This is a genomic window from Nonomuraea wenchangensis, assembly GCF_900111685.1.
GTDB classification, from domain to species: domain Bacteria; phylum Actinomycetota; class Actinomycetes; order Streptosporangiales; family Streptosporangiaceae; genus Nonomuraea; species Nonomuraea wenchangensis.
On the sequence record NZ_FOHX01000005.1, the window covers coordinates 115,344 to 226,054 of the forward strand.

At 72.9% G+C, this 110,711-nt stretch carries 114 protein-coding genes and 1 riboswitch (2 of these 115 cut by a window edge); of the genes, 60 read left to right on the forward strand and 54 right to left on the reverse strand.

Annotation, left to right across the window (positions count from 1 at the left end):
- A protein-coding gene (gene hemG / locus BMW85_RS16305) for a protoporphyrinogen oxidase (protein WP_245774835.1) crosses the window boundary here: on the forward strand, window positions 1-1,265 show its 3' portion. It extends 148 nt beyond the left edge of the window; the window shows 1,265 of its 1,413 coding nt (coding positions 149-1,413); its start codon lies beyond the left edge, outside the window; the stop codon is at window positions 1,263-1,265.
- Entirely contained in the window at window positions 1,262-1,963 is a 702-nt protein-coding gene (gene hemQ / locus BMW85_RS16310; RefSeq protein ID WP_091082099.1) for a hydrogen peroxide-dependent heme synthase, read from the forward strand. The genes hemG and hemQ overlap by 4 nt, the downstream gene beginning before the upstream one ends.
- A gap of 6 nt (window positions 1,964-1,969) precedes the next feature.
- Here the strand turns inward: hemQ and BMW85_RS16315 are convergent, their stop codons facing one another.
- The 3 genes from BMW85_RS16315 to BMW85_RS16325 are packed head-to-tail and all read right to left on the reverse strand — an operon-like array spanning window position 1,970 to window position 5,227.
- On the reverse strand, window positions 1,970-3,151 hold the full coding sequence (locus BMW85_RS16315; RefSeq protein WP_091082100.1) for an ABC transporter permease: 1,182 nt from the start codon (window positions 3,149-3,151) through the stop codon (window positions 1,970-1,972).
- The gene (locus BMW85_RS16320) at window positions 3,148-4,287 is read right to left on the reverse strand and encodes an ABC transporter permease (protein ID WP_091082102.1); all 1,140 of its coding nucleotides are present in this window, start codon (window positions 4,285-4,287) and stop codon (window positions 3,148-3,150) included. Before BMW85_RS16320 ends, BMW85_RS16315 begins: the two co-directional genes overlap by 4 nt.
- A 1-nt stretch (window position 4,288) precedes the next feature.
- Complete coding sequence (locus tag BMW85_RS16325) at window positions 4,289-5,227, reverse strand: ABC transporter ATP-binding protein (RefSeq protein WP_245774836.1); 939 nt, start codon at window positions 5,225-5,227, stop codon at window positions 4,289-4,291.
- Between the two features lie 338 nt (window positions 5,228-5,565).
- Between BMW85_RS16325 and BMW85_RS16330 the strand changes: the two genes are divergently transcribed.
- Window positions 5,566-6,375, forward strand: a complete 810-nt coding sequence (locus BMW85_RS16330; protein WP_143082307.1) for a hypothetical protein — start codon at window positions 5,566-5,568, stop codon at window positions 6,373-6,375.
- A 176-nt stretch (window positions 6,376-6,551) separates the two neighbouring features.
- Here BMW85_RS16330 and msrB read toward each other — a convergent pair whose 3' ends face one another.
- A complete protein-coding gene (gene msrB, locus BMW85_RS16335) occupies window positions 6,552-6,953 on the reverse strand; it encodes a peptide-methionine (R)-S-oxide reductase MsrB (RefSeq protein ID WP_020542927.1) in 402 nt (133 codons plus the stop codon).
- Window positions 6,954-7,320: 367 nt separating this feature from the next.
- On the opposite strand from msrB, the gene ligD reads away from it, so the two are divergent.
- Window positions 7,321-8,325, forward strand: coding sequence for a non-homologous end-joining DNA ligase (gene ligD / locus BMW85_RS16340; protein WP_091082107.1), 1,005 nt, complete (start codon window positions 7,321-7,323; stop codon window positions 8,323-8,325).
- Between the two features lie 163 nt (window positions 8,326-8,488).
- Here the strand turns inward: ligD and BMW85_RS16345 are convergent, their stop codons facing one another.
- Together BMW85_RS16345 and BMW85_RS16350 are read right to left on the reverse strand one after the other, a co-directional pair.
- Complete coding sequence (locus BMW85_RS16345; protein WP_091082864.1) at window positions 8,489-9,301, reverse strand: MBL fold metallo-hydrolase; 813 nt, start codon at window positions 9,299-9,301, stop codon at window positions 8,489-8,491.
- Window positions 9,302-9,309: 8 nt separating this feature from the next.
- The gene (locus tag BMW85_RS16350) at window positions 9,310-9,504 is read right to left on the reverse strand and encodes a hypothetical protein (RefSeq protein ID WP_091082109.1); all 195 of its coding nucleotides are present in this window, start codon (window positions 9,502-9,504) and stop codon (window positions 9,310-9,312) included.
- Window positions 9,505-9,688: 184 nt separating this feature from the next.
- Here BMW85_RS16350 and BMW85_RS16355 point away from each other — a divergent pair, with 184 nt between their 5' ends.
- Together BMW85_RS16355 and BMW85_RS16360 are read left to right on the forward strand one after the other, a co-directional pair.
- Window positions 9,689-10,309: a hypothetical protein gene (locus BMW85_RS16355; RefSeq protein WP_143082308.1), complete on the forward strand. Its 621-nt coding sequence runs from the start codon at window positions 9,689-9,691 to the stop codon at window positions 10,307-10,309.
- Complete coding sequence (locus tag BMW85_RS16360) at window positions 10,299-11,027, forward strand: class F sortase (protein WP_091082112.1); 729 nt, start codon at window positions 10,299-10,301, stop codon at window positions 11,025-11,027. Before BMW85_RS16355 ends, BMW85_RS16360 begins: the two co-directional genes overlap by 11 nt.
- Before the next feature lie 4 nt (window positions 11,028-11,031).
- Here BMW85_RS16360 and BMW85_RS16365 read toward each other — a convergent pair whose 3' ends face one another.
- Entirely contained in the window at window positions 11,032-13,098 is a 2,067-nt protein-coding gene (locus BMW85_RS16365; RefSeq protein WP_177240713.1) for an acyl-CoA dehydrogenase family protein, read from the reverse strand.
- Window positions 13,099-13,453: 355 nt separating this feature from the next.
- Here BMW85_RS16365 and BMW85_RS16370 point away from each other — a divergent pair, with 355 nt between their 5' ends.
- On the forward strand, window positions 13,454-13,822 hold the full coding sequence (locus tag BMW85_RS16370; protein WP_091082114.1) for an RNHCP domain-containing protein: 369 nt from the start codon (window positions 13,454-13,456) through the stop codon (window positions 13,820-13,822).
- A 1-nt stretch (window position 13,823) separates the two neighbouring features.
- Window positions 13,824-14,234 carry an RNHCP domain-containing protein gene (locus BMW85_RS16375; protein ID WP_091082116.1) on the forward strand — a complete coding sequence of 137 codons (411 nt, stop codon included), beginning with the start codon at window positions 13,824-13,826 and terminating at the stop codon, window positions 14,232-14,234.
- Between the two features lie 117 nt (window positions 14,235-14,351).
- On the opposite strand, the gene BMW85_RS16380 is transcribed toward BMW85_RS16375, so the two are convergent.
- Together BMW85_RS16380 and BMW85_RS16385 are read right to left on the reverse strand one after the other, a co-directional pair.
- Entirely contained in the window at window positions 14,352-15,233 is an 882-nt protein-coding gene (locus tag BMW85_RS16380; protein ID WP_091082117.1) for a tetratricopeptide repeat protein, read from the reverse strand.
- Between the two features lie 18 nt (window positions 15,234-15,251).
- Window positions 15,252-16,685, reverse strand: a complete 1,434-nt coding sequence (locus BMW85_RS16385; protein ID WP_245774837.1) for an aldehyde dehydrogenase family protein — start codon at window positions 16,683-16,685, stop codon at window positions 15,252-15,254.
- Between the two features lie 59 nt (window positions 16,686-16,744).
- Between BMW85_RS16385 and lepB the strand changes: the two genes are divergently transcribed.
- Both lepB and pgeF read left to right on the forward strand, forming a co-directional pair.
- Window positions 16,745-17,287 (forward strand): signal peptidase I, encoded by a 543-nt coding sequence (lepB, locus tag BMW85_RS16390; protein WP_091082120.1) that lies wholly within the window; start codon window positions 16,745-16,747, stop codon window positions 17,285-17,287.
- Window positions 17,288-17,296: 9 nt separating this feature from the next.
- Window positions 17,297-18,004, forward strand: a complete 708-nt coding sequence (pgeF, locus tag BMW85_RS16395) for a peptidoglycan editing factor PgeF (protein ID WP_177240714.1) — start codon at window positions 17,297-17,299, stop codon at window positions 18,002-18,004.
- An 18-nt stretch (window positions 18,005-18,022) separates the two neighbouring features.
- Here the strand turns inward: pgeF and BMW85_RS16400 are convergent, their stop codons facing one another.
- The 3 genes from BMW85_RS16400 to BMW85_RS16410 are packed head-to-tail and all read right to left on the reverse strand — an operon-like array spanning window position 18,023 to window position 20,270.
- Window positions 18,023-18,358: a hypothetical protein gene (locus BMW85_RS16400; protein WP_091082122.1), complete on the reverse strand. Its 336-nt coding sequence runs from the start codon at window positions 18,356-18,358 to the stop codon at window positions 18,023-18,025.
- Between the two features lie 26 nt (window positions 18,359-18,384).
- Window positions 18,385-19,545 carry an ATP-dependent DNA ligase gene (locus BMW85_RS16405; protein ID WP_091082123.1) on the reverse strand — a complete coding sequence of 387 codons (1,161 nt, stop codon included), beginning with the start codon at window positions 19,543-19,545 and terminating at the stop codon, window positions 18,385-18,387.
- Window positions 19,542-20,270, reverse strand: a complete 729-nt coding sequence (locus BMW85_RS16410; RefSeq protein WP_091082125.1) for a pyrimidine reductase family protein — start codon at window positions 20,268-20,270, stop codon at window positions 19,542-19,544. Before BMW85_RS16410 ends, BMW85_RS16405 begins: the two co-directional genes overlap by 4 nt.
- Window positions 20,271-20,437: 167 nt before the next feature.
- On the opposite strand from BMW85_RS16410, the gene BMW85_RS16415 reads away from it, so the two are divergent.
- Window positions 20,438-20,833: a hypothetical protein gene (locus BMW85_RS16415; RefSeq protein ID WP_091082126.1), complete on the forward strand. Its 396-nt coding sequence runs from the start codon at window positions 20,438-20,440 to the stop codon at window positions 20,831-20,833.
- 16 nt (window positions 20,834-20,849) lie between these two features.
- On the opposite strand, the gene glgX is transcribed toward BMW85_RS16415, so the two are convergent.
- Both glgX and BMW85_RS16425 read right to left on the reverse strand, forming a co-directional pair.
- Window positions 20,850-22,973 (reverse strand): glycogen debranching protein GlgX, encoded by a 2,124-nt coding sequence (gene glgX / locus BMW85_RS16420; RefSeq protein ID WP_091082871.1) that lies wholly within the window; start codon window positions 22,971-22,973, stop codon window positions 20,850-20,852.
- A gap of 100 nt (window positions 22,974-23,073) precedes the next feature.
- Window positions 23,074-23,499 (reverse strand): OsmC family peroxiredoxin, encoded by a 426-nt coding sequence (locus tag BMW85_RS16425; RefSeq protein ID WP_091082128.1) that lies wholly within the window; start codon window positions 23,497-23,499, stop codon window positions 23,074-23,076.
- 164 nt (window positions 23,500-23,663) lie between these two features.
- On the opposite strand from BMW85_RS16425, the gene BMW85_RS16430 reads away from it, so the two are divergent.
- From BMW85_RS16430 to BMW85_RS16440, 3 genes are all read left to right on the forward strand, one after another.
- Complete coding sequence (locus BMW85_RS16430; RefSeq protein ID WP_091082129.1) at window positions 23,664-24,224, forward strand: sigma-70 family RNA polymerase sigma factor; 561 nt, start codon at window positions 23,664-23,666, stop codon at window positions 24,222-24,224.
- Complete coding sequence (locus BMW85_RS16435) at window positions 24,224-25,114, forward strand: maleylpyruvate isomerase family mycothiol-dependent enzyme (RefSeq protein ID WP_091082131.1); 891 nt, start codon at window positions 24,224-24,226, stop codon at window positions 25,112-25,114. Before BMW85_RS16430 ends, BMW85_RS16435 begins: the two co-directional genes overlap by 1 nt.
- Window positions 25,115-25,237: 123 nt before the next feature.
- Complete coding sequence (locus tag BMW85_RS16440) at window positions 25,238-25,822, forward strand: HD domain-containing protein (protein ID WP_091082133.1); 585 nt, start codon at window positions 25,238-25,240, stop codon at window positions 25,820-25,822.
- Window positions 25,823-25,847: 25 nt separating this feature from the next.
- Here BMW85_RS16440 and BMW85_RS16445 read toward each other — a convergent pair whose 3' ends face one another.
- Window positions 25,848-27,191 carry an ankyrin repeat domain-containing protein gene (locus BMW85_RS16445; protein ID WP_245774838.1) on the reverse strand — a complete coding sequence of 448 codons (1,344 nt, stop codon included), beginning with the start codon at window positions 27,189-27,191 and terminating at the stop codon, window positions 25,848-25,850.
- Between the two features lie 148 nt (window positions 27,192-27,339).
- Between BMW85_RS16445 and BMW85_RS16450 the strand changes: the two genes are divergently transcribed.
- Window positions 27,340-28,059 (forward strand): DUF1707 SHOCT-like domain-containing protein, encoded by a 720-nt coding sequence (locus BMW85_RS16450; protein WP_091082136.1) that lies wholly within the window; start codon window positions 27,340-27,342, stop codon window positions 28,057-28,059.
- 18 nt (window positions 28,060-28,077) lie between these two features.
- Here BMW85_RS16450 and BMW85_RS16455 read toward each other — a convergent pair whose 3' ends face one another.
- The 5 genes from BMW85_RS16455 to BMW85_RS52545 all read right to left on the reverse strand — a co-directional run bounded on the left by BMW85_RS16455 (window position 28,078) and on the right by BMW85_RS52545 (window position 31,584).
- Complete coding sequence (locus tag BMW85_RS16455) at window positions 28,078-28,776, reverse strand: sirohydrochlorin chelatase (RefSeq protein ID WP_091082137.1); 699 nt, start codon at window positions 28,774-28,776, stop codon at window positions 28,078-28,080.
- A 59-nt stretch (window positions 28,777-28,835) separates the two neighbouring features.
- A complete protein-coding gene (locus BMW85_RS16460; protein ID WP_091082138.1) occupies window positions 28,836-29,564 on the reverse strand; it encodes a phosphoadenylyl-sulfate reductase in 729 nt (242 codons plus the stop codon).
- A complete protein-coding gene (locus BMW85_RS16465) occupies window positions 29,561-29,704 on the reverse strand; it encodes an Insertion element protein (RefSeq protein ID WP_091082139.1) in 144 nt (47 codons plus the stop codon). The genes BMW85_RS16460 and BMW85_RS16465 overlap by 4 nt, the downstream gene beginning before the upstream one ends.
- Window positions 29,701-31,389, reverse strand: a complete 1,689-nt coding sequence (locus BMW85_RS16470) for a nitrite/sulfite reductase (RefSeq protein WP_091082141.1) — start codon at window positions 31,387-31,389, stop codon at window positions 29,701-29,703. The genes BMW85_RS16465 and BMW85_RS16470 overlap by 4 nt, the downstream gene beginning before the upstream one ends.
- 111 nt (window positions 31,390-31,500) lie before the next feature.
- Window positions 31,501-31,584 carry a putative leader peptide gene (locus BMW85_RS52545; RefSeq protein ID WP_311132608.1) on the reverse strand — a complete coding sequence of 28 codons (84 nt, stop codon included), beginning with the start codon at window positions 31,582-31,584 and terminating at the stop codon, window positions 31,501-31,503.
- Between the two features lie 270 nt (window positions 31,585-31,854).
- On the opposite strand from BMW85_RS52545, the gene BMW85_RS16475 reads away from it, so the two are divergent.
- The 4 genes from BMW85_RS16475 (at window position 31,855) to glyA (ending at window position 35,555) form a co-directional block, all read left to right on the forward strand.
- A complete protein-coding gene (locus tag BMW85_RS16475) occupies window positions 31,855-32,628 on the forward strand; it encodes a TIGR03084 family metal-binding protein (RefSeq protein ID WP_091082143.1) in 774 nt (257 codons plus the stop codon).
- Window positions 32,629-32,703: 75 nt separating this feature from the next.
- Complete coding sequence (locus BMW85_RS16480; RefSeq protein ID WP_091082144.1) at window positions 32,704-33,078, forward strand: YccF domain-containing protein; 375 nt, start codon at window positions 32,704-32,706, stop codon at window positions 33,076-33,078.
- Between the two features lie 126 nt (window positions 33,079-33,204).
- Window positions 33,205-34,065, forward strand: coding sequence for a YihY/virulence factor BrkB family protein (locus BMW85_RS16485; RefSeq protein ID WP_091082873.1), 861 nt, complete (start codon window positions 33,205-33,207; stop codon window positions 34,063-34,065).
- Between the two features lie 135 nt (window positions 34,066-34,200).
- Window positions 34,201-34,283, forward strand: a riboswitch (ZMP/ZTP riboswitch).
- Between the two features lie 21 nt (window positions 34,284-34,304).
- Window positions 34,305-35,555 carry a serine hydroxymethyltransferase gene (gene glyA / locus BMW85_RS16490; protein ID WP_091082145.1) on the forward strand — a complete coding sequence of 417 codons (1,251 nt, stop codon included), beginning with the start codon at window positions 34,305-34,307 and terminating at the stop codon, window positions 35,553-35,555.
- Window positions 35,556-35,742: 187 nt separating this feature from the next.
- Here the strand turns inward: glyA and BMW85_RS16495 are convergent, their stop codons facing one another.
- From BMW85_RS16495 to BMW85_RS16505, 3 genes are read right to left on the reverse strand one after another with little or no spacing between them, the layout of a single operon-like run.
- Window positions 35,743-36,960 (reverse strand): DUF3455 domain-containing protein, encoded by a 1,218-nt coding sequence (locus tag BMW85_RS16495; RefSeq protein WP_143082309.1) that lies wholly within the window; start codon window positions 36,958-36,960, stop codon window positions 35,743-35,745.
- A gap of 20 nt (window positions 36,961-36,980) precedes the next feature.
- Window positions 36,981-37,712 carry an anti-sigma factor family protein gene (locus BMW85_RS16500; RefSeq protein ID WP_091082149.1) on the reverse strand — a complete coding sequence of 244 codons (732 nt, stop codon included), beginning with the start codon at window positions 37,710-37,712 and terminating at the stop codon, window positions 36,981-36,983.
- Window positions 37,709-38,320: a sigma-70 family RNA polymerase sigma factor gene (locus BMW85_RS16505; RefSeq protein ID WP_091082150.1), complete on the reverse strand. Its 612-nt coding sequence runs from the start codon at window positions 38,318-38,320 to the stop codon at window positions 37,709-37,711. The genes BMW85_RS16500 and BMW85_RS16505 overlap by 4 nt, the downstream gene beginning before the upstream one ends.
- A gap of 250 nt (window positions 38,321-38,570) precedes the next feature.
- Here BMW85_RS16505 and rsgA point away from each other — a divergent pair, with 250 nt between their 5' ends.
- Together rsgA and BMW85_RS16515 are read left to right on the forward strand one after the other, a co-directional pair.
- Window positions 38,571-39,671: a ribosome small subunit-dependent GTPase A gene (gene rsgA / locus BMW85_RS16510; protein ID WP_091082152.1), complete on the forward strand. Its 1,101-nt coding sequence runs from the start codon at window positions 38,571-38,573 to the stop codon at window positions 39,669-39,671.
- A gap of 79 nt (window positions 39,672-39,750) precedes the next feature.
- On the forward strand, window positions 39,751-40,377 hold the full coding sequence (locus BMW85_RS16515) for a phosphoribosyltransferase (protein WP_091082154.1): 627 nt from the start codon (window positions 39,751-39,753) through the stop codon (window positions 40,375-40,377).
- Window positions 40,378-40,404: 27 nt separating this feature from the next.
- Here the strand turns inward: BMW85_RS16515 and BMW85_RS16520 are convergent, their stop codons facing one another.
- Complete coding sequence (locus tag BMW85_RS16520) at window positions 40,405-40,878, reverse strand: ATP-binding protein (RefSeq protein WP_177240715.1); 474 nt, start codon at window positions 40,876-40,878, stop codon at window positions 40,405-40,407.
- Window positions 40,879-41,063: 185 nt separating this feature from the next.
- Between BMW85_RS16520 and BMW85_RS16525 the strand changes: the two genes are divergently transcribed.
- Complete coding sequence (locus tag BMW85_RS16525) at window positions 41,064-41,885, forward strand: Sco1979 family transcriptional regulator (RefSeq protein WP_245774910.1); 822 nt, start codon at window positions 41,064-41,066, stop codon at window positions 41,883-41,885.
- A gap of 135 nt (window positions 41,886-42,020) precedes the next feature.
- Window positions 42,021-42,254 (forward strand): DUF397 domain-containing protein, encoded by a 234-nt coding sequence (locus BMW85_RS16530; RefSeq protein WP_091082158.1) that lies wholly within the window; start codon window positions 42,021-42,023, stop codon window positions 42,252-42,254.
- A 33-nt stretch (window positions 42,255-42,287) separates the two neighbouring features.
- Here the strand turns inward: BMW85_RS16530 and BMW85_RS16535 are convergent, their stop codons facing one another.
- From BMW85_RS16535 to BMW85_RS16555, 5 genes are all read right to left on the reverse strand, one after another.
- The gene (locus BMW85_RS16535; RefSeq protein ID WP_091082876.1) at window positions 42,288-42,929 is read right to left on the reverse strand and encodes a maleylpyruvate isomerase N-terminal domain-containing protein; all 642 of its coding nucleotides are present in this window, start codon (window positions 42,927-42,929) and stop codon (window positions 42,288-42,290) included.
- A gap of 265 nt (window positions 42,930-43,194) precedes the next feature.
- Entirely contained in the window at window positions 43,195-43,506 is a 312-nt protein-coding gene (locus BMW85_RS16540; RefSeq protein WP_080036407.1) for a WhiB family transcriptional regulator, read from the reverse strand.
- Between the two features lie 100 nt (window positions 43,507-43,606).
- Window positions 43,607-44,491 (reverse strand): sucrase ferredoxin, encoded by an 885-nt coding sequence (locus tag BMW85_RS16545; protein WP_245774839.1) that lies wholly within the window; start codon window positions 44,489-44,491, stop codon window positions 43,607-43,609.
- 105 nt (window positions 44,492-44,596) lie between these two features.
- Entirely contained in the window at window positions 44,597-46,141 is a 1,545-nt protein-coding gene (locus BMW85_RS16550; protein WP_091082162.1) for a glycerol-3-phosphate dehydrogenase/oxidase, read from the reverse strand.
- Window positions 46,104-46,643 (reverse strand): TetR/AcrR family transcriptional regulator, encoded by a 540-nt coding sequence (locus tag BMW85_RS16555; protein WP_091082163.1) that lies wholly within the window; start codon window positions 46,641-46,643, stop codon window positions 46,104-46,106. Before BMW85_RS16555 ends, BMW85_RS16550 begins: the two co-directional genes overlap by 38 nt.
- Window positions 46,644-46,674: 31 nt before the next feature.
- Between BMW85_RS16555 and BMW85_RS16560 the strand changes: the two genes are divergently transcribed.
- The gene (locus BMW85_RS16560) at window positions 46,675-48,243 is read left to right on the forward strand and encodes an FAD-binding oxidoreductase (protein WP_091082165.1); all 1,569 of its coding nucleotides are present in this window, start codon (window positions 46,675-46,677) and stop codon (window positions 48,241-48,243) included.
- A gap of 4 nt (window positions 48,244-48,247) precedes the next feature.
- Here BMW85_RS16560 and BMW85_RS16565 read toward each other — a convergent pair whose 3' ends face one another.
- Window positions 48,248-48,661, reverse strand: a complete 414-nt coding sequence (locus BMW85_RS16565; protein ID WP_091082166.1) for a hypothetical protein — start codon at window positions 48,659-48,661, stop codon at window positions 48,248-48,250.
- Between the two features lie 478 nt (window positions 48,662-49,139).
- Here BMW85_RS16565 and BMW85_RS16570 point away from each other — a divergent pair, with 478 nt between their 5' ends.
- Both BMW85_RS16570 and BMW85_RS16575 read left to right on the forward strand, forming a co-directional pair.
- Entirely contained in the window at window positions 49,140-50,279 is a 1,140-nt protein-coding gene (locus BMW85_RS16570; RefSeq protein ID WP_245774840.1) for a metallophosphoesterase family protein, read from the forward strand.
- Between the two features lie 20 nt (window positions 50,280-50,299).
- Complete coding sequence (locus tag BMW85_RS16575; RefSeq protein WP_091082170.1) at window positions 50,300-51,868, forward strand: bifunctional 3'-5' exonuclease/DNA polymerase; 1,569 nt, start codon at window positions 50,300-50,302, stop codon at window positions 51,866-51,868.
- A gap of 1 nt (window position 51,869) precedes the next feature.
- Here the strand turns inward: BMW85_RS16575 and BMW85_RS16580 are convergent, their stop codons facing one another.
- From BMW85_RS16580 to BMW85_RS16615, 8 genes are all read right to left on the reverse strand, one after another.
- Window positions 51,870-53,132, reverse strand: a complete 1,263-nt coding sequence (locus tag BMW85_RS16580) for an MFS transporter (RefSeq protein ID WP_245774841.1) — start codon at window positions 53,130-53,132, stop codon at window positions 51,870-51,872.
- A gap of 103 nt (window positions 53,133-53,235) precedes the next feature.
- Entirely contained in the window at window positions 53,236-54,048 is an 813-nt protein-coding gene (locus BMW85_RS16585) for an MOSC domain-containing protein (protein WP_091082171.1), read from the reverse strand.
- On the reverse strand, window positions 54,045-55,247 hold the full coding sequence (locus BMW85_RS16590) for a Cmx/CmrA family chloramphenicol efflux MFS transporter (protein WP_091082173.1): 1,203 nt from the start codon (window positions 55,245-55,247) through the stop codon (window positions 54,045-54,047). Before BMW85_RS16590 ends, BMW85_RS16585 begins: the two co-directional genes overlap by 4 nt.
- 52 nt (window positions 55,248-55,299) lie before the next feature.
- The gene (locus BMW85_RS16595) at window positions 55,300-55,872 is read right to left on the reverse strand and encodes a TetR/AcrR family transcriptional regulator (RefSeq protein WP_091082880.1); all 573 of its coding nucleotides are present in this window, start codon (window positions 55,870-55,872) and stop codon (window positions 55,300-55,302) included.
- Window positions 55,873-55,916: 44 nt separating this feature from the next.
- A complete protein-coding gene (locus tag BMW85_RS51070) occupies window positions 55,917-57,941 on the reverse strand; it encodes a serine/threonine-protein kinase (protein WP_245774842.1) in 2,025 nt (674 codons plus the stop codon).
- Between the two features lie 143 nt (window positions 57,942-58,084).
- Window positions 58,085-59,542, reverse strand: a complete 1,458-nt coding sequence (locus BMW85_RS16605) for a YlbE family protein (RefSeq protein ID WP_245774843.1) — start codon at window positions 59,540-59,542, stop codon at window positions 58,085-58,087.
- A complete protein-coding gene (locus BMW85_RS16610) occupies window positions 59,539-60,888 on the reverse strand; it encodes an AllF/FdrA family protein (protein WP_091082174.1) in 1,350 nt (449 codons plus the stop codon). The genes BMW85_RS16605 and BMW85_RS16610 overlap by 4 nt, the downstream gene beginning before the upstream one ends.
- Window positions 60,885-61,769 (reverse strand): oxamate carbamoyltransferase subunit AllH family protein, encoded by an 885-nt coding sequence (locus BMW85_RS16615; protein ID WP_091082176.1) that lies wholly within the window; start codon window positions 61,767-61,769, stop codon window positions 60,885-60,887. Before BMW85_RS16615 ends, BMW85_RS16610 begins: the two co-directional genes overlap by 4 nt.
- 131 nt (window positions 61,770-61,900) lie before the next feature.
- Here BMW85_RS16615 and BMW85_RS16620 point away from each other — a divergent pair, with 131 nt between their 5' ends.
- The 9 genes from BMW85_RS16620 (at window position 61,901) to BMW85_RS16660 (ending at window position 70,983) form a co-directional block, all read left to right on the forward strand.
- Window positions 61,901-63,550, forward strand: coding sequence for a PucR family transcriptional regulator (locus BMW85_RS16620; protein ID WP_091082178.1), 1,650 nt, complete (start codon window positions 61,901-61,903; stop codon window positions 63,548-63,550).
- Window positions 63,551-63,560: 10 nt separating this feature from the next.
- Window positions 63,561-63,770, forward strand: coding sequence for an RNA-binding S4 domain-containing protein (locus BMW85_RS16625; RefSeq protein ID WP_020540721.1), 210 nt, complete (start codon window positions 63,561-63,563; stop codon window positions 63,768-63,770).
- A 140-nt stretch (window positions 63,771-63,910) separates the two neighbouring features.
- On the forward strand, window positions 63,911-65,332 hold the full coding sequence (locus BMW85_RS16630; protein ID WP_091082180.1) for a uracil-xanthine permease family protein: 1,422 nt from the start codon (window positions 63,911-63,913) through the stop codon (window positions 65,330-65,332).
- Window positions 65,329-66,177, forward strand: coding sequence for an FAD binding domain-containing protein (locus BMW85_RS16635; protein ID WP_091082181.1), 849 nt, complete (start codon window positions 65,329-65,331; stop codon window positions 66,175-66,177). Before BMW85_RS16630 ends, BMW85_RS16635 begins: the two co-directional genes overlap by 4 nt.
- Complete coding sequence (locus tag BMW85_RS16640) at window positions 66,167-66,643, forward strand: (2Fe-2S)-binding protein (RefSeq protein ID WP_091082183.1); 477 nt, start codon at window positions 66,167-66,169, stop codon at window positions 66,641-66,643. Before BMW85_RS16635 ends, BMW85_RS16640 begins: the two co-directional genes overlap by 11 nt.
- Window positions 66,640-68,991 carry an aerobic carbon-monoxide dehydrogenase large subunit gene (cutA, locus tag BMW85_RS16645; RefSeq protein ID WP_091082184.1) on the forward strand — a complete coding sequence of 784 codons (2,352 nt, stop codon included), beginning with the start codon at window positions 66,640-66,642 and terminating at the stop codon, window positions 68,989-68,991. The genes BMW85_RS16640 and cutA overlap by 4 nt, the downstream gene beginning before the upstream one ends.
- A gap of 10 nt (window positions 68,992-69,001) precedes the next feature.
- Window positions 69,002-70,018: a leucine-rich repeat domain-containing protein gene (locus BMW85_RS16650; RefSeq protein WP_091082186.1), complete on the forward strand. Its 1,017-nt coding sequence runs from the start codon at window positions 69,002-69,004 to the stop codon at window positions 70,016-70,018.
- Window positions 70,019-70,075: 57 nt separating this feature from the next.
- Window positions 70,076-70,507 carry a hypothetical protein gene (locus tag BMW85_RS16655; RefSeq protein ID WP_091082187.1) on the forward strand — a complete coding sequence of 144 codons (432 nt, stop codon included), beginning with the start codon at window positions 70,076-70,078 and terminating at the stop codon, window positions 70,505-70,507.
- 53 nt (window positions 70,508-70,560) lie between these two features.
- Complete coding sequence (locus BMW85_RS16660; RefSeq protein ID WP_091082189.1) at window positions 70,561-70,983, forward strand: hypothetical protein; 423 nt, start codon at window positions 70,561-70,563, stop codon at window positions 70,981-70,983.
- 6 nt (window positions 70,984-70,989) lie between these two features.
- On the opposite strand, the gene cydB is transcribed toward BMW85_RS16660, so the two are convergent.
- The 3 genes from cydB to BMW85_RS16675 form a co-directional block, all read right to left on the reverse strand.
- Window positions 70,990-71,868 (reverse strand): cytochrome d ubiquinol oxidase subunit II, encoded by an 879-nt coding sequence (gene cydB / locus BMW85_RS16665; protein ID WP_091082191.1) that lies wholly within the window; start codon window positions 71,866-71,868, stop codon window positions 70,990-70,992.
- Between the two features lie 17 nt (window positions 71,869-71,885).
- Window positions 71,886-73,232, reverse strand: coding sequence for a cytochrome ubiquinol oxidase subunit I (locus BMW85_RS16670; protein WP_091082193.1), 1,347 nt, complete (start codon window positions 73,230-73,232; stop codon window positions 71,886-71,888).
- 204 nt (window positions 73,233-73,436) lie between these two features.
- Complete coding sequence (locus BMW85_RS16675; protein WP_245774844.1) at window positions 73,437-74,345, reverse strand: polysaccharide deacetylase family protein; 909 nt, start codon at window positions 74,343-74,345, stop codon at window positions 73,437-73,439.
- Window positions 74,346-74,456: 111 nt separating this feature from the next.
- Here BMW85_RS16675 and BMW85_RS16680 point away from each other — a divergent pair, with 111 nt between their 5' ends.
- The 3 genes from BMW85_RS16680 (at window position 74,457) to BMW85_RS16690 (ending at window position 76,829) form a co-directional block, all read left to right on the forward strand.
- Window positions 74,457-75,140 carry an SRPBCC family protein gene (locus BMW85_RS16680; RefSeq protein ID WP_177240716.1) on the forward strand — a complete coding sequence of 228 codons (684 nt, stop codon included), beginning with the start codon at window positions 74,457-74,459 and terminating at the stop codon, window positions 75,138-75,140.
- A gap of 67 nt (window positions 75,141-75,207) precedes the next feature.
- Window positions 75,208-76,104: a hypothetical protein gene (locus BMW85_RS16685; protein ID WP_091082197.1), complete on the forward strand. Its 897-nt coding sequence runs from the start codon at window positions 75,208-75,210 to the stop codon at window positions 76,102-76,104.
- A gap of 53 nt (window positions 76,105-76,157) precedes the next feature.
- Entirely contained in the window at window positions 76,158-76,829 is a 672-nt protein-coding gene (locus BMW85_RS16690; protein ID WP_091082199.1) for a DsbA family oxidoreductase, read from the forward strand.
- Between the two features lie 6 nt (window positions 76,830-76,835).
- Here the strand turns inward: BMW85_RS16690 and BMW85_RS16695 are convergent, their stop codons facing one another.
- The gene (locus BMW85_RS16695) at window positions 76,836-77,636 is read right to left on the reverse strand and encodes a thymidine kinase (RefSeq protein WP_245774845.1); all 801 of its coding nucleotides are present in this window, start codon (window positions 77,634-77,636) and stop codon (window positions 76,836-76,838) included.
- 75 nt (window positions 77,637-77,711) lie between these two features.
- Here BMW85_RS16695 and BMW85_RS16700 point away from each other — a divergent pair, with 75 nt between their 5' ends.
- The 4 genes from BMW85_RS16700 to BMW85_RS16715 are packed head-to-tail and all read left to right on the forward strand — an operon-like array spanning window position 77,712 to window position 82,593.
- Entirely contained in the window at window positions 77,712-78,083 is a 372-nt protein-coding gene (locus BMW85_RS16700; RefSeq protein ID WP_091082202.1) for a hypothetical protein, read from the forward strand.
- Window positions 78,084-78,090: 7 nt separating this feature from the next.
- Window positions 78,091-80,109, forward strand: coding sequence for a hydantoinase/oxoprolinase family protein (locus BMW85_RS16705; protein ID WP_091082203.1), 2,019 nt, complete (start codon window positions 78,091-78,093; stop codon window positions 80,107-80,109).
- Window positions 80,102-81,910, forward strand: a complete 1,809-nt coding sequence (locus BMW85_RS16710; protein ID WP_091082205.1) for a hydantoinase B/oxoprolinase family protein — start codon at window positions 80,102-80,104, stop codon at window positions 81,908-81,910. Before BMW85_RS16705 ends, BMW85_RS16710 begins: the two co-directional genes overlap by 8 nt.
- A gap of 2 nt (window positions 81,911-81,912) precedes the next feature.
- Window positions 81,913-82,593, forward strand: coding sequence for a histidine phosphatase family protein (locus tag BMW85_RS16715; protein ID WP_091082206.1), 681 nt, complete (start codon window positions 81,913-81,915; stop codon window positions 82,591-82,593).
- Between the two features lie 4 nt (window positions 82,594-82,597).
- Here BMW85_RS16715 and BMW85_RS16720 read toward each other — a convergent pair whose 3' ends face one another.
- Window positions 82,598-83,128 (reverse strand): uridine kinase family protein, encoded by a 531-nt coding sequence (locus tag BMW85_RS16720; protein WP_091082208.1) that lies wholly within the window; start codon window positions 83,126-83,128, stop codon window positions 82,598-82,600.
- 39 nt (window positions 83,129-83,167) lie between these two features.
- On the opposite strand from BMW85_RS16720, the gene BMW85_RS16725 reads away from it, so the two are divergent.
- Together BMW85_RS16725 and BMW85_RS16730 are read left to right on the forward strand one after the other, a co-directional pair.
- The gene (locus BMW85_RS16725; RefSeq protein ID WP_425434340.1) at window positions 83,168-84,361 is read left to right on the forward strand and encodes a CaiB/BaiF CoA transferase family protein; all 1,194 of its coding nucleotides are present in this window, start codon (window positions 83,168-83,170) and stop codon (window positions 84,359-84,361) included.
- Between the two features lie 70 nt (window positions 84,362-84,431).
- On the forward strand, window positions 84,432-85,919 hold the full coding sequence (locus BMW85_RS16730) for a carboxyl transferase domain-containing protein (protein WP_091082211.1): 1,488 nt from the start codon (window positions 84,432-84,434) through the stop codon (window positions 85,917-85,919).
- A 30-nt stretch (window positions 85,920-85,949) separates the two neighbouring features.
- On the opposite strand, the gene BMW85_RS16735 is transcribed toward BMW85_RS16730, so the two are convergent.
- Genes BMW85_RS16735 through BMW85_RS16760 form a run of 6 tightly spaced genes read right to left on the reverse strand, consistent with a single transcriptional unit; the run spans window position 85,950 to window position 90,743 of the window.
- Complete coding sequence (locus tag BMW85_RS16735; protein WP_091082213.1) at window positions 85,950-86,510, reverse strand: GNAT family N-acetyltransferase; 561 nt, start codon at window positions 86,508-86,510, stop codon at window positions 85,950-85,952.
- The gene (locus BMW85_RS16740; protein ID WP_091082214.1) at window positions 86,507-86,902 is read right to left on the reverse strand and encodes a UCP033725 family protein; all 396 of its coding nucleotides are present in this window, start codon (window positions 86,900-86,902) and stop codon (window positions 86,507-86,509) included. The genes BMW85_RS16735 and BMW85_RS16740 overlap by 4 nt, the downstream gene beginning before the upstream one ends.
- Entirely contained in the window at window positions 86,899-87,345 is a 447-nt protein-coding gene (locus tag BMW85_RS16745) for a hypothetical protein (protein ID WP_245774846.1), read from the reverse strand. The genes BMW85_RS16740 and BMW85_RS16745 overlap by 4 nt, the downstream gene beginning before the upstream one ends.
- A gap of 26 nt (window positions 87,346-87,371) precedes the next feature.
- The gene (locus BMW85_RS16750; RefSeq protein WP_091082216.1) at window positions 87,372-88,148 is read right to left on the reverse strand and encodes a carbon-nitrogen hydrolase family protein; all 777 of its coding nucleotides are present in this window, start codon (window positions 88,146-88,148) and stop codon (window positions 87,372-87,374) included.
- Complete coding sequence (locus BMW85_RS16755) at window positions 88,108-89,037, reverse strand: DUF418 domain-containing protein (RefSeq protein ID WP_218155813.1); 930 nt, start codon at window positions 89,035-89,037, stop codon at window positions 88,108-88,110. Before BMW85_RS16755 ends, BMW85_RS16750 begins: the two co-directional genes overlap by 41 nt.
- Window positions 89,034-90,743: an alpha/beta fold hydrolase gene (locus BMW85_RS16760; RefSeq protein WP_143082310.1), complete on the reverse strand. Its 1,710-nt coding sequence runs from the start codon at window positions 90,741-90,743 to the stop codon at window positions 89,034-89,036. The genes BMW85_RS16755 and BMW85_RS16760 overlap by 4 nt, the downstream gene beginning before the upstream one ends.
- A 25-nt stretch (window positions 90,744-90,768) precedes the next feature.
- Between BMW85_RS16760 and BMW85_RS16765 the strand changes: the two genes are divergently transcribed.
- A complete protein-coding gene (locus BMW85_RS16765; RefSeq protein WP_177240717.1) occupies window positions 90,769-91,935 on the forward strand; it encodes a pyridoxal phosphate-dependent aminotransferase in 1,167 nt (388 codons plus the stop codon).
- Between the two features lie 6 nt (window positions 91,936-91,941).
- On the opposite strand, the gene BMW85_RS16770 is transcribed toward BMW85_RS16765, so the two are convergent.
- A complete protein-coding gene (locus BMW85_RS16770) occupies window positions 91,942-93,024 on the reverse strand; it encodes an FUSC family protein (protein WP_091082222.1) in 1,083 nt (360 codons plus the stop codon).
- A gap of 204 nt (window positions 93,025-93,228) precedes the next feature.
- Between BMW85_RS16770 and bar the strand changes: the two genes are divergently transcribed.
- The 10 genes from bar (at window position 93,229) to BMW85_RS16820 (ending at window position 100,834) form a co-directional block, all read left to right on the forward strand.
- Window positions 93,229-94,329, forward strand: a complete 1,101-nt coding sequence (gene bar / locus BMW85_RS16775; RefSeq protein WP_091082224.1) for a barbiturase — start codon at window positions 93,229-93,231, stop codon at window positions 94,327-94,329.
- 79 nt (window positions 94,330-94,408) lie between these two features.
- Window positions 94,409-94,750 (forward strand): PadR family transcriptional regulator, encoded by a 342-nt coding sequence (locus BMW85_RS16780; RefSeq protein WP_245774847.1) that lies wholly within the window; start codon window positions 94,409-94,411, stop codon window positions 94,748-94,750.
- Entirely contained in the window at window positions 94,747-95,580 is an 834-nt protein-coding gene (locus tag BMW85_RS16785; protein WP_091082227.1) for an HD domain-containing protein, read from the forward strand. The genes BMW85_RS16780 and BMW85_RS16785 overlap by 4 nt, the downstream gene beginning before the upstream one ends.
- A 10-nt stretch (window positions 95,581-95,590) precedes the next feature.
- The gene (locus BMW85_RS16790; RefSeq protein WP_091082229.1) at window positions 95,591-96,127 is read left to right on the forward strand and encodes an SseB family protein; all 537 of its coding nucleotides are present in this window, start codon (window positions 95,591-95,593) and stop codon (window positions 96,125-96,127) included.
- 144 nt (window positions 96,128-96,271) lie between these two features.
- A complete protein-coding gene (locus BMW85_RS16795) occupies window positions 96,272-96,856 on the forward strand; it encodes a prepilin peptidase (RefSeq protein WP_143082311.1) in 585 nt (194 codons plus the stop codon).
- 43 nt (window positions 96,857-96,899) lie between these two features.
- A complete protein-coding gene (aroC, locus tag BMW85_RS16800; RefSeq protein ID WP_091082232.1) occupies window positions 96,900-98,081 on the forward strand; it encodes a chorismate synthase in 1,182 nt (393 codons plus the stop codon).
- The gene (locus BMW85_RS16805; protein WP_091082233.1) at window positions 98,078-98,581 is read left to right on the forward strand and encodes a shikimate kinase; all 504 of its coding nucleotides are present in this window, start codon (window positions 98,078-98,080) and stop codon (window positions 98,579-98,581) included. The genes aroC and BMW85_RS16805 overlap by 4 nt, the downstream gene beginning before the upstream one ends.
- Window positions 98,578-99,651 carry a 3-dehydroquinate synthase gene (gene aroB, locus BMW85_RS16810; protein WP_091082235.1) on the forward strand — a complete coding sequence of 358 codons (1,074 nt, stop codon included), beginning with the start codon at window positions 98,578-98,580 and terminating at the stop codon, window positions 99,649-99,651. The genes BMW85_RS16805 and aroB overlap by 4 nt, the downstream gene beginning before the upstream one ends.
- Entirely contained in the window at window positions 99,648-100,082 is a 435-nt protein-coding gene (aroQ, locus tag BMW85_RS16815) for a type II 3-dehydroquinate dehydratase (RefSeq protein ID WP_091082237.1), read from the forward strand. Before aroB ends, aroQ begins: the two co-directional genes overlap by 4 nt.
- Window positions 100,079-100,834, forward strand: coding sequence for an SGNH/GDSL hydrolase family protein (locus BMW85_RS16820; RefSeq protein WP_091082238.1), 756 nt, complete (start codon window positions 100,079-100,081; stop codon window positions 100,832-100,834). The genes aroQ and BMW85_RS16820 overlap by 4 nt, the downstream gene beginning before the upstream one ends.
- A gap of 55 nt (window positions 100,835-100,889) precedes the next feature.
- Here the strand turns inward: BMW85_RS16820 and BMW85_RS16825 are convergent, their stop codons facing one another.
- Window positions 100,890-102,902 (reverse strand): ATP-dependent DNA helicase, encoded by a 2,013-nt coding sequence (locus tag BMW85_RS16825; protein ID WP_091082240.1) that lies wholly within the window; start codon window positions 102,900-102,902, stop codon window positions 100,890-100,892.
- Window positions 102,903-103,131: 229 nt separating this feature from the next.
- Between BMW85_RS16825 and BMW85_RS16830 the strand changes: the two genes are divergently transcribed.
- Entirely contained in the window at window positions 103,132-104,424 is a 1,293-nt protein-coding gene (locus BMW85_RS16830) for a hypothetical protein (protein ID WP_143082312.1), read from the forward strand.
- 75 nt (window positions 104,425-104,499) lie between these two features.
- Window positions 104,500-106,083: a Na+/H+ antiporter gene (locus tag BMW85_RS16835; protein ID WP_218155814.1), complete on the forward strand. Its 1,584-nt coding sequence runs from the start codon at window positions 104,500-104,502 to the stop codon at window positions 106,081-106,083.
- A gap of 12 nt (window positions 106,084-106,095) precedes the next feature.
- Here BMW85_RS16835 and BMW85_RS16840 read toward each other — a convergent pair whose 3' ends face one another.
- Genes BMW85_RS16840 through bla form a run of 3 tightly spaced genes read right to left on the reverse strand, consistent with a single transcriptional unit; the run spans window position 106,096 to window position 109,549 of the window.
- Window positions 106,096-106,353: a ubiquitin carboxyl-terminal hydrolase 14 gene (locus BMW85_RS16840; protein WP_177240718.1), complete on the reverse strand. Its 258-nt coding sequence runs from the start codon at window positions 106,351-106,353 to the stop codon at window positions 106,096-106,098.
- Between the two features lie 53 nt (window positions 106,354-106,406).
- Window positions 106,407-108,620, reverse strand: coding sequence for a transglycosylase domain-containing protein (locus tag BMW85_RS16845; protein ID WP_245774848.1), 2,214 nt, complete (start codon window positions 108,618-108,620; stop codon window positions 106,407-106,409).
- Window positions 108,620-109,549, reverse strand: a complete 930-nt coding sequence (bla, locus tag BMW85_RS16850) for a class A beta-lactamase (protein WP_091082244.1) — start codon at window positions 109,547-109,549, stop codon at window positions 108,620-108,622. Before bla ends, BMW85_RS16845 begins: the two co-directional genes overlap by 1 nt.
- 174 nt (window positions 109,550-109,723) lie before the next feature.
- Between bla and BMW85_RS16855 the strand changes: the two genes are divergently transcribed.
- The 3 genes in view from BMW85_RS16855 to BMW85_RS16865 are tightly spaced (at most 57 nt apart) and all read left to right on the forward strand, a layout consistent with a single transcriptional unit that may run on beyond the window.
- Complete coding sequence (locus BMW85_RS16855; protein ID WP_245774849.1) at window positions 109,724-110,116, forward strand: DUF8711 family protein; 393 nt, start codon at window positions 109,724-109,726, stop codon at window positions 110,114-110,116.
- Window positions 110,117-110,173: 57 nt separating this feature from the next.
- On the forward strand, window positions 110,174-110,500 hold the full coding sequence (locus BMW85_RS16860) for a YidH family protein (protein WP_091082248.1): 327 nt from the start codon (window positions 110,174-110,176) through the stop codon (window positions 110,498-110,500).
- A 15-nt stretch (window positions 110,501-110,515) separates the two neighbouring features.
- Window positions 110,516-110,711, forward strand: partial view of a DUF202 domain-containing protein gene (locus tag BMW85_RS16865; protein WP_091082250.1) — the 5' portion only. The gene runs 149 nt beyond the window's last position; only the first 196 of its 345 coding nucleotides appear in the window; its start codon is at window positions 110,516-110,518; its stop codon lies beyond the right edge, outside the window.

A 110,711-nucleotide genomic window follows, 5' to 3' on the forward strand; every position in this document is an offset into this window, starting at 1 on the left:
CCGAGGTCGCCGGGGTGAGCGTGGACGCCGGCGCGGAGGCCATGCTGGCCCGCCGCCCCGAGGGCGCCGAGCTGGCGAGGGCGGTCGGCCTCGGCGACGAGCTGGTCTTCCCGGGCACCACCAGCTCGGCCATCTACTCCAGAGGCGCCCTGCACGCCATGCCGAAGGGCCAGGTCATGGGCGTGCCCGCCGACCTGACCGAGCTGGCCAAGTCCGGCATCATCTCGCCCGCCGGGCTGCTGCGCGTGCCGCTCGACCAGATCCTGCCCGCCACGCTCGTCCGCACCGACGTGTCCGTGGCCGCCTACATCCGCGCCAGGATGGGCGGCGAGATCGTCGACCGGCTGGTCGAGCCGCTGCTCGGCGGTGTCTACGCGGGCCGCGCCGACCTGCTCTCGCTGGAGGCCACGATGCCCCGCGTGGCGGCCGTGGCCCGCTCCGAGCGCTCACTGCTGTCGGCCGCCCGCCACCTGGTCGAGGAGACCCCCAAGAACGCCGGGCCGGTCTTCACGACCCTGCGCGGCGGCGTCGGCACGCTGCCCGAGGCGGTCGCCAAGGCGTCGGGGGCCGACGTCAGGACCGGCGTCACCGTACGCGAGCTGCGCCGCGTCGGTCAGGGCTGGCGCCTGGTGACCGGGCCGGTGCCGAGGCCCGAGACCGTCGAGGCCGACGCCGTGATCGTCGCCGCGCCGGGCCCCGCCGCCGCCCGCCTGCTCCAGGACGAGGCGCCGAAGGCGGCGGCCGAGCTGGCCAGGATCGAGTACGCCAGCATGGCCGTCGTCACGCTCGCCTACCCGCTGTCGGCGTTCCCGCAGCCGCCCGCCCGCAGCGGCTACCTCGTGCCGGCCGTCGAGCGCCGCCCGGTCAAGGCGGTGACGTTCAGCTCCGTGAAGTGGCCCCACCTGGCCAAGGACCTGGTGATCCTGCGCTGCTCGATCGGCCGCCTGGGCGAGGAGCACCTGCTCCAGCGCGAGGACGCCGAGCTGGTGTCGCTCGCCATCGCCGAGATGGCCGAGGTGATGGGCGCGCGCGGCCTGCCGGTCGACAGCCGGGTCACCCGCTGGGGAGGCGGGCTGCCCCAGTACAACGTGGGCCACCTCGACCGGGTGGCGCGGGTGCGCGCGGCGGTCGCGGTCGAGCCGGGGCTCGCCGTGTGCGGCGCGGCCTACGACGGCATCGGCATCCCGGCCTGCATCGGCACCGCCCGTACGGCGGCCGCCCGGATCTTGGACCAGCTGTCCCAGCGAGGAGAAGAGGAACGATGACAGAAGGAGCTCCGCGGCCGAAGGCCCGCGATCTCAACCAGGTGATCCGCTACACCATGTGGTCGGTCTTCCAGGCGACCGAGCCGTGCCCCGCCGACCGCGACGGTCTGGCGGGCGAGGTCGAGGAGCTGCTGGAGCAGGCCGCGGGCAAGGACGTCGTGACCAGGGGGGTCTACGACGTCTCCGGGCTGCGGGCCGACGCCGACTTCATGTTCTGGTGGCACGCGCCGACGCCGGAGGACCTGCAGGACGTCTACTCCCGCTTCCGCCGTACGGCGCTCGGCCGGCACAGCAGGCCCGTCTGGTCGGCCATGGCGCTGCACCGGCCGGCCGAGTTCAACAAGTCGCACATCCCGGCCTTCCTCGCCGAGGAGGAGCCGCGCGCCTACGTCAGCGTCTACCCGTTCGTCCGCTCCTACGAGTGGTACCTCCTGGAGGACTCCGAGCGGCGGGCGATGCTGGCCGAGCACGGCCGGATGGCGCGCGACTACCCCGACGTGCGGGCCAACACCGTCTCCTGCTTCTCGCTCAACGACTACGAGTGGATGCTCGCCTTCGAGGCCGACGAGCTGCACCGCATCGTCGACCTCATGCGTACGCTGCGCGGCGCCGCGGCCCGGCGCCACACCCGGGTCGAGATCCCGTTCTACACCGGCGCCCGCAAGCCGGTGCGCGAGCTGGTCGAAGCCCTTCCCTAGCGGGCTCTATCGGGTCAGGGCGGCGCGCAGGCGCCACGCGCCGAGCGCGAGGAGCGCCGCCGCGTAACCGGTCAGCACGCCGAGCTGCGGCAGGACGCCGGCCAGACCGGCGTCCCCGCGCAGCAGCTCGGCGAAGCCGTCCAGGGCCCAGGCGTGCGGGGTGACGTGCGCGAGGAGGCGCATGGGCGCGGGGAAGAACTCCAGCGGCGCCATCGCGCCGCCGGCCGCGGCCAGGCCCAGGGCGAGCAGCAGGCCCAGCGCGTTCGCCTGCTGCCCGGTGCGCGCCGCCGCCCCGAGCAGCATCGCGGCCCCGCCGCTCACCAGCGCGAACGCCACCAGCAGCAGGGCCGCGCCGGCCGGGTCACCCCAGCGCACCCCGAACAGCAGCGCCGACCCGGCCATGATGACCAGGCCCTGGAGCAGGGCCACGGCCACCCGGCCCGCGGCCTCGCCGAGCAGGATGACGCCGACCGGCACCGGGGCGGCGTACATCCGGCGCGAGATCCCGAGCGACCGCGTCTCGATGACCGCCGAGGCGGCGTTCAGCGAGGTCAGGAACATGAACAGAAGCAGTTGCGAGGTCGCGGCGACCTCATAGCCGCCCAGAGGGGACGGGCCGGCCGCCCCGGCGGCGCTCACGGCGACCGTGACGCCGGGCGCGGGAGCGGCCTCCGCCCTCGCCACCAGCTCGTCGAAGCCGCCGGAGACGCCGGCGCTCCGCGCGTACGCGGCGGCCCGCGCCGGCATCGTCACCCGGGTGACCACGGCGTTCAGCGCGGCGCCGAGCCGGTGGGCCGCGGGCTCGTCCCGGCCGATGAGCGCCAGCGTGACGGGGGTGTAGGCGCGCAGTGCGCGGTCGTACCCGGCCGGGACGATCAGCGCGCCGGACAGCCTGCCGTGCTCGACCGCGTCGCGCGCCTCGGCGTCGCCGCTCACCGGCACGATCCGGTGCCCGGCCGCCTCCAGGGCCCGTACCAGCTCGGTCGCCCGGGGGCCGCCGTCGCCGTTCACGACGCCGAGCGGGGGACGGAAGCCGGAGCCGAACGACAGCCCCAACACCATGATCAGCACGATCGGGAAGATGACCACGAAGAAGACGTTCGTCCGGTCGCGGAAGAGCCGGACCAGGTTCGCCCAGGCGATCGCCCCGGCGGCCCGCGCGATCGTCATGGCCGTCGCCGCTGTCATGGCCGCAACATCCTTCCCACCCGGAGGAGCGCGACCCCGGTCGTGACCGCCGCGAAGGCGAGCAGCGCCAGCGTCGGCCCTGGCGCGACCGCAGGCGCGTGCTCCCCGTGCAGGTCGGCGAGGCCCTGCAGGAACCAGCGGTGCGGGGTGAGCAGGCTGAGCGCGGCGAAGGCCCCGCCGAGCTGCTGGACGGGCACGAACACGCCGCCGAGCACGCCGCACAGCACCGCGACGACGCTCTGCAGGTTTCCCGCCTGCTCGGCGGTCCTCGCCACCGTAGCCACCAGCGCCATGACCCCGCTCGCGGCCAGCACGCCCGCCACGACGAGCAGCCCCACGCCCAGCGGGTGGCCCCAGCGCGCGCCCAGCAGCAGTGCGGAGGCGCTCATGAGGACGGCCGTGGCGGCGACGCCGGCGACGACCCCCGTCAGCAGCTTGGCCAGCGCGATCGCGGTCCGCGGGACCGGCGCGGCCAGCAGCCGGGCCAGGGTGCCGTCGCGGCGCTCGTCCAGGACCGAGCTGAAGCCGAACTGCACGGTGAAGAAGAGGAAGAACACCGCCATCCCGGCCGCGAACCCCTCCGCAAGCGAGAGCTGCCGCCGCTCCGCCCCCAGCTCCTCGACCGCGACCGGGCGGGGGACCAGCGTCGCCCCCTCGAACGTCCCGCCGTCCACGACCGCGAGCGTCACCTGCACGTAGCGGACCTCGGCGGCGAACGACTCGGCGACCGCGCGGGCGATGTACGCGCCCTGGCCGGAGTCGCCGATGATCTGGAGGGTGGCGGGCCGGCCCTCGGTCACCGCGTCGCTGAACCCGGGCGGGACGACGTAGGCGGCGTCCGCCTCGCCCCGCTCCACCGCCTCCCGCGCCTCCCGTTCCTCCGCGACCGGGCGCAGCCTGATGACGCCGCCCCGCTCCAGGGGGCGCAGCGCCTGCTCGGCGAACGCGGTGACGACCGGCCCGCCGTCCCGGTCGGCCAGTGCGATCGTCGGCGCCGCCTGCGCGTCGATGCCCCTGAACACCAGGCTGAACACGGCCGCCAGACCGAACGGCACCACCAGCGCGAGCAGGAACAGCGAGCGGTCGCGTACCCGCTGGCGCAGGTCCTTCGCCATGACGAGGAGGGTCGCGCGCATGTCAGTCCCGCAGCGCCTTGCCGGTGAGGTGCAGGAACACCGACTCCAGGTTCGGCTCGTGCACCTCGACCGCGCGTACGGTCACGCCCGCGTCCGTGGCCGCGCCGAGCACCCGGGGCAGCGCCCGGCCGGCGTCCTCGACCATCACCTCGACGCGGCCCTCGTGCCCGGTGGCCGCGCGCACCTCGGGCAGCGCCTGCAGCGACGGCACGACCCGCGGGCCCTCGACCGTCAGCGTGATCCGGTCCAGCTCGCCCACCAGGGCGACCAGCTCCCTGCGGGTGCCCTCGGCCCTGATCCGGCCGAGGTCGAGGATGCCGATGCGGTCGCAGAGGCGTTCGGCCTCCTCCATGTAGTGGGTGGTGTAGAGGATCGCGGTCCCCTCGCCGGCGAGGGCGGCGACGCTCTCCAGGATGGCGTTGCGGCTCTGCGGGTCCACGCCCGCGGTGGGCTCGTCCAGGATCAGCAGGGGAGGGCGGTGCAGGAGGCCGACGCCGAGGTTGAGCCGGCGCTTCATGCCGCCGGAGAACTCCTTGACCGCGTCCTCGGCCCGGCCGGTGAGGCCGACGACGGCCAGCACCTCGTCGATGCGGCGGCGGGCCTCGGCGCGGCCCAGACCGTGGAGGCGGGCGAAGAAACGCAGGTTCTCGCGGGCGGTGAGGTCGGGGTAGAGGGCGAGCTCCTGGGGGACGTAGCCGATGCGGCGCTTGCCCCAGGTGCTCGACGGGCCGTGCGGCCGGCCGCAGACCAGCACCTCGCCGCCGTCGCGGTCGAGGATGCCGGCGATCATTGAGATCGTGGTCGTCTTGCCCGCGCCGTTGGGGCCCAGCAGTCCGTACGTCTCACCGGCGGCGATGGCGAAGCCGACGTCGGCGACCGCCACGAGATCGCCGAACGCCTTGCGCAACTCATGACATCTCAGGATCTCGTCCTGCGCCACAACCGTAGTGTGATCGTAGGCGTCCTACACCGGCAAGCCCCGATCCGGGGCCCACGGGGGTGAAGGAGGCCGGGATGCGACCATCCGCCAAGCCCAGCCACACGCCGGACCTGGATCCGGCGCGGCGAGAGCAGGCCCCGCGGCCGGAAAGCCGCAGGCACACGGGCGGACGGCACGCGGCCCGGCGGTCGCGGCGCGACCTGCGGTGGCGCGGGGCGGGGGAACGCGGGCTGTGGGGCCGTGGGCCGACGGGGCGCCGGGCGCGGAAGGATGCGGCCGGTCCGGCTTCTACAGGGCCGGCTGCTGCGCGTCCGGCCTTTGCGCGTCCGGTGGTCGCGATGGTCGTTGGGGCGCTCGTGCTGGCCGGGGGAGTGGCGGTGGCGCTCGCCGGCGGCGCGGTGTTCGGCGGCGCGGTGGCCGGCGGCGGGATGAGTGGTGCGGGACCGGCCGCGCTGCCGGGCGGTACGCGACCGGACGGTCCGGCGTCGCCCGGCCGAGCGGACGGTACGGGGCCACGAGCGGGCGTCCCGTCCGGGGCGAGCGACGCAGGCCGCCCGGCAGCCCAGGGGAGTCCGAACGCGTCCACCACGTCCCGGGGAACGGCAGCCCCCAGACGGACCGCCGCGCCGGCGGACGCACGCAAGGGCGGCGAGGCCACGACCGCACCCGCCCCGGCAACCGCCGACGCGGACTCGATCCCCGGCGTCACCCCGCCCCTGGACGAGGGCCTGCTCGCCATCCCCGGCACGGACACGGCCGACGGCTACCGCACGGACGACTACAGCCCTGACAACTACAGCATCGACGACTACCGTGCCGACGGCCCGTCCTCGCACACCGACCACCGCGCGATGGACTACTTCCGCGCACACTGGAGCCCCACCGAAAGGGCTCAGAGCCGCGTCACGGACATCCGCTCCGTCGGCGGATATTTACGCATCTACACAAACCTGCCGGAGTCCGCGCGCAACTCCCGCACCGCCGTCGTCCTGTGCGAACGCGGAATGGACTACCTGCGCGCCGCCGGAGCGACCCGGCGCGTCGTGTTCGTGCACGCGCGCCTCGGCGGGAACGGCAACCCCGTGCTCGCCAACATCCTCGGCCCCTCCGACCGCAGCTGCACCCTCACCCACCCCGCCCCGGAATGAGGAGCGGCACCGCCGCGTCAACGCACCCGTACGCGCGTCTTCGCGCACACCTCGCACCGCTGGGTGACGACCCGGCCGATGGTCTCGATCGTCACCCACCGGTGGCGGAGATGGATGAACCGCACGCGGGGAGGCTTACCCGTGGCCCAAGATTGGTACGCGGAGTCGCTGAGTGATCACGCCTTGGGTTCGAGGCGCAGCGACACCGAGTTGATGCAGTAGCGATCGTCGGTGGGCGTGGGGTAGCCCTCACCGTGGAAGACGTGCCCCAGGTGCGAGTCGCATCTCTCGCACCGCACCTCGGTGCGCACCATGCCGAGGCTGCGGTCCTCGATCAGCTTCACCGCGTCCGACTCGGAGGGGGCGTAGAAGCTCGGCCACCCGCAGTGCGACTCGAACTTCGTGTCGGAGCGGAACAACTCGGCGCCGCAGGCGCGGCACGAGTAGACGCCCTCGACCTTGGTGTCGACGTACTCCCCCGTGAACGGGCGCTCGGTCCCGGCCTCCCTGAGGACGTGGTACTCCTCCGGGGAGAGCTGCGACCGCCATTCGGCCTCGCTCTTGACGACCTTTTCCATACCCCCAGAGTACGAGACGGCCGAAGTGCGAGATCCGGCAAAAAGAGATCTCCGCAGGGTGAAGCATCCATTCTGGGGAGAATTCGCGTCTTTGTCGGTAAGGGGGTGTCATCGCCTCCTGCGAAGGGGTGAGATCGTCCGCGGACCCGATGAGCGGCACAGCCCACGCCCGTGCTGGCGCCGCTGAAGGGGTCAGAACGGCCGGCCGGGTGGCGCGCCAGCGCCCGGAACGGCGGTGGACGGTCTGCAGGCCCGCCCTGTCGAGCCCTCGGTCCCGCCACCGAGAAGTGCTCCGGGGCGGGCCCACCCTGCCCGCGACCGGCCTCCCACCCCGTTTCTGTCGGAGAAGGGCTGTAGGTTCCTGGGCATGGCATCGCCGTTCATCGAGCTAGAGGTGGGGGAGCGCACCGTCAAGGTGACCAACCCCGACAAGGTCTACTTCCCGCAGCTCGGCGCCACGAAGCGCGAGCTGGTGGACTATTACGTCAGCGTCGGCGAGGGCGCGCTGCGGGCGTTGCGCGACCGCCCGACCAACATCAAGCGCCATCCCGACGGCGTGCAGACCGAGGCCATCTACCAGAAACGCATGCCGCCCAAGCATCCCGACTGGCTCCAGTCGGTCACCGTCACCTTCCCGAGCGGCCGCACGGCGCAGTCCCTGCGCGTCACCGAGGTCGCCGCGCTCGCCTACTGCGCCAACCTCGGCACCATCGACTTCCACCCCTGGCAGGTGCGGGCAGCCGACGTCGAGCACCCCGACGAGCTGCGCATCGACCTCGACCCGCAGCCCGGCCTCGACTTCGACGCCGCGCGCCGGGCCGCCTTCCTGACCAGGGACGTCCTCGGCGAGCTGGGCATGACCGGCTTCGTCAAGACCTCCGGCAACCGCGGCGCGCACATCGCCGTCCGCATCGAGCCGAGATGGGACTTCATCCAGGTCCGCCACGCCGGCATCGCCCTGGCCAGGGCGGTCGAGGAGCGCGATCCCGGCCTGGTCACCACCGCCTGGTGGAAGGAGGAGCGCGGGCAGCGGGTCTTCATCGACTTCAACCAGAACGCCCGCGACCGCACCGTCGTCAGCGCCTACTCCGTGCGCGCCCAGCCACACGCGCCCGTCTCCACCCCGCTGACCTGGGACGAGCTGGCCGACGCCGACCCGCGCGACTTCGACATCCGCACCGTGCCCGCCCGCTTCGCCGAGCTGGGCGACGTGCACGCGGCCATCGACGACCACGCCTACTCGATCGAGCCGCTGCTGGAGCTCTACGCCAAGGACGATCGCGGCGACATGCCCTACCCACCCAACTATCCGAAAATGCCGGGCGAGCCGATGCGCGTGCAACCCAGCCGCGCCCGCCACCAGGAAGACTGACGCCCCGGGCACCCCGGAGCCTGATGCCCCGTAGCCTGGCACGCTGACGCCGTGGGCGCCGGACAGGCTGACGCCGTGGGCGCCCGGGAGGCACCCGAGCGCCGTGGCAGGCCAGTGACGGCGCCCAATAGTGGCGGAGAAAGGCGGCGATCAGTGGTGGCGGTCAGTGGCGGGCGATTTGGTGGGGGGAGAGCTCTCGTGTCTCGCCCCGATCCAGGTAGACCACTCGGTCGCCCAGGCCCGCCTGTTCCACATGGTGCCGGAAGTCGTCCAGCGGTGAGGTGAAGACGGTGTAGTCGTCGTAGTGGATCGGCACGACCGTACGCGGATCGAGCAGGTCCACCCAAGAGGCGCCCTGGCTGCCGTCCATGGTCACGAGCACGGCCCCGAGCAGCTTGGTCCCGCCCAGGTGGACGAGTGCCACGTCGATCTCCGGGAAGCGGCGCGGGATCGCGTCGAGCCGGCGGTCGAGCAGCGTGTCACCGCTGATGTGCAGGCGCAGCTCCACCCGTTCGTCGCGGTCACGGAACTCCAGCATCGTCCCGATGACCGGCGGCAGCAGCCGCTCCAGCGGCCCCGGCGCGTGCCGGGCGGGCAGGGCGGTGATCGTGACGCTGCCCTGCGCGTTGCGCAACTCGTGCTGCTGCCACTGCCGCAGGCCGACGCTCTGGCCGAAGCCCCGGCGGCGGAGCTTGCCGGCCGCGGAGAGCGTGGTCACGATGGGCGTGTCGCGGTCCAGGCCCCTGCGGGTGACCCGGTCCCAGTGGTCGCCGTGCATGTGCGAGAGCACGACCGCGTCCAGGGTCGGCAGGTCCTCGATCTCCAGGGCGGGGTTCGTACGGCGGCGTGAGACCAGGCCGTGGCCCAGGTAGGCGAGCTGTCCCCGGTGCAGGAAGTTGGGATCCGTCAGCAGCGTGAAGCCGTTGTAGCGGATCAGCGTCGTCGCGTTCCCGATGAACTGGATGCTCCCTTTCACGGCGGCGCTCACTCCGGGTGCGGAGACTGCTGTCCGGGGGGCACGCCGCCGCCCTTGCCGCCGCCTTTGCCGCCCTTGTCGGTGCCGTGGGGCCGCGCCGAGCGCTTGCCGCCGCTCCTCGTCTCGGGAATGGCGTTCGCGGACTTGGACTCGGTCGCCGATTTGCCTGATCTGCGTAGTTCTGGCTGCTGTGGGTTGGTCATGGCGCTTCGTCCTCCCATGTACGGCTTGTCCGAGGTCCCCTGCCACCCCGGTCGAGCGCCAAACACCGCGAACAGAACGTATCGGCCTGTTTCACTTCGGTCACATTACTTGACGCTCGGTCCAATAGTTCGCAAGGCTCTCTAGGGCATCGGGGGCGACAGCCGACCTCTTCGGGAGCCTTCCATGGCAGCAAGAGCGCGACGTCTCTCGGCCGCGGGAGCGGTGACGGCCTTCGTGGTGGCGGGAGTGAGCCTGACGGCCGGTTACGGCAGCGCCGCCTCCGCCTCCGCCGGCTCCACCGCCGTCACCCGTACCGATCCCCAGGTGCCGGGAACGGGATCCACCTGCGTCCTACCGCTGCCGCTCCGCTGCGAAGCGCCCGCCGACAGCTCGTGGACGGGCGGCGACCCCAGGCCGAGTGGCACGGACGACTCGTGGCAGGGCTCCGGCGACTCGTGGTCGGGCCGCGGCGACTCCTGGTCGCCGGTCCCCGGCGACACCCGGTCCGACGCCCCGGCCCCCGGCGACACCTGGTCCAGCGTCCCGACCCCTGGCGACACCTGGTCCGGGGGCCCGGCCCCGCAGGACTCCTGGTCCTCGGCGCCCACCCCGCAGGCGTCGGACGCGCCCTGGCGGCCGGCCCGCGAACGCGAGCACCGGATCCCCCGAGGCCACCCCGAGACCGGTGGCGGTGGGCTCGTTCAGGACGGGCCGGTGTGGGCGCTCGCGGTCGGCGGGTTCGCCCTGGTCACGGGCGCGGGCCTGACCGGCGTCGCGGTACGCCGCCGCCGGGATGCCGACTGATCCGGCGCCCCGCGCGGAAACGGCCGGCAGGGGCGGGCAGTGGGGAATCTGGTGGCTGGCGGCCGTGGTCACGGTGGCGGGGCTGGCGCTGATCGCGTACGGGCTGCGCGGCATCACCGGGAACGAAGGCGAGCCGGCCCCATCAGCGAGGGCGTCGGCGGGGGCGACGGCGCAGCAGGCGCCGCCCGGCGCCGCGCCCGTGACCGGCCCCCTGCCCGTGGGCGTGGTCGCCAGGCCGATGCGGGCCGCCCGCCCCACCGCCGTCTACATCCCGTCCGTCGGCGTGGCGGCCCCGCTGACGGAGCTGGGCCTGGACGCCCGCGGCGTGATTCAGAACCCGCCCCTCGACCAGCCGAACCTGGCCGGCTGGTACCGCTACGCCCCCGTGCCCGGTCAGCGCGGCGCCGCCGTCATCACCGGCCACCTCGACACGAGGAGCGGCCCAGCCGTCTTCGCCCGGCTCAAGGACGTCAGGCGCGGCGACCAGGTGCAGGTGCTGCGCGCCGACCGCTCGGTGGCCGTCTTCGTCGTGGACCGGGTCGAGCACGCGCCGAAGTCCGGCTTCCCCGCCACTAAGGTCTACGGCAAGCTCTCCTACCCGGGCCTGCGGCTGGTGACCTGCGGCGGGACGTTCGACCGGCGGGCGCACAGCTACCGGGACAACACGATCGTGTACGCCCACCTCGCGGCCCCGTACTATCCCGGGGCCGGGAGCTGACCGGTCACGGGTCGCGGGGCAGCCCGAGCGCCCGCTCGGCGATGATGTTGAGCTGCACCTCGGTGGTCCCGCCCCCGATGGTGAACGCCCGGGTCGTCAGGATCATGCGGCTCCAGTAGGGGTCGTCCGGGGCGAGCGACCAGCAGAACTCGGAGATCGCCTGCGAGTGCCGCATGCCGAGCAGCTTCCGTACGCTCGCGGCGGCCCCCGCGTCGCCCCCGGACAGCTTCGACAGCGTCACCCGCAGCCCGAGGGCCGAGATGGCCTGCCCCTCCGCCCACAGCCGGCCCGCCTGCTCGCGCCGCGCCTGCCCGAGCGCGGGCAGCCGGGCGATGAGGCCGGCCATGTCGGTGTGCTGCGACCCGGGTCCCCAGGAGTCGCCGAGCGCGACCCGTTCGTGGGAGAGGGTGTCCCTGGCGACCCGCCAGCCCTGGTCCACCTCGCCGACGACCAGGTCGTCCGGGACGAAGACGTCGTCGAGGAACACCTCGTTGAAGATCTCGTCGCCGTTGATCTCCTTGAGCGGCCGGACGGTGACGCCGGGGGAGGACATGTCCACCAGGAAGTACGTGATGCCGTCGTGCTTCGGCCGGTCGGGCGAGGTGCGGGCCAGGCAGATGCCCCAGTGCGCGTACTGGGCGAGCGAGGTCCAGATCTTCTGCCCGGTGAGCGACCAGCCGCCCTCCACGCGGACGGCCCTGGTCGTCAGGCCCGCCAGGTCCGAGCCGGCGCCGGGCTCGCTGAAGAGCTGGCACCACACGATCTCGCGGGCGAAGGTCTTCGGCAGGAAACGTTCCCGCTGCTCGGGGGTCCCGTACGCGACGATGGACGGCGCCGCCCAGGCGCCGATGCCGAGGTTCGGCCGCTTGAGGTCGCGGAACTCCTGGTGGATGATCACCTGCTCCAGCGGCGACGCGCCACGGCCCCATGGTTTCGGCAGGTACGGCATGATCCATCCCTCCCGGGCGAACCTCGCCTTCCTGGCCTCCGGCTCCTCGGCGCGCAGCGACTCCGCCTCGGCCCGGACGGCGTCCCTGACGGCGGCGGCCTCCTCGGGCAGGTCCGGCTCCATCGCCCGCCGCACGCCGGCGACCGCCAGCCCGGTCACCTCCTCCGCCCACGGGCCGGGGTCGCCGGCGAGCATGCGGTCGGACAGCGCCCGGCGGTAGTAGCGGTGGGCGTCGTGCTCGAAGGTGTAGCCGATGCCGCCGAGCACCTGGATGGCGTCGGCGGCGCACCGTACGCCGGCGTCCGGGCCCAGCACGCCCGCGACGGCCACGGCCAGGCGGGTCTCGTCGTCGAGCGCAGGCCCGTCCAGGGCGCGGGCGGCGTCCCAGACGGCGGCGCGGGCCTGCTCCAGGGCCACGAGGGCGGCGGCCACCCGGTGCTTGACGGCCTGGAACTGGCCGATCGGGCGGCCGAACTGCTCGCGGACCTTGGCGTACTCGGCGGCCGTCGCGACCGCCCAGGCGGCGACCCCGCAGGCGTCCGCGCCCAGCAGGACGGCGGCGATCTCCCGTACGGGGGCGTCGCGCAGCACCGCCTCCGCCGGGGGCCGCTCCCAGGTCACGGTGCAGAGGGCCCGGTCGAGGTCGACGCCGTCGGCGGGTGTGGCGGTGACGGCGTCCCGGCCCAGCAGGGCCCAGGTCCCGTCGCCGACCGGCACGAGGAAGTGGTCGGCGTCGGCCGCCCCGAGCGCGAGCACCGAGACGCCCCCGTCGGCCAGGCGTAGGGCGCTGTCAGCGGACCCGTCGGCCGGACGGAGGGCGACGGCGGCGGTTGTCGAACCGTTCGCCAGGCCGGCCACGATGTCGTCGTGGCCGCCGCTCCGGGCGAGGACGGCCGACGCCAGGACGCTCGCCAGGTACGGTCCGTCGGCCCGCCGCTCGGCCAGCGCCTCCAGAGCGACGCACAGCTCCAGCAGCCCGTACCCCTGCCCGCCGCGGTGCTCCGGCAGGTGCAGCCCCAGCAGCCCCTGCGCGGCCAGCGCCGGATGATCGGCGCCGCGCCCGGCGACCCCGCGCACGGACGCGGCCAGCGCCCGATGTTCCTCACTCAACCCGATACTCATGGCACCGAACCTAGAACATTGTTCGGTGCACCTCCAGCCCCCGGAAAATGGTTGGCCGTCTCCCACCTGCCCCCGCTACTCTCCGAACCGTCAGCTTCGGATCGAGGAGAAAGCCGGGCAGGCGACCCCGCCGCCCCTGGAGGGAGTGGGTTTATGACCGTCACGCTGCGGCGTGCGCCCCGACGTGCCGCCGGTCCCTCCTGCCGCTGACCCGCGTTTCCCGCACCGGCCGGCCGGAGGACGACAGCCCACGGCACCGGCGTGCCGCCCGCGCATCCACGCGCGACGGCCCGCCAGGCGCACCCTTGCCGCATTCGTCGACGCTCATCGTTCTTCTTCCGGCAAGGAGCAAGAGTTGTCCGGCAACGGCAAACCACGATCCACCCTGTCCACCGACACGTTCGCCTGCGTGCGCTGCGGCCTCACCGTGACCGCCGCCGCGCCCGACGGCGCCCGCCGCAACCACTGCCCGAGCTGCCTGCACTCGCTGCACGTGCTCGACCGGGTGGAGGGCGGCCCGTCCGAGTGCCGGTCGCGCATGATCCCGATCTCGATCGCGGTCCTGCGCACCGGCGACTGGATGCTCATCCACCGCTGCACCCGCTGCGGCGAGCTCACGTCCAACCCGATCTGCGGGGACGACAACCAGCTCATCCTCATGCGCATGGCGGTACGCCCGCTCGCGCAGCCGCCGTTCCCGCTCGAGGCGTTCGGTGATCTGTGACATGCCCAGGAGGAACCCCGGCCGTGGCGAACGGCCGCAACGGCGCAAGGTCATGGTCCGGCACGGCGAGCGCGGCGACGCGTTCCGCTGTGTCGGCTGCCGGCTGGACGTGCCCATGTCCGCGCCGGGCACCGCGCACCGCAACCACTGCCCGCACTGCCTGACCAGCCTGCACGTCGATCGCCGGGTGCCCGGGGACCGCCGGGCGGGCTGCCGGGGCCGGATGGCGGCGTTCAGCGTCACCGTACGGCCGGACGGCGAGTGGCTGATCATCCATCACTGCCAGTCGTGCGACGAGCTCAGCGCGAACCGCATCGCCGGCGACGACAACGCGCTGGCGCTGCTCCGCATCGCCATGCGCCCGCTGTCCGCGGGCGGCCGGCTTCCGGCCACGGCGCTGCTCGCGCTCTGAGACAGAACTCCAGAAAGACAGCGAAGCCCCCGGCGAACGGGAGGGCCACCACAACCACGCCCGTCGATGCCCGGGGCTTCGCTGCTTTTCTATCGCGTCCACGGCCCGCCGCGGGGCTCAATCGCCGAATTCGAGGTGCAGCGCCCGGGTGAAGTCGGCCACCGCCTCCTCGTGGCGGTCCAGCTCCTGAAGGATCTCGCCCCGCACCCGGTACGCCCAGACGTACTCGTCGTCCAGCTCGACGGCCCGGTCCAGGTCGTGCAGGGCCGCCTCGTTGTCGCCCAGCTCGCTCAGGACCGCGCCCCTGCTGCCCAGCGCCCGGTCGTTGTCCGGGTCCAGCTCCAGGGCGCGGTTGAGGTCCTCCAGGGCCTCCTCGTAGCGGTCGATCATGCGCAGCGCCTCGCCGCGCCGGCTCAGGGCGCGCACGTGGCCGGGGTCGATGGCGAGGGCCTTGGCGTAGTCGTCGATCGCCTCGGGGTAGAGGTTGAGCCGCTGGTAGAGGTCGCCGCGGGCCACCCACGGGTACGGCTGCTCGCCGTTCAGCCTGATGATCTTGGCGTGCTCGTCCAGGGCCTCGTCGAGGCGGTCGAGGTCCACCAGGGCGTCCGCCTTCGCCTCCAGGATCCAGAGCGAGTCGGGCGTCAGGGTGAGGGCGTGCTCGAAGTCGGCCATGGCCTCCTCCAGGCGGTCCATCGCCGCGTACGTCTGCCCCCGTGAGCCCAGCGCGTACGCGCTGTCGGGCTCCAGCTTCAGCGACTCGTCGAAGTCCGTCAGCGCGGCGTCGTACCGCTCGATCATCCGGTGGCTCTCGCCGCGCAGCCGCCACGCGCGGGCGTTGTCGGGCACCAGGGCGATCGACTCGGTCAGATCCGCGATCGCGGCCTCGTACCGCGACAGGGCGATGTACGACTCCGCACGGCTCCGCAGCACCGACGCCCGCGACTGGGCCGCCGCCTCGGGCATTCCGGGCTCCGCCCGGTCCTTGATCCCCTCGCTCATGACGCGGAACTCTATCCACTAGATCTGGATAATGGCCGCCTTTTCCCGGGTGAACTCCAGGACCGAATCGTGGCCGTACCCGCTGTCCTTCACGCCGCCGAAAGGCAGGCCGGGCGGCATCTGCCGATAGGTGTTCACCCAGACCGTCCCACTCCGCAGATCGCGGACGAACCGGTGCGCCCGCCCCAGGTCACGGGTCCAGACGCCGGCCGCCAGCCCGTACGGCGAATCGTCGGCGATCTCCAGCGCCTCCTCGTCGCTGTCGAACGGCAGCGCCACCGCCACCGGCCCGAAGATCTCCTCCTGGCACACCCGCAACGCGTTGTCCTCGGTCGCGTACAGCGTCGGCTCCACCCAGTAGCCGCCCGGCAGCTCCGGCACCACCTCGGCGCCGCTGCGCCCGCCGAACACCAGCCGGGCGCCCTCCTTGGCGGCCAGCTCCAGGTACGAGGTCACGCGCTCGAACTGCCCGGCCGACACGATCGGCCCCATCGTGGTCCGCAGGTCCTGGGGGTCGCCCAGCACCAGGCCCGCGCAGGCGTCCCTGATCCGGCCGAGCATCTCGTCCCAGATCGAGCGGTGGATGAGGATGCGCGAGCCGGCGACGCACACCTGCCCGGCGTTGCCGGTGTAGATGGAGTTGACGGTGACGCCCTGGGTGGCGGCGTCGAGGTCGGCGTCCGGGAAGACGATGTTCGGCGACTTGCCGCCCAGCTCGAACGTCATCGGCTTCAGCGCGTCCGCCGACGCCCGGGTGATCGCCCGGCCGGTCTCCGTGGAGCCGGTGAGGCTGATCTTGGCGACGTCGCGGTGGCGTACGAGGGCGTCGCCCACCTCCTCGCCGAGCCCGCCGACGATGTTGAGCACGCCGGGCGGGAACACCTCGGCCAGCAGCTCGCCGAGCCGCAGCACCGACGCGCTCGCCTGCTCGGCGGGCTTGACGACAACGGTGTTGCCGGCAGCCAGCGCGTACGCGGCCTTGGCGGAGAAGGTCGAGATGGGGGAGTTCCACGGGATGATGCAGACCACCACCCCGTACGGCTCGCGCCGGGTCAGGCCGAGCGTGTCCGGCCCCAGGATGACGGTGTCGCCGGTGACCGCGTCCAGGCACTGCCCGGCCGCGAGCTGCCACAGGAACGCCATCCCCGGCAGGTCCCTCCTCAGCGTGTCGCGCAGGATGCGGCCGTTGTCGCGGGTCTCCAGCCGGGCCAGCTCCTCCGCGTGCCGGCCGAGGATCTCCGACACCTTGCGCAGGTGGTGGGCGCGGGCCAGGGCGGGCAGCGCCGCCCAGGCGGGGAAGGCCGAGGCGGCCGCGGCCACCGCCGCCTCGGCCTCCGCCGGGCCGCCGGACGGGACGCGCGCCCACGCCTCGCCGGTGCTCGGGTCGACCGACTCCATCGTGCGGGACGCGGCGACCAGCTCGCCGCCGATGAGATGACGATAGTCAGGCACGCGACCAAGCATATGCTTGCTTGCTGAACGTCGGTAGGCACGTCCGGCACAATGCCCTGGTGATCCGTACGCGCTTATACGCGCTGTCGCTTGCGCTGCTTCTGGTGCCGCTCTCCGCCTGCGGGCTCGCTGACGCAGATCTCGGCGGCTTCACCATGTCAAGCGAGTCCATGGAACCGACCATCAAGAAGGGCACGCGCCTGTCGGTCCGCCGGACCAGCGACTACGACCCCCGGACCGGCGATATCGTCCTCTACCGCACGCCCGAAGGCTGGCGCGACACCACCGCGGGTGACGAGCGCGTGGGGCGGGTCATCGGCACACCGGAGAGCACGGTGAAATGCTGCGGCGCCGGAGGGCGGCTGGAGCTGAGCGGCAAGGCACTGGAAGAGCCCTATCTGGCGCAGCCTCCTGCCTCTCACAAGGCGTTCGACATTCAGGTACCGCGCGGCCGGCTCTGGATCATGAGCGACAACCGCCACATCGCCCTGGACTCCCGCGCCTACCGGGACGCTCCCGGTGGCGGAACCATCGAGATCGCCGATGTCATCGGCGTGATCGAGGCATCCCACTCTTCCGAGGCGGGGGCGGGGGCGTTCTAGGATCGGGGTATGCAACTGGCCCCCGGAGTGCACGTCGCCGTCACCGACCGCCACGGCGGTGTCAGCGCCCCGCCCTACGGCTCGCGCAATCTCGGCGGCATGGTCGGCGACGACCCGGCCGCCGTGCGCGCCAACCGTGCGGGTGTCGCGGCCGAGCTGGGCGTGCGGGCCGTGGTCTACATGCGCCAGGTCCACAGCGCCGACGTCGCGTACGTCAGCGAGCCCTTCGGCGACGACCCGCCGCCGCTCGACGGCGTGTTCACCACCGAGCCCCGGCTGGCGCTGGCCTCGCTCGGCGCCGACTGCCCGGCGGTGCTGGTGGCCGACCCGGTCGCGCGCATGGTGGGCGCCGCGCACTCCGGCCGCCCCGGCACGGAGGCGGGCATCGCGACGGCACTGGTGACCGCGATGGCGGCGAAGGGCGCCGAGCCCGGCCGGATGGTCGCGCTGATCGGCCCCGGCGCGTGCGGCCGCTGCTACGAGGTGCCCGCCGAGCTGCGCGAGCGCGTCGCCGCGAAGGTGCCGGAGACGTGGTCCACGACGTCGTGGCAGACGCCCGCGCTCGACCTGCGGGCCGGCATCGAGGCCCAGCTCAGGGCGGCGGGGCTGGCGGAGATCCGGCACGACGCGCGTTGCACGATCGAGTCGAGTGAGCTCTACTCCCACCGCCGCGAGCAGCCGGGCGGCCGGTTCGCGGGCCTCGTCTGGCTCGACTGACGCCCGCGGCCGGCGCCGTCAGTCCTTGCCCCGGGCGCCGTTGAAGATGACGTTCACGATGATGATGCAGACCCAGACGGGCACGAGGAGGCCCATCGGTTTCCCCACCAGGGCCAGCGTCAGCGTGGTGATCGTGCCCAGAGAGAGGGAGACGATGGCCAGGGCGAGCCGCTGCCCGTCGCTGGACCGGCGCTGGGCCGACTTCGGGGCGGCCTGGGCCAGGCGCTCGTCCACCCGCCGGTCGACCTCCTTGCCCATCTTGTCGAGGAACGACTCGACGATGGCGTCCTCGAAGTCGGGCCCTAAGTCACGGCGAGCCGAGACAGCGGCCTTCAACTCATCTCCAGTGCTCATGCCTAGAGACTATTGGGGCATTCCGCTCAGTGGGCAAGGATGTCATCGAGGTTGTAGCTGACCGGACGCTCCAGTTGCTCGTACGTGCACGACTCCGGCGTGCGGTCCGGCCGCCACCGCCGGAAATGAGCCGTGTGCCGGAACCGGTCGCCCTCCATCTGGTCGTAGGCGACCTCCATCACCCGCTCCGGCCGCAGCGGGATGAACGACAGGTCCTTCTTGGCGTTCCACCGCGACACCGCGCCCGGCACGCGCTGGCCGCCCCTCGACGGCCCGGCGGCCGGCTGGCCGATGTTGGCCTGCGCCGCCTCGGCCCAGTGCCCCCACGGGTGCTCGCCGAGGTCGGCGACGAGCGGCCGCAGCTCCTCCACCAGCTCGGCCCGGCGCGCCATCGGGAACGACGCCGCCACCCCGACGTGGTGCAGCCTGCCGTCGTCGCCGTAGAGGCCGAGCAGCAGCGAGCCGACGATCGGCCCCGACTTGTGCTCGCGGTAGCCGCACACCACCACGTCGGCCGTGCGCTCGTGCTTGACCTTGAACATGGTGCGCTTGTCCGGGACGTACGGCTGGTCGCCGGGCTTGACGATGATGCCGTCGAGCCCTGCCCCCTCGAACGTCTCGAACCACTCGTCCGCCTGCCGGTCGTCGGTCGTCACCGGCGTCAGCCGGATCGAGCCGCCGTCCTTCGTGAACAGCTCGGCCAGCCGGGCCCGGCGCTCGGCGAACGGCGCCTCCATCAGCGACTCCTCGCCGACGGCCAGCAGGTCGAAGGCGATGAACTGGGCGGGCGTCTCCTCCGACAGCAGCTTCACCCGCGACTTCGCGGGATGGATGCGCTGCTGCAGCGCGTCGAAGTCGAGCTGCGAGCCCCTGGGCAGCACGATCTCGCCGTCCATCACCACCTTGTCGGGCAGCTCGGCCTTGACCGCCTCGACGATCTCCGGGAAGTAGCGGGTGAACGGCCGCTCCTTGCGGCTGCCGAGGTAGACCTCGTCGCCGTCGCGGAAGATGATGCAGCGGAAGCCGTCCCACTTGGGCTCGTAGAAGAGGTTGCCGTCCTGGCGGGGCATGGCCTTGACCGGTTTGGCCAGCATGGGCGGCACCGGCGGGCGGACGACCAGGTTGGGCACCGGCTCCGGCTCGGGCTCCTCGGCCGGTGTGATGTTGACTGTCGGGTCCGTGGTCATGCGTGATCTTCCTTCCCCGTGACGTATCTGCAGAAGAGGGCCCCCTCCTCCTCCAGCACCTGGACGAGGTCCAGGCCGACCAGCGCGGTCTCGCCGTTCTGGATGCGCGCCGCGCCGCCGCCGACCAGCAGCGGGCTGATCGTCAGGCACAGCTCGTCGACCAGGCCGGCGGCCGAGAGCTGGGCGTTGATGACAGGGCCGCCCTCGCACAGGATGCGGCCGAGGCCGCGCTCGTGCAGCCGCGCCACGCCCTCGCGCAGGTCGACGCTCTCGTCGCCGGCCACGATGACGTCGCAGCCCTTGGCCAGCTCGGCCCGCCGCTCGCGCGGCGCGGCCTCGCAGGTGATGACGAGGGTGCGGCTGGGCGCGCCGGTGAAAAGCGGGTGGCGGGGGTCGAGGTCGAGGGTGCGGGAGACGACCGCGATCGGGGGCACGTCGGGGCGGCCCGCGCGGATGGCCGCCCAGGAGGCGCGCGGCTCGATCGGGCGGTAGCCCTCGGTGCGTACGGTCGCCGCGCCCGCCATGACGACGTCGGCGAGGCCGCGCAGGACCTGGAAGATGCGCTTGTCGCCGCGGGTGGACAGGCCGCCGGAGCGGCCCTTGAGCCAGGCGGCGCCGTCGACGCTGGAGACCATGTTGAGCCGCAGCCACGGCCGGCCCTCGGGGTAGGCGTACGCCTGCGCGATGTCTGGATTGTCGTGAATGTCGGGAAGGATGCGCCGCACCTCTCTACCTTGGCACACGCCACCGACAACCGGCCCGGAGGCGTCCGCCGGTCTCGGTCATATCGCACTTTTGTGCATCCGCAGACATAACGCCGACGCTCTGCTTAACGTGACGATTAACGTCAAGCGACGTCAGGACAGGCATGGGACGGACAGGGGGAGTGCCCATGGTTCTGGTCACCGCCGGAACGTGGACGATCGCCGCGCTGGCCGGGGCGTACCTGCTGCGCCGCTGGCTGGCGGGCGGAGGAGGCCGCCGGGCCAAGGTCACCCGCTTCCCGCTGGCGCTGATCCTCTCCCACCCGGCGCTCGCGGTGTCGGCGCTGGCCTGCTGGGCCGCCGCCCTGGCCACCGGCAGTCAGGCCCTCGCCTGGCTGGCCACGGCCGGGCTGGCGGCGGCGGCGCTGCTGGGGTTCGTGATGTTCACCAGGTGGCTCGGCGGCGGGAGGCACGGGGACACGGCGTCCGGGCTGCCCGTGCTGGCGGTCGCGCTGCACGGGCTCGCCGGGGTGGCCGCGTTCGCGCTGGTGTTCCTCACGGCCAGCGCCGCCCGCGTCTTCTGACGGCGCCGCGAAGCCGCTACTGGGCCTCGCGCGGGCGGCGGAGCACCTGGAGCGAGCGCGAGGTGACCGTCACCACGCCCCCGGCCGGATGCCGCGGATCGGCGACGAGGTCCTCGATCGAGTCGTGGGCGGTGTCGAGCACCGGCAGCCAGCCGCTGCCGAACTCCGGCCCCGGCAGCGTGAACGGCATGTTCTCGTGGTGGGCGTTGATCAGCAGCAGGAACGAGTCGTCCACGATGCGCTCGCCCCGCGGCCCCGGCTCGGTGATCGCCTCGCCGTTGAGATAGACCATGAGCGACTTGGCGTAGCCGATGTGCCAGTCGCCGGCCGTCATCTCGGAGCCGCCCGGCGTGAGCCACACCAGGTCGCGGTCGCCGTTGTCGGGATGACGGCCGTGGAAGAAGCGGCGGCGCTGGAAGACCGGGTGCTCGCGGCGCAGCTTCGCCAGCGCGCGCACGAACTCCAGCAGGTCGGACTCGGTGCGCACCCTCGACCAGTCGACCCAGGCCAGCTCGTTGTCCTGGCAGTAGGCGTTGTTGTTGCCGTGCTGGGTGCGGCCGATCTCGTCGCCGTGGGAGAGCATCGGCACGCCCTGCGACAGGAACAGCGTGGCCAGGAAGTTGCGGCGCTGGCGGCGGCGCAGCGCCACGATGCCCGGGTCCTCGACGGGGCCCTCCGCGCCGCAGTTCCAGGAGCGGTTGTCGTTGGTGCCGTCGCGGTTGTCCTCGCCGTTGTCCTCGTTGTGCTTGTGGTCGTACGAGACCAGGTCGCTCAGCGTGAACCCGTCGTGGCAGGTCACGAAGTTGATGGAGGCGACGGGGCGGCGGCCGGATGACTCGTAGAGGTCGGCCGAGCCGGTCAGCCGGGAGGCGAACTCGGGCAGCGCCGAGTGCGTGCCCCGCCAGAAATCGCGCACGATATCGCGATATTTGCCGTTCCACTCCGTCCACAGCGGCGGGAAGTTGCCCACCTGGTAGCCGCCCGGCCCGACGTCCCACGGCTCCGCGATCAGCTTGACCTGCGAGATCACCGGATCCTGCTGGATGAGGTCGAAGAACGCGCTCAGCCGGTCGACGTCGTGCAGCTCGCGGGCCAGCGCCGAGGCCAGGTCGAAGCGGAACCCGTCGACGTGCATGTCGAGCACCCAGTAGCGCAGCGAGTCCATGATGAGCTGCAGGGCGTGCGGGGAGCGTACGTTGAGCGAGTTGCCGCACCCGGTGTAGTCGAGGTAGTAGCGCCGGTCGCCGTCGTGCAGGCGGTAGTAGGCGGCGTTGTCGATGCCGCGGAAGCCCAGCGTCGGGCCCATGTGGTCGCCCTCGGCGGTGTGGTTGTAGACCACGTCGAGAATGACCTCGATGCCCGCGTCGTGCAGCGCCCGCACCATGGCCTTGAACTCCAGCACCTGCTGCCCCCGGGTGCCGCTGCTGGAGTAGCGGCCGTGCGGGGCGAGGTAGGCGATCGTGTTGTAGCCCCAGTAGTTGGTGAGCCCGCGGGCGACCAGGAAGTGCTCGGGCACGTAGTGGTGCACCGGCATCAGCTCGACCGCCGTGACCCCCAGCGACAGCAGATGGTCGATGATCGCCGGATGGCCCATGCCGGCGTAGGTGCCCCGCAGCTCGGGCGGCACGTCGGGATGGCGCATCGTCAGCCCGCGCACGTGCGCCTCGTAGATCACCGTCTGGTGGTAGGGGATGCCCGGCGAGCGGTCGTTGCCCCACTCGAAGAACGGGTTGATCACCACGTTCTTCGGCATGTAGGGCGCGCTGTCCTCGGTGTTGCGCCGCCCGGGATCGGTGAAGTAGTAGGGGAACAGCGCCTGGTTCCAGGTCAGCTCGCCGTCGATCGCCTTGGCGTAGGGGTCGAGCAGCAGCTTGCTCGGGTTGCACCGGTGCCCGTGCTGAGGGGCGTAGGGACCGTGGACGCGGTAGCCGTAGCGCTGGCCCGGCTGGATGCCCGGCAGGTAGCCATGCCAGACGAACCCGTCGACCTCAGGTAGCTCCACCCGATCCTCGGAGCCGTCATCGTGAAAAAGGCAAAGCTCGACCCGCTCGGCGACCTCTGAGAACACCGCAAAGCTCGTGCCAACGCCGTCCCAGGTAGCGCCGAGTGGATAGGGCTGCCCCGGCCAGACCTCGCGCATGTGGCCCAATTGTCGCATGGGAAGCCGGTTTTGGTCTCTCAATGTGCGGATGCCCTCACCTGCACGGCGCCGGAAGGATACCGGCGCCGTGGATGACGTTTCAGAGCAGCTCGGCCTTGAGCGTGATCGTGGTGCCGGCCAGCGCCTGGCTCACCGGGCAGTTGGCCTTGGCCGTCTCGGCGGCCTGCTGGAACTGCTCGGCCGTGACGCCCGGCACCTGCCCCTGCACGGTCAGCACGATGCCCGTGATGCCCTCGCCGGGCTGGAAGGTGACGTCCGCGCTGGTCCGCAGCGACTCCGGCGGCGTGCCCGCGCCGGCCAGGCCGTGCGAGAGCGCCATCGAGAAGCAGGACGAGTGGGCCGCCGCGATCAGCTCCTCGGGGGAGGTCTTGCCGTTGGCCGCCTCCGCCCTCGACGGCCACGAGACCTCGAACGTGCCCACGCCCGAGGTGTCGAGCGAGACGGTGCCCGACCCGTCGAGCAGAGCGCCCTTCCACTGCGTGGTCGCGGTGCGGGTGGTGGCCATGACGTGCTCCCTCCTGTACGGACTTCCGACCCTACCCTGTCAGGAACCCCGCTCCCCGGAGGGACGAATCCGGCGAGGCATTCATCCGTCTCTACTTTTGCGGCGAATAATGACATGCTCGGGTCGCGGCGCACCTGCCGCCTGGGTCCGGATACAACGGGAGCGTGGTGCCAGTGGAGGCACCGTACGACGACCGCCTGTTGCACCAGCGGGTGGTCGGCGGCGACGAGTCCGCGCTGGGCGAGGTCTACGATCGGCTCTCCCCGCTGATCTTCGGCCTGTCCCTGCGGGTCACCAGGGACCGGGTGATCGCCGAGGACATCACGCAGGAGGTGTTCCTGGTCCTCTGGGAGCGGCCGCTCGCCTACGACCCCGACCGCGGCACACTGCGCGCCTGGCTGGCGACCATCGCGCACCGGCGCGCGGTGGACCACGTGCGCGCCGAGGAGCGGCGGCGGGTCTCGGCGCTCGGCCCCCGCCTCTTCGAACGCGAGCCGGCCCGGCTGGAGGACGGCGTGCTCGCCGCCGACGAGGCCGAACGGGTACGCCAGGCGGTGACCGAGCTGCCCGACGGATTACGCCAGGCGGTCGAGCTCGCCTATTACGGCGGCAGGACCTACCGGCAGGTCGGCGAGGAACTGGGCGTGCCCGAGGGCACGGCCAAATCGCGCATCCGGCTGGCCCTCAGGCGGCTGGCGGACGCGCTTGCGGAGGAAGAGGTGTGATGGACCCCGTCGAGCGTCTCTACCTGGACGCGCTGATGGAGGAGCCGGCGGTGCCGGCCCACTCGCTGCGGCCCCAGCTCCTGGCCGGGGCGCGGGCACGGCGCAGGCCCGCGGCCGCCACGGCCTCGTGGGCGGCGCCGTACGCGGGCCGGGTGGCCGCCATGGACGCCCTGCTCGCCACGGCAGGTGACGACGACTGGGCGCGCGTCGTCGTCGAGGGATGGACGCTCCAGGAGCTCGTCGCGCACCTGGCCGCCAAGGACGGGCTGCTGGCCGCCTCCGTGGGCGCCCCCGTCCTCGGCCCGCCGCTTCAGGCGCTCGACTCCATGGGGCGCACCGGCGACGTGCAGGCGTACGAGCGGGCGCGCAGCCCCGAGCAGACGCGGCGCGACTGGCGGGCGCAGGCCGACGCCCTCTGCCGGCACCTCGCCGGGCTGCCGGAGACCGCACTCGCCACCCTGGACGGGCTGGAGGTGCCGGTACGCGACCACGTGCTCGGGCGCGGCCTGGAGACCTGGATCCACACCGACGACGCCGCCCGCGCGGCCGGCGTCCGGCTGCCCGATCCGATCCCCGAGCACATCAGGCCGACCGCCGACCTGTGCGCCCGGCTGCTGCCCTGGACGATGCTCCTCGCCGGGCTGGACGGCTCGGGACGTACGCTGCGGCTGACGCTGACCGGGGCCGGCGGGGGCGAGTGGCTGCTGCCCCTGGGCGTCGAGGAGACCACGCCAGGCGAGCCCGACGCGCACCTGACGGCGGACGTCCGCGCCTTCTGCTTCCTTCTCGGCGGACGCGGCGATCCCGCCACGTTCCCCGCGACGGTCACCGGCGACCGCGCCCTCGCCGCCGACCTCCTCCGCACCGCCCCCACGCTCTCCGGTCCCTGACAGAGCTCTCCGGTCCCCGACGGAGCTCTCCGGTCCCCGACAGGGAGGGTGAGCCGCCGCCTCGCTGGGTACATCTGCACCCCGCGCACTCGGGCTCGGGCGCATGACGAGAGGGGGCTCATCGTGACGAGCGACGTGACAGGGCTGACGGACCTGCTGTACGAGTTCGGCCTGCTCAAGCGCTACAAGCGCACGGGATGGCTGGTCGCCGGGGTACGCGACCCGGAGAGCGTGGCCGACCACTCCTTCCGCACGGCGGTCATCGCGGCCGTGATCGCCCAGCTGGAGGGCGGTGACCCGCAGCGGGCGGCGTTCATGGCGCTGTTCCACGACTCGCAGGAGACGCGCGTCACCGACATCCCCTACCTCGGCAAGCGCTATCTCAAGGCGGCCTCCAACGAGGAGGTCACCGCCGACCAGACGCGCGACGTCGCCGGCCCGGTGGCCGACATGGTGCGCGACGCGGTCGCCGAGTACGAGGAGAAGACCAGCATCGAGGCCGTCTGCGCGCGCGACGCCGACAAGCTCGAATGCCTACTCCAGGCCGTCGAGTACCGCGAGCAGGGCAACCACAACACGCAAGGGTGGATCGACAGCTCGCTGGCCGCGATCACGACCACGACCGGCAAGCGGCTGGCGGAGGAGGCGCTGAGCACGGGCACCCTCGACTGGGTGGTGCGCGTGCTCAACGGCGGCGGCGCCCCCTGACCGCCAGGATCTCCGGCGGCGGTGGTCAGGCCACGGGCTGGGTGACGAGGTCCCGCGCGTACTCGTCGTCGCTCTCGGCGAGCACCCGCGCGACCCCCTGGGCGGCGCGGTCGTCGCCGCGAACCGCGAGCCCGCGCGTGGCCTCGGCCACCGTACGCAGGTCGGCGTCGCCCAGCCGGGCCGCCAGCGCCTCGCGGATGCGCGGCGTGTCGGCGTCGAGCCCGGCCAGCCCGGCCGTCGCCCAGTCGCGCACCTCGGCGTCGTCGTCCTCGCTCATCTCGACCAGCAGCGCCAGCCCCTCCTCGTGGTCCGGCGGCAGCACGTCGGCGAGCGCGATCGGGTCGGTCATCGTGCGCTTGCGCCCCGGGCGGCCGATGAGGTCGAGCACCGCAGGCAGCGCCCGCGGATCGCCCTGGTGGCCGAGCGCGGCCAGCACCGACCGCAGCACCTGCTCGTTGCCCTCCGTGGTGACCATCTTGAGCAGCAGCGGCAGCGTGCGCTCCAGGTAGGGCTTCTCGCCGTCGGCGAAGCCGAACTGCGCGATCGCGTCCACCCCGAACTCGCGCTCCCTCGCGTCCTCGCTCACGCACAGCCGGGCCAGCGCCTCGTAGGTGTCGTCGTCGGCCCGCTTGGCCAGCGTGTCGGCCACGACCCACCAGGTCTCGGCGTCCTCGTCGACGTCGCGGTGCGCCAGCGCCCGCGCCACCAGCCGCTCGACCGGCGTCTCGACGCCCACGGCGTCCTCCAGCAGGGTCGCGATCGCGGCGTGGCCGCGCTGCGCCTGGACCTCCTCGCTCCGCTCGCCGTCGGGGGAGCGGCCGGCCACGGTGACCAGCTCGGTGCCGTCCTTGGCGTACTGGCGGGCCACGACGTACTCCCAGCCGTCCTGCTCGATCTGGTCGAGCAGCGCGCTCTCCAGATGGACGCCCACCCAGTCGGCGGCGATCTCCAGCGGGGTGTCGCCGTCGCCGTCGTACTTGGCGGCGTCCGCGCCCGCCTCCAGCAGCACCTGTGTCACGCCGAGCGCGCCGCGCCTGGCGGCCAGGGTGAGCGGGGTGTCGCCGTCGTCGTTGTGCGCGTCGACGTCGGCCCCGGCCTCCACCAGCAGCCGGGCGACGGCGGCCTGGCCGTTGGCGGCGGCCCAGAGCAGCGCCGTCCAGCCGCCGGCCTCCCGACCGTTCACCTCGGCCCCGGCGGCGAGCAGCGTCTCGGCGGCCTCCTCGCGGTCCCAGGCGGCGGCCGCGCAGAGCGGCAGGCCCTCCTCCTCGCCCTCGCTGGGCCTGTTGGGGTCGGCGCCGGCGGCGAGCAGCTTGGCCACCGTGTCGGTCTCGCCGTTCAACGCCGCGCGGTAGAGCTGTTCCTCATGCATGACACGGACCCTAGCTTGGCGAGGCCACACACCGGGCCAAGCCGCGACGGGTCGCACGCCTGGCGCGGGGGCGTGCAACCTTCGGCGGGGTGGCAATTCCTCCTGGGGGAGGAGCCCAGCCGCCGACGAAACGCGATATGTTGCGAGTATGACCGATCCTGGTGAGGTCCGCGCGTCCGACGCCGAGCGCGAGGCCGTCGTCGAACAACTCCGCGTCGCGTCGGTGGAGGGCAGGCTCACGCTGGTCGAGCTGACCGACCGCACGGAGGCCGCCTACTCCGCCACCACGCATGCCGAGCTCGCGCTGCTCACCCAGGACCTTCCGGCCGGCGGCGCCGTGCCCGCGCCCCCGTCCGCGCGGCCCGAGCGCAAGCGGCGGTGGTTCGTCGGGGTGATGGGCGACACCAAGCGGCGCGGCTCGTGGCGCATCGACCAGGAGCTCGGCGCGGTCGCCGTGATGGGCGACGTGCTGCTCGACCTGCGCGAGGCCGAGGTGCGCACGGACATGGTCGACATCACGGCCGTGTCCGTCATGGGCGACGTGAAGATCATCGTCCCCGACGGCGTCCACGTCGACCTCGACGGCATGGCGATCATGGGCGACAAGAAGATCAACGTGCTGGAGTCCCCGCCCGGCATGAACGTCCCCGTGGTGCGGGTGCACGCCTACGCCGTGATGGGCGACGTCAAGGTGATCGGCGACTCGCGGGCCAAGCCGCTGCGGCGCGGGTTCGCCGCCTGGCGCGAGCACTGGCGGCAGCTGCACGGCGACGACTGGCGCGAGCTCGGCCGCCAGCTCCGGCACGAGGGCCGCGAGCTGCGCCGCCAGCTCGGCGGCGAGCGCGACGGCCTCGGTCGCGGCTACTGACACCCTGAAGACGGAGGGTCAGCCGACCAGGGACACCGGGTCGCGCTGCGCGCCCTCGTACCGCTCCAGCAGCACGTCCACCAGCTCGGGCGCGGCCCCCAGCACGTCGGCCACCACGGTGGCGCCCGCCTCCAGCGCCTCCCGCCGCACCTTGTCGGCGAAGTAGCCGGGCGCCAGCAGATACGGCGCCAACACCACGCGGGGCGCGCCCGCCCGCACCAGCTCCGCCACGGCCTGCGCCGGCGTGGGCCCGGCGGCCGAGGCGTACGCGGCCCGTGCCGTCCACCACCCGCCGCGCCGCCACTCCCGCGCCATGCGCGAGACGACCGCGTTCGCGCGCGCGTCGCTGGACCCCGCCGACACCAGCACCACGGCGGTGTCCGGGTCGCCGGGGCGCACGCCCGCCTCGGCCAGCCGCCGCTCCAGCGCGGCCCGCAGCAGCGGGTGCGGCCCGAGCGTCGTCCCGTAGTGGACGCGCAGCCTGGGCTGGTGCGCCCGCGCCTCGTTCAGCGCCGCCGGCAGGTCCACCCGGCTGTGGTACGCCTCGGTGAGCAGCAGCGGCAGCACCACGGCCTCCTCCAGGCCGTGCAGGGCCTGCCCGAGCGTCGGCGCGCAGTGGTCGAGGTACGCCACCCGCACGTCCAGCGGCACCTGATCGAGCAGCGCGGCCACGGTGGCGGCGGCACGCGGGTCACGCGACCCGTGCGCCACCGCCACCAGTGGCACGCGACCGGGGGCCGCCCCGCCTGCCAACGGGACGAGACCCCTTCCGGGGATCAGAGGTGAATGCCGCATTCGACCTTCCCCAGGCCCGCCCAGCGCCCGCTGCGCGGATCCTCTCCCTCGGCGACCTGCCGCGTGCAGGGCGCGCACCCGATCGAGGGATAGTTGTCGTAGTGCAACGGGTTGATGAGCACCCCGTTGTCGGCGATGTAGTTGTCGACGTCCTCCTGCGTCCAGGCGGCGATCGGGTTGACCTTCACCATCTGGCGCTTGGCGTCCCACTCGACGACCCGCGCGTCCGCGCGGGCCGGCGACTCGTCACGCCGGATGCCGGAGATCCACGCGAGGTACGGCTCCAGCGCCCGGTTCAGCGGCTCCACCTTGCGCAGGTAGCAGCACAGGTCGGGGTTGCGCCCGAACAGCCGCGGCCCGAGGTCGCGGTCCTGCTCGGCCACCGTACGCGACGGCTTCACGTCGATCACGTTGACGTTGTAGACCTGGCGCACCGCGTCCCGCGTGCCGACGGTCTCGGCGAAGTGGTAGCCGGTGTCGATGAACAGCACGTCCACGCCCGGCTTCACCCTGCTCACCAGGTCGATCAGCAGCGCGTCGCTCATCGAGGAGGTCAGGCAGAGCCGGTCGCCGAACGTGGCCGCCGCCCAGCGGATGATCTCCCTGGCGGTGGCGCCCTCCAGGAACGTGGCGGCCGACTCGACGATGTCCTGCAGGTCGAGCGTGCCGCGCTGATCTCTTAAACCGACCTCGATGTCCACCAGCGTCATATCTTCACTCCGATCCCCAGGAACTTCAGCTTGAAAGCGCGGGCGCAGGACCGGCAGTACCAGCCGCCGTCGCCCTCGTAGGGCTCCAGGTCCTCCTCCCCGCAGTACGGGCAGTGGAAGGGGGCCGCGCGCTCGCTCATCGCAGGTCCGCCTCGTCGGCCCGCTGCACCCAGTCGGCGAACGACTCGCCCTCCTTGCGCTGGGCGTCGAAGTTCTTCACCACCCGCTCGACGTAGTCGGGCAGGGCCTTGGCGGTGGTCTTGAGCCCGCGCACCTTGCGGCCGAAGCCGGCGTTGACGCCGAGCGAGCCGCCCAGGTGGATCTGGTAGCCCTCGACCTGGTCGCCGTTCTCGTCCACCACGAGCTGGCCCTTCAGCCCGATGTCGGCGGTCTGGATGCGGGCGCAGGAGTTGGGGCAGCCGTTGACGTTGATGGTCAGCGGCTCGGCGAACTCGGGCAGCCGGCGCTCCATCTCGTCGATGAGCTGGGACGCGGCGGCCTTGGTCTCGACGATGGCCAGCTTGCAGTACTCGATGCCGGTGCACGCCATCGTCTGGCGGCGGAAGGTGGAGGGACGCACCTGAAGGTCGTGGGCCTCCAGCTCGGCCACGATCGAGTCGACCTGGTCCGGCGCGACGTCGAGGATGACCATCTTCTGCTCGACGGTCGTGCGCACCCGGCCGGAGCCGTGCCGCTCGGCGATGTCGGCGATCCTGTGCAGCGCGTCGCCGTCCAGCCGGCCCACCTTGGGGGCGAAGCCGACGTAGAAGTTGCCGTCCTTCTGCGGGAAGACGCCCACGTGGTCGCGGCGGCTGCCGCGCGGCTGCTCGGGGGCGGGTCCGTCGGGCAGCGGCGCCTTCAGGTATTCGGTCTCCAGGATCTCGCGGAACTTCTCCACGCCCCAGTCGTTGACCAGGAACTTGATCCGCGCCCGGTGCCGCAGCCGGCGGTAGCCGTAGTCGCGGAAGATGCCGACCACGCCCTCGTGCACGTCGGCCGCCTGCTCGGGCCGGACGAACACGCCGAGGCGCTTGGCGAGCATCGGGTTGGTGGACAGGCCGCCGCCCACCCAGACGTCGTAGCCGGCCTCGCCGTGCTCGTTGACGACGCCGACGAAGGCCACGTCGTTGATCTCGTGCACGGTGCAGTGCGCCGGGCAGCCGCTCAGCGCGGTCTTGAACTTGCGCGGCAGGTTCGAGTAGGCAGGGTTGCCGATCACCCGGTCCTGGATCTCGCGGATCTGCTCGCTCGCGTCCAGCACCTCGTCCACGTCGATGCCGGCCAGCGGGCAGCCCAGGATCACGCGCGGCGTGTCACCGCACGCCTCCGTCGTCGACAGGCCGACGGCCTCCAGGCGCTCCCAGATGTCCGGCACCGACTCGATCTCCACCCAGTGGAGCTGGATGTTCTGGCGGTCGGTGATGTCGGCGGTGCCGCGGCCGTACTCGTTGGAGATGTCGGCGATCGCGCGGAGCTGGGCCAGGTCGAGCTGGCCGCCGTCGATGCGCACCCGCATCATGAAGTAGCGGTCGTCGAGCTCCTCGGGCTCCAGCACGGCGGTCTTGCCGCCGTCGATGCCGGGCCTGCGCTGGGTGTAGAGGCCGTACCAGCGCATGCGGCCGCGCAGGTCGGCCGGGTCGATCGAGTCGAACCCCCGCTTGGAGTAGATGTCGATGATGCGCTGGCGGACGTTGAGCCCGTCGTCGTTCTTCTTGTTCTCCTCGTTCTTGTTCAGCGGCTCCCGGTAGCCGAGAGCCCACTGGCCCTCGCCACGCGGGCGCTTGTGATGCCGGCTTGCGGGTGTGCGGCTGGCAGGGGTGGTCATTGCGCGTCCTTCGATTCATGGGCGCGCGCAAAGGCCTACCTGGCCTCGTCATCGAGGGGCAGGAAGTTCCAGGAGGGTCGCGACGCGCTCAGCGGCAGAGAAAAGGCGGAGTTAGCGGGCGTCGCAACAGATGGCACTGCGGACACGCTGGAGGTCGACGTGGCGTCGACCGACGAGCATGGGGTCCGCTGGCATGCCTCGACGATACCGTGGGGGTCCGGGATGTCCAAGACCGGGTCCAGAGTGTGGGACTGTCCGACTTCAGGGCCGATTCTCGTGCCCGTGATCGGGGCTATCCCTGGCGGGGCCAGTCGAGCTCGGATTCGACCGGCCGATCGGGGCTCTGGTGCTGGCAGTCGCACCAGGAGCCGCCGCGGCAGTCCTCGTGGCGCTTGTCCTTGCAGCTCTCGCAGATCACATCGCTGATTATTCTCCCAGAACGTTGTTCGGGTTAGGCTGGCGCGCGTGGACCTCATGGCCGAGCTGCTGGACGACCTGCGCGCCGAGACCGCGTCACTGGAACGGCTGCTGGAGCCGCTGCCGGACGCCGACTGGGAGCTGCCCACGCCCGCCGCGGGCTGGGCCGTCCGCGACCAGGTGAGCCATCTGGCCTGGTTCGACGAGGCCGCCACCCGGGCCGTCACCGACCCGGACGGCTTCACGGCCGGCCTGCCCGGCGTCACCTCCGTGGACGACCTCGCCCGCCAGGCGCGCGGCATGCCCCCGCCCGAGCTGCTCGGCTGGTTCCAGGCCGCGCGCGGGCGCAGCATGGAGGTCTTCGCCGGGCTGGACGCCCGCGACCGGGTGCCCTGGTTCGGGCCACCCATGTCGGCCGCCTCCTTCGTCACCGCGCGCCTGATGGAGACCTGGGCGCACGGCCAGGACGTGGCCGACGCGCTCGGCGTCGTCAGGGAGCCCACGGACCGGCTCAGGCACGTCGCCACGATCGGCTACCGGGCCCGGCCGTACGGCTTCGCCGTGCGCGGCCTGCCCCAGCCGGCCGAGCCGGTGCGGGTGGAGCTCGTCATGCCGGGCGGCGACGTCTGGACGGCCGGGCCGGCGGACGCCGCGAGCGTCGTACGCGGCCCGATGCTCGACTTCTGCCTCGCCGTCACCCAGCGCATCCACCTGTCGGACACCGGCCTGGAGCTCGTCGGCGAGCCGGCGCGGGCCTGGATGGAGATCGCCCAGGCGTTCGCGGGACCGCCGGGCGAGGGCCGGCCGCCGCGGTCCTCGTGACGGGGTGATCCTCAGGGTGCGATCAGGGTGGTTCCCCGATGCCGGTGGCCGCCGGATGGGTGACATGCTGGATTTATGCGCACTCTACTGAACGTCATCTGGCTGGTGTTCGCGGGGATCTGGCTGGCGATCGGTTACGCGCTGGCGGGGATCATCTGCTGCATCCTGATCGTCACCATCCCGTTCGGCATCGCCTCGTTCCGGATCGCGGCGTACGCGCTCTGGCCGTTCGGCCGCACCGTCGTACGCGACCCGGACTCCGGGGTGTTCTCGCTGATCGGCAACATCATCTGGTTCGTGGTCGCCGGCGTCTGGCTCGCCATCGGGCACGTCGTCACCTCGATCCCGCTGTTCCTGTCCATCATCGGCATCCCCATGGGCTGGGCGAACCTCAAGCTCGTGCCCGTCTCCCTTCTTCCGCTGGGCGCCCGCATCGTGGACATCGACTAGGGCAGGGGCCAGGGACGTAAGCTGTCCCAAGAACCACTGCGAACGTTGGGTGCCATGACGTCAACCGATGCGCCTCCGCGGCCGAAAAAAGGGTTGATCAGGCATGCCCGGGCCAGGCTGAGCTGGGTGCTCGACACCAACGCGTGGGCGATCGTCCGGGCGTCGACCAACGCCGGCGTCGCCTACCGGGTGACCGGGCTGGCCGGCGAGGCGGCGTTCTTCGCGCTGCTGTCACTGCCGCCGTTCGTGCTCGGCCTGATCGGGGTGCTCGGCAAGATCGGCACCTGGGTGGGCGGCGGCGTCGTCACCGAGGTCAAGTCCTGGGTGATCCACCAGGCCGGCCTGCTGTTCACCGAGGAGGCCGTCAACAAGGTCGTCAACCCGCTGATCACCGACGTGCTCAGCGACGACGCCGGCAAGGTGTCGATCATCTCGCTGGGCTTCCTGCTGTCGCTGTGGTCCGGCTCGCGGGCGCTCTACGTCTACGTGGACCTCATCTCCGTCGCCTACGGCCTCGGCGAGGAGCGCGGCATCATCCGCACCCGGCTCATGTCCTTCGGCCTCTACGTCGTGGGCCTGGTCATCGCGATCATCATCATGCCGATCCTGGTCGTCGGCCCGACGCTGCTCAAGGACGCGCTCCCCTCGCAGTACGGCGTCATGATCGACATCCTCTACTGGCCCGTCGTCACCATCGGGTCCGTGCTCTTCCTGACCGTCCTCTACCACGTCAGCGTCCCGGTGCGCACCCGGTGGTTCCGCGAGCTGCCCGGCGCGATCCTCGCCCTCTTCCTCTGGATCGTCTGCGCCGCCGTGCTGCGCGCCGTGCTGGCCGCGTGGTTCTCGCCCGTCTCCGTGTACGGCTCCCTGGCCGCTCCCATAGCGGTGCTGCTGTGGCTCTACATCACGGCCCTCGCCGTGCTCATCGGGGCGATTCTCAACGCCGAGGTCGATCGGCTGTGGCCGGGAGAAAGCCGTACCAAATAGCGCGGATCTTCGTGCTCCTACATGTCGCCCGAGCAGGCGAGAGGCGAGCAGGCGATTCCTTGCGAGCGACGTCTTCTCCTGGGGCGGATGCGCTGATCGGAGGGGGGAAGCCCACCGCCGCATCCGCTATCGTCTACAACGAGACGCGACTGGCGCATTGGGTGGGATCGACCACCAGGGAGCGAAAGGAGCGGAGGCCGGGCGCCTGGGTCTTCGCAGTCAACGATGACAGGGGAGTCATGGGTTCTCTCGCTAGCGTCGACCCGCAGATCGCCGACCTCATCAAGGCCGAGGAGCGCCGTCAGGCCGACACGGTCAAGCTGATCGCCTCGGAGAACTACGTCTCCAAGGCCGTGCTGGAGGCCACCGGCACCGTCCTGACCAACAAATACTCCGAGGGTTACGCGGGCAAGCGCTACTACGAGGGTCAGCAGGTCATCGACCAGATCGAGACGCTGGCCATCGAGCGCGCCAAGTCCCTGTTCGGGGTCAACCACGCCAACGTGCAGCCCTACTCGGGCTCGCCCGCCAACCTCGCCATCTACCTGGCGTTCCTGCAGCCGGGCGACACCGTGATGGGCATGGGCCTGCCCTTCGGCGGCCACCTCACCCACGGCTGGTCGGTCTCGGCCACCGGCAAGTGGTTCAACTCCGTCCGCTACGGCGTGCGCAAGGACACCGGCCGCATCGACCTCGACGAGGTCCGCGAGCTGGCCCTGGAGCACCGGCCCAAGCTCATCTTCTGCGGCGGCACCGCCATCCCGCGCACCATCGACTTCGAGGGCTTCGCCGCCATCGCCCGCGAGGTCGGCGCCGTGCTGGCGGCCGACATCGCGCACATCGCCGGTCTCGTCGCGGGCGGCGCGCACCCCTCCCCGGTGGGCCACGCCGACGTCATCTCCACCACCACCCACAAGACGCTGCGCGGCCCGCGCGGCGCCATGCTCATGGCGTCCAGCGACGAGCACGCCACGGCGCTCAACAAGGCCGTCTTCCCCGGCCTGCAGGGTGGCCCGCACAACCACACCACCGCCGCCATCGCGGTCGCGCTGCACGAGGCCGCCCAGCCGGCCTTCCGCGACTACGCCCACCAGATCGTCGCCAACGCCAAGGCCCTGGCGGAGGAGCTGGCGAGCCGCGGGTTCGACCTCGTCTCCGGCGGCACCGACAACCACCTCATCCTGCTCGACCTCACGCCCAAGGGCATCGGCGGCAAGCCGGCCGCCCAGGCGCTCGACCGGGCCGGGCTGGAGACCAACTACAACACGGTGCCGTTCGACCCGCGCAAGCCGTTCGACCCGTCGGGCATCCGCATCGGCACGCCGTCGGTCACCTCGCGCGGCATGGGCGAGGCCGAGATGCGGCAGATCGGCGCCTGGATGGACGAGGTCGTCACGGCCCTCGCGAAGGGCGACGCCGAGGACGTCATCGCCCGCGTGCACCGCGAGGTCAGCGAGCTCACCTCGCAGTTCCCGGCCCCCGGCCTGTAAGCCCGGCCCGTAACAAGCCGAGAGCGCCCCGCCGCACGGGCTCCGTGTGCGGCGGGGCGCTCCGGCGCGAGCGGAGCAGGCCGGATCGCCCCGCTCGCGGTGGCCGCCGGTGCTCCGGGGCGTCCGGAGCGCCATGCGGCCGGGGACGGCCGGCGGGGGACGGGACCGAGTCGCCCCCCGCCCGGCCTCAGCTCAGAAAGACGTAGTCGGCGCCGTAGGGGGCCCTGGCCTCCGTTCCCGGCTCGCAAGGCCCCGGCGGGGCCGTGCCGCCCGTGGTGTTGACCCGCATGATCTGTACGGCCCGCGCGAGCAGTCCCTCGGCCGCGCCCGCCTGGGCGGCGTCCAGCACCAGCTCGGGGATGACGCCGTCACCGTTCGGCGTCCGGGTGACGACCGAGCCGCGCACCGCGCTGCCGTCCGGCGCGACCCACTGGGGCGGGCCGCTCCCCGGGGTCACGTACGTGTGCTCGATGCCGCCGCGCAGCGTGGCCGCCACGCCGAGCTGGACGAAGGCGTACGCGCCCGACGGCTGCTGGGCGCAGGTGTAGATCTGCTCGCCGCGCAGCACGGGCGCGGTGAGCGCGCGCGGATGCGTGACCGGCCCGCCGCCGAGCCTTCCGCGCACCGGCGGTCCCGACGTCCTCAGCACCGCGTCGTAGCGGGCGGGGGAGGCGGCGATCCGCCGCAGGATCTCCGGCGGGACCGGCGTCACCCCCGAGACGCCGGTCACGTTCTCCGGCAGGGCGCCCGCGAACAGGCTCACCGAGGCCGGTCTGGTGACGCCCTCGCGCGCCACCAGACCGCCGGTCACCGGGCCGGGGACGCCGGACCAGGACGCGGCGTACGCGAGGGCCGCGCCCGCGGGCCGCAGCCACCAGGTCGCCCGTCCGGGCGGGGTCGTCGCGGCGGCGAGGGTGGCCTGGCCGGGGCCGTTGAGCACGCCGTTCAGGTCGATCGCACGCGACAGGCGGTGCAGGCGGCCGCGGACCGAGCCGCGGGCGTCGCGCACGCCGGCGTGGAAGGCGGCCGGGTCGGCGAGCAGCGCGGCCACCAGGCCGGGGGCGGCCCGGACCGTGCCGGTCACGCCGCTCATGTGCGCGGGCAGCGGCCCGGTCAGCAGCCGTAGCCGCTCCTCTCCCGGCGCACCCCTGCCGCCCGCGGCCACCTGGACGTCCACCGGCGCGTCCAGCCGTTCCCAGCGGGCGGCGAAGGCGATCTCGTCCCCGCTGATCCGCAGCACCACCGTGGCCTGTCCGTCGGGGTCGCCGGGGACGCCCACCTCGTTCGCGCCCCGCAGGCCCGCCGCGAGATAGACCGGGCCGTCGTCCGCCGAGGCGGGCACCGGAGCGGCCATCAGCGCGGCGGCCAGCACCAGGCAGGAAACGGCTGATCCTCGTAGTGACACGGACTGCCCCCGTTCGGCGTTCAGACCCGGACGGTCAGCAGCCGCTTGCCCGTCGAGGTCACCACCTCGAAGTGGTCGATCTCCTTCAGCGGCGTGGCGCTGCCGCCGTGCATGTAGAGCGGATCGGGCGAACCCGGCACCCCGTACCCGGCGGTGGGCACGGCCCAGCCGGTCATCACCCGCCGCTCGCCCGCCCGGCCGACCGAGACCAGCTCGCACTGGAGCGGCCCTTTGACGCCGGCCAGCCTGAGCGCGGCGTGCGTGCCCCAGCCCTTGGACTCCACCACGAGCCCGCCGGTGACGCCGTCCACGCCCTTGCCCTCGATGGGCCGCCCGTCGGCGTAGAACTGCTCGGCCGGGCCCATGTGGCCGGCGTGACCGGAGTGGTCCTGGGCGAGCTGGGCGGTGCTGCCACCGGCGAGCTGCGTGCCGACGGTCAGCCCGCCGGCCACCAGGGTGACCGCGGCGGCCATCCCGATGACGAACGTCCCCCTGCGGGTCCGCCGGTCGGCGGCCCGTTTGCGGCGCACCAGGTCGATGGCGGGACCGACCTCCGGGTCGTCGCCCGGCGGAAACAGGTCGCGCACGGGGCCGAGGCCGTCCAGCGCGCTGGCGACCCCCGCCAGGTCGGAGAGCTCGGCCCGGCAGCCGCCGCAGTGCAGGAGATGGGTCTCGAACGCCGCTTTGTCCTCCTCTTCGAGCAGGCCGAGCGCGTACGCGCCCACGTCCGTGTGCTCGACTCCCGTCGTCATGCCGTCACCCCCCTCTCCTCAAGCGCGATCCGCAGCGCGCGCACGGCGTAGTACACGCGGGACTTCACCGTGCCCACCGGGATGCCGAGCGCCGCGGCGGCGTCGTTCACCGACCGGTCCCGCAGGATCGTCTCGTTGAGGATCTCGCGGTGGGCCGGCGACAGCGCCTTCAGCGCCTCTGACACGACCACCTGGTGCAGCAGTCCCTCCATCTCGTCCGGCACGGGCATGCTCTCCAGCGGCCCGTCGCCCGACTCCCGCGGGCGGGCGTCCTTACGGCGCCGGTCGTCGATCACGATCCGTCTGGCCACCGTGGCGAGCCAGGGCATCAGCGAGACCGCGTCAGGATCGAGCCGTTCGGCGCTGCGCCAGGCCCGGATCATGGTCTCCTGCACCACGTCCTCCGCCCATTGCCGATCGCCCGCCGTCAGCCGGATCACGAAGCCCAGCAGGGGCCCGTGATACTCCCGGTAGAGCGCGGACACGGCCACCTCGTCGTCGGGCACCTCGTGCTCCGGTCGCACACGCCGGATCCAGTGGCGTGCGCGCGGCTTGCCCTGCGCGGTGGCTCCGTCGGCCGAGGGCGGGGGGTACGTGCTCGTTCGCATGTGCTCCCCTTTCTCGTGTCCGTCGCGAGGAGGTACGGGGAGCCGGCCTGGCGCGGTTCAACGAAACGCCAGACCAAAAAGGTTTGCCCGCGGGGAGCGGGATGCGTAGAGTCGTGCCGGTCGAACGATCGAGGAGGTGAGGACCATGCGGGTCGTCCTGTTCAGCGTTCCGTCAGTCCACCTCCGGGTGCGCGGCTGACGCCGCCCCGGCTCTTCTCTTCCTTCTTCGATCAAAAAGGTTTTCACTCCAGTGTCTTCTTTTGACCTTTCCCTGCTCGGCTGGACCGATTCGCGCGCCGCCGAGCTGCCCACCGACACCGTCCCGGCCCGCGTGGCCCGCGTCGACCGCGGCGCCGCCGAGGTGATCGCGGCCGACGGCCAGCACCACGTCCGCTACTCCGCGCCCGTACGCCGGGCCTCGGCCGCCGACCCGGTCGCGCTGCCCTGCGTCGGCGACTGGGTGGCGCTGCGGCTGCTGCCCGAGGGCCGCTACGAGCTGGACGCGGTGCTGCCGCGCAGCACGGCCTTCGTCCGTGGCGGCGTGAGCCGCGACTCGATCGGCGGCCTGTCCGGCGACGGCCAGGGCCAGGTGCTCGCCGCCAACGTGGACGTGGTCTTCGTCGCCGAGCCGTCCATGCACTCCACCGACTTCGCCGATCTCGGCCGCATCGAGCGGCTGGTCGCGCTCGCCTGGGAGTCCGGCGGCACGCCGGTCGTGCTCGTCACGAAGTCCGACCTGTTCGACGACGGCCTGGACGACCTGATCGCCGACGTCCGCACGGCCGCGCCCGGCGTGGACGTGCACGCCGTCTCGTCGCTGCGCGGCGAGGGGGTCGAGCTGGCGGGGGCCTACCTCGGCGGTTCCCGCACGGCGGTCATCCTCGGCCCGTCAGGGGCCGGCAAGTCCACCCTGGTCAACGCGCTGGCCGGCACGGAGGTCATGGAGACCCAGCAGGTGCGCGCCGCCGACGGGCGCGGCCGGCACACCACCGTGCACCGGGAGCTGATCCCGCTGGCGGGCGGCGGCATCGTCATCGACACGCCGGGCATCCGCAGGATCGGCCTGTACGACATGAACCAGGGCGTCGACCTCGTCTTCTCCGACATCGAGGCGCTGGCCGACCGGTGCAGGTTCGGCGACTGCGGGCACGACGGCGAGCCGGGCTGCGCGGTGCTGGCCGCCCTGGAGAGCGGCGAGCTGCCGGAGCGGCGCCTGGAGAGCTGGCGCAAGCTGCAGCGGGAGGCGGCCTGGATGGCGTCCAGGACGGACGCGCGGCTGCGCAAGGAGCAGCAGAACAAGTGGAAGCTGATCACGAAGGAGATGCGCCGCTCGGGCCGTAGCCGCCCCTGACCCCGATGTCCCGCCGCCCCCCCGGCCGTGACCTGGGCCGGAGGGGCGAGGGACGGGGTCGGATGGGTAGGCAGAGAGCATGGAGCTCTTCGCGGACCGGGCCGAGGCCGGCAGGCGCCTGGCCGAGCGGCTGCTGGACGCCCACGATCCCGTGGTGCTGGCGCTGCCGCGCGGCGGCGTGGCGGTGGCGGCGCCCATCGCGCGCCGGCTCGGCGTGCCTCTCGACGTGCTCGTCACCAGGAAGATCGGTTATCCGCAGCAGCCCGAGCTGGGAGTCGGCGCCGTCGCCGAGGGCGGTGAGCCGGTGTTCGACCGGACCTTGCTGCGCCGGCTCGGCATGACGCCCGAGTCGGTCGCGGACGTGGTGGAGCAGGAGCGGCGCGAGCTGGCCCGCCGGGTGCGCGTCTACCGGGGCGACCGGCCGCTGCCCGCGCTGGCGGGCCGCGAGGTGATCGTCGTGGACGACGGCCTGGCCACCGGCGGTACGGCTCGGGCGGCGCTGCGGGCGGTGGCCGCGGCCGGGCCCGCGAGGGTGACGCTGGCGGTGCCGGTGGGGGCGCTCGGCACGGTGGAGTCGTTGCGCCACGAGGCCGACGAGGTGGTGGCGCTGCTCACGCCGGTGGACTTCCGCGCGGTCGGCCAGTGGTACGTGCACTTCGAGCAGCTCAGCGACGCCGACGTGCTGGACCTGCTGGGACAGGTCTGAGCAGGGACCTGAGCAGGGCCGCGTGCTTCAGTTGGCGAGCACGGCCCAGACGAGCTTGCGGCTGGCGCCGGTCGTGAGCCAGCCCCAGCCGCTGCAGAGGGCGTCGACCAGCCGCAGCCCCCGCCCGAACTCGGAGAACACGTCGGGCGCGGCGGCCACCGGCACGGTGCGGCTGTGGTCGGTGACGACGCAGGCGAGCTCGGGGCCGTGGGTCAGCAGCCGGAGCTGGGCGGCGCCGCCGCCGTGCCGGATCGCGTTGGTCACGAGCTCGGAGACCACGAGCTGACACTCGAAGGCGATGTCGCCGACGCCCCACGAGCCCAGCGTCCGGTCGACGAAGCGGCGGGCGGTGGCGACGCAGGCGGGCTCCAGCGCCGTCCGTTCGTGAAAGGGGAAGACAGCGTCACACTCACCGGCGAGGCCGTCCACCAAGATGGAGAACAGCCAGCCAGGAGGCCGGGAACCGATGGCGGCTTGCGGCCGAGCGTCGAAAGTCGTCATTCTGGCCCCCGAAGCGCGGTCTGGTGATCCAATGCCCATCTTTACGGGGAGCGCTTACCAATGCAAGACTTTTCGTAGTTTACGGATGCTATCGCATCTGCACGTGCAGATGATCTAGGAGCGGTACGGTGAGCGCAGAGAGCGCGGAGGGGAAGCTTCTCAGCTATGCGCCGGGGAGCCCGACGGTGCTGCGGATCCTCCTAGGAACCCAGCTTCGCCGGCTCCGTACGCAGAAGGGTATCTCGCGAGAGGACGCCGGGTACTCGATTCGCGCTTCTCACGCCAAGATCAGCCGGCTGGAGCTCGGTCAGGTGAGCTTCAAGCAGCGTGACGTGGCCGACCTGCTCACCTTGTACGGCGTCACCGACCCCGGCGAGCGGCAGCAGCTCCTCGACCTCGCCAAGCAGGCCAACGCCCCGGGCTGGTGGCACAAGTACGGCGACGTGCTGCCCGCGTGGTTCGAGGTCTACATCGGCCTGGAGGGCGCCGCGTCGAGCATCCGCACCTACGAGAACCAGTTCGTCCCCGGTCTGCTGCAGACCGCCGGCTACGCGAGGGCGGTCATCGAGCTCGCCCACGAGAAGGCGACGAGGGCCGAGCTGGACCGCCGGGTCGCGCTGCGCACCACCCGGCAGCAAAGGCTGGAGAGCGGCCTGACCCTGTGGGCGGTCATCGACGAGGCGGTGGTGCGGCGCACGCTCGGCGGCCCCGACACCATGCGGGCCCAGATCGCGCACCTGCTGGACGTCACGGCCGAGCGCAACATCACCGTCCAGGTCATGCCGTTCGACCGGGGCGGGCACGCGGCGGCGGGCGGGCCGTTCAGCATCCTGCGCTTCCCGGAGCGGGAGCTGCCCGACGTGGTCTACATGGAGCAGCTCACCAGCGCCCTCTATCTGGACAAACCGGCCGACTCCGACCACTACATGGAGGTCATGGACAGGCTGAGCGTCCAGGCGGAGACTCCGAAGGAGACGCGCCGCTTCCTGGAACGTCTCATTTCATGACCTGCTGATATCCCTGTGATCCACTCCATACCCGGAATTTTGGTCGTCCGGTATATGGAGGTCTTCGTGCTGCCGTATTGTCCTTTCGCAAACGCGGATGCACGTGCATCCGTAAGATCGCGAGGAGCTGCCCCCATGCACGAGTTCCGGAACGGAACCCCCGCCGGCCGCCTTCCCGTCGTCTGGCGCAAGAGCAAGCGGAGCAACCCCAACGGCAACTGCGTCGAGGTGGCGACCCTGCCCAACGGGGAGATCGCCATGCGCAACTCACGCTTTCCCGAAGGGCCGGCCCTGGTCTACACGCCCGCGGAGATCGCCGCGTTCGTCCTCGGGGCCAAGGACGGGGAGTTCGACGACCTCATCGTGTGAGGTCGTCGCCATCTCCCCGGGGCGGGGCGCCGGTCAGTCCCGGGGCGCGCTGTACCAGCGCCACTCGGTAAGGCGCGGGCGTCCCGGGAGCTCGGCGCGTCCCGTCGCCCACAACAGCGCCGGCCACGGCTCGGCGTCCTCGGGGACGTCGGGGAAGAGCCGGTCAAGCACCCGCGCGCACACCTCCGCGGGCGGCTCCCACGTCAGGCCGAGGCCCTCGGCCAGGTCATGGGTGTGCACGAGCGTCTCCACGAGCCCCATAGCGGCGAAGCCCTCGGGATCGGCGTCGCCGAACCCGTGATGGGCGAGCACATCCGGCGGCGCGGTGCGCACCATCGCGGCCAGCAGCGCGCCGCACGCCTCCACCACCTGCAGCAGCCCTTCGGGCCCCGCCTCGGGCCGGGTGCGGATGGTCTCCACGGGCGCGCCCTCCCTGCGGGCATTCACCGCGAAGGGGACGTAGTCGTCCAGCGGCGGGCGTCGCGGGCCGAGCTGCGCCGCGTAGGCGAACAGGTCGTCGGCCAGGTGGTCGGCGGTCTCGCGGCACGTCCACTCCAGCGAGCCCGCCCTGTCCTCCCACGCGCCCGCGGGCGCGCCGGCGAGCAGATCGACGGCCAGATGGACGACCCGCAGCAGGTCGTCGGCCGTCACAGGAGCCCGATTCGTCCGTGCCATGCCGGGCACTCTAACGCGAGCGGCCGGTGACCCCCGATCGGGGGTCACCGGCCGCTCGCGCGTTCAGGTGCCGAAGACGAGGAGAACCCGAGCGCTCGACAGCCTGTGGGGGAGGCCGGGCATCGGGTTCCTCGTGGTTCGTGTGCGCCTGATCAGGCAGTTGCCCCGACCGGGTTCGCCAGAGCCTGGTCGTGGGGCGCCAGGCTCCGGTTCATCGGGACAACTGCGCGATCACGCGATGATGGTGTTGCTGCCGGGTGAGGTGTCAGGCCGCGGAGATGCCGGCGCTGGCCGCGCGGCGCATGCGACGGCGACGCTCGCTGGCGCGCTCGTCCTCGTTGAGACCGCCCCACGTGCCGTACTTCTCCGGCCGGGACAGCGCGTAGTCAAGGCACTCGTTGCGGACGGGGCACTGGGCGCAGATCGCCTTGGCCTTCCGCTCACGTACGTCACGCTCGGGCTGCCGCTCCCCGTCGGGGCCGAAGAAGAGCACGAGGTCCTCACCCCGGCACGCGGCATCATCCTGCCAACCCCAGCTGGGGCGCGGGCGGGCGAGCTGCCGACGTACCTGAGACATGAGAAAACCACCTTCGTGAGAGGTATTTCGGTAATTGAGCCGCATTGGACGCTTTTGGCGTCACTGTTCCAACGCAACAGCGAGCCGTGATGTTCCCTGTTCAGGCGAGGGCGGGCGTGGCGTACCGCACAGGCGTGAGCCTGTCCAGCGAAACCAGCCGGTAGGTCATGACCTTCTCGGCGCAAGCCGTGCCACACGGCGTTGTGAACGCCGATGGCTCGATCACGACCTGGAACCGTACGTCGCCGCGCCGCTTCGTGCGCACCCGCACGATGGCTTCGGTGACGTCGCCGTCCGTCCTGGAGGATTCCACGGCCACCGCGCCGACGGAGCACTCTCCCGTATGGGCTCGGGCGAAGTGCTCGACGGCTTGCAATGGCTCAGGGATGCCTGCGCGTCCCCGGTAGCGGTCGAGGATGACCTCGCCCGACCGGTACGCGTTAGCCGCTGCCAGTGCAGCAGCCTGAGACATGCTGCCGTAGAAAATTCCGTGTGGCAAGCACACGAGGTTGGCGGCGTAGCGATCGCCGCCAACGTGTGACGTTTCCCATACTCTGTCCGGCAAGTTTTCGGCCAGGGACCGAGCGAGGGGTAGTCCAATGCGGGCGCAGCACACATTGCGCTTGGCGTGCGTGCAGACCAGAAATACCGGCTCGTCTTCCAGTATGCAGGACCCTGGGACCACTCCGGCCACCAGCGCGTCCAGGTCAAGATCTTCGGGACCTGCGACGATGCCGCTCGCGAGCCAGGGACGCTCCCCTGCCGCGTACGCGAGTAGCACACGGATCCCCTGCTCCCGTGGGCGGGTCCGGCGCCCGGGACGGCGGATCAGCTGGGGCCTGATACCGCGTTCGAGCGCCCTGCGGACCAGTTCTGAGATTTCTTCAGGAAGTTCGAAGCTTTCCAAGTGAGAGGGCCAGGGGCCGGGATACTCGACGAGCAGCCACAGCCGGGCGCCCACGGTGGCGCTGGCCAGTGTGGGCACCTCCCCGCTGTGGCACCCGAGCGGATGATCGCAGCCCTTCGCCAACGCCGGTCCCTCTCTCGTTCGCCGGTAATTAGGTAAGACTAACCTAACGGAAAGGCGACATCAGAGGTGGGTGATTCGCGCGAGCACGTCACGTGTCGCGGGCAGAGCACGCTCCCTGTCCTCTTTGACCAGACCGATCCTGGTCCGCCGGTCCAGGAGGTCGCTCGCGTCGAGCGCGCCCTCGTGCTGGACGGACCACAGGAGCTCGCCGACGGTGATGCCGAGGCCGACCTCCTCCGGATGCGCGCGGACGAGCTCGTGGACGGCGGCCGCCTCGCCTCCGTAGCGCTCCGTGAGCCGGGCGGGGACGCCGTCCGCCGCACCGGTCGCCGGGGGCTCCGCGCCCACGAGTGGGATGCGCCGGGTTCTGCACCGTCCTGCCCGCAGGTTTCCGGAGGAGACCGCACGATCGACCGCGTCCTCCGCCATGCGGCGATACGTGGTGAGTTTTCCGCCGACGACGGTGACGAGGCCGCCCTCCGACAGCACCGCGTGCCGCCGGGACAGGTCCGCCGTGCGCCCGCCCGCCGCGTCGTCCTTCCCGCCGTCTGCCGCCAGGAGCGGCCTCAGGCCCGCGTACGCGCCCGCGACCGCCTCTCTGGTCACCCGAGTCCCGAGAACCCCGTTCAGCACCTCCAGGAGCGCTGTGACGTCCTCCTCGGGGGCCTCGGGAACGTCGGGCACCGGCCCGTCCACGGGCTCGTCGGTGAGGCCGACGTACACGCGGCCGTCGTGCTGGGGGAGGACCAGGGCGAACCGGTTGGTCTCGCCAGGAAGGGGCAGGTGCACGCCGGCGATCAGGCCGGGCAGCGTCCCCGGCCGCAGCACGAGGTGGGTGCCACGGGACGGGCGCAGCCGTACGTCGGGGTCCAGGGTCCCGGCCCACACGCCGGTGGCGTTGATCACCGTACGGGCGCGGATCTCGAACTCCTCGCCGGTCAGCTCGTCGCGCACACTGGCGGTCATCCCGCCGCCCGAGGCGGTGAGGCGCAGGGCGCGGCAGCGGGTCAGCACGCGGGCCCCGCGCGCGGCGGCGGTCCTCGCTATCGCCACCACCAGGCGGGCGTCGTCGAGCAGCCGGCCGTCCCAGGACAGCAGCGCGCCCCGCAGGCTCCCCGCGGGGGCGACCGGGACGAGCGTGCGCGCCCGCGCCGCGTCCAGCCGGGACGGGCCGGGCAGCAGGCGGCGCGGGGTGCGGGCGGCGGCCCGCAGCGCGTCGCCGAGCCGGTAGCCGGACATCACCAGCGCGGCCTGCCGCCGGGAGACGGCGGGGGTCAGCGGCAGCGCGTACGGATGCGCCCTGACCAGGTGCGGAGCCGTCCTGCGGAGCAGGATCCCGCGCTCGACGGCGCTCTCGTGCGCCACGCCCACCTGGCCCTTCGCCAGGTAGCGCAGCCCGCCGTGGATCAGCTTGGAGCTCCACCGCGAGGTGCCGAACGCCAGGTCGTGCGCGTCGATCGCGGCCACGCGCAGGCCGCGCGCCGCGGCGTCGAGCGCGGCTCCCGCGCCGGTCGCGCCGAGCCCGACCACCAGCACGTCGAGCCGTTCCTCGGCGACCCTGCGCAGCTCACGGGCGCGGCGGGCGGCGTTGAGCGAACTGTCCAAGATAGGCCTCCAGCAGGGCGGCGAGCTCGGCGTCGAGCTCGTCCAGGGTGACGGGGTCGAGCATGGTGGGCGCCGACAGCAGGAACGACTGGGCCACCAGCAGCACGGCCCGCGCCCTGGCCGGGTCGCCGACGGCCGGCTCCAGCAGCTCCAGCACGGCCTCGTGGGTGGCGCCGCGCCGGTCGAGCAGGTAGGGGAGCAGCAGGTCGGGGTCCGCCTCGACGATCTTGCGCCAGAGCGGGTGGGCGCGCAGCGTCCGTACGCCCTCGACGACCGCCGGGACCGGGTCGCCGAGGTCCAGCCCGGACAGCACCCGCACCCACTCCCGCGTCATCAGGTCGGCGACCAGGCTGCGCACGTCCGGCCAGCGGCGGTAGAGCGTCATCCTGGACACGCCCGCGCGCCGTGCCACGTCCGTGAGCGTCGTCCTGCGCACGCCGTAGGCCAGCACGCAGTCACGGGCCGCGTCCAGAACGCCGTCATTGTGACGAATAGCCGTCATATGTCACAGTGTACGCATGACCCGAGAACCGATGCTGTGGTGCGGCTGGGGCGATCCCGCCAAGGCCCGCGAGCTGCCCGAACAGGTACGCGGACTGCTGCGCGACCTCCTGGGCGTGCGGGCCCCCGACGCGCCGGCCACCGCCCTGGAGTCGGTCCGGCTGCCGCCGGTCGCCCTCACCCCCGCTTGCCTGGAGGCGCTGGCCGCCGTCGTGGGGGCGGAGCACGTACGGACCGGGCACGAGGAGCGCGTCCGCCACACGCGCGGCAAGTCCACGCCCGACCTGCTGCGCATCCGGGCCGGCGACGGCTCCGACGCGCCCGACGCCGTGGTGCTGCCCGGCTCGCACGAGGAGGTCGCCGACCTGCTCGCCCTCTGCGCGCGCGAACGCGTCGCGGTCGTGCCCTTCGGCGGCGGCACCTCGGTGGTGGGCGGGCTCGCCGCGAGCGCCCGCGACGGCTTCGCCGGCGTGATCGCGCTCGACCTGGCGCGGCTCGACCGGCTGCGCTCGGTGGACGCCGAGTCGATGACCGCCGAGTTCGAGCCGGGCGTGCGCGCCCCCGACGCCGAGCGGCTGCTCGCCGCGCACGGGCTGACCCTCGGGCACTTCCCCCAGTCCTTCGAGTACGCCACGCTCGGCGGCTTCGCCGCGGCCCGCTCCAGCGGCCAGGCCTCGGCCGGCTACGGCCGCTTCGACGACATGGTGGTCGGCCTCACCCTGGCCACGCCCTCCGGCACGCTCGAACTCGGCCGCGCGCCCAAATCGGCGGCCGGCCCCGACCTGCGCCAGCTCGTGCTCGGCTCGGAGGGCGCGTTCGGCGTCATCACCGCGCTGCGGCTGCGCGTTCGCAGGGCCCCGGCCGAGCGGGTCTACGAGGGCTGGCGCTTCCCGTCCTGGACGGCCGGGTCGGCGGCCGTGCGCGCGCTCGCCCAGGAGGGACCGACGCCCACGGTGCTGCGGCTGTCGGACGAGACCGAGACGATGATCGGGCTGGCGAAGCCGGACGCGATCGGCTCGGGCGGCTCGGGCGGGTGCCTGCTGGTCGCGGGCTACGAGGGGGCGTCGGTGTCCGCGCGGCGGGAGGCCGCAGGGGCCGTGCTGGCCCGGCTCGGCGGCGAGCCGCTGGGGGAGGAGCCGGGGCGGGCGTGGGAGCACGGGCGCTTCTCCGCGCCGTACCTTCGGGACTCGCTGCTCGCCGCGGGGGCCACCGTCGAGACGCTCGAGACCGCCGGGTTCTGGGCGGACCTGCCCAGGCTCTACGACGCGGTCCGGCTCGCGCTGCTCGGCGCGCTCGGCTCGCCGCTGGTGATGTGCCACATCTCGCACGTGTACGAGACCGGCGCCTCCCTCTACTTCACCGTCGTCACCCCGCAGGACGGCGACCCGGTGGCGCAGTGGGAGCGGGCCAAGTCCGAGGTGAACGCCGCCATCGTGGCGGCCGGCGGCACGATCTCCCACCACCACGGGGTCGGCCGCGACCACCGGGACGCCTACGCGGACGAGATCGGGCCGCTGGGCGTCGCCGTGCTCCAGGCGGTCAAGGCCCGCCTCGACCCCGCCGGGATACTCAACCCCGGCGCGCTGGTCGCCGGCCTCTAGGCCGTCAGTCCGGCGGCCGGTTGTCCCGGTCGGCCTCCTCCAGGGTGGCGGCGGCCTCGCTGAAGCGGTTGAGCGCCTCCTCGACGCTCGCCAGGTGGCGCAGCGCCTGGACCAGCGGGGCGCCGCCGCGTTCGCGCGTGAGCGCCACCGCCTCCTGGGCGAGCGGGAGCGCTTCGACGGCCTGGCGCCGGTCGAGCAGCATCAGGGCCGTCGTCCAGAGGCAGCGGGCGAGCAGCGCGTCGTGCTCGCCGGGAAACCTGCGCCGCAGGGCCCTGCACTTGGCGATCGCCTCGCTCATGACGTTCAGGGCCGCTCTGCCCCATTTGGGGCGGGTGGCGGCGAGGGCGAGCAGGCCCTCGATCTCGGCCGTCTCCGCGGTTCCCCTCCGGGTCGCGTCGTCCGGACCGTTACGCGTCATGGGAGCCTCCCCTGGGTGGTCCCAACCGCTTGCTTGGGGGGTGACGGTACACCATTGTGAACCTTCTGTGTTCTTCACGGCACGGAGCGTCCATGATGCGTGAAGGGTAGATCAACGTAAAGATGTGGTCATGAGGGAAGCGGCGGCCGAGCGTGGAAAAAGGCTCTCCTCGCGGGAGTCGGAGGAAGGAGCGGGATGGGCCTGCTCACAAATGGGCACATTCGCGGCGTTAAGACCGGATGAGCGGGGCTTCACCTGGCTCAACGCGAGCACATTGTGGCGCTCGCGCAACGAGATCCTGGCCGGGCTGTTCGGGGATCCGTCGGGCGAGGTGAGGGCGCGATGGGTGGCGGAACAGGAAGTCCGAGGGGCAGATCCGGAATTTCGCATCAGGCCGCCAGTAAAGGGAAATTTCGATTTCCTCCTGCTGGGTGACACCGGCGAGGGCGACGCCTCCCAGTACGCCGTCGTCCCCCCGATGCTGAAAGTGGGCGCCGGCACCGCTTTCGCCGTCATCGCCAGCGACGTGATCTATCCGACCGGATCCGGCGACGAGTACGGCCCCAAATTCTTCCGCCCGTACAAGGACTACGACGCCCCCATCTACGCGATCCCCGGCAACCACGACTGGTACGACGGACTCGGCGGTTTCATGCGCGTCTTCTGCGACGCGCCGCCGCTCAAGCCCCAGCCGGACCGCGGCCTGCGCGGGCTGCTCTGGCGCAAGCCGGAGACCATCGACGAGACCCTGCTGAAGGAGGCCCGCGCGCTGCGCGGCCGGCCCTCGCAGCAGGGGGCCCAGCAGGGGCCCTACTGGGCGATCGAGACCGACAGCCTGCTCATCGTCGGCGTGGACACCGGCATCAAGAACGTCATCGACGAGGGCCAGACCGCCTGGCTGCGCCGGGTCTCGCTCGACCCGCGCCCCAAGATCCTGGTGACCGGCAAGCCGATCTACGTCAACAACGCGTACAAACCGTCGGCGCTGGCGGGCGGCGGCACGATCGACGACATCGTGCGCGACCCGGCGCACCGCTACGTCGCGGCCATCGGCGGCGACGTGCACAACTACCAGCGCTATCCGGTTCGGGTGGGCGACCGCGTCATCCAGTACGTCGTCTCCGGCGGGGGCGGCGCGTTCATGCACGCCACGCACACCATCGACCGGGTCGACGTGGCCGAGGTGGCCGAGGACGACTTCAAGTGCTATCCGCTGCGCGGCGACTCCCTGTCGTACTACAGCCACCTCTACGCCCGCAGGCTCCGGGTGCGCTGGCTCTACCTGCGGCCGAGGGAGGCCGTGTGCATCATGGCGGAGCGGATAGGGAACGAGCCGCCCCGCACGCCGGAGGGACCGGTCAAGGTCACCCGCCGGATGCGGTGGGCGGCGCGGGTGCTCGGCGCCTGGCCGTGGCCGCTGCGGCTGCCGGTGGGCAAGACCAACCACCGCTTCCTGTCGGAGCTGTCCGACTGGGACGTGCCGCCGTTCTTCAAGCACTTCCTGCACGCCTCGGTGACGCCGCAGGAGCTGACGCTGCGGTGCTTCGCCGTCACCGGCTGCCTCGCCCAGGAGCTGGAGCCGCCCGTCGAGGACGAGGTGCGCATCAGTCTGTCGTAGCCGTTTGGCACTCTTGAGACGTGTACGTGGTGGTCGCCGGAGAGACGGTGCTCCCGGTCGGGGGCGAGGTGAGCCGTCCCGCCGACCTGGCCGCGGCCGTGCGGGAGATCGAGGCGGCCGAGCGGCCCCGGTGGGTGTGGGCCGACACGCGCGAGACCTATCCGGCGCTGCTGGAGTCGGGTGCGCGGGTCGGCCGCTGCCACGACCTCGCGCTCACCGAGGGCCTGCTGCTCGCGTACGAGGGCCGTCACGGCGAGAGCCGCACGGCCATGGCCGCCCACGCGCGGCTGCGCGGGCTGCCCGTGCCTGAGGAGGCGCCGAGCCCGCCGGGCACGCTGTTCGCGCCGGAGCCGATGGCGGCGGAGGCGGTGGCCGAGGTGCTGGCCGACCAGCTCCGGCGGGTCGCGGCGCTGCCCGAGCCCGGCAGGTTCCGGTTGCTGGTGGCCGCGGAGTCGGCGGGCGCGCTGGTCGCCGCCGAGATGACGCACGAGGGCATGCCCTGGCGCAAGGACCTGCACGACGAGCTGCTGACCGGCCTGCTCGGGCCGCGGCCCGTGCACGGCATGCGGCCGGCCAGGCTGCAGGCGCTGGCCGACGAGGTGGCCGCGGCGTTCGGCCGCCCGGTCAACCCCGACTCGGTGCGCCAGCTCGTCAAGGCGTTCAAGGATGCCGGGGTCGAGCTCAAGAGCACCCGGTCGTGGGAGCTCAAGCGGGTCGAGCATCCCGCCGTGGCGCCGCTGCTGGCCTACAAGGAGCTGGCCAGGCTGTTCAGCGCGCACGGGTGGGCGTGGGCCGACCAGTGGGTGCGCGGCGGGCGCTTCCGCCCCGAGTACGTCGTGGGCGGCGTGGTGTCCGGGCGCTGGGCCACCAGCGGCGGCGGCGCGCTGCAGATCCCCAAGGTCATGCGCCGCGTGGTGGTGGCCGACGAGGGATGGACGCTGGTCGTGGCCGACGCCGCCCAGCTCGAACCCCGGGTGCTCGCCGCCATGGCCGGTGACGTCGGGCTGGCGAGGGCCGCGGGCGAGATCGACCTCTACTCGGCGCTCGCCACGTCCTTCGGCGGGCAGCGCGACCACGCCAAGATCGCCATGCTGTCGGCGATGTACGGCGGCACCAGCGGCGATGCCTCCAAGCTGCTGGCCGTGATGCGGCAGCGCTTCCCGAAGGCCTACCAGTTCGTGGAGGACGCCGCCAAGGCGGGGGAGGAGGGCCGGCTGGTGCGTTCGTGGCTGGGCCGCACCAGCCCGCCGCCGTCGGCCCGCTGGCGTGAGCTCGTGTCGGGGCCCGAGGGCGGGCGCGCGGCCCGCGACCGGGGCCGCTTCACCCGCAACTTCGTGGTGCAGGGCACCGCGGCGGAGTGGGCGCTCGCGCTGCTCGCGGTGCTGCGCGGGCTGCTGCCCGAGCCGGCCGGGCTGGTGTTCTTCCAGCACGACGAGGTGATGGTGCACTGTCCGCGCGAGCAGGCCGGCGAGGTGGTCGCGGCGGTGCAGACGGCCGCCGCCGAGGCCACCCGCCTGCTGTTCGGCGACACCCCGGTCCGCTTCCCGATGGAGGCGGTGCCCGTCACCTGCTACGCCGACGCCAAGTGAGTCACGGGCGGGAGCGCACCGCCAGGAGCCAGATCCCGGCGACGGCGACCATGACGCCGACGACCAGGCCCAGGAATCCGTAGGACAGCACGCCGACGATCGCGCCCGCGACGATCGTGCCGGTCGCGCCGCAGACGTTCATGATCAGGTCGGACAGCCCCTGGACGGAGGGGCGGCGCTCGATCGGCACCGACTCGGTGACCAGCGCCGAGCCGGCGACCAGCCCGCACGACCAGCCGAGGCCGAGCAGGAACAACGCCGCCGTCACCTGCCCGACGTGGTGCCCGGCGGTGCCGGCGAGCGTGGCGGCGGCCAGCAGCAGCGCCGTGCCGAGCAGCAGCACGGGCACCTTGCCCGCCTTGTCCGCCAGCCAGCCGACGAGCGGCGAGAGCATGTACATCCCGGCGATGTGCAGGCTGATCACCAGGCCGATGACGTCCAGCGTGGAGCCGTCGTGGTGGAGCTTGACCGGGGTCATCGACATGACCGACACCATGGCCGTGTGGCTCACCGCGATCATGACCAGGGCACGGCGGGCCGCCGGGGTGGTGCGCAGGGTGTCCCAGGCGGTGCGGATCGTCCGGTTCCCGGCGGGTCCGTCCTCGGCCTTGCCGTCGAGGCGGCGGGCCAGCCGGAGCGGGTCGGGGCGCAGGAGGCCCAGGACGATGATCATCGCCACGGTGAAGGCGAGCGCCGCGAACGCGAACGGGCCCGCCTTGTCCACCAGCCCCAGCTGGATGCCGATCAGGTCGGTGGGCTCGGCCAGGTTGGGGCCGGCGACGGAGCCGATGGTCGCGGCCCAGACGACCAGCGACAGGTGCCGGGCCGAGCGGCCCTTCGGCGACAGGTCGGTGGCCGAGTAGCGCGCCGCCAGGCCGCCCGCGCTGCCGCCGCCCACCAGCACCAGCCCGGCGAGGAGCAGCGGCCAGAGGCGCAGGCTGATGGCGGTCACCGAGATCGCGCAGCCGGTGAGGGCGGCCGCGTACGCGAGGGTGAGCCCCGCGCGGCGCCCGCCCCTGCCGGACGCCTTGGCGGTGGGCAGGGCCAGCAGCGCCGCGCCGAGCGTGGTCGCGGTCCCCGCGAAGCCGCTGATGACCGTGGACCCCGACAGCTCGTCCACGACGACCGAGCTGAGCGCGAGCCCGACCGCGACCCCCACGCCGCCCATGATCTGGGCCGCAGACAACACGCCCAAGGTGCGGCGTTGGATGCCCGGGATCGGGTCAGGCAGGGATCCGGCGGGCTTCGTGGGGGCGCTGGTCACTTGTGAAGTCTCGCATGTACCCCAACAACACCCCAAAGAAGGACAGCAACCGTTTTCCAGGTGCGAAGACCTTTTTCTGCGATATTTCAGGAACGGCGATCACTCAGAGGACCGTGAGTGGATCGCCCACCTTGATCCTGCCGGTCGTGTCCGGGATCAGGTTGATGCCGAACCAGACCTTGCCGTCCCACTTGCGGTGCCGGGACAGCGTGCGGATGGGCTCCTTGCCCTTCGCGCGCGTCGCGGGGTCGATGGTCGTGAGCACGCAGCGGTCGCAGCCCTTGGTGACCCGGAAGGCCACGTCGCCGATCCTGAGCCGCTTCCACTCGTCCTCGGCGAAGGGGGTCGCGCCGTCCACGACCACGCTCGGCCGGAACCGGCGCATGGACAGCGGCGCGGGCGGCTCCTCGCCGCGCTCCAGCGCGCCCTCCGCGATCCATTCGTCGAGCCTCGCCAGCGAGGCGGTCGTGGTGAGCAGCAGCGGGGCGCCGTCGGCCAGGCTCACGCTGTCGCCGGGCTTCCCGTACGGCGGGCCGATGCGGCGGCGCGTGGGGTCGTCGAGCCACTTCAGCCGGACCGGCCGCCCGGCCAGCTCCGACAGCCAGCGCGCGGCCGCGTCGCCGCAGTCGGTCAGCTCCACCGGAGTGCCCCACACGTCGACCGTGGACAGCGTGCCGTCCGGGACCACGGGGAACGGATCGGCGTGCGGCCCGGTCAGGGTGAGCCGTTCGCCGTCGAGCCGGGCCACGCAGGACAGCAGCCGGGGCTCGTCGCGGGCGGTGAGCATGTCGCCGTGCTCGTCGATGATCAGGTAGCGGCGGTCGCCCGCCAGGCCCCAGGGCTGCACCTCGGCCTCGGTGAGGTCGTGCCCGGCGGTCGATTTGATGGGGTATCGGTGGATGCTGGCCAGCCTCATAGCGCTGACCGTACCGCAGGGGCCCCGGCCTGGTCCCGGGCCGCGGAAGCCTCCCCGCGGGACAGTCGCGCCGACAGCGCGACCGCGGCGAGGGCCGCGACGCCGATCGCCGCGCCGAGCCACGAGACCGACGGATAGCCGAGGCCCGCGTCGATGACCAGGCCGCCCAGCCAGGGGCCGGCCGTGATGCCGGCGTTGAAGGCGGCGACGTTGCCCGCGGCGGCGAGCGTCGGCGCGCCCTCCGCCAGCGTGAAGGCGCGGGTGTTGAGCGCCGGGTTGGTGGCGAAGCCGAACGCGCCGAGCAGCACGACCAGCACGACGGCGAGCACCGGGACCGGGGCGGCCAGGGCCAGCGCCGCCGAGACGACGACCAGGCCCGCGACGCCGGCGAACAGGGTCGGGAACGGCCGGGCGTCGGCGGTCCTGCCGCCGATCGTGATGCCGGCGAGCGCCCCGACGCCGTAGCCGGCCAGCACGGCGGGCACCCAGGCGGGGGCCAGGCCGGTGGTGACGGTGAGCAGCGCGCTCAGGTAGCTGAAGGTGGCCAGCAGCGCGGCGGTGGCGAGCGCGGTGGTGCCGTACGCGAGCCAGAGGCGGGGGTTGACCAGCGCGCGCAGCTCCGCGCCGACCCGCGGCGGCGCGTCATCGCGCCCGCGGCCGCCCGGGATGGTGGCGAGCACGCCCGCGCCCGCGAGCAGCGTCATCGCGGCCACCGCCCAGAACGCCGCCCGCCAGCCGAGGTGCTGCCCGAGCACGGTGCCCAGGGACAGCCCGAGCACGGTCGCGACGGTCAGTCCGCCCGCGAGTACGCTCATCGCCCGGCCGCGGGCGCCGGCGGGCACGAGGCCGATGACGGTGCCCGCCGCCACGGCCCAGAAGCCGGCGTACACGAACGCACCGGCCACCCTGGTGACGAAGAGCGTGGCGTAGTCGGAGGTCAGCGCGCCGACCACGTGGGACAGCGCGAAGATCACCAGGAACGTCAGCAACGCCGTGCGCCTCGGCCATCGCAGCGTCACCACGGCCAGCACCGGAGCGCCCACCAGCATCCCCATCGCGAACGCCGAGATCAGCAGCCCCGCGCGCGGCACGGACACCCCGAGGTCGGCGGCCAGCTCGGGCAGCAGCCCGGCCAGCATCAGCTCCGAGGTGCCCTGCGCGAAGATCGACAGGCCCAGCACGTAAACCGCCAAGGGCACGGCGGCCTCCCTAGTTTTAGATCGGTCAGTTCAAAATTCGGGCACGAAAAAATCAGAGCACGCCCAGCGCGGTCCGCGCGACGGACTCGAGCGCGGCCCGGTCGGCTCCGCCGCGCGCCAGCACGCGCAGCCCGGAGACGGTGGCGGTCACGAACCTGGCGAGCGCCAGCGGGTCCTTATCCGGCGCGAGCTCGCCCCGCGCCCGGGCCTGCTCGAACGCCGCTCGCATGATCCCCACCCGCAGCTCGGTGTCGCGCCGCAACATCTCGGCGATCTCCGCGTCGCGCGGCCCCAGCTCGATCATCGAGTTGACCACCAGGCAGCCGTCCGGGTCGTCGGGATCGGGGGCGACCGCCCAGCCCAGCACGGTGGCCACCTTCTCCCTGACCGGCAGCTCGCCGTCCATCAGCTCGGCCAGCGCGGCGTCGCGCTGGTCCATGTAGCGGCGCAGCGCCCTGCGGAACAGGTCGTGCTTGCCGGCGAAGGCGTTGTAGACGCTGCTGCGCCCGAGCCCGGTGGCCGCGCAGAGGTCCTGCGTCGAGGTGGCCTCGTAACCTGCCCGCCAGAAGGCGCGCATCGCCGCCTCGACCGCGGCGTCCTCCTCGAACGTCCTCGGTCGTGCCATGGCGGCCACGCTAGCACGTTCTGGAACGGTTGGTGCAAAACTGGTCAGGTGGTCTTACGGAAGGTGTTCAGGAACACCTTGCGCATGTCGGCCTGCTCGTCCCACTTCAGCTCGGGCACGTCGAAGGTGATCGTGAACGCGGTGGAGTCGTCCACGGTGACGTACCGGGTCAGCGCGTGCATGGGGACGCCGGCGGCGGTCGTGTACGTGTACTCCCAGTCGGCCGCCTTCCAGCCCCGGTAGTTCACGCCCTGGAGCTGCACCTGGATGTAGCTCTCCCGCCCGCCCTCGGACTCCCGGTGGCTCAGCTCCGCCAGGCCGCCGTCCGTCTCCGGGGTGGCGTCCTCGACCACCACGCGCAGGCCGGAGTCCTTCGGCCCGGTGAACGTCGCCACGCCGCCCGACGCCGTCAGCTTCCAGCCCTCGGGCACCGCGACCTTGAACCCGGCCGGGGTCTGCTCCCGGTAGCCGCCGGGCGCCGCCGACGGCTCGCTCTGCAGGGTGCGCGCGGTGGCCGTCGCGGCGGGCGGCTCGGCCACCGGCGTGGGGGAGCCGCCGCTCGACAGGCCGAGGATGGCCGCGACGATCGCGCCGCCCACCACCACCAGGGATCCGCCGATCGTGAGCGCCGTGGGCCGGCCGTCGCGCATCCACAGGCCGTCGTCGTCCTCGGCCCTCCGCCGGCTCCTGCCCGTGCGCGGCGCGGCGGACGGCAGCCGGGTCAGCCGGCCGGGGCGCAGGTCGTCGGTCAGACCGCGCGAGTGCTCGCGCAGGTCGTCGGGGGAGGCCAGCGGCCACGGGGTGTCCGCCGGGCCGGCGGAGCGGCTGTCCGTGGTCAGCGGCAGGATCGGGCGCGGATGCGGTCCCGACCCGTCGATCAGGTCGTCGTCCGGCTCCGCGGGCAGGCCGGGGGGCGGCCCGCCGGGGTAGCCGTGGTCGCCGAAGCCCTGCGGACGCGGGATCTGGTCGGTGCGGTGGCTGCCGGACGTCGTGGCCGGCCCCTCGTACGGCATCGCGTGCCCGCCCGACGGGCTGGTGAGCGGGTCGTAGGGGACCCGCACCGGCCCCGAGGGCGTCTCCACGATCCGCGAGGGCATCGGCCCCGAAGGCGGGTCCAGCGGCGGCAGCAGGTCGGCGGACACCGGCTCGATCGGGCTCGGCAGCGGCTCGGGCGTGCGCGGCCGGACCGAGCCGTGCGCCCGCAGCACCGCCTCCAGCATCTCGACGACCTGCGGGGCGGTCAGCCGCTCCGCGGGGTTCTTGCGCAGCAGGCCCTCGATGACCGGCATGAGCGAGCCGGCGCGCTGCGGCGTGATCGGGGGCTGGGTGAGCACCTGGCCGAGCACCGCGACCGGGTCAGGACCCTCGTACGGCGGCCGTCCCTCGACGGCGGCGTACAGGGTGGCGCCGAACGACCACAGGTCGGCCGCCTGCGTGATCGTCTGCCCCGACAGCCGCTCCGGCGGGATGTACGCCGGCGACCCCATGAGCAGCCCGGTCTGGGTGATGGTCACGTCGCCCTCGATCGCCGCGATGCCGAAGTCGGTCAGCACGACGCGGTCGGAGGTCAGCAGCACGTTGCCGGGCTTGATGTCGCGGTGCAGGATGCCGGCGGCGTGCGCGTGCATGAGCGCGTCGAGCACCCGGATGGCGATCTCGGCCGCCTGGATCACCGGCAGCGGCCCGCTCTGGCGCACCGCCTGCTCCAGCGACCACGCCCGGACCAGCTCCATGACGATCCAGGGCCGCCCGTCCTCCTCGACGACGTCGTGGACGACCACGATGCCGGGATGTTGCAGCCGGGCGGCCGACCTCGCCTCGCGCAGCATCCGCCGGTGCGCGAGCTGCTTGCCCGCGGCGTCGAGCCCGTAGGGCAGCATCAGCTCCTTGACCGCCACGTCCCGGTCGAGCAGCACGTCGTGGGCGTGCCACACCATGCCCATGCCGCCTCGGCCGACCGGGGACATCAGGCGGTAGCGCCGGCCGACCAGCCGGCCCTGGCCGGTGGCGGCGCCGCTCGCGGCGTCCCCTTCCTGGCCGGGTCCGCTGAGCAAGCGGTCCGCTGCCATGATCCCGCCCCCACTCCCTCATCCGTCACGTGCGTTCATCACGCTACTTGCAGATTATGAGGTTCGTTACGATAACGGCGGCGAATGCGCAAGGGAAGCTGATACGTCGTTACATCGCCCTTGACGTGCAGAAATGCCGAATTTCAAATTGGATCATTTACTTCCGCGGCCAAAGCCAGCAAAGCGGCCACGAACGCCTCCGCGGGTGGTTCGACCAGACCTGCCCCGACCTGCCCGGTTCCCGGGACGCGGCCCGCGATGCCGGTGTTGACCACCGGCAGCACGCCCGTCCTGGCGACCAGCGCCACGTCGATGCCGACCGGCGTGCCGCGAAAACCCAGCCCCGGAATCTGGTATGCCGGATGCTCGGCGAGCGTGATCTCGTACATCGAGCGGGTGGCCCGCACCGCGTCGGCCACCTCGCCGCCCACGAAACGCACGATCGCGGGCGCGGCCGCCATCGCGAAACCGCCGAGTCCCGCGGTCTCGGTGATCGTGGAGTCGCCGATGTCGGGGTTGGCGTCCCCGGGGCCGTACGAGCCGAGATAGAGCCCGTCGGGCACCCCCGCGGGGCCGGTGAACCAGCGCCCGCCGAGCCCCGACACCTGCACGCCGAAGTCGGTGCCGTTGCGGGCCATCGCCACGACCATGGACGAGCCCGGCACGTCGCGGGCGGCGTCCGTGGCGGCCTTGGCCGCGGCCATCCCCGCGTTGAGGAAGAAGTGGTCGTTGCCGGCCATGAAACGCAGCACCTGCGCCGCCCGCCCCGGAGCGGCCTCGACCACGGCCGGGGCCAGCTCACGCAGCAGCAGCGAGGTGGCCGCGCGGTTGCGGTTGTGCAGCTCGTCGCCCATCTGCAGCGCCTGCGCGACGAGCGCGCGCAGGTCGAGCGGCCCGGTCGCGGCCAGCGTCGCGGCGAGCACCGGGCCGAGCACCTCGTCCATCCAGCGCAGCCGCTCCAGCACCTCGGGGCCGTACGCGCCGTACCGCAGGACCTTGCCCAGGCCCTCGTTCAGCGAGCAGTACGCGAGGCCGCCGTGCTCCTCGTCGCGCACCTCGAACATCCACATCGACGGGCTCACCACGCCCGCCATCGGCCCCACCGCGCCGTGCTCGTGGCAGGGCCGCAGCGCCGCCTCGCCGGCCGCCAGCCTGCGCTCCGCGTCGCGCTCGTCGCCCGCCCGGCCCTCCAGCAGCATCGCGCCGATCAGCGCGCCGCGCAGCGGCCCGGACGCCCGCTCCCAAGTGATCGGCGGCCCCGCGTGCAGGAACGCGCCGCCCGCCAGCGCCTCGCCCAGCACCTCCGAGGCGCGCCTGACGCCCACCAGCTGCGGCCTCGCGGCGGTCAGGCGGCGGGCGGCCAGCTCGTTCGCGGCCTGCCTGCGCGGGTCGGACAGCACCGAGACCAGCGCCTCGGCGGTGCCCGGCAGCGGCGGGCGCCAGTCCACCGGCGTCGTGGCCACGGCCTGCGCGGCCAGGGACTCGTCGAGCAGGCCCGCCCCGACTGTGACGACGCGGGACGGGGCGGACAGGAACGGCGCGGACGGGGACGGCCCGGACGAGGACGGGCCCGGCAGGGACGGGGTGGGTGGGAAGGTCACAGGAGGCTCCTGGCGTGCCGGGCGGCCTGGGCGTTGGAGAGGTGCACGGCCGCGCCCGCCTCCCGCAGGGCCGCCGCCTGGCGGTGCAGGTCCTGCGGGTCGCCGCCGGTGCCGACCAGCGCCACGACCACGGTGGCCGGCGTGCGGGCGATGGCGGGGGCGAGCGTCACGGCGGGATCGGGGTCGGCCGCGTGGCCGAGTACGACGTCCATGAGCACCACGTCCGTCTCCGCCGCCCGCGCCAGCGCCTCCACGCGCGGCGCCGGGTCGATCATCGGGTGCGGGCGGCCCCGCGTGTAGGCGTCGTCGCCGTAGTCCACGAAGTCGCCCTGCCCGGCGACCAGCGCGGCTTCCGCGCTCAGCGTCCCGCCGGAGTAGAGGCCCTTGAGCGCCTTGCGCGCGCCGCCGCGCACCGGGCCGGGCCAGGACGGCCACTCCGGCACCGGCCGCCCGAGCGCCCGCAGCGCCGCCTCGGCCGCGCCGGTCAGGTCGGTGGCGTCCTGCCCCAGCAGTGCGCTGATCACCGGCGTGCGCAGCCCCGCCACGGCCTCCGCCACAACCCGCGCCACCTCCGGCGCGGGAGGCTTGGAGATCAGCACGATCAGCTCGGTGGCCGGGTCGTCGTCCAGCAGGCGCAGCGCGCGCAGCGTGGACAGGCCGCCGACCTCGGCCGACAGGTCCCTGCCTCCCACGCCCAGGATGTGGCTGACCCCTGTCCCCGCCCAGTCGAGCAGCGAGGTGACCTGCTGCGCGCCGGTGCCGGACGCCGCCACCACGCCGACCGGCCCCGGCGTGAGCACGTTCGCGAACCCGAGCCCCACCCCGCCGATCGAGGCGGTGCCGCAGTCGGGGCCCATGACCAGGACGTCCCGCTCCTCCGCCAGCTCCTTCAGCCGCCGCTCCAACGCGACCGGCACGCCGTCACTGAAGATCATGACCGGCAGCCCGGCCACCACCGCGTCGTACGCCTCGCAGAACGCGTGCTCGCCCGGCACCGAGACCAGCGCCAGCGCGGCGGGCTCGCGGCGGATCGCCGACCCGGTCGTCAGCGGCGGCTGCCCGTCCGCCCCGGCCTCGCCGGGCCGGGCCGGCTCCGCGAGCCACCGGTCCGCCTCCGCCACGGCCGCGCCGGGATCGTCGGCCCGTACGGCGATCAGCAGGTCGCCAGGACCGGCCGGCGGCACGGTGAAGCCGAGGTCGCCGAGCACCGCCACGTTCAGCTCCGTGGCCATGGCCACCATGGCCGCCTCGACGCCCGGCGTCGCCGACAGCGCCCTGCTCACCCGCATGAGGCGTACCGAGTCGTGGTAGGCGCCCTTGCGGACGAGGACGACCTCCCCGCTCACGGCCGCCCGCCCGGGTGCCCGGCGAGGGAGAGCACCGCGTCTACGCCGATGGCCATCCCCTGCGCCAGGTCGGCCCCCGAGGTGTGGCCGACGCGGCGCAGCCGCCGCAGCGCCGGTTCCAGCTGCTGGGCGCCGGCGACGCCGCGCAGCACCGCCGTCACCTCCGGGCTCGCCTCGCCACGGGCCGCGCAGTGCAGGAGCGTCGCCGACAGTGGAGTGGTACGGGTGCGCGCGTCGAACGTCACGGTCGCCGCCAGCCAGCCGGCCAGCCACACCGCCCGCTCCGTCCCCGTCGCCGTACCGAGGTGCCGGAGCGTCACCAGCAGCCCGGCCAGCACGTCGTCGCCGCTCGGCGTGAGCCCGGGACCGAGCCCGACCAGTTGCTCGGCCGCCGTCGCCATGCCCAGCAGCCAGCCGCGCCCGCAGGCCGCCGCGAGCGCGGCCACCACGCCGTTGCCCGGCAGTCCGGGAGCGGGCTCCGCCGGCCGGGCGAGGACCGCGGCGGCCGCCTCCAGGCTCGCCAGGTCCACCTGTCCCAGCGGCGGGGCGGGATCCCACCAGCGCCGTACGCGCAGGCTCAGCGGCCCGAGGTCCACGCCCCGGTCGCCCACCCACGCCTCCTCGCCCATCTCGACCCTGGGCAGTCCGCCCGCCAGCAGCACGGAGTTGGGCAGCCGGACCGCCTCGCCGGTGATGACCGCGATCACCGTCGGCTCCAGCTCCGTCCGCACCTCCAGGTAGACCCCGGCGGGGAACGCCGCGAGCACCCGGGCGGGCCGCCGCGGCGCCTCGAGGAGCGGGCGGACCGCGGTGCTGGCCGCTCCCGAGACGTGGGCGCGGTTGCGCCGCGCGGACGTGCTGACATGGACACCGACGGGCACCGGACCTCCCTGACCGACCTTGGACCTGACCGTAGAACGGTCCGCGAACCCTCCGTACGGAGAAATTTGCCAACAGTGCGCGGGAAGGTTGGCTCTTCCTGACAGACCGTTCCGGGGGTCACAATCTCCCCATGGAGCCCCCAGTCCGTCTCGCCAGCACCGGCACCATCATTCACGGTGTCTCCGTGGGGGAGGTGCTGGGCGTGTCGACCCTCGCGGAGGCCAGGCTCATCGCGGGGGAGAGCGGGCTCGGCCGCATCGTGCAGCGGCTCAACGTCATGGAGGTCCCCGACATCCTGGCCTGGGTGAAGCCGCACGAGCTGCTGCTGACCACCGGCTACCCGCTGCGCAACACCCCGCAGTCGCTCGGCCGGCTGGTCGCCGACCTCGACGAGCGCGGCCTCGCCGCCCTGGCGATCAAGCTCGGCAGGTATGTCGACGAGCTGCCCGGCGACATGGTGGAGCAGGCCGACCGGCTCGGCTTCCCGCTCATCCTGCTGCCCAACGACGTGGGCTTCGACGACATCCTCAACCAGGTGCTCACCGACATACTTAACCGCCAGGCCGCCGTGCTGGCCCGCGCCGAGGAGGCGCACCGCGCCCTGGTGCAGGTCGTGCTGGCGGGCGGCGGGCTGCGCGAGGTGGCCGCCGAGGTGGCGCAGCTCCTCGACGTGTCGGTGGCGGTCGTGGACGGCGCCGGCGCCGTGCTGGCCACCGCCGGGCCCGCCGAGCACGTGGCCGCGCTGCGCGAGTCGATCTCCCACGAGGGGCCGCCGCCCGCCAGGGCCGCCCGCACGCCCGCCAAGGCCGGCCTCGCGCCCGCCAGGGCCGGGACCGCGGGGCGCGGCCGGGAGTTCGCCTCCGTGCCCGTGCTGGCCGGCGGGCACCACCACGGCCGCATCGTCGCCTACAGCGCCTCCACCGCGATCAGGGACAGCGACGTTGGCATCCTGGAGCGGGCCGCCACCGTGGCCGCGCTCGTCGTCACCCGCCAGGAGGCGGTCAACGCCGTCGAGAGCAAATACCGCGCCGACTTCCTGCGCGACGTGCTCACCGGCCGGGCCGGCACGGCCGAACGGATCAACGGCCGCGCGCGGGCGTTCGGATGGGACCTGTCGCGGCCGGTGACCGTGCTCGTGGCCGAGCTCGACCCCGACGGCGACGAGCGCAGCGCCCAGGACCGGCTCGTGGCCTGCTGGACGGCGGCCGTCCGGCGGCACGACCGGCGCGGCGCGGTGGCCGGGTTCTCGCACGAGGTGGTGGCGGTGATCGACGCCGCGCTCGACGCGGCGCGGGTGGCCAAGGACGCCGCCGCGGCCTTCGCCGACCTGCCGCCCGCCACGTTCTCCACCGGCACCTCCCGGCCGAGCCCGGGGGCGGACGCGCTGCCCGAGGCGTACGCGCAGGCGCTCAAGGCGGCCCGCGTGGGCCGCCAGCTCCACGGGCCCGGCGCGGTCGCCCACTTCGACCAGCTCGGCGTCTACCGGCTGCTGTCGCTGGTCAACGACACCGACGAGCTGCACGCGTTCGTCCGCGAGACGCTCGGCCCGCTGGCCGCCGACGACGACGCCGAGAACGCCGACCTGCGCCGCACCCTCCACGTGCTGCTGGAGACCAACCTCAACGTGGCCGAGACCGCGCGCCGGCTGCACTTCCACTACAACACGCTGCGCTACCGCATCGGCAAGCTGGAGCGGATGCTCGGCAACTTCACCGACGACCCGCATCTGCGGCTCAACCTGACCCTGGCCCTGCACGTGCTGCGCATGAGAGGTATCTAGGCTTGTCCCCGTGGACCTCGACTTCGAACTGCGCTCCGACTTCATCCCGCTCTGCGACCTGCTGAAGTACTGCGGCGTCACCGAGACCGGCGGCATGGCCAAGCACCTCATCGCCGAGGGCCTCGTCCTCGTGGACGGGGAGGTGGAGCTGCGCAAGACCGCCAAGATCCGGGCCGGCCAGGTCGTGAGCGGTGACGGATTCTCCATTCACGTCGCCTAGATCGGCATGTGCGCGAGGATCCCACTGGTGGGCCGCGCAGATTTGGCAGATCATGCCCGTGTAGGACTACCGGGGCGGGCCTAATGTGCCCGCAACGGTAAACGGGTCGCCGGCAAGGCCCAGCGCAAAAAGGGGCGCTCATGGTTTGGGGATGGACCAGACACGGTGACGGCAAGCATCTGGCGCCCGGCGAGGTGGTCAGGCCCGACGAGCGGCTGAGCTGGCCGAGGACGGTCGGGATCGGCGCGCAGCACGTGATCGCGATGTTCGGCGCGACGTTCGTCTTCCCCCTCGTCATGGGGCTGGACCCGAACATCGCGGTGATGATGTCGGGCGTGGCGACGATCCTGTTCCTGCTGATCGTCAAGGGCAAGGTGCCCAGCTACCTCGGCACCAGCGCCTCGTTCGTGGGCGGCGTGCTCGCCATCCGCGCGGTCGCCGGCGGCGACACCGCGGGCGCGGACGCCGTCGTGACCGGCGCGATCCTGATCGTCGGCCTCGTGCTGGCGCTCATCGGGGTCGCCATCCACTTCCTCGGCGTGCAGATCATCCACCGGGTGTTCCCGCCCGTCGTCACGGGCGCGGTCGTCATGCTCATCGGGTTCGGGCTGGCCTACGTGGTCGCCGACGTCTACTGGCCCCAGGACCACTGGGTGGCGCTGCTCACGATGCTCATCACGTTCGTGATGATCGTGGCCTTCAAGGGCTTCATCGGGCGGATCGGGGTGCTGGTCGGGCTGGTCGCCGGGTTCGTGCTGTCGTGGGTGCTCGACCGCCTGGCCGGGCCGATCACCTCCGTACTGCCAGGTATGAACCTGCGCGACGCGGCGGGGAACGCGTGCGCCCCCGAGGGGCCCTACTGCCTGGCCACGGCCTTTCCGCACGACCGGGTGAGCTTCGACAACGTCGCCAAGGCCGACTGGTTCGGGCTGCCGAACTTCCACGGGCCGGACTTCCGCTTCTCGGCGGTGCTGCTGGTGCTGCCCGCGGTCATCGCGCTCGTCGCGGAGAACGTCGGGCACGTCAAGGCCGTCGGCGAGATGACCGGGACGGACGTCGACCCCTACGTCGGCCGCGCGGTCGCCGCCGACGGCGTCGCCACCGTGGTCGCCAGCGCGGTCGGCGGCTCGCCCACCACCACCTACGCCGAGAACATCGGCGTCATGGCCGCCACCAAGGTCTACTCGACCGCCGCCTACTACGTCGCGGCCGTGATCGCGATCCTGTTCGGGCTGTGCCCCAAGTTCGGGCAGCTCGTCGCGGCCACGCCGGGCGGCGTGCTCGGCGGCGTCACCGTCATCCTCTACGGCATGATCGGCCTGCTCGGCGCGAAGATCTGGATCGAGAACCGGGTGGACTTCGCCGACCCGGTCAACATGGTGCCGACCGGCGCCGGCATCATCCTCGCCATCGGGCCGGTCACCCACTTCGTCGGCGGCGACCTCACCCTGGAGGGCATCGCGCTCGGCACCATCGTCGTGCTCGGCGGCTACCACCTGCTGCGGGCCATCGCCGGGCGGCCGCTCGAACCGGCCCCGCCGGTGGGAAGCGAGGCCGGATGAAGCCGCCGCCGTTCACCTACCACGCCCCGCGCGACCTCGCGACGGCGCTCCGCACCCTGCAAGAGGTCGGGGCCGGAGGCGCGGGGGGCAAGGTGCTGGCCGGCGGGCAGAGCCTCATCCCCATGCTCAACATGCGCCTGGTCGCGCCCGCCCACCTGGTGGACATCAACCGGGTGGCCGGGCTCGGCGGCATCGGGCGCGAGCCGGGCGGCGTACGCGTCGGTGCGCTGGCCCGGCACGCGGAGGCCGAGCGCTCCGGCGCGCACCCGCTGCTCACCCGGGCGCTCAAACTGGTCGCCCACCCGGTGATCCGTAACCGCGGCACCGTGGTGGGCAGCCTCGTCCACGCCGACCCGGCCGCCGAGCTGCCCGCCGTGCTGGCGGTGCTCGGCGGGTCCGTACGGGTGGCCCGCTGGCAGGACGGCGCCGCCGTGGAGCGTGACATCCCGGCCGCGGCCTTCTTCACCGGCCCGATGGAATCGGCCGTGCTGCCGGGCGAGCTGGCCGTGTCGGCCTGGTTCCCGAGCCTCGCGCCGGGCGCGGGCTGCGCCTTCGTCGAGGTGTCCCGCCGGCACGGCGACTACGCGCTCGCCGGGGTGTGCGCCGTCGTCGGCCCGGCCGGCGCCGCCCGGGTGGCCTGCGTCGGCGTCGGCCCCGTCCCCGTCGTGGTGGACGTGAGCGCCCACGCCCCCGACTGGGCGGCGGCGGCGCGGGCGGTGCGTGAGGAGACCGAACCCGACGACGACATCCACGCCACGGCCGCCTACCGCCGCCACCTCGTGGGGGTGCTGGCCGAGCGGGCCCTGCGCGAGGCCGCACAGGAGGCGGAGAACCGTGGAGCATGAGATCACGCTGGTGGTGAACGGCGCCGCCCGGCGGGTGCGCGTCCCGGCCAGGCGGCTGCTGTCCGACTGCCTGCGCCACGACCTCGGGCTGACCGGCACCCACGTCGGCTGCGAGCACGGCGTCTGCGGCTGCTGCACGGTGCTGCTCGACGGCGAGCCGGTGCGCTCGTGCCTGACGTTCGCCGTCACCGTGGACGGCCGCGAGATCACCACCGTCGAGGGGCTGGCCGGGCCGGACGGGCTGTCGCCGGTGCAGCGGGCCTTCGCCGAGTGCCACGGCCTGCAGTGCGGCTTCTGCACCCCCGGCTTCCTGTGCACGGTGACCGCGTTCCTGGAGGCGAACCCCGTCCCCACGGAGGAGGAGGTGCTGGAGGGCATCTCCGGCAACCTGTGCCGCTGCACCGGCTACCAGAACATCGTCAAGGCCGTCCACCGGGCCGCCGAGCTGATGGCGGAGGAAGCATGACGACGAAGCTGTTCGGGGAGCCGGTCCAGCGGCGCGAGGACCCGCGGCTGCTGACCGGAGGTGGCCGCTACCTCGACGACCTCGGCCCCGACGCGCTCGCCGCCGCGTTCGTCCGCGCCCCGCACGCGCACGCCCGCATCCGCGACATCGACGTCGGCCCGGCGCTCGACGTCGAGGGCCTGGTCGCCATCTACACGTGGGAGGACCTGCCCGAACGGGTCGGCCGGCCGCTGCCGCTGCTCATCCCGCACCCGGCGCTCACCCACGGCCGCACCGCCTACCCGCTGGCCAGGGACGTCGTCAGGCACGTGGGCGAGCCGGTGGTCATGGTGGTGGCCGCCGACCGCTACGCCGCCGAGGACGCCTGCGCGCTCATCGAGGTCGACTACGAGGTGCTGAAGCCGGTCGTCGGCCTGGAGGAGGCGGTGCAGGGGGCGGCGCTCGTCCACGAGGACGTGCCGGGCAACGTCGGCGCGCACCTCGTCCAGGAGGTGCCCGGCGCGGACGGGCGCGGCGCCCGCGAGGCCATCGAGACCGCGCCGCACACGCTCGCCTTCCGGCTCGACATCGAGCGCAGCGCCAGCATGCCGCTGGAGGGCCGCGGCGTCCACGCCCGCTGGGACGGCCGCGACCTGCGCGTCCACTCCAGCACCCAGACCTCCACCAGCGTGCGCATGGCGGTCGCCGCCGCGCTCGGCCTGCCGCTGCCGCGGGTCGAGGTCATCGCGCCGGACGTCGGCGGCGGCTTCGGCGTCAAGATCGTGCACCCGTGGCCGGAGGAGATCCTCGTGCCGTGGGCGGCCATGACGCTCGGCCGCGAGATCAAGTGGACGGAGGACCGCAGGGAGCACTTCATCTCCTCCGCGCACGAACGCGGCCAGGTGCAGTACGTGCGCGTCGGCTTCGACGACGACGGGCGCGTGCTCGGGCTGGACGTGACGATCCTGCACGACCACGGCGCCTACACCCCCTACGGGATCATCGTCCCGATCGTCACCTCGACGCAGCTGCTCGGGCCCTACAAGATCGGGGCCTACCGGGTCGAGTTCAGCGCCGTCTACACCAACACCGTGCAGGTCACGCCCTACCGGGGAGCGGGCCGCCCGCAGGGCGTGTTCTGCATGGAGCGCACCATGGACAAGATCGCCCGCCACCTGGGGCGCGACCGCGCCGAGGTGCGCGCGGCCAACTTCATCGGCCCCGGCGAGTTCCCCTACGACCAGGGGATGACCTTCCAGGACGGCCGGCCGCTCATCTACGACAGCGGCGACTACCCCGAGATGCTGCGCCTGCTGAAGGAGCTCATCGGCTGGGACTCCTTCGAGCGCGCGCCGGGGCGCGGCATCGGCATCGGCTGCTACGTCGAGGGCACGGGCGTGGGGCCGTACGAGGGCGGGCACGTGCAGATCACCTCCGACGGGCGGGTGCACGTCTCCACCGGGCTCACCTCGCAGGGGCAGGGCCACGAGACGGTCTTCGCCCAGATCGCCGCGAGCGAGCTGGGCGTGCCCATCGAGCGGATCAGCGTGGTCACCGGCGACACCCGCAGGTTCGGCTACGCGGTCGGCACCTTCGCCTCCCGCGCCGCCGTCGTCAGCGGCAGCGCGATCGCGCTCGCCTGCCGCAAGGTGCGCGAGAAGGCGCTGCGCATCGCCGCCGACGCGCTGGAGGCCGACCCGGCCGACCTGGAGATCACCGACGGGATCGTGCACGTGGCCGGTGCGCCGAACGCGGCCGTCCCCCTGTCCACGGTGGCCGTGCTGGCCAACCCGCTGCGCTACGCCTTCGACGAGGAGACCGCCAGGGCCACCCAGTTCGCCGGGGCCGCCGCGCCCGACCGGCCGCCGGTCGCCGAGGGCGAGGAGCCGGGGCTGGAGGGGCGCGACTACTACTCGCCGATCCGGTCCACGTTCGCGGCCGGGATGCACGCCGCGATCGTCGAGACCGACCCCGACACCGCAGAGATCCGCGTGCTGCGCTACGCCGTGGTGCACGACTGCGGGAGGCTCATCAACCCCATGATCGTGGAGGGGCAGATCCACGGGGGAGTGGCGCAGGGCATCGGGGGCGCGCTCTACGAGCGGATGGCGTACGACCCGCACGGGCAGCTCGTCAACGCCTCCTTCATGGACTTCCTCATGCCGTACGCGACCGAGGTGCCGCACGTCGAGACCGCCCACCTGGAGACGCCGTCGCCGCTCAACCCGCTCGGCGTGAAGGGGGCGGGCGAGGCGGGCGTGATCCCGGTCTCCGCCGTCATCGCCTCGGCGATCGAGGACGCCGAGGGCTTCCCCATCGACCGCATGCCCATTTCCCCCTCCGACCTGTTCCACCTGCGCACCACCTAAGATCGGCGGCATGCGCGCGCCTGCCTCCGGGCTCACCGTGTTCCCTGAGGTGCCGGACGACGTCCAGGTGGTGGACCTGGCGTGGAACGACCTCGCCGACGTGCCCGACCGGGTGGGGAGGCTGGCGGCGCTGGAGGAGCTGCGGCTCGACGGCAACGCCCTCACCGCCCTGCCCGACCTGTCCGGTCTCGGCGCGCTGCGGGCGCTGCATCTCGACGGCAACCGGCTTACGGCCTTCCCCTCCTGCCCGCCGGGCCTGGAGACGCTCTTCCTGTACGGCAACCGCGTCCGCGAGCTGCCTGCCCGCCTGCCGCCCGCGCTCCGCCACCTGGCCGCCGGCGCCAACGGCCTGACCGCCGTCCCCCACGCCCTGTGGAAGCTGACCGGGCTGCGCTCGCTCAACCTGGCCGAGAACGCCCTCACGGACCTCCCTGCGGCCGTCGGCGGCCTGACCCGGCTGCGCATGCTGGACCTCGGCCACAACCGCCTCACCACGATCCCGCCCGAGCTGGGCGACCTGCCGCTCACCGACTACCTCTACCTCAGCGACAACGCCTTCACGGAGGTGCCGGCGGCCCTGGGGCGGCTGGACCGGCTCGCCTACCTCAACCTCACCGACAACCGGCTGAGCCACCTCCCTGACGCGCTCGGGGACCTGGCCGCGCTGGTGGAGCTGCGCCTCTACCGCAACCGGCTGGAGGCGCTGCCGGAGTCGTTCGGCCGGCTGACCCGGCTGCGCGAGCTGCACCTGCAGGGCAACCGGCTCACCCACCTGCCCTCGGCCCTCGCCGCCTGCGCGGAGCTGCGCGTGCTCGACCTGCGCGGCAACCACCTCCGCGCGCTGCCTGACGTCCTGCCGCCCCGGCTCACCCATCTCGACCTGCGCGCCAACCGGCTGCGGGAGCTGCCCGCCGGCCTCGCCCGGCTGACCGCGCTGGAGAAGCTGGACCTGCGCTGGAACAAGCTCGACGGCGACCCCGAGGTGCTGCGCGTCCTCGCCGGGCGCGGCTGCGTCGTCCTCCGCTGACGGAGACGCGCCGGTGTCCGGCTGAACCGGACCCCGGATCCCTGCGTACCTCCGCACATGACGACATTTCCATGTCTGGCCGCTTTCGCGCTGCTGGCCGGACTGGTCGCCGGATGCTCCTCCTCAGGGGGCTGGGGCGGCTACGTCGCAGCGGGCAACGACCAGCAGCAACAGGTGAACGCCGCCCCTCTCTCCGTCGAACAGCTCTCCGCCAAGGTGGGCTGCACGCCGAAGATGCAGGTCGACAGCGAGGAGATCCGCACCGGCCACTGCAAGACCGAGGCCGGCGAGTTCTTCGTCAACACCTTCAAGTCCGAGAAGCTGAAGGACCAGTGGATGGACCAGGCGCCGGAGTACAACCCGCACCTGGTCGGCCCGCGCTGGACCGTGCTCGGCCCGCTGGAGGTGCTGGAGCAGCTCAAGTCCCCGCTCGACGGGGACCTGCACCTCATGGACCACCGGGTCTCGCAGACGCCGTCCCCGAAGTAGCCCGAACCGGTATGGGGCCGAACCGGGGCCGGAAGGGCTGCGTACCTCCGCACATGACGACATTTCCACGTCTGGCCGCCGTCGTGCTGCTGGCCGGGCTGGCCGCCGCCTGCTCCCAGGGCAGCGGGAGCGGCGGCGGTCCCGCCGGCGCGGGCGGCCGGGCCGGCGCCGCCCCTCCCTCCGTCGAGCAGCTCGCCGCCAAGGTCGGCTGCAAGCCGCGCATCCAGGTGGACGCCGCCGAGCTCCGTACGGGCTACTGCAGGACGCCCGACGGCGAGTTCTTCGTGACCACGTTCGCGTCCCAGGCGGGCAAGGACGCCTGGATGGACGCCGCCCCCGAGTACAACCCGCACCTGGTCGGCAACCTGTGGACCGTGCTGTCCGGCCGCCAGGTGCTCGACCTGCTGCGCGAACGCCTCGGCGGCGACCTCCACCTGACCGACCACCGCACCAAGCGGATGAAGGTGGTCGGCTGAGCCGCCTCAGGCGGCCACGCGGACCCGCTTCCTGAACACGTAGTACGTCCAGCCCTGGTAGACCAGGACGAACGGGAGCGCGATCAGCCCGATCCAGCTCAGCATCGTCAGCGTGTACGCCCCGGAGGCCGCCTCCGCCAGGGTCAGCCCCGGCAGCGGCCGCACCCGCAGCTCCATGAAGACCGCGAGCGTGGCCAGCACGATCGCGCCGGCCGTGGCCGTGAACGCCCAGCCCTCCCTGCGCCGCCAGATCAGCGCCGTCGCCGCGGCGAGCGCCGCCATGGCGGCGAGGGCGGGGAACGTCCCCAGGTTGGACAGCGCGAGCACGGCGACCGGGATGACCGCGGCGCTGACGGCGAGGGCGGCGGCGCGGGCGCGGCGGCGGATCGCGCCGGTGGTCCTGAGCGCCAGGAACACCGCGCCGTGCAGGAGGCACACGGCCAGCGTGAACGCGCCGCCCAAGACCGCCGCGACCGCGCTGCCGAACAGCAGGTCGGCGAAGACCGCGCCCCACAGGAACGCGGGCAGCCCGCTGCCCACCATGACCGCCATGTCGCACCAGGCCGGGTTGCGCACCTTGCCGCGCCACTCCAGGCCCACGCCGCGCAGGATCAGCCCCACCAGGATCAGCGTGACGTGCAGGTAGAACGCGCTGAACACCCCCGAGTACCAGGCGGGGAAGGCGGCGAACATGGCGCCCACCGCGGTGATCAGCCACACCTCGTTGCCGTCCCACACGGGGCCGATGGTCTGCAGGCTCTGCCGCTGCTCGGCGTCGTTCCTGCTGAGGAGGGGCGCCAGCAGGCCGACGCCGAAGTCGAAGCCCTCCAGCACGAAGTAACCCGTCCAGAGGAAGGCGATGATGACGAACCAGAGATCGATCATTGTCGGTGTGCCTCCGCTCAGTACATGAGCGACGGCTCGCGCCGCTGCTCGGCCAGGGGGGCGGGCTCGGGCTCGGTGACGCCCTGGCGTACGTGCCGGGTCAGCAGCACGGCCTCGGCCACGGCGAGCGCGCCGTACAGGAGGGTGAAGACGGCCAGCGAGATCGCCACCTCGGTCAGGGACACGCCGGGGGAGACGCTGGCGGCGGTCAGCAGCTCGCCGGCCACCGTCCAGGGCTGGCGGCCGATCTCGCTCAGCAGCCAGCCGGCGATCATCGCGAGCAGCGGCAGCGGCAGGGCCGCGACCAGGGCCCGCGACAGCCATCTGGGGAACTCGCGCCGGCGGCGGGTCAGCCAGAGCCCGAGCACCGACAGGCCCACGGTGGCCATGCCGAAGCCGATCATCACGCGGAACGACCAGAAGACAACGGTCGGGTCGGGGCGGTAGTCGCCGGGGCCGAACTGCTGCTCGAAGCGTTGCTGCAGGTCCTCGGTGCCCTGGACGGTGGCGTTGAGGTCGTTGGTGGCGAGGAAGCTGAGGACGTTGGGGATCTCGATGCCGGGGACGACGCTGAATCCGGCGCCCGCGGTGTCGTGCTGGAGACCTTCGGCGGCGGCCAGCTTCATGGGCTGCTGCTCGTACAGCAGCTTGCCGGACATGTCGCCCGTGCCGGCGACGACGGCCCCCGCGACCGCCGTCATGACCAGCGCCGCCCGCGCCGCGCTGCGCCACATGGGCGCGTTGCGCCGCAGCATCCAGTAGCCGCACACGGCCAGCACGAACCCGCCCGCCACGATGAACGCCGCCCCGACCACGTGCGGCACCTGGGCGAGCGCCGTCGAGTTGGTCAGCACCGCCCACAGGTCGGTCATGCGGGCCTTGCCGTCCACGACCTCGTACCCGACCGGGTGCTTCATCCAGGCGTTGGCGGCCAGGATGAAGTACGCCGACAGGTTGGAGCCGATGGCCGCGGCCCAGATGCAGGCCAGGTGCACCCTCTTCGGCAGCCGGTCCCAGCCGAAGATCCACAGGCCCAGGAACGTGGACTCCATGAAGAAGGCCAGCAGCGCCTCCATCGCCAGCGGCGCCCCGAAGACGTCGCCGACGAAGGTGGAGTACTCGCTCCAGTTCATCCCGAACTGGAACTCCTGCACGATGCCCGTGACCACGCCCATGGCGAAGTTGATCAGGAACAGCTTGCCGAAGAACTTCGTGAGCTTCAGGTAGTGCTCTTTGCCGGTGCGGTGCCAGGCGGTCTGCAGCCCGGCCACGAAGATCCCCAGACCGATGGTCAGGGGCACGAACAGAAAGTGGTACACGGTGGTGACCCCGAACTGCCACCGTGCCAGGTCAAGTGCGTCCATCTTCCCCGTCGACTCCTGAGCTCTACAAGCTGTAGTTCATCTACTTTCAGTAGTACTACACGCTGTAGAGCAACGCGATGCGAGCTTGGTCACATCGATCCCGTACGTGCTGGTTGCCGGGTATCGAGAATGCCGCCGAAGGGGGCTCCGGGGCGTCACCCGCCGGGTTGATTCCGGGGTACCCCGCTCGGTGGATCCCTGGCGTCAGCGGGCCAAAGCGGCGTCCAGGTAGGCCTGGAGGTTGCCGAGCTCGTAGCCGCGGCGCTTGATCTTCTTCACCAGGACGCGGAAGTCGTGCGCCAGGTCGGGACGGAAGTGCAGGAGGAGGATGTCGCCAGGGCGCAGCTGCTTGTCGGGCACCTGGTAGGCGATCTTGCCGCCGGGCTGGACGGTGGCGGTCCAGAGGAGCACGGCGGACATGCCGCAGCTCTTCGCGGCCCGCAGGGTGTCGGTGCCGTAGGAGCCGTACGGCGGGCGGAACAGGGTCGGGCGGGCCCCCAGCTCCTTCTCGATCAGCCGGGAGGCGCCGCACAGCTCGCGGCGCTGGGCGGCGTAGGGGAGGGTGCGCAGGTCGGGGTGGGTGAGGGTGTGGTTCTCGACGGGAGCGCCGGCGTCACGCAGCTCGCGGAAGTAGTCCCACTTGCCGGCGCCGACGTAGCGGGCCTGGCCGCCCGCCTGGTCGGGGGTGCCCTTCGCCTCCACCGCGTCGCGCATCGCGAAGACGGTGAGGGGGATGCGCTGGTCGCGTACCTGGCGGACGAGGCCGGGGTCCTGCTCCCAGCCGTCGTCGATGGTGAGGAAGACGACCTTGCGCTTGGTGGGGATCGAGCTGATCACCGGGGGGAGCGCGCCGGTGGAGATTGGGCGCACCTCGCCCGCGCGGGGGAGCGCGCCCGGCGGGCCCTGGGGGCGGGGCGGGGCGGACGACTGCGGCGCGGATCCCTTCGGTGCCGAAGAGGCGCCGGTCCCGTCCGGTGCGGCGTCGCCGCCCGGCGCGCAGGCGGCGGCCGGCAGCACGAGCGCGAGCGCGAGGCAGGCGGGCGCGATGCGGGCGACGCGGGCATGCGGGACGCGGGCGGGCCGGGGCGCTTCGGACGTGGATCTTGGACGCACGAGGGACCATCCTGCCATCTCTCCGGTGAACGACCCTTGTCGGCGCGACACCGCCGCCGTCTGGCAGGTGTTGCCCTTATCCGGCGGCCTTCCGCTGCCTAGAGTGGCGGCATGCGAGTGGCGGGCAGCGCCGTGATCGGCGTACAGAAGGAACGGCTGTGGGCGGCGCTCCAGGACCCGGCGGTGCTGGTGCGCACCATCCCCGGCTGTGAACGGCTGGAGGAGACCGGGCCGGGGGCGTACCGGATGACGGTCAACGCCGGGGTGGCCTCCATCAAAGGCGTCTACCAAGGGGAGGTCGTGCTGACCGAGCCCGTGCCGTGCGAGGGCTTCACGCTCAGGGCGCGGGGGCAGGGCGCGCCGGGCACCGTGGAGGCGACCGTACAGCTCCGGCTCAGCGAGGCGGACAGCGCGGACGGCACCCGCGTGGACTACGACGCCGAGGCGGTGATCGGCGGGATGATCGGCGGGGTCGGGCAGCGCATGCTCGGCTCGGTGGCCAAGCGGACGGCGGGCGAGTTCTTCTCGGCCGTCGAGCAGCACCTCTGTGCCGCCCCCACTGAAGCCCAGGCCGAAGCGCCCACGCCCGTCCTCGCCGAGCTGGCCCCGGCTGAGACGGCGGCCGGGGTCCAGCAGGCGGGGGCCGTCTACGAGCGGCCGTCCAAGCCCGGCACCCCCACCACCACCCGCCCGTGGGTCATGCTCGCCTCCTTCGGGACGGGCGCGGGCGTGGCGCTCGCGGGCGTCGCGGTGGGCTGGCTGCTCGCCAGGCCCGGCCGCCGCTCCCGCGCCTGAGAGACCGCTCTCCGGGAAGGTCACGGGGCCTCTCGCGGAAAAGGATCTCCCGGCGTAACGTGGCGATATGCGGCAGGAACACGCTGAAGACGCACGGACCGAAGCCAGGAGAATCGTACGTGACCTGCTGGGCGAGGAACGGCCGTCCGCCCAGACCCTGATCGCCGACGTGCGTCCGGTGCTGGGGGACGAGCGCACCGGCCGCGCGCTCGACCTGGCGCTCGGCGCCGCGCTGACCCGGCGCTCGGCCGAGCTGGCCGCCCTCGCCGCGCTGCTGGTCGGCACCCGCGAGCTGGGCGCCGAATGGTGGACCCGCGCGCGGGGCGGCAAGCTGCCGCCGCCCGACGAGGTGATCCGCACGGCCGTGGCGATCGAGCCGTGGACCGATCTGACCGCGCTGGAGATGCTCGCCGCCTGGATCTCCGACGACGCCGCCGACCAGCTCTGGGGCACGCCCGTCGCACAGGTCGATCTCAACTCCTGGCAGGCGGAGGACCGCTTCACGCTGCCGCCCGGCGTCCGGCCGGGGCAGCGGCTCGTCGTGCACTTCGACGCCGGCGGCCGGCTGGACGCGGTCGTCACCCGGCGGGCCGACGAGGACCTGGGCTCCAACCTGGACTTCCAGTCCCTGCGCTACTCCCGTCCGGCCGAGGCCCAGTGGAGCTGGGGCGTGGCGGCCGGGCTCGGGCCGCACCGGCTGCCCGGCGAGCACCCCGACCCGTACGCCCGCGAGGTCCCCGCGCGGGCCTCCGGCATCCTGCGCGCCTGGGCGCTGCGCCACGGGGCCACCCGCGACCAGCTCGGCGAGACCTGGGAGACGGTCGGCGACGTGGTGGCGGCCATCGAGCGGGTCGACTGGATGTGGCGCAGCGGCGAGTGGTTCGGATGGTGGCGGGGGGTGTCGGCGCTGGTGGACGACTCGGCTTACCTGCCGTACCGGCTGGAGGAGCTGGCCGCCGGCTGACGCCGCGCCGGCGGGCAGGAATCGGGCGCGGTTCCCCGGGGTTGTCCCCTGGCGTGAAGGTGGAAATATTCTCCGATGTCGCGTGCCCCTGGTGTTACATCGGGCACGCCAGGTTCCTCAAGTCGGCCGAGCGGTTCCGGGCCAAGGGCGGCACGATCGAGGTGACGATGCGCCCGTTCCAGCTCAATCCGGACGCCTCGCCGGAGGGCGAGCCGATGATCCCGATGCTGGAGCGCAAGTTCGGGCCGAACGCCGTCCAGATGGTGCGGCGGGTGATCGACGCGGCCGCCGCCGACGGCCTGACCCTCGACTACGACAAGGGCGTGAGCGCGAACACGTTCGAGGCGCACCGCCTCATCGAGCTGGCCACCCGGCAGGGCCGCGGCGGCGAGATGGCCGAGCGGCTGTTCCGCGCGCACTTCGCCGAGGGCCGCAACGTCGCCGACCCCGCCGTGCTCGCCGAGCTGGCCGCCGAGACCGGCGTCGAGGACACCGGGGAGGGCGCCGAGGAGGTACGCGAGCAGATCGCGCGGGCGCGCTCGCTCGGCGTCACCGGTGTGCCGCTGTTCCTGTTCGAGGGCAAGTTCGCGGTGTCGGGCGCGCAGCCGCAGGAGGCGTTCGACGCCGCCATCGACGAGGTGGCCGAGCGCACCGGGCAGCAGCCGATCACCCAGCTCGCCGCCCCCGCGGAAGGCTGCGACGACGACGGCTACTGCGCCGTCTGAGGCCGGTTACTGCGCCGTCTGAGCGGCCGGCGCGAGGACGCCGTCATGCCGGCCGGGCTGGTCAGCGGGGGAGCCCTCGTCGAGCTGACCGGGTCGGTCGGCCGGCGAGCCCTCGTCGAGCTGACCGGGTCGGTCGGCCGGCGAGCCCTCGTCGAGCTGACCCGGCCGGTCGGCGGGGGAGCCCTCGTCGAGCCGCCCGGACCGGTGGTGGCGGCGGCAGAGCACCTGGTAGCGCACCGGTGAGTCGTCGGTGTCGCCGATGACCACCTGCTCCCCGGTCCGCGCCATCACCCCGCCCACCACCCGCGCGTTGAGCTGGCCTGGCCGCCCGCACCAGCACAGCACCTCGACCTGCAGCCGGCACACCTCGTCGGCCAGCTCGAACAGCCGCTGCGCGGCCGGGAACATCACCGAACGGAAGTCGGAGGCGAGACCGAAGGCGTAGACGTCCACGCCGTGCTCGTCCACCAGGTCGGCGAGCTGCTCGATCTGCTCGACGCTGTAGAAGCACGCCTCGTCGCAGATGAGGTAGTCGACGTGGTCGTACGAGGTGACCAGCCGGACGAGGTCGAGGCCGTCCTCCACCTCGACGGCGTCCTGCCCGAGCCCGATGCGGCTGGTCACCTGGGGTCCGCCAGAGCGGTCGTGCTTGGTGAGCACCAGGCCGCGCCGGCCCTGTCTCGCGTGGTTGTAGTTCATCTGAAGCGCGAGGGTGGACTTCCCGCAGTCCATGGGGCCGAAGTAGAACTTCAGCACGGCATCCCGCGCCCCGGACGGCACCGGCGACAAGGCAGACGATTGGGTCACGGGCCGCCAGCTTAGCGGCTTGGCTTGTTCCATGACCTCGTGGGACATTTTCCCCCTGAGGTTTCAGGAGGAACTGTGGTCACCGACAAACCGTCCGCGCTCGACACGATGTTGCAGCAGGACGACCTTACCGCCGCGCAGGCCGACGCCACCCGATGGCGCTACGGCTTCTACGTGGTCGTGGCGGGAATCGTGGCGGTCCTGATCGCCTTCGCCGCCGCGGTGTTCGCCACGCGCGAGTTCGCCTCGCTCTTCGCCGGGGTGGCGGGGGTGATCGGTACGATCGTCGGCGCGTACTTCGGAGTGCAGGCCGGCCAGTCGGGCAAGGCCAGGGTGGAGGCCGAGCTGGCGAGGACGCAGGAGCTGGCGATCCGCCTGGCCGCGCACGTCGGCACGGCCAACGCGCCCAGGGTCGTCGACGAAGTGCTCGGCCGGCGCCGAGGCTAGAGGAGCCATGCGAAGCGTACGAATCGGAGTGGACACCGGGGGGACGTTCACCGACGTCGTCGCGGTGGACGAGCAGACCGGTGAGATCCTCACCACGAAGACCCCCTCGACGCCCGCGAACCCGGCCGACGGCTTCCTCGCGGGCATCGCCAAGCTGAGCGAGCTCGACGGCGGCGGCGGCTTCGACGTGGGCGGCATCGTCCACGGCACCACCGTCGCCACGAACCAGCTCCTGGAGGACCGCATCTCGGGCCTCGGCTTCATCACGACCGAGGGGTTCGAGTTCATCCTGGAGATCGCCCGGCAGAGCGTCCCCGACGGCTACGGCAACTCCTACTTCTGGGTCAAGCCGCCCAGGATCGTCCCGGTGCACCACGTACGCACCGTCGGCGGCCGGCTCGACCACCTGGGCGAGGAGGTGCGGCCGTTCTCGGAGGAGCAGGCCGTCGAGGCGGCCCGCTGGTTCCGGAGCAAGGGCATCAACGCGATCGGCGTCTGCTTCCTGCACTCCTACGCCAACCCCGAGCACGAGCGGCGCATGCGCGAGGTGCTGTGGCGTGAGCACCCGGAGGCGGTGATCTCGCTCTCCAGCGACGTGCTGCGCGAGTACCGCGAGTACGAGCGCTCGGTCACCACGCTGGTGGACGCCGCCGTCAAGCCCGTGATGCGCACCTACCTCGCCAACCTGTCCACCCGGCTCGGCCGCCCGTTCTCGGTGATGAAGTCCAACGGCGGCATCCTGTCGGCCCGCGAGGTCGTCAACCAGCCGATCACCACCGTCCTGTCGGGCCCGGCGGCCGGGGCGCTCGGCGCGGCGCTCATCGCCTCCACCGCCGGCCACGAGTCCGTGATCACCCTGGACGGCGGCGGCACCTCGACCGACGTGGCCGTGGTGATCGACGGCGAGCCGTCCATCACGACCGAGGGCACGATCGGGCGCTACCCGTGCAAGATCCCGATGATCGACATCGTGACGGTCGGCGCGGGCGGCGGCTCGGTCGCGTGGATCTCGCCGGAGGGCACGCTCAAGGTCGGCCCGCGCTCCGCCGGGGCCGACCCAGGCCCGATCTGCTACGGCAAGGGCGGCACCGAGGTCACGGTCACCGACGCGCACGTCTTCCTCGGCCGGGTGCCGCCGCATCTGCTGGGCGGCGAGATCCCGCTGGACGCCGGGGCCGCCCGCGCCGGCATCGAGGCCCTGGCCGACAAGCTCGGCCTCACCCCCGAGCGCACCGCGACGGGCATCCTGGAGATCAGCGCGTTCAACCAGAGCAACGCGATCCGTCAGCTCACCGTCAAGCGCGGGCTGGACGTGCGGGACTTCCCGCTGGTGACCTTCGGCGGGTCGGGGCCGCTGCTGGCCTGCCGGCTCATGGACATCCTGGGGCTGCCCTCGGTGATCGTCCCGCGCGACCCGGGCAACGTCTCGGCGTTCGGGCTGCTCACAGTGGACGTCAAGAACGACTACGTACGCACGTACGTCACCCGCGACCTGTCCCTCGGCAAGGCCGCCGAGATCTTCCACGACCTGGAGCATCAGGCGGCGGAGGCGCTGGAGCGCGAGGGCTTCGCCGACCCCGTCCACATCCGCAGCGCCGACCTGCGCTACTACGGCCAGGGCTACGAGGTCCGCGTCGCCGCCCCGGCGGGGGAGATCGACGCCGGCTGGCGGGACCAGGTCGTCGAGCGCTTCCACGAGGCGCACGAGAAGCTGTACGGCTACGCCTACCGCGACGACCCCCGCCACGCGGTCGAATGGGTCAACCTGCGCGTGTCGGGCGTCGGGCCCATCACCCGCCCGGCCCTCCGTCCCCTGGACAAGCCGGGCGCGGGCGCGACCTCCGTACGGGCCGTGCACTTCGACGAGACCCGCGACACGCCGATCCACCAGCGCGTCGCGCTCGGCCCCGGCGCGTCGGTGCGCGGTCCCGCCGTCATCGAGGAGTACGGCTCGACCATCCCCATCCACCCCGGCTTCACCGCCACCGTGGACGCGTACGGCAACGTGGAGGTCAAGCGTGACTGATCCCATCCTCGTCGAGATCGTCGAGGGCACGCTCGCGTCGGTCGAGAAGGAGGTCGAGACCGCGATCGCGCGCACGGCCCGCTCGCCGATGATCCGCGACGCGCACGACTTCCGCGCCGGCATCCACGACGCCCGCCTGCGCAAGCTGACCGGCCGCTCCTACAGCGCGCTGGTCCAGCCGGTCGTGCGCGACTTCCCGATCGAGACGATGCGGCCCGGCGACGTCTACTTCCACAACGACGTCTACCTGTCCGAGGGCGGCATCGGCCACCTGCCCGACCTGTGCGTCACCGTGCCGGTCTTCCACGACGGCGAGGTGGTGGCGTTCGTGCAGGCGTTCGGCCACCACGACGACATCGGCGGCAGCGTGCCGGGGTCGATGCCCTCGCACGCGCGCTCGGTGTTCGAGGAGGGCCTGATGGTCCCGCCGATCAAGTTGTGGGACCAGGGCGTGCCGAACGAGGCCGCGCTGCGCATCATGACCCGCAACTCCCGTATGCCCGACTCGCTGGCCGGCGACCTCGACGCCGAGTGCTCGGCCTGCCTGATGGGCGCGCGGCGGCTGGGCGAGCTGTTCGAGCGCTACGGCCGCGAGGCGGTCCAGGAGTGCTTCGACGCCATCATCGGCAAGACCACCGAGACCTTCCGCCGCGAGCTGCTGTCGAAGATCCCCGAGGGGACGTACGTGTGGGAGGACTACGCCGAGCACGACGGCGTGGACGAGCCCCGCCTGCACGCCCAGCGGATCACCCTCACGGTCGACCACGCGGCCGAGGCGCCGCTGACCATCGACTTCACCGGCACCTCGCCGCAGGCCAAGGGCCCGATCAACCACGCGGGCGACTACGCGGACGGCGTGTTCCTCAAGAAGTGGCTGGCCCCGATCCTGCGCAACCTGGCCGACACGCCCGAGCGGATGGCCGAGCTGGACGTCAACGAGGGCGTTGTGCCGCTCATCAAGATGATCTTCCCGGAGAAGGGCACGCTCCTCACGCCCGTCTTCCCCGCCCCGACGAACGCCCGCACGTTCGTCATCCTGCGCCTGCTCGGCGTGCTCGCCGGCGTGCTCGCCAAGGCCACCGGCGGGCGGATGCCGGCCGATCAGGAGACGATCCGCTACACCGGCGTGTACGGCGCCGACGCCGGCGGGCAGCCCTACCTCATGCGCGAGGTCCTGGGCGGCGGCTCCGGCGGGCGCTGGTACGCCGACGGCGAGGACACCATCCACGTCGTGCCCGACTCGCGCAACATCCCGGTCGAGTTCGCCGAGGCGCGCTGGCCGTTCCGGGTCGAGCGGCTGGGGCTCGCCTGCGACTCCGGCGGGCCGGGCATGTTCCGCGGCGGGCTCGGCTACGACAAGCACATCCGGATGCTGCGCGACGCCTCGTACATGTCGATCGCCGACCGCTCGATCCTGTCGTGCTGGGGCGTCAACGGCGGCCTGGCCGGGCGGCCGTTCCGGGTCGAGGTCAACGGCAAGGAGATGGACGGCCTGGTGGACGACTTCCCGGTGCACGCCGGCGAGATCATCCGCATCCGCACCACCGGGGGCGGCGGCTGGGGCTCCCCGTACGACCGCGACCCGCGCGCCGTGGCAGCCGACGTGCGCGACGGGAAGGTCTCGATCGCGGGCGCGCTCGGCGACTACGGCGTGGTGCTGGACGGCGACCGCATCGACGAGCGGGGCACCGCCGAGCTGCGCGCCACGCTGCGGCCTCCGTCCAACCGCTTCTTCGACCGCGGGCCGGGCTTCGCCCGGCTGTCGGGCGGCCGTTCCCAGGCGGACGTGGACGAGCTCTGAGCATGGCCGGCGCGGGACCTTCGCGGATCATCGCGGTACGCCACGGCGAGAGCGAGGCCAACCTCGCGCACCGGGAGGCGGGCGACCGGCCGCTGGTCTACGGGCTGGGCGACGACGAGGTACGGCTCACCGCCCTGGGCCGGCGGCAGTCGGCGGCGCTCGGGCGGCTGCTCGCGGCGCTGCCCGGCGGCGAGCGGCCCGAGGCGGTGTGGTGCTCGCCCTACCTGCGGGCGCGCGAGACGTGGGAGGTCGCGAAGGACGACTGGGGCGCCGGGCTGCCGGTCGCCGTGGACGAGCGGCTCAGGGACCAGGAACAGGGGGCCTTCGACCGGCTCAACCCGGCGGCGGTCCGTGAGCGCTTCCCGGAGGAGGCGGCGAGGCGCGAGGCCGTCGGCGGCTACGCCTACCGCCCGCCCGGCGGCGAGTCCCTGGCGGACGTGGTGACGCGGGTGCGGGCGTTCGTACGGGACCTGGACGGGCCGGCGGGCGGCCGGCCGGTGCTGATCGTCGCGCACGACTCGGTGGTGCTGGCCCTCCGCCACGTCCTGGAGACCGGCGCGGACGCGGCCCCGCACGCGGGCCCGCCCTTCGTGCCGGTCCTCAACGCCTCGGTGTCGGTCTGGCGCGCCGTGGAGGGCTCCTTCGAGCTGGTCCGCTTCAACGACGTCGGGCACCTGGCGTGAGCCCTCACGTGCGGACGACGAGATCGGCCCGCTCCCGGGTGCAGTCCGCGGCGAACCACGCGCGCTCCGCCGCGAACCACTCCCGCCAGCGCGGAGCCAGCTCGGGCCCGTCCCGCTCCAGCACGCGGGCCAGCCGCACCGGCTCGGCGGCCTCCACCCACACCGTGTACGCCACCAGGTGCGCGGCCGAGGCGCGGGCGGTGCCGACGCCCTCGACGACGAGCACCGGCGCGGGCGGCACCGCGACCCGCTCGGCGTACGCGCCCCGGACCCAGTCGTAGCGCCGGAACCCGCCGGGCCGCCCGTCCCGCAGCGGCCTCAGCACCTGCTCCTCCAGCGCGTGGAACCAGCCGCCCGGGCCGTCCTCCCACGGCACGGGGAAGTCGTCGCTGTGGACGACCTGGCAGCCCAGCGCCCCCGCCAGCCGCCCGGCGAACGTCGTCTTGCCCGACCCCGCCGGCCCGTCCACGGCGACCAGGCGGACGGGACCGCACGAGGGCCGCAGACTCCGGATGCGGGCGGCCAGCGAATTCACCGACCCAGGGTAGGTGACGGATCACCGGCAACTGAGAGAATGTTCTTTCACCCGGACGCAAGCAGGAGGTTGACCGTGCTCGGACCCCTCGGCGACATCGTCGTGCTGGATCTGTCCAGGGCGTTGGCCGGGCCGCACGCCGCGCAGATGCTGGGCGACCTCGGCGCGCGGGTGATCAAGGTGGAGCATCCTGACGGCGGCGACGAGTCGCGGGGCTGGGGCCCGCCGTTCGTCGGTCCCGATCACGAAATATCGACTTATTTCCTGGCAGCCAATCGCAACAAGCAGTCCATCGCCCTCGACCTCAAGTCCGCCGAGGGCAAAGCCGTCATCGAACGCCTGGTCCGCCAGAGCGACGTCCTCGTCGAGAACTTCCGCCCCGGCGTGCTCGACCGCCTCGGCTTCTCCGTCGAGAGCCTGCACGAGCTCAACCCGCGCCTGGTCGTCCTGTCGATCACCGGCTTCGGCCACGACGGGCCCGAGGGCGGCCGGCCCGGCTACGACCAGATCGCGCAGGGCGAGGCCGGGCTGATGTCGCTGACCGGCCCCTCGCCCGAGGAGCCCTACCGCGTGGGCGCGTCGATCGCCGACCTGCTGGCCGGCATCCACGGCGCGTACGGCGTCGCCGCCGCACTCTACGAGCGCGAGCACACCGGCAAGGGCCGCGTCGTACGCACGTCCCTGCTGGCCGCCGTCACCGGCGTCCACTCCTACCACGGCACCGCCTGGACGGTCGGCGGCCAGGTCTCCCGCGCCGCCGGCAACCACCACGCCTCGATCACCCCCTACGGCTCGTTCCGCTGCGCCGACGGCATGCTGCAGATCGCCGCCGCCAACGACGGCCAGTGGCGCAAGGTCGCCGGGCTGCTCGGCATCGACCCCGACACCCCGCGCTACCGCACCAACCGCGACCGCCGCGCCCACCGCGAGGAGCTGGTCACCGAGATGGAGAAGGCGCTGGGCGCCCATGACCGCGCCCACTGGCTGGCCGAGCTCGGCGCGGCCGGCGTGCCCGCGGGCGCGATCCGCTCCATCGACGAGGTCTACACGTGGGAGCAGACCCGTTCGCAGGGCCTGGTCGTCGAGGTCGACCACCCGGTGCTCGGCCGGGTCGAGCTGCCGGGGCCGCCGCTGCGCTTCGACGGACTGCCCGCCCGCACGCACACCGCGCCCCCGATGCTCGGCCAGGACGGCGAGGCGGTGCTCGCCTGGCTGGAGGAGCGCGAACGATGACCGCCACGCGATGCCAACCGCGAGAGCGCTCGCGCGTCAACACTGCGGGGCCGACCACGAGGGAGCGAGAGTGAGCCGTCCGGACGCGCGCACACTGATCGAAACGGTCCTCGACAGGGGGTCGTGGAAGTCGTGGGACGCTCCGCCCGCCGACCCGGCCGAGCCGGGCTCCTCCTACGCCGACGAGCTCGCCGCCGCCCGGGCCAAATCCGGCTACGACGAGGCCGTGATCACCGGTGAGGGGCTGCTCGACGGCCGCCGGGTGGCGGTGGTGGCCTCCGAGTTCTCGTTCATGGCGGGCTCCATCGGGGTGGCCGCGGCCGAGCGGATCACCACCGCGGTCGAGCGGGCCGGCCGCGAGCGCCTGCCGCTGCTGGCCGCCCCCGCCTCGGGCGGCACCCGCATGCAGGAGGGCGCGCAGGCATTCGTGCAGATGGTGAAGATCACCGCGGCGATCCAGGGGCACCGCGCGCTCCGCCTGCCCTACTTGGTCTACCTCCGCCACCCGACGACCGGCGGCGTCCTGGCCTCATGGGGGTCGCTCGCGCACGTCACGGCCGCCGAGCCGGGCGCGCTGATCGGGTTCATGGGGCCGAGGGTGTTCGAGGCGCTGCACGGCTACCCGTTCCCCGAGGGCGTCCAGGTCGCCGAGAACCTCTTCCACAAGGGCCTGCTCGACGCCGTGGTGTCGGCCGACGCCCTGCGCCCGGTCGCGATCCGCGCGCTCGGCGTGCTCGCCGCCGACCTGAGCGCGGTCGAGGCGGGCGAGCCGCCCGAGGAGGACCTCCGCCCCGCCGAGGCGTGGGAGGCGATCACCCGTTCGCGGCGCGACGACCGGCCCGGCGTGCGCAGCCTGCTCAAGCTCGCCGCCACCGACACCACGCCGCTGAGCGGCACCGGCACCGGCGACAACGAGCCCGGCCTGCTGCTCGCGCTGGCCAGGTTCGGCAGCGCGCCGGCCGTGGTGCTCGGCCAGGACCGGCGGGTCCAGCGCATCAGCGCGCCGCTCGGCCCGGCCGCGCTGCGGCTCGCCAGGCGCGGCGTGCGGCTGGCCGGTGAGCTGGGCCTGCCGCTGGTCACCGTCATCGACACCGGCGGGGCCGACCTGTCCAAGGCGGCCGAGGAGGGCGGCCTCGCCGCCGAGATCGCGCGCTGCCTGGCCGAGCTGGTCATGCTCGACGTGCCGACCGTCTGCCTGCTGCTCGGCGAGGGCGCGGGCGGCGCGGCGCTGGCCCTGCTGCCCGCCGACCGGGTGCTGTGCGCCCAGCACGCCTGGCTGTCGCCGCTGCCGCCGGAGGGCGCCTCGGCGATCCTCTACCGCTCGGTCGACTTCGCGCCCGAGATCGCCCGGCTGCAGCGCATCCGCGCCACCGACCTGCGCCGCGACGGCATCGTGGACCGGGTCATCCCGGAGGTGCCCGACGCCGCCTACGAGCCGCGGCAGTTCTGCGAGCGGGTGGGGCGGGCGCTGGAGCACGAGATCGCGGGGCTGCTGCGCCAGGACCCGGCCGACCGCCTCGCGACCCGCCTGTCCCGCTACCGCAACCTGGGCAACTGACCGCCGCCGCAGCCTGGGCACCCTCCGGGCTCAGCGGGCGGCGCGCCACTCCGGCGCGAGCACCGCCCAGATCTCCATGTCGAGCCGCCGCCCCCGATGCAGATAGTGCTCCCGCAGCACCCCGTCGCGCGTCATGCCGAGCCGCCGGGCCACCGCGACGCTGGCGGTGTTCTCCGCCGCCGCCCACCACTCCACGCGATGGATGCCGCGCTCCTCGACCGCCCAATCGATGATCACCCGCACCGCCCGGGTGACCAGGCCCTTGCCCACGGCCGCGGGCTCCAGCCAGCAGCCCGCCTCGGCGAGGCCCCTGGCGACGTCAATCGTCCGGAACAGCACCCCGCCGACCAGCAGCCCGTCCAGCCAGATGCCGTAGAGCCGGCCGGTGTCGGCGGCGGCCTTGTCGGCGTAGGACAGCAGGTATGACCGGGCGGACTCCAGGTCCGTCACGACGTCGGCGAGCCCGGTGTAGCGCCCGATGTGCTCCCGGCCGCGCTCGATGTGCGCCAGGAACTCCTCGGCCCGCCACGGCTCCAGCGCCCCCAGCAGCGCGCCGTCGTCACCGAGCCCGACCGTGAAGAGCTGCTTCACGGCACCGGGATCCGCTCGACCCTGATGGAGAAGACCTCCTCGCGGGGCACCACGACCTCGTAAGCCCCGTGATCCACCATCCAGTAGCCCAGTGCCTCCGCCTTCATCCCGCTGTGCCCGGTGTAGGCGATGTGCAGGCCGTCCTCGTCCTCGTCGAGGATGACGCACGGCTCGCCGCCGAAGGCCCCCACGGTGCGGACGAGCACCAGCCACTCGACCTCGGACCGCGCCACCTGCCGCCGCCAGTAGCCGCTGGCCGGCTCGAAGCCCGGCAGCTCGGACTCGCTGAACAGCACCACCTGGCCGTCGTCCGGCCCCACGGCGGCGGGAAGGGTGTGCTCGCCGAAACGGGCGACGAAGCCGGAGGCGACCGGCGTGATCTCCTCGCTCATGCGGCGGGCCGCCAGGTCAGCCCGTCGTAGCCGGCGAAGGGCCGCTCGCCGTCGCGCGTGACGTGCACGATCTCCGCCCCGGCCGGGATCGGCATCGGCACGGTGTGGAACTGCGGCACGACATGGTCGGGCGAGGTGGTGAAGCCGTTGCCGGCGAACGGCGGGGCGTCGCTCCAGTCACCGCCCATGTGCGGCCCGTACGGCACCGCGTACGTGTCGACGTCGCGGGCATACCAGCGCATCACATACACCTCGGGCACCTCCGCGAACAGCTCCGAGCCGTCGAACGACAGGTCGAGGCCCCAGTAGAGCGCCTCGGGGGTGGTCAGCCTGACGCAGTCCTGCACCCGGTAGACATATCCGGAGATCACCGTCCGCTTGCCCGACAGGTAGGGGACGAGTAGACGCGGCGGGATCACTTTCTGCATCTGCGTTCCGCTCACGCTACTACTTTACGGTCGGTTGACCCCTACAAGACCCGGTGTTGAAGGCAGGGCAGCGTCGCGCGCGCCGACTCGGTGTACGCGCGGTCGATCCCGACCACCTGCACCCCCGGCGCGGTGCCCAGGTCGGCGCGGACCACGCCGAGCGGGTCGACCAGCATGCTGCGGCCCACGCCGTAGCCGTCGGAGGACTCGCCCGGGTTGGGCGCCTGGCCGACGGCGGCGGTCCACATGGTGTTCTCCAGGGCCCGCGCGCGGACCAGGGTCGTCCAGTGGTCCTCCTTGAGCGGCCCCGACCCCCAGGCGGCGATCACCGCGAACAGCTCGGCCCCCCGGTCGACCAGCGCCCGGGCCAGCTCGGGGAAACGTACGTCGTAGCAGGTGATCAGCCCGATCCTGAGGCCGGCCAGCTCGACCACCGCCGGCTCGGCGCCCGGCTCGACCAGGTCGGACTCCTTCGCGCCGAAGGAGTCGAACAGGTGGATCTTGCGGTAGGCGGCCCGCAGCTCGCCCTGGGCGTCGAGCGCCACGGCCGTGTTGCGTACCCGGCCGTCGCCCGGCTCGAACGTCCCGGCGATCACCGCCAGGCCGTGCTCGCGCGCCGCCTCGGCGAGGCCGGAGACGAACGGCCCGTCCAGCGGCTCGGCGAGGCCCGTGACGCGGCGGCCGTAGCGGGTCAGCGTCGCCTCGGGGAAGATCGCGAGGTCGGCCCCCTCGGCGCGGGACAGCGCCTCCCTGGCCCTCTTGAGGTTGGTGGAGGGATCAGGAGAGACCGGGATCTGACAGAGGGCGATTGTGGTCACGGCCCGACTCTAACCGGTTGGGCACCCGCCGAAACCAGGTCAGGCACCGCCAGACCCACTCCAGCGGACCGTACCGGTAGCGGGCCAGCCACCACCGGCTCCCCAGCGCCTGCACGGCGACGGTGGCGACGGCGAGCCCCACGACCGCCCAGCGGGTCGGGTCGGCCCTGACCAGCGGCAGCGTCAGCACGATCACCGCGGTGCCGGTCACGTAGTTGGTCAGCGCCATCCGGCCGAGCGGCTCCAGCACCGCCGACAGCCCCGGCCGCAGCACCAGGAGCAGCCCCAGCGAGTACGCCAGCGCCCCCGCCAGCGCGGACACGCTGTAGGCGTTCCAGTCGCCGGTGGTGAAGGCGACGTAGCCGAGCAGCACCGAGACGAGCGCGCTCGCCGCGAACCCCGGCAGCAGCAGCGACCGGGGCGGCGCCAGCCGCCACAGCCCCATGCCCACCAGGAGCAGGCCAGGGATCAGCCACGAGCCGCCGCCCTTGGCGAGCAGCCCCCACGCCAGCCCTGCCACGCCGAGCGCGAGCTGCGCCCAGCCGCCGGGGATGAACGAGGCGGGCAGCAGCGCCACCGCGCCCCAGAGCGCGTAGTCGGTCAGCACCTCGCCCCCGTAGAACAGTCCCTGCGCCAGCCCGATGCAGTAGAGCCAGAACAGCCGGCTGAGCAGCGCCCACCTGCTGTGGCCGCGCAGGAACAGCAGGAAGCTGATGCCGAACAGCGCCGAGAAGATCGGGTAGAACCGGCTCTGGAAGAGCTCGTTCACGACGAGGTCCACGAAGGTGGACGGCGCGTTGGCGACGCGCGTGTGCTGCCAGGTGTTGACCAGCATGATGCCGCACACCGCGAACCCGCGGAGCGCGTCGATGTCCCTGATGCGCGTCATGTCACCCAGAGCAACCACCATACGAGGAATCCGCCGCCCACGGCGGTCGCCGCCCAGCCGGGCCAGCGCCGCCACCGCACCAGCGCCCCGGCCGCCGTCAGCGCGACCGAGGCCACCGCGATCCACGTGTAGAACCCGCCGACGTCGGCGGGCAGGCCGACGGCCAGCGCCGTCGCGTTGCGCGTCACGAGGCCGTGCACGGCCTGGGCGGTCAGCCCGGCGAAGGCCACCCCGCACAGCCCGCCGTACGCCGCGAGCGCCCGGCCCTTCAGCGCCGCCACCACGAGCTGCGCGAGAGCCGTCAGCGCGAACACCGCGAACGGCACGGCCAGCCACGGCGCCCGCGCGATCGCGTACGGCGCCGCGGTCACCCGCAGGTCCTCCCGCCGCCCGCCGCCCGCGTCCAGGCAGGTGGCGGCGGTGCTGGCCGCCGGGTCGGCGACGAACCCGGCGATCATGCGGCGGGCGCACGCGCTGGACAGGAAGACGGCGTGGGAGGCGTACGGGATCTCGGCGAAGCGGGCGTCCGGCAGCGCCTCGGCGGCCGGTCTGCTGGTCCTGACGGGGGTGGTGGGGTCGTACCGGCCGCCGAGCACGAACGCGGGGGCGCGCGGGGCCGCACCGGCGGGCTTCGAGCGCGGCAGGGCCCAGGCGTCGCAGACCGCCTTGTCGGCGTTGTGGGTGAACAGCCGGGAGCGGCCGGGGGTGGCGTTGAACGGCAGCTCGTCCTGGCACTGCACCGCGTGGTAGAGCCCGAACTCGTGCGAGACCAGCCCGTCGCCGGCGGCGTCGGCGAGGGGCCGCAGCAGCTCGTCGTGGCCCTCTGCGAGGGCGCGCAGCAGCGCCGGGGCCACCGCCGCGACGTCCGCCCCGGCCAGCCCCTCGAACAGCACGGCGGCCACGTCGTCGCCGCTCAGCCGCGCGGTGAACTCCCGGCCGAGCAGCGGGTCGGTGGCCGGCACGCGGGCGGGGGAGGCGTTGAGCCGGGCGGTCACGGCCTCGAAGGCGTCCTTCACGCCGAGCTTCGCCATGGTGTCGGCCAGGTTGCGCTCGGCGTCGTCGTACCAGTTGACCCCCTCAGGCAGGAACGAGTCCAGCACGAGCGACCGCGTGCCCTCGGGGTCGGCCGCGGCGGCCTCCACCATGACGCGGGTGGAGTAGCTGACGCCGAACAGGTTCCAGCTCGGGTAGCCGAGCGCGCGGCGCAGCGCGACGACGTCGGCCGCCATCTCCTTGGTGTTGTAGCCGCGCAGGTCCACGCCCTGCTCGCGGAGCCGGTCGCGGCAGGTGACGGCGGCGGCGGCCACGTCCGCGGGCGGGCGGCGGAGCTGCCCGAGCAGCGCCTCGGCGGTCTCGGGGCAGCTCAGCGCCGGCTCGGACCAGCGGCCGCCGCGCTGCTCCAGCGCCACCACGTCCCGGTCGGGGAACATCTGGGCGAGGAATCCGGTGAGCTGCAGCGACGCCGAGCCGGGACCGCCGCTCATGAAGACCACGGGATCCGGCCTGCGCTGGCGCGCGACCGAATGGCGGACGGCGTAGCCGACCCGGATGGTCCGGCCGGGCGCGTCCCTGCGCTCGGGGACGAGCAGGAACCCGCACGTGGTGCCGGCGGGGACGGCCACCGGGCAGGGCCGCGCGGGCGGCGCGGAGGGGGTCATGACCGGCGGCGCGGACAGGACGAGAGCGAGCACGACCCGAAGGATCACCCGACGAGACTAATAGTCTGTGACCGTGACGGAACCACTAGTGTCCAGGATGCGTGCCTTTGGCACGACCATCTTCGCGGAGATGAGCGCGCTCGCCGTACAGACCGGCTCGATCAACCTCGGCCAGGGGTTCCCCGACACCGACGGACCGGCCGCCATGCTCGACCGGGCGATCCAGGCGATCGGCTCCGGCGCCAACCAGTACCCTCCGGGGCCCGGCCTGCCCGAGCTGCGCCGCGCGGTCGCCCAGCACCGGGCCGACCACTACCGGCTCGACTACGACCCGTCCGGTGAGGTCCTGGTCACGGTGGGCGCCACCGAGGCGATCGCGGCGAGCGTGCTGGCGCTGTGCGAGCCCGGCGACGAGGTGATCGCCTTCGAGCCCTACTACGACTCCTACGCCGCCTCCATCGCCCTCGCCCAGGCCCGGCTGGTGCCCGTCACCCTGCGGCCGGTCGAGGGCCGCTTCACCTTCGACCCCGACGAGCTGCGCGCCGCCGTCACGCCGCGCACCCGCGCCGTCCTGGTCAACTCGCCGCACAACCCGACCGGCACCGTCTTCACCCGGGAGGAGCTGGAGGTCGTCGCCGAGCTCTGCCGCGAGCGCGACCTGATCGCGATCACCGACGAGGTGTACGAGCACCTGACCTTCGACGGCGTCGCGCACGTCCCGATGGCCACGCTGCCCGGCATGCGCGAGCGGACGGTGATGATCTCCTCCGCCGGCAAGACGTTCTCGGTCACCGGGTGGAAGACCGGCTGGGTGTGCGCGCCCGCGCCGCTGGTCACGGCGGTGCAGACGGTCAAGCAGTTCCTCACGTTCACGGCGTCAGCGCCGTGGCAGCTCGCGGTGGCCTACGGGCTGCGGCACGAGCTGGAGTGGGTGTCCGCGCTGCGTTCCGGGCTCCAGGACAAACGCGACCGGCTGATGGAGGGGCTGGCGGCGGCCGGGTTCGAGGTGCTGCGGCCGGCCGGCACCTACTTCGTGCAGACCGACATCAGGCCGCTGGGCTTCACCGACGGCCTGGAGCTGACGCGGCGGCTGCCGGAGCTGGCCGGGGTGGTCGCCATCCCGACCCAGGTCTTCTACGACCGCCCCGAGCGCGGCAGGCACTACGTCCGTTTCGCCTTCTGCAAGAAGGACGAGGTCATCGACGAGGCGGCGGCGAGGCTCAAACGCCTGTCGGCCTGACCTTTCTCAAGCCGCGCTCCCGTCGAGCGGCGTCAGGGTGGCGCTGGCCGCCTCGTGATCCATGCCGGTCGCCTCCAGCAGGTCCACCACGACGGACCGGAGCTGCGCGATGATCACGTGCGCGGAGAACCCCAGGTGCTCCGGCCGTTCGCGGGCCGCCACGGCGAGCAGCGCCTGCCTGGCCAGCGTCGGCTCCCGGCCCGCGGCGAGTTCGAGCTGCAGCAGCAGGGCCGCCTCCGACACCTCGCGCATGGCCTCGGCCAGCGCGGCCGGGGGCGGGCTCGCCTCGCCGAGCGAGGCCAGCGTGCGCCGGCACAGCACCCGGACGTTGCGCATCGCCAGGTCCACCGGGAGCACGGCGGCCTCGTAACGGGCCAGGCGGGCGCGCCGGTGCCAGTGCAGCGGCGAGATCGTGGTGATCTCCTTGCTGGTCTGCAGCGCCATCTCCAGCTCCTCCACCAGTGCCTGGGTGCCGCGCGCCGCCTCCAGGGCCTCGGCCGCGAGGTCCACGTCCCGCTTCTCGATGGCCTCGGCGGCCCGCTCCAGCGCGGTGGACAGCGCGTCCAGCACGTCGGACAGGTGCTTGCCGGCGATGGTGAACGGGCTCGCGGGCATCAGCGCGACCGCCGCGATGCCGATGACGCCGCCGGTCAGCGCGTCGGCCATCCGGTCCAGGCCGCCGGCCCCTTCGACGGGGACGAGCGTGGCCACCAGCACCGCCGACGAGCCGGCCTGCGCCACGAACAGCGCACCGCCGTCCAGCAGCACCGCGATGGCCATGGCGAGGGCCACCACGAGCGCGATCTGCCAGGGCCCCGAGCCGATCCAGGCCACCAGCAGGTCGCCCACGCCGACCCCGAGGCTGACCCCGACGACCAGCTCCGCGACCCGGCGCAGCCGCTGCCCGAGGCCCACGCCCACGCAGATGAGCACGGAGATCGGGGCGAAGAAGGGCCGTGGGTGGCCGAGCAACTGGACGGCCACGATCCAGGCCAGCGCCGCGCCGACCGCGCACTGCGCGATGGACGGCCACGCCAGGGCGAACGTGCCCAGCCGCTCCCTGACATGCTCGCTGAGCCTCGTACGCACCTTTTCACCTTGGCGGATCGCTATGACATTCGGATCACTTTGACCCGTTCTAGTCGATTTGCGCGGTCGATGTCCACCGCGTACCGGTGGCCGGCGTACGGCGCGCCTTGACATGGCGGACGGCCTTCATGGGCAGACATTGCCCATGAAGGCCGGTGGCGGGCTCGGCTAGCGTCGCCAGGGGTGCAGAGAAAGGGTGGTCGCATGCCGGAACCGATCGAGGTCCGCAAGGTGCCGATCGAGAGCGTGACCGACGCCTCCGGGCTGTCACGTCTCATCGCCGAGGGCGTGATCGAGGCCGAACGGGTGCTCGCCGTCGTCGGCAAGACCGAGGGCAACGGCGGCGTCAACGACTACACCCGCATCCTGGCCGACCGCGCCTTCCGCGAGGTGCTGGCCCGGCACGGGCATCCGGCGCCGGAGAACGTCCCCCTGGTGTGGTCGGGCGGCACCGACGGCGTCCTGAGCCCGCACGCGACCGTCTTCGCCACCACCCCGGCCGAGCGCGCCCCCGTCACCGACGAGCCGCGCCTGTCGGTCGGCGTCGCCATGAGCGAGGTCATCCTGCCCGAGGACATCGGCCGCCCCGCCATGGTGGAAAAGGTGGCCGCCGGGGTCCGCGAGGCCATGAAGATCGCCGGCATCGACGACCCGCGCGACGTCCACTACGTACAGACCAAGACGCCCCTGCTCACCCTGGCCACCATCACCGACGCGCGCAGCCGCGGCAAGGACACCGCCATCGAGGAGACCGGCCCCTCCATGGACCTGTCCAACTCGACCACGGCGCTCGGCGTCGCGGTGGCGCTCGGCGAGATCGACATGCCGCGCGCCGAGCAGATCCACAAGGACCTGTCGCTCTACTCGTCCGTGGCCTCGTGCTCGTCCGGCGTCGAGCTGGACCGGGCGCAGATCGTGCTGGTCGGCAACGTACGCGGCATCGGCGGGCGCTACCGCATCGGCCACAGCGTCATGAAGGACGCCCTCGACGCCGACGGCATCTGGGCCGCCATCCGCGACTCCGGCCTGCCGCTGCCCGAGCGCCCGCATCCGTCGGACCTCGGCGGGCGGCTGGTCAACGTCTTCATGAAGTGCGAGGCCGACCCGTCCGGGCGGGTACGCGACCGGCGCAACATCATGCTGGACGACTCCGACGTGCACTGGCACCGGCAGATCAAGGCGGCCGTGGGCGGGGTGGCGGCGTCGGTGACCGGCGATCCCGCGGTGTTCGTGTCGGTGGCGGCCGTACACCAGGGCCCGTCGGGCGGCGGCCCGGTCGCCGCCATCGCCGACCTGGGGGAGTAGGGAAGCACCCCGAGCAGGACAGGACAGAGTGGCCTCGCCGCTCTGTCCGACGCTCTTCTAGCTATATAGAGTACGAGCTATGAAGAGCAACGCACCCCGGATGACCCTGCCGACCCAGGCCGTCCTGCGCGCCCTGCTCGCCGACCCCGCCCGCGAACGGTACGGGCTGGAGCTGTGCGACCTCGCCGGACTGCCCGGCGGCACCGTCTACCCGATCCTGGCCAGGCTGGAGCGGCTCGGCTGGGTGGAGAGCCGCTGGGAGGAACCCAGCGCCCACGAGGAGGCGGGCCGCCCCCGCCGCCGCTACTACCGCATCACCCCCGACGGCGCCGAGCGCGGCCGGGACGCCGTCGCCCGCGCCTACCGCTCCCGCCGCCAGCCGGTCCCGGCCTGGCTGCTCCACCCGGGAGGCACCTCATGAACCGCGGCGACCCCCTCAGGCCCCTGCTGCGAGCCGCCGGCGAGTGGCTGAACGGCGACGGGCCGGACGGCGACGGCCCGGCCGGCGAGCCGCTGCGGCTGGTGCGCCGCGCCTACGAGGTGGCCGCCCACTGGCACGACGGGCAGCGGCGCCACAGCGGCGACCCCTACGTCACGCATCCGCTCGCCGTCGCCGTGATCCTCGCCGAGCAGGGCGTACGCGACCACGAGATCCTGTGCGCGGCCCTGCTGCACGACGTGCTCGACGACACGGCCTGCCCCGAGGCGGAGCTGGCCGAGTTCGGCGAGGACGTCATGGCGCTGCTGCGCGGGTTCCGCGCGCTCGACGACCCCGGCGGCCTGCCGCCGGACCGGCGCGACCTCGCCGACGAGCGCGTCCTGGCGCTCAAGCTCGCCGACCGGCTGCACAACCTGCGCACCGCCCGCTTCCTCCCCGAGGCCAAGCGGGCGCGTAAGGCGCGGGAGACCCTGGAGCTGTACGTGCCCGCCGCCGGTAGGGCGGGCCTGGAGCAGGTGGGGGAGGAGCTGCGGCGGCTGGCCACCGCCAACCTGCCGGGGAACGGGCCGTACCGGCTGGTCAGGGCGGGCGCGGTGCTGCTCCCGCGGCACGCCCGCACCCGCTACCTGGAGGAGTGGCTGGCCGAGCTGCACGCCATCCCCGGCCGGCGGGAGCGGAGACGGTTCGCCGCAGGGCTGCTGCTCGGGATGCCGAGCCTGGCCGCGGCCCTCGGCCGATGGGACGTCACGAGGTGGGCGCGGGCGCTGCGAGCGCTGCGGGGCAGGATCGGGACCGGGCCGGGGCGCGGGTAGTCTCGGGGCCGTGCCGAGCATCCCGCGACCCCTCGACCCCGCTGACGACGGCGGCGCCCCGCCCGCCGTGGCCGCCGCACTCGCCGCCCACCGCGACGGCACGGGCGACGTCGCCGCCGTGCTCAACGCCCTCGCCGGGGCGCGGCTGCTGGTGCCCGTGGTGGCGCTGCTGACCCGGTCCGAGGTGGGCGAGCACGGGCTGCGGCAGGAGAAGGAGAGCGAGATGGCCCTGCCCAAGCTCGTCGGGCAGGACGGCAGGCACGCGGTCCCCGCCTTCACCGGCACCGACGCGCTGACCAGGTGGCGGCCGGACGCCCGCCCGATCCAGAGCACCACGCTCCAGGTGTGCCGGGCCGCGGCCCAGGAGGGCGCGGCGGCGGTCGTGATCGACGTGGCCGGGCCGGTGCCGTTCGTGATCGAGGGCGCGGTGCTGGAGGCCCTGGCCGCCGTCGAGTCCGGCACCGCCGCCCAGCTCGACCGCGCCACCGTCGCCACCGTCGCCCGCGTCGAACCGGCCAGGAAACGCCGCTGGTTCTCCCGCCGCTGACCCGCCCACCACCCGACCCCACCACCTGACCCCACCACCTGACCCGGCCACCGCGCCCGGCGGGGCCCGCTCCCTGGCCTGCCGATCGGGACCGGTGTCGGCGAACGGGGCGCCGGGCGGCCCGCCGCGCACTAGGGTCGGCTCGTGGTCGCACTCATGGCGCTGGCCGGCCTGGTCTGCGGACACCGCGTCAGGGCACTGGCCGACACCTACGGCGAACGCCTCCACCCGGCCCAAGCCCCCGGCCCAGCCGTCGAACTCCTGACCGCCGCCGTGGCGGCGCTGACCGCCTGGCGGATGGGCCTGCCGTACGTGCCGTTCGCGGTGATCGGGGTCGCGCTGGCCGTGATCGACTGGCGCACCACGATCCTGCCCGACGCGCTCACGCTCCCCGCCTACCCGATCACCGCCCTGGCGCTCTGGCCCACGGGGGAGCTGCCACGGGCGCTGGCCGGAGCGGCGGCGCTGACGGCGCTCTACGGGCTGCTCTGGTTCGCCCGCCCCGAGGCCATGGGGCTCGGCGACGTCAAGCTGGCCGGGCTCATCGGGCTCAACGCCGCCGCGGCGGGCTGGCCCGCGTGGGTCGCCGCGGCCTTCGCCGGGCAGGCGCTCGGCGCGCTCTACGCGCTCGCGCTGCTCGCCACGCGGAGGGGCACCCGGCACACACAATTCCCTTTCGGGCCGTTCATGCTGATGGGCGCGTTCACCGTGCTGTGTCTCGACGGGTGAACGTGGGACAGCCCACTCGGCGGCACGTGGAAGACTTGTACGCATGTTGCGCTGGTTGACCGCCGGAGAGTCCCACGGGCCCGAACTCGTCGCCGTCATGGAGGGCCTGCCGGCCGGGGTCGAGGTGACCACGGCCGCCATCGACGAGGCGCTGCGCCGCCGCAGGCTCGGCTACGGCCGCGGCGCGCGGATGAAGTTCGAGGAGGACAAGGTCACGATCGCGGGCGGCGTCCGCCACGGCCGCACGATGGGCAGCCCGGTCGCCATCCGCGTGGGCAACACCGAGTGGCCCAAGTGGGAGAAGGTCATGGCGGCCGACCCGGTCGACCCGGACGAGCTGGAGGGCCTGGCACGCAACGCGCCCCGGTCGCGCCCGCGCCCCGGCCACGCAGACCTGTCCGGCATGCAGAAATACGGCTTCGACGACGCCCGCCCCGTGCTCGACCGCGCCAGCGCCCGCGAGACGGCGGCCAGGGTCGCGCTCGGCGAGGTCGCCCGCCGCTTCCTCAAGCAGGCGCTCGGCGTCGACATCGTCAGCCACGTGACCTCGATCGGCGGCGCGGAGAGCCCGTCGGACACCCTGCCCGGCCCCGGCGACCTGGCCCGCATCGACGCCGACCCGGTCCGCTGCCACGACCCCGAGGGCAGCGCCGCCATGGTCGCGGTCATCGACAAAGCCCATAAGGACGGCGACACGCTCGGCGGCGTCGTCGAGGTCCTCGCCTACAACCTGCCGCCCGGCCTCGGCAGCTACACCCACTGGGACCGCAGGCTCGACTCCCGGCTGGCCGGCGCGCTCATGGGCATCCAGGCCATCAAGGGCGTGGCGGTCGGCGACGGCTTCGAGACCGCCAGGCGGCCCGGCTCGCGCGCCCACGACGAGATCGCCTACACCACCGACGACGGCGTCCGCCGCCTCACCAACCGCGCGGGTGGCGTCGAGGGCGGCATGACCAACGGCGAGATCCTGCGCGTCAGCGCCGCCATGAAGCCGATCTCCACGGTCCCACGGGCCCTCGCCACCATCGACGTCAAGACCGGCGAGGCGGCCAAGGCCCACCACGAGCGCTCCGACGTCTGCGCCGTCCCGGCGGCCGGCGTCGTGGCCGAGGCCATGGTCGCGCTGGTCCTGGCCGACGCGGCCCTGGAGAAGTTCGGCGGCGACTCCGTCGAGGAGGTCGCGCGCAACCTGTCCGGCTACCTCTCTTCGATGGTGATCAAATGACGGCCAAGGCAGTGCTGATCGGGCCTCCCGGCTCAGGCAAGACCACGCTCGGGCGGCTGCTCGCCGAGCGGCTCGGCGTCGGCTTCCGCGACACCGACGCAGACGTCGAGGCGGTGGCGGGCAAGCCCGTCTCCGACATCTTCGTCGAGGACGGCGAGGCCCGCTTCCGCGAGCTGGAGCACGAGGCCGTACGCCTGGCCCTGGCCGAGCACGACGGCATCCTGTCCCTGGGCGGCGGCGCCGTGCTGCACCCCGAGACCCAGGCCCTGCTCGCCGGCCACCACGTGGTCTACCTCCAGGTGGGGCTGGCCGACGCGGTCCAGCGGGTCGGCCTCGCCTCGGCCCGGCCGCTGCTGGTGCTCAGCCCGCGCAGCCAGCTCAAGAAGCTCATGGAGGAGCGGCGGCCGATCTACGAGCGGCTCGCGGCGGTGACCGTGACGACCGACCAGCGCGAGCCGGCGGAGCTCGCCGAGGAGATCTTGAAGGGACTGCCGGCATGAGCGCCGCGACCAGGATCACCGTACGCGGCGACAGCCCCTACGACGTGGTCGTCGGCACGGGCGTGCTGGCCGAGCTGCCCACCCTGTTCAGGCCCGGCGTCAGCACCGTCGCCGTGATCCACCCGGAGACCCTGCCGGAGATCTCCCGCCCCGTGTGCGAGGCGATCGCGGCGGCCGGGCACGAGGTCGTCGCCCTCCCGGTGCCCGACGGCGAGCAGGCCAAGACCGTCGAGGTGGCCGCCCGGCTCTGGTCGGAGCTCGGCCGGCACGGCGTGACCCGTTCCGACGCCGTCGTCGGCGTGGGCGGCGGCGCCACCACCGACCTCGCCGGGTTCGTGGCCGGCACGTGGCTGCGCGGCGTGCAGGTCGTGCTCGTGCCCACGACGCTGCTGGCCATGGTCGACGCCGCCGTCGGCGGCAAGAACGGCATCGACACGCCCGAGGGCAAGAACCTCGTCGGCACGTTCCTGCCGCCCGCCGGCGTGCTGTGCGAGCTGTCGACGCTCGACGGCATGCCACCCGACGACTACCGCGCCGGCCTCGCCGAGGTCATCAAGGGCGGCTTCATCGCCGACCCCGAGATCCTGCGCCTGATCGAGGCCGACCCCGAGGGCGCGACCAGGCCCGGCGGCCCGCACACCCGCGAGCTCATCGAGCGCAAGATCCGGGTCAAGGCCGACGTCGTGGGCGCCGACCTGCGCGAGGCGGGCCTGCGCGAGATCCTCAACTACGGCCACACCCTGGCCCACGCCATCGAGCGCGACGAGCACTACCGCATCCGCCACGGCGAGGCCGTCGCCATCGGCATGGTCTACGCCGCCGAGCTGTCCAGGCTCGCCGGCCGGGCCGACCTCGTGGCGCGCACGCGGTCCGTGCTCACCTCGGTCGGGCTGCCCGTCTCCTACCGGGCCGACGCCTGGCCGAGGCTGCGCGACCACATGCGGCTCGACAAGAAGAACCGCGGCGCCAAGCAGCGGTTCGTGGTCCTCGACGGCCTCGCCGAGCCCGGCCGGCTCGAAGGCCCGCCCGAAGAGCTGCTCGAAGCGGCCTACAAGGAGATCTCGGCATGATCCTCGTGCTCAACGGGCCCAACCTGGGCCGGCTCGGCACCCGCGAGCCCGACGTCTACGGCTCCGACACCTTCGAGGACGTCGTCACGCTCTGCCGCGACACCGGCACGAAGCTGGGCGAACAAGTCGAGGTCCGCCAGACCGACGACGAGGCGGAGCTGATCGGCTGGCTCCACGAGGCCGCCGACGGCCGCATCCCGGTCGTGCTCAACCCGGCCGCGTTCACCCACTACTCCTACGCGGTGCGCGACGCCATCGCCCAGCGGACTGCGCCGCTCGTCGAGGTCCACCTCACCAATCCCGCGGCGAGGGAAGAGTTTCGGCACACCTCCGTCGTCGCCGGGGTGGCGACGGGCACCATCGCCGGCTTCGGACTACAGTCGTACGTCCTTGCGCTGCACGCTATCGCGGAGATGAACACCACCTCATGAGGCACTACAAGTCCTTCGTCGCGCTCGGCGACAGCTTCACCGAAGGACTGAACGACCCGGGCCCCCACGGCCACTACCGTGGCTGGGCCGACCGGGTCGCCGAGCGGCTGGCCGCCGACGACCCCTCCTTCCGCTACGCCAACCTCGCGGTCCGCGGCAAGCTGCTCGACCAGATCGTCGCCGAGCAGGTGCCCGTGGCCGTCGAGATGGCGCCCGACCTGGTCAGCTTCTGCGCCGGCGGCAACGACCTGCTCAGGCCGGGCAGCGACCCGGACGTGATGGCGAAGAAGCTCGCCGGCGCGGTGCGCGAGCTGCGGGCGGGCGGGGCCGACGTGCTGCTGTTCACCGGCGTCGATCCGCGCGACACGCCGCTCATGCGCCGCCTGCGGGGCCGCTTCGCCGTCTTCTACCTGCACCTGCGCTCGATCGCCGACCTCTACGGGTGCCGGCTGGTCGACCAGTGGTCCATGCAGGGGCTGCGCGACTGGCGGGCGTGGAGTCCCGACCGGCTGCACATGAACGAGGACGGGCACCGGCTGGTGGCCGCCCGGGTCCTGGACGTGCTGGGCGTGCCGTTCGACGACTGGCGCAAGGACTGGCCGGAGCGGTCCGTCGACCCGCGGGCGCGGCGGCGCGAGGACGCGCAGTGGATCCGCGAGCACCTGGTGCCCTGGGTGGGGCGCCGCCTGCGAGGCGTCTCCTCGGGCGACGGCCTGTCACCCAAGCGCCCCGAACTCACCCCCTGGGGCTGAGCATTCGCCTTCGAGGGCCGTCCGCCGCGCTCCGGTGGGCGGCCCTCTCCGGTGCTCAGGCGTCGGCGGGTTCGGCCGCCTCGGCGGCCAGGCGCTTCAGCGCGGCGCGGGGGATCGCCGGGTCGGTGGTGCGCCAGAACGGCGGCAGCGAGTTCAGCAGGAAGCCGCTGTAGCGGGCCGTCACCAGGCGGGGGTCGAGGACCGCGATGACGCCCTTGTCGTGCTGCGAGCGCAGCAGCCGCCCCGCGCCCTGGGCCAGCAGCAGCGCGGCGTGGTTGGCGGCCACCGCCATGAAGCCGTTGCCGCCCCGCGCGGCCACGTGCCGCTGGCGGGCGGAGGTCAGCGGATCGTCGGGTCGCGGGAACGGCACCCGGTCGATGATGACCAGCCGCAGCGACGGCCCGGGCACGTCGACGCCCTGCCACAGCGACAGCGTGCCGAACAGGCAGGTGGGCTCGTCCTCGGCGAACTGCTTGACCAGCAGCATCGTCGAGTCGTCGCCCTGGCACAGCAGCGGCACGTCGAGCCGGTCGCGCAGCGCCTCGGTCGCGGCCTTGGCCGCCCGCATCGAGGAGAACAGGCCCAGCGTGCGCCCTCCAGCCGCCTCGATGAGCTCGGTGATCTCGTCGAGGTATTGCTGCGGCAGGCCGTCACGGCCGGGCTGGGGGAGGTGCTTGGCGACGTAGAGGATGCCGGACCTGGGGTGGTCGAAGGGGGAGCCGACGTCGATGCCCTGCCACTCGCCGGGCCCGCTGAGCCCCCACTGCGCGGCCAGCGCGTCGAACGTGCCGCCCAGCGCGAGCGTGGCGGAGGTGAGGACCACCGTACGCTCGCCGAACAGCTTGTCGCGCAGCATGCCGCTGACGGTCAGCGGCGCGACGCGCAGCGCGGGCGGCCGGCGGTCGGTGCCGCCGTCGAGCCAGACGACCTCGGCGCGGTCGGCCTCGGAGTCGTGCCCGTAGGCGTCGAGCATGCGCACCGCCGTGTCGTGCACCTCGTCGAGTGCCGTGAACGCGGCCTTGCGCTGGCCCGCCTTGTCGGGGTCGTCCTTGTCGGCGTTGCGCGGCCCGAGCGCCGTGACGCAGCGCCAGGCGGTGTCGCGGATGAGCTGGAGGGTCAGCCCCAGCACCTGGGGCAGCTCGTCGACGCGGCCGGGCGGGGCGGCGGCGAGCAGCGCCTTGAGGTCCTCGCCGGCCTCCTGGAGCTGGTCGGCGACCGACTGCTCGATGAGCCGGCCGACCCGGCGTACGGCCAGCGACACGGTCAGCTCCGACAGCTCGCCAGTGACGACGGACGTGACCCGGTCGACGAGCTCGTGCGCCTCGTCGACGACCACGACCTTGTGCTCGGGCAGCACCGGAAGCTCGCCCATGGCGTCGATGGCGAGCAGCGCGTGGTTGGTGACCACGACGTCGACCTCGCCGGCCCGCTGCCGGGCCAGCTCGGCGAAGCACTCGGCCCCGCTGGGGCACCGGTTGGCGCCCAGGCACTCCTGCGCGCTGACGGAGAACTGCCGCCAGGCCTGCTCGCTCACGCCCGGCACCAGCTCGTCGCGGTCGCCGGTCTCGGTCTCCTCGGCCCACTCCTGGATGCGCTGCACCATGCGGCCGGTGGCGCTCACCTCGCGCGGGTCGAAGAGCTGGTCCTGCTCGTCGTCCTCGGGCCAGCCGGCGGTCGCCTTGTAGCGGCACAGGTAGTTGCGCCGGCCCTTGAGAATGGCGAACGTCGGCTCGTGCGGCAGCTCCTTGCCGAGAGCCTCGGCCAGGCGGGGCAGGTCGCGGTCGACGAGCTGGCGCTGCAGCGCGATCGTGGCCGTGGAGACGACCACGGGCTTGTCGCTGTCCATGGCGTGGCGGATCGAGGGGACGAGGTAGGCCAGCGACTTGCCGGTGCCCGTGCCGGCCTGGACGGCCAGATGCTCGTCGGCGTCGATGGCCTGCTGCACGGCGCGGACCATGGTGACCTGGCCCTGCCGCTCGCTCCCTCCGACGGCGTTGACGGCGATGCTGAGCAGTTCGTCGACTGACGGGAGATGGGAGTCCGGCACGGCAGTAAACGCTACCCGCATTTACCGGGTCGCCGCGCCGAACGCGGCGTGATCGGCCAGACGCATCCCGGCATTCCCGAACGCGTGCGGCGGCGGGCGTGGCACACTGGGCGATCGGGACGCCAACTCGTCGGACACGGTCTCAGGTGGTTGACGAGGGGGGCCTGGGGTGTGTATGGGAAGGCCGGTTCAGTAGGGTTTTCCGGGGTTGAGTGGACGCATAAAGGCTGGTTAATACAGTATGTCTGCCATGTCGGAAGTTGTCCCGTTGCCGTCGTTCGGCGAAGTCTTCTTCGATGCACGAGGTCAGGAGCGCTGCCTCCGGGTCACGTGGCACGAGGGCACCTTGGTGCTCAGCCTGTGGCGTGGGGAGATGTGCACAGCGAGCTTCCGCATGCCGATGGAGGACGTCGGCCGGCTGCTCGACACCCTCGACGAGGGCTTCGCGGAGGCCACGGGCGAGCAGCCCGCCGTGCCCGCGCACGACCCGGGCACCGAGGTCATGCCGGGCACCGGCCAGTACCAACGCCCGGCGCCGCCCGTCCACCAGCAGCAGCAGCAGCCGCCGCTCGACGAGCGCCCGGTCTCGCTCTCCCCGAACGACGTCCTCGTGGCCCGGGGCCCCGCGCCCCAGGACAAACTCGTGGCCGGGTTCGGCGAGTCGGCCGGATCAAGGGAGCAGACCCCCGCCTACGGCGAGCGGGCGCCCTTCACCGGCCCCCAATACGTCGACAGCACCGGCCCCCAGCCCCGCTACACCGGCGACCCCTACAGCGGCCCGCAGTACACCGGCGACCCGGCGAGCGGCCCCCACTACTCCGGCGACCCCGTCAGCGGGCCGCAGTACACCGGAGACCCGTTCAGCGGGCCGCAGTACACCGCCGACCGGTCGCCCTACCAGCAGCCGCAGCAGCAGCCCGACCGCTTCACCGGGTCGCAGTACGCCGAGCCCCAGTACGCCGAGAACGAGCCCCTCTACCAGATGCCCGGCGCCGACCAGCGCCGCTCGGCGCCGCTCAGCACCGACCCCCTCGGTTTCCCCTCCCAGGCCGCCGGCACGTACGCCGGGAGCGGGCAGCAGGCCCAGCCCTACCAGGCGGACCCGTACGCGGCCGACTCCTACGGGTCCGACTCCTACGGGTCCGACTCCTACGGGCGCCGGGACTCCTACGCCCAGCCGTCCCAGCAGCAGCCCCAGCCCCAGCCCCAGCAGCAGAGCCAGGGCGGCTCCGCCGCGGCCGGGCTCGGCACGCCCATGCACGGCATCCCCGGCGCCGGCCGCCGCCGCACCGCCCCCCAGCAGCCGGCCGCCGCCGACTACAGCGCCGACTATCGGGACGACTACGGCTCCTACCAGCAGCCCCAGCAGCAGCCCAACCCGGTGGACCCGCTGCTCGCGCTCGGCCGCCAGGAGCAGTACCCGCAGCAGTCCGACCCCGGCATGACCCGCCCGTACGTCGGGGACCCCATGTTCTCCACGGGCGAGCGCCTGCGCCCCGACCAGCCCGACTACCACGAGCGGAGCGACCGCAGGGACTGGTGAGCGGACTTCCGAGTCCGCGCGGCCAGGTACGCTCTCGTCGGCGAATCCGATCAGCCGACGGGGGGAGGCACGCCGGTGAGTCCCATCCTGGGTCTGCAACTGCTGCTCGTGGCGGGCGGCGCGATCGCCGTCGCCGCGGTCGCCAGACGCAAGGGCTGGCCCGCGCCGCTGCTGCTGGTGGCCGCCGGGCTGCTGGCGTCCCCGCTGGTGCCCGCCGTGCCGCTCGATCCGGAGCTGGTCCTCTACGTCTTCCTGCCCCCGCTGCTCTACTCCGCCGCCCTCGACAGCTCCTACCTGCGGCTGCGTGACGCCAAGCGGGCCGTGGGGCTGCTGTCGATCGGGCTGGTGCTGTTCACCGCGGCGGTGGTCGGCTTCGTCGTGCACCTGCTGCTGCCGGACCTGCCGCTGGCGCTGGCGTTCGCGCTGGGCGCCATCATCGCGCCGCCCGACGCGGTCGCGGCCGTGGCGGTCGGGCGGCGGCTCGGGCTGCCGCGCCGCACACTGACCCTGCTCATCGGCGAGAGCCTGTTCAACGACGCGACCGCGCTGACGGCCTACCGGGTGGCCATCGGCGCGTTCCTGGGCGGCACGGTCGAGCTGCTGCACAGCGTCGGCGAGTTCCTGCTGGCGGCGGTCGGCGGCGTGGCGATCGGGCTGGCGCTGGCCCTCGTGTTCGCCTGGCTGTTCACGCTGACCCGCGACTCGCTGGTCGAGAACACGCTGACGCTGCTCATCCCGTTCGCGGCCTATCTCGCGGCCGAGTCGGTGCACGCCTCCGGCGTGATCGCGGTGGTCATCGTCGGCCTCTACCTCGGCTCCCGCATGCATCTGCGCGGGTTCGGCACGCGGCTGGTGTCCGACGCGGTGTGGCAGGTCACCGCCTTCTTCCTCGAGACGATCGTGTTCGCGCTGATCGGGCTGCAGCTCGTCACCGTGATCCGTGGCATCTCCGGCTACAGCGCCTGGGAGGTGGCCGGCTACGCCGCCGCGGTGCTCGGAGCGACCATCCTGACCAGGTTCGTGTGGGTGTTCGCCGCCACGTTCCTGCTCAAGGTGGTGCGCAGGGACGGCCCGCAGACGCCCGGCAGGCAGCAGAGCGTCCTGCTGGGCTGGGCGGGCATGCGCGGCGTGGTGTCGCTGGCGGCGGCCTTCGCCATCCCGCCCGAGGTGCCGCCGCGCGACCGGGCGATGCTGCTGTTCCTGACGTTCACCACCGTCATCGGCACCCTGCTCATCCAGGGCACCACGTTCCCGGCGCTGATCAGGCGGCTCGGCGTGTCCAGCGACCAGGAGCGCTACGAGGACCGGCTGGCCGAGGCGGCGGCCCAGCAGGCGGCTCTGGAGGCGGGCCTCGCCGAGCTCGACCGGCTGGTGGCCGAGCAGGAGCAGGAGCCCGACGAGATCCAGAAGCAGGTCATCGACCAGCTCAGGGAGAAGTCCTGGCGGCGCTCGCTCACCGCGTGGGAGCGGCTCGGCGGCGGCACCGGGCCGGGCGGCGCGGAGACGCCGAGCACGCTCTACCGGCGGCTGCGCCGCGACATGCTGCAGGCCGAGCGCCAGGTGTTCGTACGGCTGCGCGACGAGCGGCGCCTCGACGACGAGGTGCTGCGTGAGGTGATGGCCCAGCTCGACTTCGAGGAGGCCATCCTGGAGCGCTGAGGCCCGCCGGCCTCAGGCCATCTGGTTGTCCACGAAGCACCAGCGCCAGCTCTCGCCGGGCTCGAACGACTGGATCACCGGATGCCGGGTGTCGTGGAAGTGGGCGGTGGCGTGCTTGCCCGGCGAGGAGTCGCAGCAGCCGATGTGGCCGCACTCCAGGCAGCGCCGCAGATGCACCCATCGGCCGCCCGCCGCCAGGCACTCCTCGCAGCCTTCGGGAGTGCGCGCCGCCGGGTCATCGGACTGGGAAAAATGCTCGCACATAGCCATATCAACCATCCTATTACTCGGTGACCGGAGCGATCACCCGGCGTTCTTCCTGCTCACCGCCCTTGCGGCCGGCCGTCCTCCGGGGGTCGGCCGTCCTCCGAGGGCCGGCCGTCCTCCGAGGGCCGGCTGTCCCCTGAGGGTCGGCCGTCCGCGTCCGGAGGCGTCTCCGCCTGGCTCTCCCGCTCCGGATCGGCGTCGGGACGGCAGTGGGAGGCGCAGCCTCCGAAGCGGGCCCGGTCGATCGGGGTGAAGGACGACGGAGGGACGTTCCGCAGTGCCGCGATCATCGTCGCCTTCCAGATCGGCCCGGGAAGGCTGGCCCCCGCCACGATCCCGTAGCGGCGCCCGCCGATCGTCACCCCCACCAGCTTGTGCCGCTGCGAGCCGCGCGGGTCCCCGATGCTCACCGCCGCCGCCAGATCCGGGGTGAAACCGGCGAACCAGGCGGTCGCGTAGCCGTCGGTGGTGCCGGTCTTGCCGGCCGCGTCCCGGCCGATGCCGCCGACGCCGCTCATCGTGCCCTTGGTGAAGACGCCGGACAGCACGTCGGCCGTGGCGTCCGCGACGGCCGGTTCGAGGGCCTGGCGGCACTTCGGCCGGTAACGAGCGGTCTTGCCGTTTCTGTCGGTGATGGCGGTGATGGCCATCGGCGCGCAGTAGGTGCCGCGTGCCGCGATCGCCGCGTACGCGGTGGCCACGGTGACCGGGTCCATCTCGTTGATGCCGAGCGTGAACGTCTCGTACTCCTGGAGCGCGCGCCCGTCCGCGCGGCGGATGCCGAGCGACTTGGCCGTGGTCACCGTCTCGCAGAGGCCGACCCGGCGCTCCAGCTCCATGAAGAACGTGTTCACCGACCCCCACGTGCCCGTCCTGAGGGTCTTCCAGCCGGGGGAGCCCTCGTCGTTGGTGACGGTGTGGGACGGATCGCCGATGTTCTCGCCCGCGCAGTTCTTGAACGTCGCGTACGCCGGCGCGCGGTAACCCGCGCCCACGGTGAACCCGTCGTCCACCTTCATGCCCTGCTTCAGCGCGCTGATCAGGGTGAACGTCTTGAACGTCGAGCCCGCCTGGAACCCGGCCCCGCCGCCGTGCGCCGCGTCGGCGACCACGTTGTACGAGATCTCGTGGCGTGCCGCGCGGTTGCCGTACGGGCGGCTGGCCGCCATCGCCTCGATCGCGCCGGTGCCCGGCCGGACCAGGGCCTCGGCGGCGACGGCGTGGTCGGAGGCGTGGACGTAGGCGCGGATCGCCCGCTCGGCGGCGGCCTGCTTGGCCGGGTCGAGGGTCGTCCTGATGGTGAGGCCGCCGCGGTTCAGCGCGGCGAGGCGGGACTTGGCGGTCCGGCCGAAGTCGGGGTTGTTGAGGATCTCCTGGCGGACGTACAGGCAAAAATAGGGATATTTGCTGGCTTCGCAGCCGCCGGGAAGCTTCGTGCCCTTGTAGCCGAGCTTGGTGCGCTTCGCCCGGTCGGCCGCCGCCCGCGTGATCTTCCCCAGCTCCGCCATCCGGTCGAGCACCACGTTGCGCCGCTTCAGCAGGCGGTCGCGCTGCTCGCGTCCCAGGTTGGGGTCCGTCGCGTTCGGGTCCTGCACGGCGCCGGCCAGCGTGGCGGCCTGCGGCAGGGTCAGGCGGGCGGCGTGGACGCCGAAGAAGCGTTTGGCCGCCGCCTCGACGCCGTACGCCCCGGCGCCGAAGTACGCGATGTTCAGATATTTCTCAAGAATCTGGTCCTTGGTGTACTTCTTCTCCATGCCCATCGCGTAACGCAGCTCGTTCAGCTTGCGCGTGTAGCTGGCCTCCAGGGCGGCCTCCCGCTCGGCGTCGGTGCCGGCGGAGTTGAGTAGCACCTGCTTGACGTACTGCTGGGTGATGCTCGAACCGCCCTGCGCGACCTTGCCCGCCCGCAGGTTCGTGGCGAGCGCGCGCAGCGTGCCCTCCACGTCGATGGCGCCGTGCTCGTAGAAGCGGTAGTCCTCGATCGCCACGATGGCCGTCTTCATGACCTCGGCGATGGCGTCGAAGCCGACCACCTCGCGGTACTCCTCGTAGAAGCGCGCGATCTCGCGGCCCTTCGCGTCCCGCACGATCGTGACCTCGGCGGGCGGCGGCTCGACCAGGTCGACCGGCTTGAGGTCCACCTCGCCGGCCGCCGCCACCAGCCCGAACCCGGCCCCGCCCACGGCCGGGACGGTGATCCCGGCCACGAGCACGCCCGCCGCGGCCCCCGCGGCGGCCAGACGTACGATCTTCGTCCCCCGGCCCGCCATCAGAGCCTGCCGAGCCCGCGGGCGAGCACGGTCGCGGTCTTGGCGAGCACCTTGTCGTCCACCGAGGGCGTCGATCGGGTGGTGTAGACGGCCATGATGATCGGGGCGGCCGCCTTGTCGGGCCAGACGACGGCGATGTCGTTGGCGCCGCCGATCTCGGAGTTCGTGCCGGTCTTGTCGCCGATCGTCCAGCTCTTGGGCAGGCCGGCGCGGATGCGCGTGTCCCCGGTCCGGTTGGCCCGCAGCCAGCCGATGAGCCGCTGCCGGTCCTTGGCGTTCAGCGCGTCGCCCCAGGTGAGCAGGCGCAGGTCGCGGGAGATGGCGGCGGGCGTGGTGGTGTCCCGCTTGTCCTTCGCGCTCCAGTCGTTCAGCTCGGTCTCCCAGCGGTCGAGGCGCGAGACCGGGTCCTTCAGCGACCGGAAGTAGCGGGTGAGCCCGGCCGGGCCGCCGACCTGCTTGAGCACCATGTTGCCCGCGGTGTTGTCGCTGAGGGTGATGGCCGCCTCGCAGAGCTGGGCGACGGTCAGTCCGTCCGCGACGTGCTTCTCCGTCGTCGGCGAGTTGGGCTTGAGCTCGGCCTTTGTCCACTTGACGACCTTGTCCATCAGGCCGGGCGCGGACGTGCTCGCCTTGTGCAGCGCCGCCGCGCAGACGGGCGCCTTGAACGTGGACAGCAGCGGGAACCGCTCGCCCGAACGGTAGGCGACCGTGCGGCCGGTGGCGGTGTCGATGGCGTACGCCCCGATCCGTCCCTTGTAGGACTTCTCCAGCGCCCGCAGCTCCTTCGTCACCAGCGCCTGCCCGCCCTGGAGCGGCCCGGCCTCGGCCTCCGTCGTCGCGGCCGAGGCCGTCGCCGTCCCCAGGCTGCTCCCGGCGAGGAGCGTGGCCGCGAGGGCGGCGGCGAGGCGGCGAGGGGAGGCGTGTCGCATGTCATCGGTCCTAACAGTCGTCCGTCAGAGGGCAGCAGCACACCAGACCGGATCACAGGGTGTCCAATAGCGATATCGGAAATCGGTGGATATCCAAACCGATATCAACGCTGGTCGGAAGCGCAGCAGATTTCGGCAAGCGCGGCCCGACAGGCGCTTGGGTAGGGTCTGGGCATGCGACTCCCCAAGAGCCGGTTGCTGTCCCTCGCGGGTCTCTCCGCCCTCGCCCTCGCCGTCGCGGGATGCGGCGAGGTCAACCAGACCATCGACAAGGCCCAGGCGTGCCTGGAGGCGCCGAAGATCGTCGCGGACCTGGGCGCGCAGATCAGCAAGCTCACCAACGATCCCCAGGCCATGGACAAGGCGCTCGACGACGCCGCGGCCAAGCTCGGCGACGTGGCCGACAAGGCCGCCAACACCACGATCAAGGAGGCCTCCGACAACCTGGCCGACAAGCTGAGCGGCATCTCGGTCCAGAACGTCAACGACGCCGTCGACGCGGCCCAGAAGGTGGGCAAGGAGACGGTCGCTTACCTGGAGACGGTCCGGCAGGCCTGCACCAACTGACCGGGTGGGCAATCCCGCCTTCTCTAGGGGAAAAGTGGACGAATTACCGTTTTTCCCATGGAACCCGACCCGCGTTTTACCTTGGCCAATGAACGCACCTTCCTCACCTGGCTGAGCACGGCGCTGGCGCTCAGCGCGGGCGGGGTGGCGATGGCGGCGTTGCCCGCCGACGTGTTCGTCCCGTGGATCCGTACCGCGCTGGCCGTCCTGCTCGTCGCGCTCTCGGCGCTGGCCGCCGGCCTGGCCTATCCGCGCTGGCGCAACATCCAGCGCGCCCTGCGCGCCCAGGCGCCGCTCCCGCCGCCCGCGCTCGCCGCCGTGTTCGGCTACGGCGTGGCGCTGGTGGCGGTCATCGCGCTCGTCCTCGTCCTGCTCGCGGCCTGACGGAGGTACGGGGGCATGGCGAGCGCTCCGGAGGAGGAGGTCTGGGACAGCGGCCTGCAGAGTGAGCGGACCCGCCTGGCCTGGGTGCGCACGGCGGTGCTGCTGGCCACCGGCGGGCTCGGCGCGGCCGGGATCACGCTGCGCAACGGCCTGCCGGTCGCCGCGGTGGCGGTGTTCGCGACGGCCTCGTTCTGCGGCGCCGTGCTGCTCA

Excerpts from the sequence above, each read along its gene's own strand:
- BMW85_RS16520 (WP_177240715.1), bottom strand. The coding sequence starts at position 40,878 with ATGACGACTTTCGACGCTCGGCCGCAAGCCGCCATCGGTTCCCGGCCT.
- BMW85_RS52545 (WP_311132608.1), bottom strand. The coding sequence starts at position 31,584 with ATGCCAGCGGACCCCATGCTCGTCGGTCGACGCCACGTCGACCTCCAG.
- BMW85_RS16530 (WP_091082158.1), top strand. The coding sequence starts at position 42,021 with ATGCACGAGTTCCGGAACGGAACCCCCGCCGGCCGCCTTCCCGTCGTC.
- BMW85_RS16670 (WP_091082193.1), bottom strand. The coding sequence starts at position 73,232 with ATGGACGCACTTGACCTGGCACGGTGGCAGTTCGGGGTCACCACCGTG.
- BMW85_RS16380 (WP_091082117.1), bottom strand. The coding sequence starts at position 15,233 with ATGAGCGAGGGGATCAAGGACCGGGCGGAGCCCGGAATGCCCGAGGCG.
- BMW85_RS16555 (WP_091082163.1), bottom strand. The coding sequence starts at position 46,643 with ATGACGGCTATTCGTCACAATGACGGCGTTCTGGACGCGGCCCGTGAC.
- BMW85_RS16565 (WP_091082166.1), bottom strand. The coding sequence starts at position 48,661 with ATGACGCGTAACGGTCCGGACGACGCGACCCGGAGGGGAACCGCGGAG.
- pgeF (WP_177240714.1), top strand. The coding sequence starts at position 17,297 with ATGCAACTGGCCCCCGGAGTGCACGTCGCCGTCACCGACCGCCACGGC.
- BMW85_RS16355 (WP_143082308.1), top strand. The coding sequence starts at position 9,689 with ATGGCAGCAAGAGCGCGACGTCTCTCGGCCGCGGGAGCGGTGACGGCC.
- BMW85_RS16715 (WP_091082206.1), top strand. The coding sequence starts at position 81,913 with ATGGCCGGCGCGGGACCTTCGCGGATCATCGCGGTACGCCACGGCGAG.
- BMW85_RS16425 (WP_091082128.1), bottom strand. The coding sequence starts at position 23,499 with ATGGCCACCACCCGCACCGCGACCACGCAGTGGAAGGGCGCTCTGCTC.
- BMW85_RS16785 (WP_091082227.1), top strand. The coding sequence starts at position 94,747 with ATGAACCGCGGCGACCCCCTCAGGCCCCTGCTGCGAGCCGCCGGCGAG.
- bar (WP_091082224.1), top strand. The coding sequence starts at position 93,229 with ATGCCGGAACCGATCGAGGTCCGCAAGGTGCCGATCGAGAGCGTGACC.
- BMW85_RS16535 (WP_091082876.1), bottom strand. The coding sequence starts at position 42,929 with ATGGCACGGACGAATCGGGCTCCTGTGACGGCCGACGACCTGCTGCGG.
- BMW85_RS16840 (WP_177240718.1), bottom strand. The coding sequence starts at position 106,353 with ATGGCTATGTGCGAGCATTTTTCCCAGTCCGATGACCCGGCGGCGCGC.
- aroC (WP_091082232.1), top strand. The coding sequence starts at position 96,900 with ATGTTGCGCTGGTTGACCGCCGGAGAGTCCCACGGGCCCGAACTCGTC.
- BMW85_RS16825 (WP_091082240.1), bottom strand. The coding sequence starts at position 102,902 with ATGCGGGTAGCGTTTACTGCCGTGCCGGACTCCCATCTCCCGTCAGTC.
- BMW85_RS16350 (WP_091082109.1), bottom strand. The coding sequence starts at position 9,504 with ATGACCAACCCACAGCAGCCAGAACTACGCAGATCAGGCAAATCGGCG.
- BMW85_RS16755 (WP_218155813.1), bottom strand. The coding sequence starts at position 89,037 with ATGACGCGCATCAGGGACATCGACGCGCTCCGCGGGTTCGCGGTGTGC.
- BMW85_RS16655 (WP_091082187.1), top strand. The coding sequence starts at position 70,076 with ATGACGACATTTCCATGTCTGGCCGCTTTCGCGCTGCTGGCCGGACTG.
- msrB (WP_020542927.1), bottom strand. The coding sequence starts at position 6,953 with ATGGAAAAGGTCGTCAAGAGCGAGGCCGAATGGCGGTCGCAGCTCTCC.
- BMW85_RS16445 (WP_245774838.1), bottom strand. The coding sequence starts at position 27,191 with ATGCATGAGGAACAGCTCTACCGCGCGGCGTTGAACGGCGAGACCGAC.
- aroQ (WP_091082237.1), top strand. The coding sequence starts at position 99,648 with ATGATCCTCGTGCTCAACGGGCCCAACCTGGGCCGGCTCGGCACCCGC.
- BMW85_RS16725 (WP_425434340.1), top strand. The coding sequence starts at position 83,168 with ATGTTCTTTCACCCGGACGCAAGCAGGAGGTTGACCGTGCTCGGACCC.
- aroB (WP_091082235.1), top strand. The coding sequence starts at position 98,578 with ATGAGCGCCGCGACCAGGATCACCGTACGCGGCGACAGCCCCTACGAC.
- BMW85_RS51070 (WP_245774842.1), bottom strand. The coding sequence starts at position 57,941 with ATGGCAGCGGACCGCTTGCTCAGCGGACCCGGCCAGGAAGGGGACGCC.
- BMW85_RS16415 (WP_091082126.1), top strand. The coding sequence starts at position 20,438 with ATGGTTCTGGTCACCGCCGGAACGTGGACGATCGCCGCGCTGGCCGGG.
- BMW85_RS16685 (WP_091082197.1), top strand. The coding sequence starts at position 75,208 with ATGCGGCAGGAACACGCTGAAGACGCACGGACCGAAGCCAGGAGAATC.
- BMW85_RS16460 (WP_091082138.1), bottom strand. The coding sequence starts at position 29,564 with ATGACGCTGGTGGACATCGAGGTCGGTTTAAGAGATCAGCGCGGCACG.
- BMW85_RS16315 (WP_091082100.1), bottom strand. The coding sequence starts at position 3,151 with ATGACAGCGGCGACGGCCATGACGATCGCGCGGGCCGCCGGGGCGATC.
- BMW85_RS16500 (WP_091082149.1), bottom strand. The coding sequence starts at position 37,712 with ATGACGACGGGAGTCGAGCACACGGACGTGGGCGCGTACGCGCTCGGC.
- BMW85_RS16660 (WP_091082189.1), top strand. The coding sequence starts at position 70,561 with ATGACGACATTTCCACGTCTGGCCGCCGTCGTGCTGCTGGCCGGGCTG.
- BMW85_RS16860 (WP_091082248.1), top strand. The coding sequence starts at position 110,174 with ATGGAACCCGACCCGCGTTTTACCTTGGCCAATGAACGCACCTTCCTC.
- BMW85_RS16805 (WP_091082233.1), top strand. The coding sequence starts at position 98,078 with ATGACGGCCAAGGCAGTGCTGATCGGGCCTCCCGGCTCAGGCAAGACC.
- bla (WP_091082244.1), bottom strand. The coding sequence starts at position 109,549 with ATGCGACACGCCTCCCCTCGCCGCCTCGCCGCCGCCCTCGCGGCCACG.
- BMW85_RS16630 (WP_091082180.1), top strand. The coding sequence starts at position 63,911 with ATGGTTTGGGGATGGACCAGACACGGTGACGGCAAGCATCTGGCGCCC.
- ligD (WP_091082107.1), top strand. The coding sequence starts at position 7,321 with ATGGCATCGCCGTTCATCGAGCTAGAGGTGGGGGAGCGCACCGTCAAG.
- BMW85_RS16540 (WP_080036407.1), bottom strand. The coding sequence starts at position 43,506 with ATGTCTCAGGTACGTCGGCAGCTCGCCCGCCCGCGCCCCAGCTGGGGT.
- BMW85_RS16595 (WP_091082880.1), bottom strand. The coding sequence starts at position 55,872 with ATGGCACGACCGAGGACGTTCGAGGAGGACGCCGCGGTCGAGGCGGCG.
- BMW85_RS16820 (WP_091082238.1), top strand. The coding sequence starts at position 100,079 with ATGAGGCACTACAAGTCCTTCGTCGCGCTCGGCGACAGCTTCACCGAA.
- BMW85_RS16405 (WP_091082123.1), bottom strand. The coding sequence starts at position 19,545 with ATGACCACGGACCCGACAGTCAACATCACACCGGCCGAGGAGCCCGAG.
- BMW85_RS16705 (WP_091082203.1), top strand. The coding sequence starts at position 78,091 with ATGCGAAGCGTACGAATCGGAGTGGACACCGGGGGGACGTTCACCGAC.
- BMW85_RS16680 (WP_177240716.1), top strand. The coding sequence starts at position 74,457 with ATGCGAGTGGCGGGCAGCGCCGTGATCGGCGTACAGAAGGAACGGCTG.
- cydB (WP_091082191.1), bottom strand. The coding sequence starts at position 71,868 with ATGATCGATCTCTGGTTCGTCATCATCGCCTTCCTCTGGACGGGTTAC.
- BMW85_RS16470 (WP_091082141.1), bottom strand. The coding sequence starts at position 31,389 with ATGACCACCCCTGCCAGCCGCACACCCGCAAGCCGGCATCACAAGCGC.
- BMW85_RS16450 (WP_091082136.1), top strand. The coding sequence starts at position 27,340 with ATGACCGATCCTGGTGAGGTCCGCGCGTCCGACGCCGAGCGCGAGGCC.
- hemQ (WP_091082099.1), top strand. The coding sequence starts at position 1,262 with ATGACAGAAGGAGCTCCGCGGCCGAAGGCCCGCGATCTCAACCAGGTG.
- glyA (WP_091082145.1), top strand. The coding sequence starts at position 34,305 with ATGGGTTCTCTCGCTAGCGTCGACCCGCAGATCGCCGACCTCATCAAG.
- BMW85_RS16465 (WP_091082139.1), bottom strand. The coding sequence starts at position 29,704 with ATGAGCGAGCGCGCGGCCCCCTTCCACTGCCCGTACTGCGGGGAGGAG.
- BMW85_RS16560 (WP_091082165.1), top strand. The coding sequence starts at position 46,675 with ATGCTGTGGTGCGGCTGGGGCGATCCCGCCAAGGCCCGCGAGCTGCCC.
- BMW85_RS16740 (WP_091082214.1), bottom strand. The coding sequence starts at position 86,902 with ATGAGCGAGGAGATCACGCCGGTCGCCTCCGGCTTCGTCGCCCGTTTC.
- BMW85_RS16435 (WP_091082131.1), top strand. The coding sequence starts at position 24,224 with ATGGACCCCGTCGAGCGTCTCTACCTGGACGCGCTGATGGAGGAGCCG.
- BMW85_RS16650 (WP_091082186.1), top strand. The coding sequence starts at position 69,002 with ATGCGCGCGCCTGCCTCCGGGCTCACCGTGTTCCCTGAGGTGCCGGAC.
- BMW85_RS16855 (WP_245774849.1), top strand. The coding sequence starts at position 109,724 with ATGCGACTCCCCAAGAGCCGGTTGCTGTCCCTCGCGGGTCTCTCCGCC.
- BMW85_RS16375 (WP_091082116.1), top strand. The coding sequence starts at position 13,824 with ATGCCCAGGAGGAACCCCGGCCGTGGCGAACGGCCGCAACGGCGCAAG.
- BMW85_RS16620 (WP_091082178.1), top strand. The coding sequence starts at position 61,901 with ATGGAGCCCCCAGTCCGTCTCGCCAGCACCGGCACCATCATTCACGGT.
- BMW85_RS16480 (WP_091082144.1), top strand. The coding sequence starts at position 32,704 with ATGCGCACTCTACTGAACGTCATCTGGCTGGTGTTCGCGGGGATCTGG.
- BMW85_RS16830 (WP_143082312.1), top strand. The coding sequence starts at position 103,132 with ATGTCGGAAGTTGTCCCGTTGCCGTCGTTCGGCGAAGTCTTCTTCGAT.
- BMW85_RS16635 (WP_091082181.1), top strand. The coding sequence starts at position 65,329 with ATGAAGCCGCCGCCGTTCACCTACCACGCCCCGCGCGACCTCGCGACG.
- BMW85_RS16570 (WP_245774840.1), top strand. The coding sequence starts at position 49,140 with ATGCTGAAAGTGGGCGCCGGCACCGCTTTCGCCGTCATCGCCAGCGAC.
- BMW85_RS16400 (WP_091082122.1), bottom strand. The coding sequence starts at position 18,358 with ATGAGCACTGGAGATGAGTTGAAGGCCGCTGTCTCGGCTCGCCGTGAC.
- BMW85_RS16330 (WP_143082307.1), top strand. The coding sequence starts at position 5,566 with ATGGTCGTTGGGGCGCTCGTGCTGGCCGGGGGAGTGGCGGTGGCGCTC.
- BMW85_RS16360 (WP_091082112.1), top strand. The coding sequence starts at position 10,299 with ATGCCGACTGATCCGGCGCCCCGCGCGGAAACGGCCGGCAGGGGCGGG.
- cutA (WP_091082184.1), top strand. The coding sequence starts at position 66,640 with ATGACGACGAAGCTGTTCGGGGAGCCGGTCCAGCGGCGCGAGGACCCG.
- BMW85_RS16515 (WP_091082154.1), top strand. The coding sequence starts at position 39,751 with ATGGAGCTCTTCGCGGACCGGGCCGAGGCCGGCAGGCGCCTGGCCGAG.
- BMW85_RS16365 (WP_177240713.1), bottom strand. The coding sequence starts at position 13,098 with ATGAGTATCGGGTTGAGTGAGGAACATCGGGCGCTGGCCGCGTCCGTG.
- BMW85_RS16845 (WP_245774848.1), bottom strand. The coding sequence starts at position 108,620 with ATGGCGGGCCGGGGGACGAAGATCGTACGTCTGGCCGCCGCGGGGGCC.
- BMW85_RS16320 (WP_091082102.1), bottom strand. The coding sequence starts at position 4,287 with ATGCGCGCGACCCTCCTCGTCATGGCGAAGGACCTGCGCCAGCGGGTA.
- BMW85_RS16505 (WP_091082150.1), bottom strand. The coding sequence starts at position 38,320 with ATGCGAACGAGCACGTACCCCCCGCCCTCGGCCGACGGAGCCACCGCG.
- BMW85_RS16585 (WP_091082171.1), bottom strand. The coding sequence starts at position 54,048 with ATGAGGCTGGCCAGCATCCACCGATACCCCATCAAATCGACCGCCGGG.
- glgX (WP_091082871.1), bottom strand. The coding sequence starts at position 22,973 with ATGCGCGAGGTCTGGCCGGGGCAGCCCTATCCACTCGGCGCTACCTGG.
- BMW85_RS16780 (WP_245774847.1), top strand. The coding sequence starts at position 94,409 with ATGAAGAGCAACGCACCCCGGATGACCCTGCCGACCCAGGCCGTCCTG.